General features: G+C 67.5%; 100 protein-coding genes and 1 riboswitch (2 of these 101 running past the window's edge). Of the genes, 56 read left to right on the forward strand and 44 right to left on the reverse strand.

Features of this window, described 5'->3' with window-relative positions; translation table 11 throughout:
* Positions 1-258 carry the start of an ATP-binding protein gene (locus EV138_RS26695; protein ID WP_133981486.1) on the reverse strand. The gene continues 2,361 nt to the left of window position 1, outside the view, so only the first 258 of its 2,619 coding nucleotides appear in the window; it begins with the start codon at positions 256-258; its stop codon lies beyond the left edge, outside the window.
* Between the two features lie 17 nt (positions 259-275).
* A complete protein-coding gene (locus EV138_RS26700) occupies positions 276-1,541 on the reverse strand; it encodes an ArgE/DapE family deacylase (protein ID WP_133981487.1) in 1,266 nt (421 codons plus the stop codon).
* Positions 1,542-1,843: 302 nt separating this feature from the next.
* Between EV138_RS26700 and EV138_RS26705 the strand changes: the two genes are divergently transcribed.
* The 4 genes from EV138_RS26705 (at position 1,844) to EV138_RS26720 (ending at position 6,458) form a co-directional block, all read left to right on the forward strand.
* Positions 1,844-2,302 (forward strand): hypothetical protein, encoded by a 459-nt coding sequence (locus tag EV138_RS26705; protein ID WP_133981488.1) that lies wholly within the window; start codon positions 1,844-1,846, stop codon positions 2,300-2,302.
* Between the two features lie 98 nt (positions 2,303-2,400).
* Positions 2,401-3,540, forward strand: a complete 1,140-nt coding sequence (locus EV138_RS26710; protein WP_202866833.1) for a COG1470 family protein — start codon at positions 2,401-2,403, stop codon at positions 3,538-3,540.
* 3 nt (positions 3,541-3,543) lie between these two features.
* Positions 3,544-4,635, forward strand: coding sequence for a fibronectin type III domain-containing protein (locus tag EV138_RS26715; protein WP_133981489.1), 1,092 nt, complete (start codon positions 3,544-3,546; stop codon positions 4,633-4,635).
* Positions 4,635-6,458 carry a hypothetical protein gene (locus tag EV138_RS26720; protein ID WP_133981490.1) on the forward strand — a complete coding sequence of 608 codons (1,824 nt, stop codon included), beginning with the start codon at positions 4,635-4,637 and terminating at the stop codon, positions 6,456-6,458. The genes EV138_RS26715 and EV138_RS26720 overlap by 1 nt, the downstream gene beginning before the upstream one ends.
* 49 nt (positions 6,459-6,507) lie before the next feature.
* Here the strand turns inward: EV138_RS26720 and aspS are convergent, their stop codons facing one another.
* Positions 6,508-7,797 (reverse strand): aspartate--tRNA(Asn) ligase, encoded by a 1,290-nt coding sequence (aspS, locus tag EV138_RS26725; RefSeq protein ID WP_133981491.1) that lies wholly within the window; start codon positions 7,795-7,797, stop codon positions 6,508-6,510.
* Between the two features lie 298 nt (positions 7,798-8,095).
* On the reverse strand, positions 8,096-10,327 hold the full coding sequence (locus tag EV138_RS26730; RefSeq protein ID WP_166678690.1) for a sigma-70 family RNA polymerase sigma factor: 2,232 nt from the start codon (positions 10,325-10,327) through the stop codon (positions 8,096-8,098).
* Between the two features lie 234 nt (positions 10,328-10,561).
* Between EV138_RS26730 and EV138_RS26735 the strand changes: the two genes are divergently transcribed.
* The 5 genes from EV138_RS26735 (at position 10,562) to rsrA (ending at position 14,169) form a co-directional block, all read left to right on the forward strand.
* Positions 10,562-11,377, forward strand: a complete 816-nt coding sequence (locus EV138_RS26735) for a hypothetical protein (protein WP_133981493.1) — start codon at positions 10,562-10,564, stop codon at positions 11,375-11,377.
* Positions 11,378-11,611: 234 nt separating this feature from the next.
* On the forward strand, positions 11,612-12,412 hold the full coding sequence (locus EV138_RS26740) for an SOS response-associated peptidase (protein ID WP_133981494.1): 801 nt from the start codon (positions 11,612-11,614) through the stop codon (positions 12,410-12,412).
* A gap of 118 nt (positions 12,413-12,530) precedes the next feature.
* On the forward strand, positions 12,531-13,163 hold the full coding sequence (locus tag EV138_RS26745) for an alpha/beta hydrolase family protein (protein ID WP_133981495.1): 633 nt from the start codon (positions 12,531-12,533) through the stop codon (positions 13,161-13,163).
* A 116-nt stretch (positions 13,164-13,279) separates the two neighbouring features.
* Entirely contained in the window at positions 13,280-13,900 is a 621-nt protein-coding gene (locus EV138_RS26750) for a sigma-70 family RNA polymerase sigma factor (protein ID WP_133981496.1), read from the forward strand.
* The gene (gene rsrA, locus EV138_RS26755; protein WP_112243716.1) at positions 13,897-14,169 is read left to right on the forward strand and encodes a mycothiol system anti-sigma-R factor; all 273 of its coding nucleotides are present in this window, start codon (positions 13,897-13,899) and stop codon (positions 14,167-14,169) included. The genes EV138_RS26750 and rsrA overlap by 4 nt, the downstream gene beginning before the upstream one ends.
* Positions 14,170-14,186: 17 nt before the next feature.
* On the opposite strand, the gene EV138_RS26760 is transcribed toward rsrA, so the two are convergent.
* Complete coding sequence (locus tag EV138_RS26760; protein ID WP_238158367.1) at positions 14,187-16,610, reverse strand: helix-turn-helix domain-containing protein; 2,424 nt, start codon at positions 16,608-16,610, stop codon at positions 14,187-14,189.
* A 344-nt stretch (positions 16,611-16,954) separates the two neighbouring features.
* Positions 16,955-17,029 carry a 50S ribosomal protein bL37 gene (locus EV138_RS38685; RefSeq protein WP_369759046.1) on the reverse strand — a complete coding sequence of 25 codons (75 nt, stop codon included), beginning with the start codon at positions 17,027-17,029 and terminating at the stop codon, positions 16,955-16,957.
* Between the two features lie 271 nt (positions 17,030-17,300).
* On the opposite strand from EV138_RS38685, the gene EV138_RS26765 reads away from it, so the two are divergent.
* Complete coding sequence (locus EV138_RS26765) at positions 17,301-18,650, forward strand: HD-GYP domain-containing protein (protein WP_133981498.1); 1,350 nt, start codon at positions 17,301-17,303, stop codon at positions 18,648-18,650.
* Positions 18,650-19,933 (forward strand): HD-GYP domain-containing protein, encoded by a 1,284-nt coding sequence (locus tag EV138_RS26770; protein ID WP_133981499.1) that lies wholly within the window; start codon positions 18,650-18,652, stop codon positions 19,931-19,933. Before EV138_RS26765 ends, EV138_RS26770 begins: the two co-directional genes overlap by 1 nt.
* On the opposite strand, the gene EV138_RS26775 is transcribed toward EV138_RS26770, so the two are convergent.
* From EV138_RS26775 to EV138_RS26785, 3 genes are all read right to left on the reverse strand, one after another.
* A complete protein-coding gene (locus EV138_RS26775) occupies positions 19,895-20,476 on the reverse strand; it encodes a DUF5317 domain-containing protein (RefSeq protein ID WP_238158368.1) in 582 nt (193 codons plus the stop codon). The genes EV138_RS26770 and EV138_RS26775 overlap by 39 nt on opposite strands.
* 83 nt (positions 20,477-20,559) lie before the next feature.
* Entirely contained in the window at positions 20,560-22,149 is a 1,590-nt protein-coding gene (gene mctP / locus EV138_RS26780) for a monocarboxylate uptake permease MctP (protein ID WP_202866962.1), read from the reverse strand.
* A 62-nt stretch (positions 22,150-22,211) separates the two neighbouring features.
* A complete protein-coding gene (locus EV138_RS26785) occupies positions 22,212-22,517 on the reverse strand; it encodes a DUF3311 domain-containing protein (RefSeq protein ID WP_133981502.1) in 306 nt (101 codons plus the stop codon).
* A gap of 80 nt (positions 22,518-22,597) precedes the next feature.
* On the opposite strand from EV138_RS26785, the gene EV138_RS26790 reads away from it, so the two are divergent.
* Positions 22,598-23,656, forward strand: coding sequence for an endonuclease/exonuclease/phosphatase family protein (locus EV138_RS26790; RefSeq protein WP_133981503.1), 1,059 nt, complete (start codon positions 22,598-22,600; stop codon positions 23,654-23,656).
* Positions 23,657-23,665: 9 nt separating this feature from the next.
* Here the strand turns inward: EV138_RS26790 and EV138_RS26795 are convergent, their stop codons facing one another.
* Complete coding sequence (locus tag EV138_RS26795) at positions 23,666-24,571, reverse strand: DUF2785 domain-containing protein (RefSeq protein ID WP_133981504.1); 906 nt, start codon at positions 24,569-24,571, stop codon at positions 23,666-23,668.
* A gap of 94 nt (positions 24,572-24,665) precedes the next feature.
* On the opposite strand from EV138_RS26795, the gene EV138_RS26800 reads away from it, so the two are divergent.
* Positions 24,666-26,141: a sensor histidine kinase gene (locus EV138_RS26800; RefSeq protein ID WP_133981505.1), complete on the forward strand. Its 1,476-nt coding sequence runs from the start codon at positions 24,666-24,668 to the stop codon at positions 26,139-26,141.
* 58 nt (positions 26,142-26,199) lie between these two features.
* Here EV138_RS26800 and EV138_RS26805 read toward each other — a convergent pair whose 3' ends face one another.
* Positions 26,200-26,451: a WhiB family transcriptional regulator gene (locus EV138_RS26805; protein WP_012922773.1), complete on the reverse strand. Its 252-nt coding sequence runs from the start codon at positions 26,449-26,451 to the stop codon at positions 26,200-26,202.
* 467 nt (positions 26,452-26,918) lie between these two features.
* Between EV138_RS26805 and EV138_RS26810 the strand changes: the two genes are divergently transcribed.
* Entirely contained in the window at positions 26,919-27,221 is a 303-nt protein-coding gene (locus EV138_RS26810; RefSeq protein WP_133981506.1) for a hypothetical protein, read from the forward strand.
* On the opposite strand, the gene EV138_RS26815 is transcribed toward EV138_RS26810, so the two are convergent.
* Genes EV138_RS26815 through EV138_RS26850 form a run of 8 tightly spaced genes read right to left on the reverse strand, consistent with a single transcriptional unit; the run spans position 27,222 to position 33,587 of the window.
* Complete coding sequence (locus tag EV138_RS26815; RefSeq protein WP_133981507.1) at positions 27,222-28,016, reverse strand: RNA polymerase sigma factor SigF; 795 nt, start codon at positions 28,014-28,016, stop codon at positions 27,222-27,224.
* Complete coding sequence (locus EV138_RS26820; protein WP_133981508.1) at positions 28,013-28,405, reverse strand: anti-sigma regulatory factor; 393 nt, start codon at positions 28,403-28,405, stop codon at positions 28,013-28,015. The genes EV138_RS26815 and EV138_RS26820 overlap by 4 nt, the downstream gene beginning before the upstream one ends.
* 40 nt (positions 28,406-28,445) lie before the next feature.
* Positions 28,446-29,228 carry an amino acid ABC transporter ATP-binding protein gene (locus EV138_RS26825; protein WP_133981509.1) on the reverse strand — a complete coding sequence of 261 codons (783 nt, stop codon included), beginning with the start codon at positions 29,226-29,228 and terminating at the stop codon, positions 28,446-28,448.
* Positions 29,228-30,196, reverse strand: a complete 969-nt coding sequence (locus tag EV138_RS26830) for an amino acid ABC transporter permease (protein WP_133981510.1) — start codon at positions 30,194-30,196, stop codon at positions 29,228-29,230. The genes EV138_RS26825 and EV138_RS26830 overlap by 1 nt, the downstream gene beginning before the upstream one ends.
* 1 nt (position 30,197) lies before the next feature.
* Positions 30,198-31,106 (reverse strand): ABC transporter substrate-binding protein, encoded by a 909-nt coding sequence (locus tag EV138_RS26835; RefSeq protein WP_133981511.1) that lies wholly within the window; start codon positions 31,104-31,106, stop codon positions 30,198-30,200.
* 56 nt (positions 31,107-31,162) lie between these two features.
* Complete coding sequence (locus tag EV138_RS26840) at positions 31,163-31,918, reverse strand: amino acid ABC transporter ATP-binding protein (protein ID WP_133981512.1); 756 nt, start codon at positions 31,916-31,918, stop codon at positions 31,163-31,165.
* Entirely contained in the window at positions 31,918-32,751 is an 834-nt protein-coding gene (locus EV138_RS26845; RefSeq protein ID WP_133981513.1) for an amino acid ABC transporter permease, read from the reverse strand. The genes EV138_RS26840 and EV138_RS26845 overlap by 1 nt, the downstream gene beginning before the upstream one ends.
* Positions 32,748-33,587, reverse strand: coding sequence for an ABC transporter substrate-binding protein (locus EV138_RS26850; RefSeq protein WP_133981514.1), 840 nt, complete (start codon positions 33,585-33,587; stop codon positions 32,748-32,750). The genes EV138_RS26845 and EV138_RS26850 overlap by 4 nt, the downstream gene beginning before the upstream one ends.
* A gap of 301 nt (positions 33,588-33,888) precedes the next feature.
* Here EV138_RS26850 and EV138_RS26855 point away from each other — a divergent pair, with 301 nt between their 5' ends.
* From EV138_RS26855 to EV138_RS26870, 4 genes are all read left to right on the forward strand, one after another.
* Positions 33,889-35,079, forward strand: a complete 1,191-nt coding sequence (locus EV138_RS26855; protein WP_133981515.1) for an NAD(P)-dependent malic enzyme — start codon at positions 33,889-33,891, stop codon at positions 35,077-35,079.
* Positions 35,080-35,154: 75 nt separating this feature from the next.
* Positions 35,155-36,123, forward strand: a complete 969-nt coding sequence (locus tag EV138_RS26860) for a zinc-binding dehydrogenase (protein ID WP_133981516.1) — start codon at positions 35,155-35,157, stop codon at positions 36,121-36,123.
* Positions 36,124-36,135: 12 nt separating this feature from the next.
* The gene (locus EV138_RS26865; protein WP_133981517.1) at positions 36,136-36,645 is read left to right on the forward strand and encodes a GNAT family N-acetyltransferase; all 510 of its coding nucleotides are present in this window, start codon (positions 36,136-36,138) and stop codon (positions 36,643-36,645) included.
* Positions 36,646-36,789: 144 nt separating this feature from the next.
* The gene (locus tag EV138_RS26870) at positions 36,790-37,089 is read left to right on the forward strand and encodes a WhiB family transcriptional regulator (protein ID WP_112243679.1); all 300 of its coding nucleotides are present in this window, start codon (positions 36,790-36,792) and stop codon (positions 37,087-37,089) included.
* On the opposite strand, the gene EV138_RS26875 is transcribed toward EV138_RS26870, so the two are convergent.
* A complete protein-coding gene (locus EV138_RS26875) occupies positions 37,086-38,318 on the reverse strand; it encodes a calcium:cation antiporter family protein (RefSeq protein WP_133981518.1) in 1,233 nt (410 codons plus the stop codon). The genes EV138_RS26870 and EV138_RS26875 overlap by 4 nt on opposite strands.
* A 114-nt stretch (positions 38,319-38,432) precedes the next feature.
* Here EV138_RS26875 and EV138_RS26880 point away from each other — a divergent pair, with 114 nt between their 5' ends.
* Complete coding sequence (locus EV138_RS26880; RefSeq protein WP_133981519.1) at positions 38,433-38,804, forward strand: ArsR/SmtB family transcription factor; 372 nt, start codon at positions 38,433-38,435, stop codon at positions 38,802-38,804.
* 522 nt (positions 38,805-39,326) lie between these two features.
* Here EV138_RS26880 and EV138_RS26885 read toward each other — a convergent pair.
* From EV138_RS26885 to EV138_RS26895, 4 genes are all read right to left on the reverse strand, one after another.
* Entirely contained in the window at positions 39,327-40,049 is a 723-nt protein-coding gene (locus EV138_RS26885) for an AAA family ATPase (RefSeq protein WP_133981520.1), read from the reverse strand.
* A gap of 173 nt (positions 40,050-40,222) precedes the next feature.
* Complete coding sequence (locus EV138_RS37400; protein WP_166678691.1) at positions 40,223-40,399, reverse strand: DUF6104 family protein; 177 nt, start codon at positions 40,397-40,399, stop codon at positions 40,223-40,225.
* A gap of 1 nt (position 40,400) precedes the next feature.
* Entirely contained in the window at positions 40,401-44,261 is a 3,861-nt protein-coding gene (locus EV138_RS26890) for a multifunctional oxoglutarate decarboxylase/oxoglutarate dehydrogenase thiamine pyrophosphate-binding subunit/dihydrolipoyllysine-residue succinyltransferase subunit (RefSeq protein ID WP_202866834.1), read from the reverse strand.
* 413 nt (positions 44,262-44,674) lie between these two features.
* Complete coding sequence (locus EV138_RS26895; protein WP_133981522.1) at positions 44,675-45,088, reverse strand: DUF3052 domain-containing protein; 414 nt, start codon at positions 45,086-45,088, stop codon at positions 44,675-44,677.
* 225 nt (positions 45,089-45,313) lie between these two features.
* On the opposite strand from EV138_RS26895, the gene EV138_RS26900 reads away from it, so the two are divergent.
* Complete coding sequence (locus EV138_RS26900; RefSeq protein ID WP_133981523.1) at positions 45,314-45,985, forward strand: FadR/GntR family transcriptional regulator; 672 nt, start codon at positions 45,314-45,316, stop codon at positions 45,983-45,985.
* A gap of 158 nt (positions 45,986-46,143) precedes the next feature.
* Entirely contained in the window at positions 46,144-47,727 is a 1,584-nt protein-coding gene (locus tag EV138_RS26905; protein WP_166678692.1) for an ABC-F family ATP-binding cassette domain-containing protein, read from the forward strand.
* 134 nt (positions 47,728-47,861) lie between these two features.
* Here EV138_RS26905 and EV138_RS26910 read toward each other — a convergent pair whose 3' ends face one another.
* From EV138_RS26910 to EV138_RS37720, 3 genes are read right to left on the reverse strand one after another with little or no spacing between them, the layout of a single operon-like run.
* Positions 47,862-48,827, reverse strand: a complete 966-nt coding sequence (locus EV138_RS26910) for an aldo/keto reductase (protein ID WP_133981524.1) — start codon at positions 48,825-48,827, stop codon at positions 47,862-47,864.
* Positions 48,824-49,576 carry an SDR family NAD(P)-dependent oxidoreductase gene (locus tag EV138_RS26915; protein ID WP_133981525.1) on the reverse strand — a complete coding sequence of 251 codons (753 nt, stop codon included), beginning with the start codon at positions 49,574-49,576 and terminating at the stop codon, positions 48,824-48,826. The genes EV138_RS26910 and EV138_RS26915 overlap by 4 nt, the downstream gene beginning before the upstream one ends.
* Positions 49,573-50,892: an L-fuconate dehydratase gene (locus EV138_RS37720; protein WP_133981526.1), complete on the reverse strand. Its 1,320-nt coding sequence runs from the start codon at positions 50,890-50,892 to the stop codon at positions 49,573-49,575. Before EV138_RS37720 ends, EV138_RS26915 begins: the two co-directional genes overlap by 4 nt.
* A gap of 91 nt (positions 50,893-50,983) precedes the next feature.
* Between EV138_RS37720 and folP the strand changes: the two genes are divergently transcribed.
* Genes folP through EV138_RS26935 form a run of 3 tightly spaced genes read left to right on the forward strand, consistent with a single transcriptional unit; the run spans position 50,984 to position 53,314 of the window.
* On the forward strand, positions 50,984-51,865 hold the full coding sequence (gene folP / locus EV138_RS26925) for a dihydropteroate synthase (protein WP_439649014.1): 882 nt from the start codon (positions 50,984-50,986) through the stop codon (positions 51,863-51,865).
* The gene (locus tag EV138_RS26930; protein ID WP_166678694.1) at positions 51,865-52,599 is read left to right on the forward strand and encodes a pyrimidine reductase family protein; all 735 of its coding nucleotides are present in this window, start codon (positions 51,865-51,867) and stop codon (positions 52,597-52,599) included. The genes folP and EV138_RS26930 overlap by 1 nt, the downstream gene beginning before the upstream one ends.
* A gap of 22 nt (positions 52,600-52,621) precedes the next feature.
* Entirely contained in the window at positions 52,622-53,314 is a 693-nt protein-coding gene (locus tag EV138_RS26935; RefSeq protein WP_133981528.1) for a class III extradiol ring-cleavage dioxygenase family protein, read from the forward strand.
* Here EV138_RS26935 and EV138_RS26940 read toward each other — a convergent pair.
* Together EV138_RS26940 and EV138_RS26945 are read right to left on the reverse strand one after the other, a co-directional pair.
* Positions 53,287-53,958, reverse strand: a complete 672-nt coding sequence (locus tag EV138_RS26940) for a hypothetical protein (protein ID WP_133981529.1) — start codon at positions 53,956-53,958, stop codon at positions 53,287-53,289. The genes EV138_RS26935 and EV138_RS26940 overlap by 28 nt on opposite strands.
* 10 nt (positions 53,959-53,968) lie before the next feature.
* Positions 53,969-54,940 (reverse strand): ABC transporter substrate-binding protein, encoded by a 972-nt coding sequence (locus tag EV138_RS26945; protein ID WP_238158369.1) that lies wholly within the window; start codon positions 54,938-54,940, stop codon positions 53,969-53,971.
* Between the two features lie 117 nt (positions 54,941-55,057).
* On the opposite strand from EV138_RS26945, the gene EV138_RS26950 reads away from it, so the two are divergent.
* From EV138_RS26950 to egtD, 10 genes are all read left to right on the forward strand, one after another.
* Complete coding sequence (locus tag EV138_RS26950) at positions 55,058-56,059, forward strand: FecCD family ABC transporter permease (protein WP_133981531.1); 1,002 nt, start codon at positions 55,058-55,060, stop codon at positions 56,057-56,059.
* A complete protein-coding gene (locus tag EV138_RS26955) occupies positions 56,056-57,108 on the forward strand; it encodes a FecCD family ABC transporter permease (RefSeq protein ID WP_133981532.1) in 1,053 nt (350 codons plus the stop codon). The genes EV138_RS26950 and EV138_RS26955 overlap by 4 nt, the downstream gene beginning before the upstream one ends.
* A 3-nt stretch (positions 57,109-57,111) precedes the next feature.
* On the forward strand, positions 57,112-57,888 hold the full coding sequence (locus EV138_RS26960; protein WP_133981533.1) for an ABC transporter ATP-binding protein: 777 nt from the start codon (positions 57,112-57,114) through the stop codon (positions 57,886-57,888).
* Positions 57,885-58,553: a (2Fe-2S)-binding protein gene (locus tag EV138_RS26965; protein ID WP_133981534.1), complete on the forward strand. Its 669-nt coding sequence runs from the start codon at positions 57,885-57,887 to the stop codon at positions 58,551-58,553. The genes EV138_RS26960 and EV138_RS26965 overlap by 4 nt, the downstream gene beginning before the upstream one ends.
* A 66-nt stretch (positions 58,554-58,619) precedes the next feature.
* Positions 58,620-62,111, forward strand: coding sequence for a glycoside hydrolase domain-containing protein (locus EV138_RS26970; protein ID WP_133981535.1), 3,492 nt, complete (start codon positions 58,620-58,622; stop codon positions 62,109-62,111).
* A 54-nt stretch (positions 62,112-62,165) separates the two neighbouring features.
* Positions 62,166-65,678 carry a glycoside hydrolase domain-containing protein gene (locus EV138_RS26975; protein WP_133981536.1) on the forward strand — a complete coding sequence of 1,171 codons (3,513 nt, stop codon included), beginning with the start codon at positions 62,166-62,168 and terminating at the stop codon, positions 65,676-65,678.
* Positions 65,679-65,840: 162 nt separating this feature from the next.
* Positions 65,841-67,067: a glutamate-cysteine ligase family protein gene (locus EV138_RS26980; RefSeq protein ID WP_133981537.1), complete on the forward strand. Its 1,227-nt coding sequence runs from the start codon at positions 65,841-65,843 to the stop codon at positions 67,065-67,067.
* Complete coding sequence (gene egtB, locus EV138_RS26985; RefSeq protein WP_133981538.1) at positions 67,064-68,398, forward strand: ergothioneine biosynthesis protein EgtB; 1,335 nt, start codon at positions 67,064-67,066, stop codon at positions 68,396-68,398. Before EV138_RS26980 ends, egtB begins: the two co-directional genes overlap by 4 nt.
* On the forward strand, positions 68,398-69,171 hold the full coding sequence (egtC, locus tag EV138_RS26990; RefSeq protein ID WP_133981539.1) for an ergothioneine biosynthesis protein EgtC: 774 nt from the start codon (positions 68,398-68,400) through the stop codon (positions 69,169-69,171). Before egtB ends, egtC begins: the two co-directional genes overlap by 1 nt.
* The gene (egtD, locus tag EV138_RS26995) at positions 69,168-70,145 is read left to right on the forward strand and encodes an L-histidine N(alpha)-methyltransferase (protein WP_133981540.1); all 978 of its coding nucleotides are present in this window, start codon (positions 69,168-69,170) and stop codon (positions 70,143-70,145) included. The genes egtC and egtD overlap by 4 nt, the downstream gene beginning before the upstream one ends.
* A gap of 182 nt (positions 70,146-70,327) precedes the next feature.
* On the opposite strand, the gene EV138_RS27000 is transcribed toward egtD, so the two are convergent.
* The 3 genes from EV138_RS27000 to EV138_RS27010 are packed head-to-tail and all read right to left on the reverse strand — an operon-like array spanning position 70,328 to position 73,482.
* Positions 70,328-71,629 carry an ABC transporter substrate-binding protein gene (locus tag EV138_RS27000; RefSeq protein ID WP_238158371.1) on the reverse strand — a complete coding sequence of 434 codons (1,302 nt, stop codon included), beginning with the start codon at positions 71,627-71,629 and terminating at the stop codon, positions 70,328-70,330.
* Between the two features lie 22 nt (positions 71,630-71,651).
* The gene (locus EV138_RS27005; protein WP_238158372.1) at positions 71,652-72,578 is read right to left on the reverse strand and encodes a carbohydrate ABC transporter permease; all 927 of its coding nucleotides are present in this window, start codon (positions 72,576-72,578) and stop codon (positions 71,652-71,654) included.
* Complete coding sequence (locus tag EV138_RS27010; RefSeq protein ID WP_202866835.1) at positions 72,559-73,482, reverse strand: carbohydrate ABC transporter permease; 924 nt, start codon at positions 73,480-73,482, stop codon at positions 72,559-72,561. The genes EV138_RS27005 and EV138_RS27010 overlap by 20 nt, the downstream gene beginning before the upstream one ends.
* Positions 73,483-73,560: 78 nt before the next feature.
* Here EV138_RS27010 and EV138_RS27015 point away from each other — a divergent pair, with 78 nt between their 5' ends.
* Entirely contained in the window at positions 73,561-74,589 is a 1,029-nt protein-coding gene (locus EV138_RS27015) for a LacI family DNA-binding transcriptional regulator (protein WP_238158373.1), read from the forward strand.
* A 47-nt stretch (positions 74,590-74,636) separates the two neighbouring features.
* Positions 74,637-75,410 carry an alpha/beta fold hydrolase gene (locus EV138_RS27020; protein ID WP_133981541.1) on the forward strand — a complete coding sequence of 258 codons (774 nt, stop codon included), beginning with the start codon at positions 74,637-74,639 and terminating at the stop codon, positions 75,408-75,410.
* A gap of 33 nt (positions 75,411-75,443) precedes the next feature.
* Here EV138_RS27020 and EV138_RS27025 read toward each other — a convergent pair whose 3' ends face one another.
* The gene (locus EV138_RS27025) at positions 75,444-76,139 is read right to left on the reverse strand and encodes a CHAP domain-containing protein (protein WP_133981542.1); all 696 of its coding nucleotides are present in this window, start codon (positions 76,137-76,139) and stop codon (positions 75,444-75,446) included.
* A 184-nt stretch (positions 76,140-76,323) separates the two neighbouring features.
* Here EV138_RS27025 and EV138_RS27030 point away from each other — a divergent pair, with 184 nt between their 5' ends.
* The gene (locus EV138_RS27030; RefSeq protein WP_238158374.1) at positions 76,324-76,992 is read left to right on the forward strand and encodes an NBR1-Ig-like domain-containing protein; all 669 of its coding nucleotides are present in this window, start codon (positions 76,324-76,326) and stop codon (positions 76,990-76,992) included.
* Here the strand turns inward: EV138_RS27030 and EV138_RS27035 are convergent.
* Positions 76,989-77,492 (reverse strand): GbsR/MarR family transcriptional regulator, encoded by a 504-nt coding sequence (locus EV138_RS27035; protein ID WP_133981544.1) that lies wholly within the window; start codon positions 77,490-77,492, stop codon positions 76,989-76,991. The genes EV138_RS27030 and EV138_RS27035 overlap by 4 nt on opposite strands.
* A 97-nt stretch (positions 77,493-77,589) precedes the next feature.
* On the opposite strand from EV138_RS27035, the gene EV138_RS27040 reads away from it, so the two are divergent.
* The 7 genes from EV138_RS27040 (at position 77,590) to EV138_RS27070 (ending at position 94,975) form a co-directional block, all read left to right on the forward strand.
* Complete coding sequence (locus tag EV138_RS27040; RefSeq protein ID WP_133981545.1) at positions 77,590-78,501, forward strand: ABC transporter ATP-binding protein; 912 nt, start codon at positions 77,590-77,592, stop codon at positions 78,499-78,501.
* Positions 78,498-80,099 (forward strand): ABC transporter permease, encoded by a 1,602-nt coding sequence (locus EV138_RS27045; RefSeq protein WP_133981546.1) that lies wholly within the window; start codon positions 78,498-78,500, stop codon positions 80,097-80,099. The genes EV138_RS27040 and EV138_RS27045 overlap by 4 nt, the downstream gene beginning before the upstream one ends.
* A gap of 214 nt (positions 80,100-80,313) precedes the next feature.
* A complete protein-coding gene (locus tag EV138_RS27050; RefSeq protein ID WP_133981547.1) occupies positions 80,314-83,916 on the forward strand; it encodes a hypothetical protein in 3,603 nt (1,200 codons plus the stop codon).
* Between the two features lie 338 nt (positions 83,917-84,254).
* On the forward strand, positions 84,255-86,972 hold the full coding sequence (locus EV138_RS27055) for a LamG-like jellyroll fold domain-containing protein (RefSeq protein ID WP_166678695.1): 2,718 nt from the start codon (positions 84,255-84,257) through the stop codon (positions 86,970-86,972).
* A gap of 32 nt (positions 86,973-87,004) precedes the next feature.
* On the forward strand, positions 87,005-93,724 hold the full coding sequence (locus EV138_RS27060) for a polymorphic toxin-type HINT domain-containing protein (RefSeq protein ID WP_166678696.1): 6,720 nt from the start codon (positions 87,005-87,007) through the stop codon (positions 93,722-93,724).
* 17 nt (positions 93,725-93,741) lie between these two features.
* The gene (locus EV138_RS27065) at positions 93,742-94,221 is read left to right on the forward strand and encodes a hypothetical protein (protein WP_133981550.1); all 480 of its coding nucleotides are present in this window, start codon (positions 93,742-93,744) and stop codon (positions 94,219-94,221) included.
* 514 nt (positions 94,222-94,735) lie between these two features.
* Positions 94,736-94,975: a hypothetical protein gene (locus EV138_RS27070; protein ID WP_133981551.1), complete on the forward strand. Its 240-nt coding sequence runs from the start codon at positions 94,736-94,738 to the stop codon at positions 94,973-94,975.
* A 25-nt stretch (positions 94,976-95,000) separates the two neighbouring features.
* Here EV138_RS27070 and EV138_RS27075 read toward each other — a convergent pair whose 3' ends face one another.
* The 5 genes from EV138_RS27075 to EV138_RS27095 are packed head-to-tail and all read right to left on the reverse strand — an operon-like array spanning position 95,001 to position 100,501.
* Positions 95,001-95,996 (reverse strand): LacI family DNA-binding transcriptional regulator, encoded by a 996-nt coding sequence (locus tag EV138_RS27075; protein ID WP_133981552.1) that lies wholly within the window; start codon positions 95,994-95,996, stop codon positions 95,001-95,003.
* Complete coding sequence (locus tag EV138_RS27080; RefSeq protein ID WP_133981553.1) at positions 95,993-97,408, reverse strand: GH1 family beta-glucosidase; 1,416 nt, start codon at positions 97,406-97,408, stop codon at positions 95,993-95,995. Before EV138_RS27080 ends, EV138_RS27075 begins: the two co-directional genes overlap by 4 nt.
* Positions 97,405-98,256: a carbohydrate ABC transporter permease gene (locus tag EV138_RS27085; RefSeq protein ID WP_238158375.1), complete on the reverse strand. Its 852-nt coding sequence runs from the start codon at positions 98,254-98,256 to the stop codon at positions 97,405-97,407. The genes EV138_RS27080 and EV138_RS27085 overlap by 4 nt, the downstream gene beginning before the upstream one ends.
* Complete coding sequence (locus EV138_RS27090) at positions 98,253-99,206, reverse strand: carbohydrate ABC transporter permease (RefSeq protein WP_133981554.1); 954 nt, start codon at positions 99,204-99,206, stop codon at positions 98,253-98,255. Before EV138_RS27090 ends, EV138_RS27085 begins: the two co-directional genes overlap by 4 nt.
* Positions 99,203-100,501, reverse strand: a complete 1,299-nt coding sequence (locus tag EV138_RS27095; RefSeq protein ID WP_133981555.1) for an ABC transporter substrate-binding protein — start codon at positions 100,499-100,501, stop codon at positions 99,203-99,205. Before EV138_RS27095 ends, EV138_RS27090 begins: the two co-directional genes overlap by 4 nt.
* A 140-nt stretch (positions 100,502-100,641) precedes the next feature.
* On the opposite strand from EV138_RS27095, the gene EV138_RS27100 reads away from it, so the two are divergent.
* Genes EV138_RS27100 through EV138_RS27125 form a run of 6 tightly spaced genes read left to right on the forward strand, consistent with a single transcriptional unit; the run spans position 100,642 to position 105,221 of the window.
* Positions 100,642-101,037 (forward strand): pyridoxamine 5'-phosphate oxidase family protein, encoded by a 396-nt coding sequence (locus tag EV138_RS27100; RefSeq protein ID WP_133981556.1) that lies wholly within the window; start codon positions 100,642-100,644, stop codon positions 101,035-101,037.
* Positions 101,030-102,217, forward strand: coding sequence for a precorrin-6y C5,15-methyltransferase (decarboxylating) subunit CbiE (gene cbiE / locus EV138_RS27105; RefSeq protein ID WP_133981557.1), 1,188 nt, complete (start codon positions 101,030-101,032; stop codon positions 102,215-102,217). Before EV138_RS27100 ends, cbiE begins: the two co-directional genes overlap by 8 nt.
* Positions 102,214-102,954 carry a precorrin-4 C(11)-methyltransferase gene (cobM, locus tag EV138_RS27110; RefSeq protein ID WP_133981558.1) on the forward strand — a complete coding sequence of 247 codons (741 nt, stop codon included), beginning with the start codon at positions 102,214-102,216 and terminating at the stop codon, positions 102,952-102,954. Before cbiE ends, cobM begins: the two co-directional genes overlap by 4 nt.
* Positions 102,951-103,757, forward strand: a complete 807-nt coding sequence (locus EV138_RS27115; RefSeq protein WP_133981559.1) for a precorrin-6A/cobalt-precorrin-6A reductase — start codon at positions 102,951-102,953, stop codon at positions 103,755-103,757. The genes cobM and EV138_RS27115 overlap by 4 nt, the downstream gene beginning before the upstream one ends.
* A gap of 13 nt (positions 103,758-103,770) precedes the next feature.
* The gene (gene rpe, locus EV138_RS27120; RefSeq protein ID WP_133981560.1) at positions 103,771-104,433 is read left to right on the forward strand and encodes a ribulose-phosphate 3-epimerase; all 663 of its coding nucleotides are present in this window, start codon (positions 103,771-103,773) and stop codon (positions 104,431-104,433) included.
* Positions 104,430-105,221 (forward strand): HAD-IIA family hydrolase, encoded by a 792-nt coding sequence (locus tag EV138_RS27125; RefSeq protein WP_112243601.1) that lies wholly within the window; start codon positions 104,430-104,432, stop codon positions 105,219-105,221. Before rpe ends, EV138_RS27125 begins: the two co-directional genes overlap by 4 nt.
* On the opposite strand, the gene EV138_RS27130 is transcribed toward EV138_RS27125, so the two are convergent.
* The 4 genes from EV138_RS27130 to EV138_RS27145 form a co-directional block, all read right to left on the reverse strand.
* Entirely contained in the window at positions 105,218-105,886 is a 669-nt protein-coding gene (locus EV138_RS27130) for a polysaccharide deacetylase family protein (RefSeq protein ID WP_238158376.1), read from the reverse strand. The two genes, EV138_RS27125 and EV138_RS27130, sit on opposite strands and share 4 nt — an antisense overlap.
* Before the next feature lie 100 nt (positions 105,887-105,986).
* Positions 105,987-106,742, reverse strand: coding sequence for an amino acid ABC transporter ATP-binding protein (locus EV138_RS27135; RefSeq protein WP_133981562.1), 756 nt, complete (start codon positions 106,740-106,742; stop codon positions 105,987-105,989).
* Entirely contained in the window at positions 106,726-107,475 is a 750-nt protein-coding gene (locus EV138_RS27140) for an amino acid ABC transporter permease (RefSeq protein WP_133981563.1), read from the reverse strand. Before EV138_RS27140 ends, EV138_RS27135 begins: the two co-directional genes overlap by 17 nt.
* Positions 107,475-108,326: an ABC transporter substrate-binding protein gene (locus EV138_RS27145; RefSeq protein ID WP_133981564.1), complete on the reverse strand. Its 852-nt coding sequence runs from the start codon at positions 108,324-108,326 to the stop codon at positions 107,475-107,477. Before EV138_RS27145 ends, EV138_RS27140 begins: the two co-directional genes overlap by 1 nt.
* A 485-nt stretch (positions 108,327-108,811) precedes the next feature.
* Positions 108,812-108,943, forward strand: a riboswitch (FMN riboswitch).
* Positions 108,944-109,067: 124 nt separating this feature from the next.
* Between EV138_RS27145 and ribD the strand changes: the two genes are divergently transcribed.
* The 5 genes from ribD to ribH are packed head-to-tail and all read left to right on the forward strand — an operon-like array spanning position 109,068 to position 113,070.
* Positions 109,068-110,096 carry a bifunctional diaminohydroxyphosphoribosylaminopyrimidine deaminase/5-amino-6-(5-phosphoribosylamino)uracil reductase RibD gene (gene ribD, locus EV138_RS27150; protein ID WP_133981565.1) on the forward strand — a complete coding sequence of 343 codons (1,029 nt, stop codon included), beginning with the start codon at positions 109,068-109,070 and terminating at the stop codon, positions 110,094-110,096.
* On the forward strand, positions 110,096-110,701 hold the full coding sequence (locus EV138_RS27155) for a riboflavin synthase (protein ID WP_133981566.1): 606 nt from the start codon (positions 110,096-110,098) through the stop codon (positions 110,699-110,701). The genes ribD and EV138_RS27155 overlap by 1 nt, the downstream gene beginning before the upstream one ends.
* Positions 110,701-111,366 carry a nicotinamide riboside transporter PnuC gene (pnuC, locus tag EV138_RS27160; protein WP_133981567.1) on the forward strand — a complete coding sequence of 222 codons (666 nt, stop codon included), beginning with the start codon at positions 110,701-110,703 and terminating at the stop codon, positions 111,364-111,366. The genes EV138_RS27155 and pnuC overlap by 1 nt, the downstream gene beginning before the upstream one ends.
* A gap of 1 nt (position 111,367) precedes the next feature.
* Positions 111,368-112,600 (forward strand): bifunctional 3,4-dihydroxy-2-butanone-4-phosphate synthase/GTP cyclohydrolase II, encoded by a 1,233-nt coding sequence (locus EV138_RS27165; protein WP_133981568.1) that lies wholly within the window; start codon positions 111,368-111,370, stop codon positions 112,598-112,600.
* Positions 112,600-113,070, forward strand: a complete 471-nt coding sequence (gene ribH / locus EV138_RS27170) for a 6,7-dimethyl-8-ribityllumazine synthase (protein ID WP_133981569.1) — start codon at positions 112,600-112,602, stop codon at positions 113,068-113,070. The genes EV138_RS27165 and ribH overlap by 1 nt, the downstream gene beginning before the upstream one ends.
* 153 nt (positions 113,071-113,223) lie before the next feature.
* Here the strand turns inward: ribH and EV138_RS37725 are convergent, their stop codons facing one another.
* Entirely contained in the window at positions 113,224-115,092 is a 1,869-nt protein-coding gene (locus tag EV138_RS37725) for a hypothetical protein (RefSeq protein ID WP_202866836.1), read from the reverse strand.
* Positions 115,093-115,153: 61 nt separating this feature from the next.
* Here EV138_RS37725 and EV138_RS27185 point away from each other — a divergent pair, with 61 nt between their 5' ends.
* On the forward strand, positions 115,154-115,343 hold the 5' end (the start) of the coding sequence (locus EV138_RS27185; protein WP_133981570.1) for a helix-turn-helix transcriptional regulator. It continues 788 nt past the right edge of the window; only the first 190 of its 978 coding nucleotides appear in the window; the start codon lies at positions 115,154-115,156; its stop codon lies off the right edge, out of view.

Here is a 115,343-nt window from a genome sequence, read left to right on the forward strand (position 1 = left end):
GATCAGCGGCTCAGGGCCGGCGCGGAGGGCCGGGGCGAGAGACGCGAGCGGGCTGATGTCGTCCGTCTGGTGAGCGGCCGCGGTAGCGACCAGTACGCCCTGTCGCTCGGCCTGCTCGACCGCGGCTCGGAGCAGGGCGGACTTGCCGATACCCGGTTCTCCCGTGACCACTGCGAGCGACGCTTTGCCGTCCTTCGCTGTCCGCAACGCATCCAGCAGACGGCCGAGCTCGGCCGAGCGCCCACGCAGCGGGTCCATGAGCACTTTCTACCAGGTCAGGTACAGCGTCGGAGGGCAAGAAGTGCGTAGGCGCGAGCGCAGTGGAGGACGTCGGCGAGCGCGACGTGCTCATCGACCGCGTGGGCGTAGCGGACGTCACCTGGGCCGTACTGGAGTGTGGGGATGCCTGCGCCCGTGTACTGGCGGAGGTCCGACCCGTACGGGCCGCCCATCACGTCGGGCGTCTCGTCGGCTCCGGAATCAGTTGCCGCTCGCAAGATGTCGTCGAGCAGCGGGTCGCCCTCCGGCAGCAGGCCGGACGCGAACACCCCACCTGGCCAGCTGACCTGGACCGGGTGATCGCGCAACCACGCGTCCTTGGCGCAGGCCTCGGCGATGGCTTCTTCGAACGCCAGCCGCGCCTCGGCGACCGGCTCACCCAGCCGTACGCCGTACCGGCCCTCCGCCACGAGCAGATCGGGCACGGTGCTGGCCCAGTCGCCGGCGTGGACAGTGCCGACCGACAACGGGTTCGCCAGGTCGAGGTGCTTCAGCAGGGGATGCGGATCGCGGTTGCGCTCGGCCTCCAGCGCCTGCAGCGCGCGGTGGATCGGCTCGAACTTCTCGATCGCGCTGACGCCTCGGGTCCTGGTCGAGCCGTGCGTCGCCAGGCCGGTGAGTTCCAGCCGGAAGGTCAGCGAGCCCGCGTTCGCCGGGATCACGCCGCCGGCGGTCGGCTCCGCGATCAGGCAGGCCTCGCCGGTGTGACCACGCTTCAACGTGGCGAACGCGCCGACGCCGCCGTCCTCCTCGCCCACCACCGTGTGCACGGCCAGCGGCTTCTTCAGGGAGACGCCGGTGGCAGCGATCGCGGCGACGGCTCCGAAGATGGCGGCGACGCCTGCCTTCATGTCACAGGTCCCGCGGCCCCACATGATGCCGTCGCTGATGCGCGCCGAGAACGGATCACCGTCCGGCCACAGGCTCGCGTCACCGGTCGGGACCACGTCCGTGTGACCGTTCAGGATCAGACCCGGTGTGGTCGCGCCGTCGCCGCCGAGTGTGCCCACGCAGCCCCACGCCTCGGATCGCTCGACCTCCATGCCGGGGAAGTCGGCGTCCGCGGTGATCGACGGCAGGTCGATCTCCCAGTGGTCGACCGTCAGCCCCAGGTCTCGCAGCCGGTCCGCACACCAGGTCTGGACGTCGACCTCGGCCGCGGTGCCGTCGACGCTGGGAATGCGGATCAAGGTTCGCAGCTCGTCGACGATCCGCTCGTCGTCGACGGCGGCCAGCACGGCCTGTTCGATCTCGGAGGTCATCTTTCGGTCTCCCGCTCCATCGGCCGACGGTCTGAGCACGGCGACCTGCCTTCGGTCGCGCTCCGCAGCCGGCTGCCGGTCCAGCCGTCAGGTCCGGGCTCGGCTGCACCCTACACGCGGTCTGCCGGTCCGCGGCACCCACCGAACGCCCGTCAACCGGCCTGCCCGATCGGCCGACGAAGTCCACCCGATCAGCCGACAGCACGGCTCTGTGATCACTGTCACTCTTCGTGATGACGGTCCGCCCTGGACCGGAGCGAACGCGAACTTCGGATCCCCTCACCGGGGAGAGGAGAACCATCATGCGGAACAAGAAGAAGATCATCCTGGCGGGCGTCGCCGTAGCCGTCATCGGCGCCGGCTCAGCCTTCGCCTACTGGACCAACATTGGTTCGGGTAACGGCACCGGTACCACCGGCACGAACGCCGCCATCTCGGTGAGTCAGACGAGCGTGGTCACCGAGCTCGCACCCGGTGCGCCGGCGCAGGCGTTGTCCGGCACCTTCACCAACACCAACAACACCCCGGTGTACGTCGAGAAGGTCTCTGTCTCGATCGATCCCGGCTTCAGCAAGCGGGCCGACTCGACCAAGCCCGCCTGCACCGCCGCCGACTTCACGCTGGTGCAGCCGACTGCCACCAACGCGGAGGTCATCACGGGGGCCACCTGGTCAGGCGGCTCCATCGCCATGATCAACAGCCCGGCCAACCAGGACAACTGCAAGGGCGTCACGGTTCCGCTGGTCTACAGCAGCAACTAGTTCTCCTCGCGTTCTCGGGGCCGGGTGGGGGGAGCTCGCCCGGCCCGTGAACGCCGCAGTGTTTCCAGGCCGAACCAGTTGAAAGGAGTGAGGTCCAGATGTCGCCCAGGCGAGTGTTTCCCGCCCTACGGTCCGCAAGCGCCGCCACGAAACTCTTCCTGGTCGGGCTGCTGTTGCTGCTGACCGCGGCCGGTGTCGCGTACGGCGCCCAGCCGGCCAAACCGGGCCTCACCCTCGGAATCTCACCCGCCAGCCAGTCCATCACCCGCGGCACGGCCGCCACCTACACCGTGGCAATGACGTCGACCGGCGGGTTCACCGGCAAAGTGACGCTGACCGCTACCGGGTTGCCCAGCGGAGCTTCGGCAGCCTTCAGCCCGTCTTCGGTCACGTTGACCTCCGGCAGCACCGGAACTGCGACCCTGACCGTCAGCACGACGTCGAGTACGCCGATCGCGTCCAGCACGATCACGATCAAGGGCACCAGCGGCAGCGTGAGCGGTACGGTCTCCGCCGGCCTGACTGTCAATGCGCCCCTGTCGAGCGCCTTGTCGATGAGCGCGACGCCGGCCTCGGTCACCATGGCGCCGGGTTCCACGGCTGTGTTCACGATCCAGCTGACTCGCACGAACTTCCCCGGCTCGGTGACGTTCGCAGTACTGGGCGGCCTGCCCTCCGGGGCGACGGCGGCCTTCACGCCGAACCCGACGACCGGGAACTCTTCATCACTGCAGATCACCACGCCCGCGACGGCGGCCGACGGCAGCTTCACCTTGTACCTGGTGGGCTCCGGTAAGGACCCGGGCGGCACCACGCGGTACGCCTATGCGAGCGTCGGTTTGGTCATCGCCAAGGCCGGCAACCCGTTCACCATCTCGGGGAACCTGTCTGGCGCACTGGCGCCCGGCCTGTCCCGCCCGCTGGATCTCACGCTCGCCAACCCGAACAAGAAGCCGCTGTCCGTCACCAACCTGACTGTGACGGTGAAGACGGTGACGCGGACGGCGTACGCGATCGCTCACAACCAGCCGTGTACGACGGCGGACTACGCGGTCACGCAGTACAGCGGCTCTTATCCGCTCACTGTCCCAGGCAACGGCAGTGCATCACTGTCCAGCCTAGGTGTCAGCACCTCTGCCCGACCGAAGGTGTCCATGCTCAACACCGCACTGAACCAGGACGGCTGCAAGGGCGCCACTCTGACGCTCGCCTACTCCGGCTCAGGACAGGGGAGCTGAACCATGATCCGCAGACGCTTGCTCCTCCTGCTCGCCACCACCGTCGCCCTGCTGACGGCGGCCGGCGTCGCCCTCGCCTTCTGGACCACGAGTGGCACCGGCGCAGGCAGCGCAATGACAGGCACCCTGGCACCACCGACAAACGTCACCGCCGTAGCAACACCGGGCAGTGGCACGGTCCCCGTCAGTTGGAGCGCATCCAGCCAGGCGACCGGCTACTACGTCCTCCGCATCCGCAACAGCGACAGCTCATCCACCGCGGCCTGCGGCACTTCTGCTGCACAACCGACGACTGCCATCTCTTGTGACGACCTCGCTGTGGCCGACGGCATCTACCACTACGTCGTCATCGCAGTACGAGGCAGCTGGACGGCCACCAGCGCATCGAGCAACGACGTAACCGTCAACAACACCAGGCCCGCAGTCACGGTCAACCAAGCAGCCGGCCAAACCGACCCGACCAAGACCGCCCCCATCAACTTCACCGCCGTCTTCACCACCCCAGTCACCGACTTCACCAGCGCCGACGTCACCCTGACTGCCGGCACCGCGACCGTCACCGGAAGCGGTACGACGTACAACATCGCAGTAAGCGGGCTGACCAGCAGCGGGAGTGTCACCGCGTCGATCGCCGCCAACACCGTGCACGACGCAGCAGGCGCAGGCAACACCGCGTCAACCAGCACAGACAACACAGTCACGTACGACGTAACACCACCCACCGCCCCCGCGCCGGGCGCCACTGCAACCACCGTCTTCGGCACCAACCCGCTCTACGTCAACAACGAACCAGTAATCCTCACCGATGCGGCAACGGATGCGCACTCGGCGGTCGCCTCAGTCACCTACTACTACTGCCCGGGCTCCACCGGCACCTGCACGACCGGAACGTCGATCGGAACCTCGACAACCGCGGCCGGCAACTTCGCATTCAACACCAACGCACCTCTCGTCGGTACAGACGGCCCGTACCGAGTAGTCGCAGTAGCCACCGACACCGCAGGCAACACCAGCGCACCGAGCGCGGCAACGCCCATCTCCGTAGACACCACCCCACCCACCGTCACCCGCCCGACTGTGAACGGACACTCCTGATGACCGCCTTCAACACCCGCCGCCGCCTGACCTGGCTGATCGCGGCTCTAGTGACAACGCTCATCGGAGTGACGGTCGGCATCATCAACAGCACCTCGTCCTTCGCCGCCAGCTCGGCCGGAAGCGGCGACGGCACGATGGGGGTCAGTCCGGCCTCGGTTGTCGCAGGATCGACCGGCAATCAGTTGGTTTTCACCTTCACGGCCCCGAACGGTAAAGACTTCGCTGCGGGTTCTTTGGTGACGTTGACTGTGCAAGCGGGGTGGACGCCGCCTACTACGACTCCCGGCGACGCTGGCTACACAACGGCTGCTGCCGGATCCGGCAGCAGCTGTGCGCCTGGCGCCCCTTCGATCGCTGGAGGAAGCGGGTCGTGGACGATCACTGTTTCGCACTCCTGCCAGGCGGGAGCCTCGTTCACCATCAATTACGGAACGGGGTCGAACGCGACTCATGTCACTGCTCCGACACTCGCGCAACCATCGATCTTCACTTCGGCGTCTCGCGCAGGAATAACCGGGACGGCCGTCAACCTGGCCGGCCAGCCACAGGTGTCTGTGGGTCCAGCTGCTGCAGCGGCGTTGGTATTCACCACTTCGCCGAGCACTTCGGCTGTCGGCGTGGCGTTTGCTACTCAGCCGAAGTTGACCGTCGTAGATGCCTTCGGCAACACCGTTACGAACGACAACTCTGTGGTGACCCTTTCCATCACGACAGGCACCCCGACCAACGGTGGCCCTGGAGCGCTGTCTGCCTGTACGCAGAGCGAGACCAACGGGGTAATCGCCTTCGCAGGCTGCAAGATCTCAACTTCAGGCACGGCCTACAAGCTGCATGCGGTCGACGGCTCCATGACCGCAGTAGACAGCGCTGCATTCAATATCACTGCTGGGACCGCCAGTAAGCTTGCTTACACCACATCGCCTCCGTCAACCGGTGCAGCCGGGTCGGCACTGTCCGACTTCCGGGTGTCCGTGCAGGATGCCGCCGGTAACACCGTCACCACAGGCAATGGCTCGGTCGACACGATCAGCTTGTCTATCGCCAGTGGACCGGTCGGTGGTGCCATCAACTCGACGTCTTCGACCTACACCAACGTTACTGCGATCGGTGGTGTCGCGACCTTCAGCGGAATCGTCTTCAACACCCCCGGAACCTACACACTGAAGGCTTCGGACACGACGGCCGGTCGTACGGGGCTCACCACAGTCACCAGTGGGTCGATCCAGATCAGTGCGGGAGCCGCGAGCAAGTTGGTCTTCATACAAGGGCCGTCGTCTGTGTTTGCCGGCGGAGTTATGACACCTGCGGTGACCGTGCAGTTGCAGGATTCGAGTGGGAATGCGGTTGGTACGTCGGGGGTGAGCGTGACGCTGGCGTTGTCTGCTGGAGGGATCGGTGCCGGGGCGACCGCGGCTACGGATGCCTCGGGGCGGGCGACGTTCAGCGGAGTCGTTATCGATACCGCGGCTGCTGGGCTCACGATGACGGCGTCGGCTAGTGGGATGGCGGCCGCGCCGGCGTTGGGGACGTTTGATGTGACTGTTGCTGTTAGCAACGGTGCGGCACTGACCGAGACAGCGAGTGATGCCGGGGCCGGGGTGAAGTCGGTGGCGTACTACTACTGCGCGGGGTATACCGGTGCTTGCACCAGCGCTAACTGGACATTGATCAACAGCTCGACCAGCGCTGCTGGGAACTACCTCGTGAATTGGAGTGGGCAGCCGGGTAACGGGGCGTACCGGGTTGTGGTGGTGGGGACGGACAACGTCAACTACGTGAGTCAGGCGAGTGCGTCTATCCCGGTGACCGTGAGCAACTGAGGCCCGGCCAGTTCCCTCGGGGTGCCGGGGGAACTGGCCGGGGTTTGGGTTACGGCGTCAAACGGTGGAGGTCTCGGGGGAACAGGGTTACTTGGCGGATGTTTTCGGCGGCGGTTAGGCGGGATACGAAGCGTTCCAGGCCGATGGCGAAGCCGCCGTGTGGGGGCATGCCGTGTTTGAAGGCCTGGAGGTAGGACTCGTACGCCGGTGCGTCGGGGGACTCGCCGCGTGCTGCCAGGGCGGCCGCGTAGTCGCTGTAGCGGTGGAGGCGTTGGCCGCCGGTGACCAGTTCGACGCCGCGGAACAGCAGGTCGAACGAGTTGGACCAGCGTGGGTCCGACGGCTGCGGATGGGTGTAGAACGGCCGCTTCACCATCGGGTACCCCTCGACCGCGACGAAGGCGCTGCCGTGTTCCTTCAACGCCCACTCGCCGATCGCCCGCTCGTCGGCCGGTGACAGGTCCGGTTCGTCCGGGTCCGCCCCGGCGAGCTTCAGCGCTTCGCTGAAGTGCAGTACCGGTACTTCGGCCGGGATCTCGGGCAGCTCGACCTCGAGTCGTTCGAGCGCAGCCGCCGCGCGGGTCCCCACCGATGCGAGCATCCCGGCGATGACGTTCCGCAGTACGGCCAGGACCTCTCGGTGGTCGGAGATGAAGCCGAACTCGGCGTCGAGCGAGACGTACTCGGCCAGGTGCCGGACCGTGTCGTGCGGCTCGGCGCGGAAGACCGGGCCGACCTCGTAGACGCGCTCGAACACGCCGACCATCGTCTGCTTGTAGAACTGCGGCGACTGGGCCAGGTACGCCGGGCCGCCGAAGTAGTCGAGCGCGAAGACGTTCGCGCCGGACTCGGTCGCCGTACCGACGATCTTCGGCGTCTGGATCTCGGTGAACTCCAGACTGTCCAGCGTGCTCCTGAAGCCGTGCAACGCCGCTGCCGCGATCTCCCACCCGGCCCGGATCGCCGGGTGCCGCAGGGCGACGGGCGCGTTGTCCAGTACGACGGGGAGTCCCGCGCCGACCGTCGGTCGCCAGAGCTCGATGGGCGGCGTGTACGCCGGTTCGCTCAGCGGCGTGATGGTGGGGTCGACGATCTCCGCCCCGCCAGGCGCTTGTGGGTTGGCGGCCACCGTTCCGGTCACCTGTACGACGGTCTCCTCGCCCAATTCGTCCAGCTGGGCCTGGGTTTCCGGCGCTTTGACGACGATCTGGCTCAGGCCGGACCGGTCGCGCAGGATCAGGAACCCGACTGTCGCCAGCCGTCGTCTTCGGTGCACCCAGCCGGCCACCGTGACGGTCTGGCCTACTGCTGAGGGGATCTCGTGGTTGAGAATGCGCATCGCTGTTTCACCTCCGTTGGTCAATTCGAACCCCGGAGGTGTGGGCGAAGGGGAATCTCGCGGTGCCACCACACCTTCACCGCCCAGCGTGGATGCCGGACGGCCTCTTGCACTTCATTCGCTCAGGAGTGTCTTCACGACCGGCCTGTACGTCGCCTTCCCAGCTACCGGCGACTCTCTCTTGCACAGGTGAACGGCGCTACTCGGTTCCGTCACCGCGAACCCCTCAAGAGTAGGACGGCCAGGCCGAGAAGAGCAAAAGGATTAGGCCGCGCGGGTCCAGCTAGCAGTGGACTACCTAGCGGTGGCTGGAGGAAGGCGGGATGGGGATGGTGTCCGTGTCGTGGCGGCCGACGGTGGACGCCGTGACTGTCAGTTGGTTGGCGGTGCCGGAGCCGGGCCACGCTGCCCATTCGCTGTTGAAGGGTCTGGTGTAGTGGTCGGTCCAGCAGGTCGCGCGGCGGATGTCGGTCGAGCGTGAGCAGGTCCAGCCGGGATCCACGTTGGACAGGAAGCTGAGCTTACGGCCCCAGGCGATCTCCAGGGTGACCCGGCCGGTCGCGCCCTGGATCACCAGGAACCGGTTGTAGACAAAGGGATTCGGGTCCTGCCGCGGATCCGGCGTGACGATCCGGAGCAGTGACTCGTCCAGCTGGGTCGGTGCCAGCGTCTCCGAATCGGTGTCCGAGACCAGGCCTGCCGTCGCGCTCACGCTGTACGTCCGGGCGGCTGCCGAGCTGTCCTGGGGCACCGGGAAGGCGGCGTACAGGGGAGCAGGGCGGGTCGGAGTGAGCGCGGTACAGGTCTTGGTGGTCTGGTTGCACTTCCAGCCGGCCGGGTTCGCCGCGATCGGCCAGGACAGCGACGCGCCGTACGTGATCTTCAGTGTCACCTGGGCGCGATCGGTGCCAGGGGCAACGGTGAGGACGCGGTAGTGCACATCGGCGTCGGCCTTGCCGGGGCTGAGCTTGAGCAGGTTCTCGTCCGTGCGCGGCGGCGCGACGAGCGTCTCGGAGTCGTCGTCGTAGAGCCGGCCGGCCTTGGCCGAGATGGTGAAGGTGCGGTCGACCGCCGATCCGCCGGTCGGGTCCGCGAAGGTGATCGGCAGCATCTCCGGCGAGGCCGGGTTCGCCGCCGTGCAGGCTCCGCTCTTGCCGTCGGCGGCCTTCGTGCAGGTCCAGCCGGCCGGCGTACCGGTGATCGGCCAGTGCAGTGCGGCGCCGTACTTGACCTTGATGGTCACCGGCTTGGCGTTCGTCGCAGGCACCTTGATGGTGATCAGCCAGGCGCTACCTGAAGCCACCGTCGTCTCGGCGCGCGCAGCGGGACCGTAGATACTCGCGACGCCACCGCCCGACTTCGGTGCGCTGATCGTCAGCAGCCCCTCGTCGAAGATCGGCGTCGTCGGCTCCGGCGGCGTCGGCTTGGGCGTGACCGGAGGTGGCGTCGTACTGGTCTGGGTCGGCTCCGGCTGGGTCGGCTGGACCGACGGCGGCTTGACCGTGGGCGGCTTCACCGTCGGCGGCTTCACGGTAGGGGGATTGACCGGTGGTTGCTGGGTCGCCTTGGACGCCGGCGGTTTGCTGATCGCGGCCGGTGGAGTCTCCTTGCCGGTGAGCGCGATCGCCGCGAGCACAGCGACCACTGCCACCACGACGACCGCGCCGCCGGCGACCGCCGTACGGGTGCTGTTCTCGGTGACCTTGCGCCAGCCGGTGACGACGAAGCCGACCAGGCCGACGTTGGCGCCCGTACCCACAGCGGCGAGGTAGCCGATGCCGGCGGTGCCCAGCAGGGCCGGAGCGAGCAGTGCGGGCAGCGCGCTGTTGACCTCGACGAGCTCGAGGTAGACGGCGGTGCACTTGGCGCAGTCGTCCAGGTGCTCGCGGACGTTGTGGTTCTCGCGCTTGGTCAGGCCGCCGCGCACGTAGGCACCGAGGCGTTCGGTGGTCCAGCGGCAACGATCTCCGGCGACGTCGGCGAGGTGCTGTTGCAGGTACGCCTGGCGCAGGCCTTCGCGGGCCCGGTAGGCGAGCGCGGACACGCCGTTGGCGGTCAGGCCGAGCAGGGGAGCGATGGCAGCGGGCTTCTCGCCCTCCACCTCGGTGTGCCAGAGCACGGCCTGCCACCGCTCGGGCAGGCTCGCGAACGCCTTCGCGGCCGCGCCACTCTCGAACCCGGTGACAGTCGGATCCTCGAAGCCTTCCGGGTCCCGCTCGTACGACGCGATGTCGTCGGTGCTCTGGACCTTCCGGCCGGCCCTGATCCGGTCCACGTGCACCCGGCGGACCGTGGTGAGCAGATACGCCCGGAACGACAGGTCGGGCCCACCACCGCCACGCAGCGCGTCGAGCACTTTGGCGAACGCGTCACTGGCCAGGTCGTCCGCGTCTCCCGCGGGGACCAGTTGGCGGGCCATCCGCACGGCGGCGTGGTGATGCCTGCCGAAGAGCTCGCCGTACGCCTCGAGATCGCCGGCCCGGACGCGGGAGATCAGCTCCGCATCGCTCGGTGCATCCGGCGCTTCCATCTCGGTTCCCCCTGGGTTCGTCACGACACCGTCACTGTCTGTCATTTAGTTGCCGGACACAAGGCTCCCACGAGAGGACGGATCCGTGCACCCTTCATGACGACGGCGGTCATCGCGAGGTTACGCGAAAAAACTTCTGAGAATCCGCGTCATGAACTCGTCCCAGCGCTGTCTCACTCCCAGAACGACGCCTCCGGCCGACCGGCCGGGAGACGAAGGGACTCGAGGAGGGCCATGTCGCTGTTCGCGGATTTCCGCAGGCGGTTCGAGTTGCGCCCACCGCGGTCCCTGCACCTGGCGGGGTCGCCCGCCCGGGTCCGGCCGGAGACGTCGTCACCTGATCAACCGTGCGGAAGGAGGGAGCCGCACGGCACAGCTGGTACCGACCGCAGCGCTTATCTCGCGATTGCCGAAGCGCTACGGGACGGTGCCGACGTCGTGCCTGCGAGTGACGAGGTCGGCCGCCGACTGGCGGAGGACGGGGTCTCGTTGCTCGAGGCACTTGATGGGCTGGGTGCGCTGTACCGCGCGATCAGCGGGGGCGAGCCCGCGTTCGAAGCGGTACGCGCACTCAGTTCCAGCTGGGCCGAGGCTTCACTCATCTATCTGCACTCGCTGTCCTGCGAGGACCCGCTGACCGGGCTGTCCAGCCTGGCGCACCTGCGGTCCCGCCTCGGCGAGATCTACCGGGAGGCCGATCTCCGTGGCACATCCGTACCGGCGACCCACGCACTGGTCGTGGTCGAGCCGCTCAACCCGCCGGGCATCACGACGCTCGACCGCGAACTCCGGCTCATCGACGTCGCGGAGTGCCTGCGGATCGTGTTCGCGGGCGGCGACGTACTGGGCCGCCTCGGCGCACGTCGCGCGGCGGCGCTCGTCGGCCGCGAGCCGAACCTGCCGGACCAGGTCGAGACGGCTCGAGCGTTGATCACCCAGTGGCGGATGGACACCGACGAACCCCAGTTGGCCCGGCTCTGGATCGAGGGCCTGCCCCCCTCCGTCCAATGGGGCGCCCGGCTGCTGGACGACCTGGCAAGACCGACCTAGGACCTGCGTCCGGACGCCAACAGGGGGGTGCCCGGACGCATCGAACCGACGGCGGATCGCCTATCACGGGGTAGGCGATCCGTCGTCGCCGTCCGCCTCTACCTGTACTGCGAAGCGCCATCTGCCGGCACCGCGTGGGCCTGTACTCCGAGTCCGCGGCCGGCCCGTCCGCGGCGCTCGGCCCCCGCCACGCAGTACCGGATTTTGTCGGTCGCGCTGGCTAGGCTGCTTGTCATGTGTGGGAGATATGCGTCCAGCCGGGACCCGGCCGATCTGGTGGTCGAGTTCGAGATCGACGCGGGCAACGTCCGGGAATCCGTGCAGGAGCTGCCGGAGAACTACAACGTGGCCCCGACCGACCCGGTGATCGCCGTGGTCGAGCGGAAGAACCGCGAGCAACCCGACGAGGTCGTCCGCAAGCTCACCACGGTGAAGTGGGGACTGGTGCCGTCCTGGGCGAAGGACACCTCGATCGGCAGCCGGCTGATCAACGCCCGGATGGAGACGGTCGCCGAGAAGCCCGCGTTCAAGAAGGCCTTCGCGACCCGGCGCTGCATCCTGCCCGCGGACGGGTACTACGAGTGGTACGAGACCGAGCAGAAGCACAACGGCAAGCCCGTCAAACAGCCGTATTTCATCCGCCCCGCCGACGGCAGCGTGCTGGCGATGGCCGGGCTGTACGAGATCTGGCGGGACAAGTCGGTCGCCGATCCGGACAAGGACGAGGCGTGGCTCTGGACCTGCACCGTGCTCACCACGACGGCGACCGACGACCTCGGCCGGATCCACGACCGGATGCCGTTGCTGGTCGAGCCCGAGCGCTACAACGCCTGGCTCGATCCGCGCAGTTCCGATCCCGACGAGCTACGCGAACTGCTCGTCCCGGCCGCTCCCGGCCGGCTGGAGGCGTACGCCGTATCGCGCGCGGTGAGCTCGGTGAAGAACAACGGACCCCAGTTGGTGGAGCCGCTCCCTCCCGACGGCATCGACCCGATCGACAAGCCGGAGGAGCCCGAGGAGACCACTCTGTTCTGACGCCGGAGGAGAGTCGCCGGACCACCCGGCCGACGCCGGACGAGGCGAGCGGAGGGACGGCTCGTGTGTTCGGCGCGCGGCGGGCCGCAGTACGGTCCGGAAATGACAGGATGGGGCCGTGACCGACGAACGGATTGTGGCGACGCCGCACGGTGAGGCCCGGATCGTGGCGCACCGGGCCCGGCGACCAGTGGCGACTCTCGCACTCGGTCATGGCGCCGGGGGTGGCATCGAGGCCGGTGACCTCGTCGCACTGGCCGCGCGGCTGCCGAAGCTCGACATGAACGTGTTCCTGATCGAACAGCCCTGGCGGCGGGCCGGGAAGAAGCTCGCGCCGGCGCCGAAGGTGCTCGACGAGGCCTGGGTCGCGACCATCGGCCAGCTCCGGATCAGGACCCCGCTGGTGCTCGGTGGACGAAGCGCCGGCGCCCGGGTGGCCTGCAGGACGGCGGCCGGCCTGGGAGCTTCCGGCGTACTGGCGTTGTCGTTCCCGCTGCATCCGCCCGGGAAGCCGGACAAGTCGCGGGTCGACGAGTTGCAGGGGTCGCGGCTGCCCACGTTGGTGGTGCAGGGCGAGAAGGACCCGTTCGGTACGCCGCAGGAGTTCCCGCCGATGACCGAGATGGCCGTGGTGCCGGACGGCGACCATTCGTTCAAGGTGCCGAAGCGCGCCGAGCTCACCCAGGCCGAGAGTTACGAGCTGCTGGTCGAAGCCGTGTTCGAATGGGTGACCCGGGAAGTCTCGGGCTGAAAGTCCTGCCAGAGGCGGGGAATGAGGCGCTGGGCGGCGGCGTTGTGACCAACATGATGGCAACGAGCCTGGCTCCCGCGCAGAAGACTGGGAAGACACCGGTATTCTCGATCACGATGCCGACTCCCACGACCACCGAGACACCCGAGCAGCGGACCGAGCGCTTCGAGCGCGAGGCGCTGCCCTTCCTCGACCAGATGTACGCCGCGGCGATGCGGATGACGCGTAACCCGTCCGACGCCGAGGACCTGGTCCAGGACACCTTCGCGAAGGCGTACAGCTCGTTCCACCAGTTCACGCCCGGGACCAACCTGAAGGCGTGGCTGTACCGGATCCTGACCAACACGTTCATCAACGGCTACCGCAAGCGGCAGCGTCAACCGACGCAGTCGCCGACCGAGGAGATCGAGGACTGGCAGCTCACCGCCGCCGAGTCGCACACTCCCGGTGGCCTGAAGTCCGCCGAGGCCGTCGCCCTGGAGCACCTGCCCGATTCCGACGTGAAGTCGGCGCTGCAGTCGATCCCGGAGGACTTCCGGCTGGCGGTCTACCTCGCCGATGTCGAGGGCTTTGCCTACAAGGAGATCGCCGACATCATGGGTACCCCGGTCGGCACGGTGATGTCACGGCTGCACCGTGGTCGCCGCCAGTTGCGCGAGTTGCTGGCCGACTACGCCCGGGAGCGGGGACTGATCCCCGGCGAGACCGGAACGAGTGCTTCGGAGGAGGAGTCGTGAGCTGCGGCGAGCACCACGACGTGGACTGCAGCGAGATCCTGCAGCGTGTGTACGTCTTCATCGACAACGAGCTGGAAGACGCCAGCAACGACGAGATCCGCCAGCACCTGGAAGAGTGCGCCCCCTGCCTCGACCAGTACGACCTGGAACGCTGCGTCAAGAAGCTGGTGCACCGCTCCTGCGGCGACGAACACGCCCCCGACTCCCTGCGCACCAAGATCCTCGCCCGCCTCACCGAGATCCGGGTAGAAATCACCACCACAGACTGAACCCCGGCCAGGCTTGGTCAGGGCATAGGAGTGTCGGCGAGGAGCTGGAGAGCGGCAGCCTCGCCGCTGGGGGAGATGGTGTGCAGGATCGCGGCTGCCCGTTGCCAGAGTGATCGGGCAGTCGTCAGGTCCTGCTGGGCGGCGTGGATCCGCCCTAGCTCGATCAGGATCAGACCTTCGCGCTGTTTGTCGGTATAGACGCGAGCCAGCCGGAGGCCTGCCTGCGCATGTGTTGTCGCGTCGGCGTAGCGGCCCGCGTTGAGGTGGACCATCGCCAGGGACTGGTGGCCCTCGGCCTGGGCGGCGTCGACTCCGATCTCGTCGAAGATGGCCAGGCTGGTGAGTATCGCCGCGGTAGCCAGGTCGTCCCGGCCCGTCGCGAGGTACGACTGGCCTGCGGTCAGGTGTCGCTTGGCCAGGGACCGGCGGTTGCCGGCCTGTTCGGCCATCGAGATGCTGAGATCGAAGAATTGCTTGGCCAGCTCGGCGTCGCCGCGCAGCGCGTGCAACTTGCCCAGCGCTAGGTTGCTGAGCCCTTCGAGGAGCGCGTCCCCGATCCGGCGGCTGTGGCGTAGCGACTCCTCGGCCCACACGAGCGCCTCGTCCAGCCGGCCCATCAAGGCATGCACATAGCTGAGCGACGACAGACAGCGCCCTTCCCCGGACAGGTCCGAGATCGCGCGGAACATCTCCAGGCTGTTCAACATGTGCGTACGGGCGAGTTCGAAATTGCCGTGTTCCACCGCGGGAATGGCCAGATCGTGCTCGAGCCAGGCGGCGAGGCGGGTAAATCCCAGCTCGCCGGCGATCTGCCGGCCGATGACATCGGCCGCGTGCATCTCGGACCAGCGGTTTCTGGATTCGTAGAAGCCGAACAAGGCGAGCGCGAGTTCTGGAATGAGGTTGCGCAGCGCCGCCGAGCGGTTGGCCTGGCGGAACAGTTCGACGAGATTGGGCAATTCCCGGTCGATCCAGTTCAAAGCCGCTCGGGCATCGGGGAAATCAGGGATCGAGGCAGTGAGCGAGCTGGCCAGGGCCAGCCTGTGAGCCTTCGGATGGGTGAGTTGCTGGCACTTCCACGCGATGCCGGTGTAGAGCTGGACGAGCCGGGTGAGGGCGTCCGTGCGAGTTCCCTCGGACAGAACCTGGTGAGCGCGTTCGCGGGCGAAGGCGAGGATCAGGTCGTGGAAGCGGTAACGACCAGGGCCGATCGATTCCAGCAGGTTGAGATCGACCAAGCGCTCGAGCATCTGCTCGGTGTGCTCGACGGGTTCGCCGAGTAGGTGGGCCGCGGTGAGGGTGATCAGGTCCGACGTGTTCGGCAGGCCCAGGAGGTCAAGGGCTTCCGCGGCCTGCTGGTCGAGTTTGTCATTGCTGTTGGCAAGGAACTCCACCGAGCCGGCGATGCTGGCCCGTACGCCGGATTCGCCGGTGCCGAGTTCGTCGAGGCGGCGGTGCTCGTCCTCGAGTTGCTCCACGACGTACTCGACCGGCCAGGACGGCCGGGCGGCCAGCCGCGCACCGATCAGCCGCACGGCCAGTGGCAGGTGGCCGGTCAGGTGGGCGATCGACTTGGCGGCCGGGCTCTGGGGTGAGACCTGCGAACCGACGGCGATCCGCGACAGCAGCTGGACCGAATCGGCCTCGTCCAGCGGCGCGAGATTGAGCTGCCGGAAGCCCGGCAAAGTGGTGAGTGCCCGCCGGCTGGTAACGATGACAGCCGAGCCGGGGGCACCGGGCAGCAAAGAGGTGACCTGGCCCGCGCCGTTGGCGTTGTCGAGCATGATCAGCATCCGCCGCTCGGCCAGTCGCGACCGGTACAGCGAGGCGGCTTCGTTCACGCCGTCAGGGATGGTCCGCTCGTCGACGCCGAGCGACCGAAGGAGCTGGCCGAGGGCATCCAGTGGTCCGATGGCGTCGCCTGGGCCGTAGCCGCGCAGGTCGAGGTAGAACTGGCCGTCGGGAAAGTTGTCGGCGGCAAGGTGAGCCGCGTGGACCGCCAGCGCCGTCTTCCCGACGCCGCCCATACCGGTGACCGCGACCATGCGCACAGTCCCGGGAGGACCGTCGGCCCGGGTCAGGGCCTGCAGCAGGATCTCCAGCTCGGCGGCGCGGCCGGTGAAATCGGACAGGGTCGGCGGGAGTTGCCTGGGCACCGACGCGGCGGGCTCGACCGGGGGCTCCTTCGGGACCGGCTGTCCACGTCGTGCGCCCCGCGCCGCGAGGGCGAGAGTCTCCACCGCGGCGTCGTCCAGGCCGAGCGCCGTACCCAGCGCACGGATCGTCTCGATCCTGGGCCGTCGGCGCGAACCACGCTCCAGCAGGCTGACCGCCTGCTCGCTGAGACCAGCCTTCTCGGCCAACGCAGCCTGGGTCAGGCCTGCGCCGGTCCGGTACCTGCGGAGGAGTGCCCCCAGATCCTCCTCGGTCAGCCGACTCACCTCCTGCCCCTCGTGGAATCGCAACGGGCGGAACGACGCCCGTGGCCCCAACTCTAGAAGCTCAAGGGCAGGCCCCGCTGCGGTTGTCCACAGGCTCGGCCGGCGGTTGGTGCGGGTGAATGACGCCGTTGCCGATGTCGGCACCATTGTGACGGCGGCACTTCGGTGACTTTGTCCGCTACTGCGGACAATTGGTGAACTACTGTTTGAAAATAGCGCTGAGTATCCGGTGCTGAACGCTCCGGATACAAACCTCTCGCATTAGTGGTCTCGTCGTGACATGTGACCAAATTGCAAAGGACCCCGGTCTTCACCGGGGTCCTTGCTGTGCGTAGCCGCCTGGGTCAGGCGTTCGGGCGCTTACCGTGGTTCGCGCCCTTCTTCTTGCGTGCACGGCGCTTGCGGCCGGTCTTGCCCATAAGAAAGCCTCCTTGTAACAACTGCAAAGAGTCACAGTCTCTCATACCACGACGGTGCGCTCAGCATCGTGCGGCGGGTCACGGTCTGGCTTACAGTGTTTCGGCGCAGTCCTGATGAGCAAAATTAAGTCTAGTCAGCGATGTGCTGTCTGCCCCCTGTTCCCCCGCATTGGTGGGGACAAGACCGCGACCGCTGATCGGAGGTGACCTATCATGGCCGACTACTGGGACTGGTGAGCCGACGCTCCGGGCTGAAGCAGGTGGTCGAGTGGTGAGGCACCATGCGCTGCGCGTATTTGTCTCCTCGGCGACTCTTCTGGCCCTCGTGATTCTCGGCCTCGCGTTCGGGCGGATCACGGATCTTCCGACCCTTCTTGCGTTATGCCTGCTCATGCTCATCGGTGGGCTGCTGCGTTTCTCCGTCGCGCCGAATTATCTGGCTTCTCTCGACTCGGTCGCCCTCATGGCGGTGTATGTCATCGCGGGCCCCTGGGCCGCGGTGATAGCCACCGCAGTCGCCTATCTGCCCCAGGTGCGTCGTCGTCTTCCGCTGATCAGACGGGTCTTCAACGGCGCCCAGCGGATCCTGGCCACCGCGGCAGGTGGCGTCGCCTACGCACTGGCCGGCGGACCCGTCGGGGACGGCGCGCTGAGCCACGAGGCGCGAGCGGTCTTCGGTGCCATGGCGGCAACGCTGGCTCAGCATGTGACCAATGCCGCACTGGTGAGCCTGGTGATCTGGATCGACGGCAAGTCGAGCCCGGTGGAGTTCCTCCGGCAGGTCGTCCTGCCGACGTTCTTCCCGATGGCCGGCTACAGCTTCCTGGGCCTCCTGCTGGCGGTCGTCTGGCTCGGCGGTCTCGGCGCGCTCGCCGGATTGCTGGTTCTCGTCCCGCTCCTGTTCGCAAGGTGGGCGCTGTCGCAGTACGAGGTCGAGAGGACGGCCCAGGCGGCGACCATGCGCGCCTTCATTCAGGTGATCGAGACCAAGGACCTCTATACCCGTGGCCACTCCGAGCGGGTCAGCGAGGGAGTCGGCATGCTGGGGCGGCAGTTACGGTTGAACGAGGACCGGCAGAGTGCCCTCGAGCACGCGGGACTGTTGCACGACGTCGGCAAGGTCGGCGTACCGACCAGCATCATCCGCAAGCCGGGCCGGCTGGACGACATGGAGATGGACGCCATCCGGCTGCACCCCGCTCGCGGGGTCGAACTGATCGGCAACATCCCGTTCCTCGAAGAGGTCAAGTCTGCCGTGCTGCATCATCACGAGAAGTACGACGGCAGCGGGTACCCGGCGGGTCTCAGTGGCGAGGGCATCCCGTACTTCGCCCGGATCATCGGCATCGTCGATGCGTTCGACTGCCTCACCTCCACCCGCTCCTACCGGCCGGCCCGCAGCGTCGAGGAGACGCTGGCGATCCTGAAGCAGGACAAATACACCCATTTCGACCCGCTGCTGGTGGATGCTTTCGTCGACGTCATCGAGCGGAACGGCTGGAAGCCGTCCGTCGCCGATCAGCCCGAGCCCGACGCCAGCGTCGAGGCCACCATCGATCATGACGATCTGAGCCTCGGCAGTAGCGGTGGCGCCTCCGGCTCCGCCGCAGGGCCGGTCTGATGGCCTGGGAGCACCCGGAGGGCGCAGAGGTGTCCAACCGGCTCGGCAGCGGCATTGTGATCGTGATAGCCGGTCTTGGGCTGGGGCTGGCTGCTCTGCTGATCACGGCCCGGCACGGGGTGACGGAATGGCCGTTCGTCGCCGCCTTCGGCCTGCTGATCGCGATCGGCGAGATGGTCCAGTTCAAGGTCGATCGAAGCCGCAACCGGGCTCCGATCGCCACCAGCGCCGCCTTGGGGTACGCGATGCTTCGTGGCCCTTCGCTGGATATCGCCCCCGACGTCGCCCAGGTGATCGCAGTGACGTCGGTCGCGACGATGATCGGCATGTGTCCACGGGCGATCGCCGGCCTTCGCTGGGACATCGTGGTCTCCAACCGCCGAGTTCTGTCTGTTGCCTGCGCCGCGGTCGTCTTCTCTGCCGTGGTGCCTCGCGACCTCGGCTGGAACGGATCATGGCGGCACGCGATTCCTCTGGTCGGCGCGATGCTGCTCGGCGTACTGACCGCCGGTCTGGTTGATGCGCTGGTGGGGGCGGGACAGGCGACCGAGTTGTTCAACAAGCCGTTTCCTGCGTCTCTGCGCGACGAACTACTGGTGATGGGCCAGATCGGTATGGCGATGGGCCTCAGTGGGGTTCTGCTGGCGGCAGGCACCTCGCTGCTGGGGTTGTGGGCGCCGCCGTTGGTGATCGTGCCGTTGTTGTTGACGCAGTTTGCGTTTCGGCGGTTTGCGTCGGCGCAGCGTACGTATCGGACCACTGTGCGGTCGATGGCTCGCAGTACGGAGATCGCGGGGTTCAGCAGTCCTGGGCAGAATGCGCGGACGGCCAGTTTGGCGGTGGCTATTGGGAATGATCTGGGGTTGACGCCGGCTCGGATGGAGGCGTTGGAGTACGCGGCGTTGTTGTCGGGGGTGGGGCAACTGGCGTTGGCGGATCCGAGTCCTGGTGGGGCGTCGTTGTTGCGGACCCGGGAGGAGCGGCAGCGGGCGGCCGAGATCGGGGCGTCGGTGATCGAGCGGTCCGGCGTACTGGATCGGGTCGCGGAGATCGTCCGGCACTCCAACGATCCGTACCGGCAGGGGAGGGCGAGCAACTCGGACATTCCGTTGGAGAGCGGGATCGTCAACGTGGCGCTGGCCTACGAGCAGTTGGTCGGCGAGGGAACCGGGCAGAGTTCGGACAAGGCGTTGGAGAGCATCGGCCTGGGGATCGGCGCCGAGTACGACCCGGTCGTGGTGGAGTCACTGCGCCGGGTGGTCGGGCGAGGCTTTCGCTTCTAGGTCCCGCCACGACGGCGCCACGTCAGCGGCTATGCGGCCGGTGCCACCCATGCCGGCGTACAGCAGTAGACCGGCACCTGCGGCGATCAGTACGTCGCCTGGACTCACTGCCTGGCCCAGGCCGGGCAGAGCGACTGGTACTACGTCCCCCAGCCAGGGGAGCGCCGTAGAAGCGTCGGCAAGCTCATGGCGGGCGTCGGCCACGAACCGGTCGAGTCCGGCGCGCAGAAGGGCTCTGGTGGACACCGGCATGGCCCCGTTCAAAGCGACCACCAGTGCGTTGGCGGAGAAGCCCAATGCCAGCAGGGCGACTCCAGGGCGCCGCAGGTTGAGTCGCAGGAACACGGCGATGCACGCGGCCGAGCCGATCAGCCCCACCGGGTAGGCGATACCACCGGCCAGAGCGCCGAGCATCTGCCCGATACAGGCGGCCGCCAGCCAGTGCAGCCCGGTCAGTGTGTTGTCTGCCAGGTGACTGAAGCGACCGCCCGTGAGCCGAGCCGCCCCCGCGGCGAGCACCATGACGAGCAGAACCAGTAACACTCTCGCGATTCTGCCCGCCATGGGCCGCTGATCCGGTTTAGCGCACTCCTGTGCGTGTCGTGTCGATCACGCTGCGTTCCGTACTACGCCTTGGCGGGCGCCGCTCCTTCGCCGTCAAGGATGTCCGGCAGATCCTTCACGCCCGGGTCGCCGGCGTCGGCGACGTAGTCCGTCGGGTGGGTCGAGTCGACGCCCGCGGCAACCTTCAGAGCCCGGAAGATCAGCGTCAGCACGATCACCACCAACAGGTTGATGACGAACGAGGTCAGCGCGATGTACACCTGCTTGTCGGTGAACGGGAAGTTCGACAGCGAGCCACCGAAGTGCTTCTTGGTGGCCGGGTTGACCACCCGGTACGCCGTGATCGTGCCGTACACCATCGCGACGGCCCAACCGGCCAGCAATGCCCACCGGTGGAACCAGCGGGTGAACAGACCGCCGACGATCGCCGGGAACGTCTGCAGGATCCAGATCCCACCCAGCAGTTGCAGGTTCAGCGCGATCGTCTTGTCCATCGCGAGCACGAAGATCAGCGCGCCGAACTTCACCACCAGCGACGCGAGCTTGGACACCTTGGCCTCCTGGGCCGGCGTGGCGTCGCGCTTGATGAAGTCGCGGTAGATGTTGCGGGTGAACAGGTTCGCCGCCGCGATCGACATGATCGCCGCCGGCACCAGCGCACCCACCGCGATCGCCGCGAAGGCGATGCCGGCGAACCACGACGGGAACTCCTGGTCGAACAGCCGCGGGATCGCCAGCTGCGGGTTGGCCAGCCCGTCCAGGCCCTTCACGTTCACCTTCGCGGTGATCGCCATGAACCCGAGCAGCGCGAGCAGACCGAGCAGGAGCGAATAGGCCGGCAGGATCGCGGCATTACGCCGTACCACGTTGCGGTTCTTCGTGGAGAGCACGGCGGTGACCGAGTGCGGGTACATGAACAACGCCATCGCCGAACCGAGCGCGAGGGTCCAGTACGCCGAGTAGCCGCTCGCGCCGGGAATGAAGGCGCCGGTCGGCTTGCCCGTCGTCGGGTTCGGCGTGGTCATCTTGGTCTTCGCGGCGTCGAAGATCGTGTCCCAGCCACCGAGCACATGCGGCAGGTAGATGATGGCGACCCCGATCACCAGGTAGATCAGGCCGTCCTTGACGAACGCGATCATCGCCGGGGCGCGCAGACCGGAGGAGTACGTGTACGCCGCCAGTACCGCGAACGCGATCAGCAGCGGCAGGTCCTTGGCCAGCGTGTTGCTGCCGCCGAGGCCCATCGTCTCGAAGACGGCCTGCATACCGACGAGCTGCAGCGCGATGTACGGCATCGTCGCCAGGATGCCGGTGACCGCCACCGCGAGCGAAAGCCCGCGGCTGCCGTACCGGCCGCCGACGAAGTCCGCCGGAGTCACGTAACCGTTGCGGTGCGCGACCGACCACAACCGGGACATGAACACGAAGATGATGGGGTAGACCACGATCGTGTAGGGCACGGCGAAGAAGCCGCTGACCGCCCCGGTCGCGTACATCGCGGCCGGCACAGCGACGAACGTGTACGCCGTGTAGAGGTCGCCGCCGAGGAGGAACCAGGTGATGAACGTGCCGAAGCCGCGACCACCCAACCCCCACTCGTCCAGGCTTTCCAGAGCGCCCGTACGCCGCCAGCGCGCGGCCATGAAGCCCATGACCGTCACCGCGGCGAAGATGATGATGACGATGGTCAGCTGGACCCAGTCGACATGAGTGTTCACTTCTCGGCCTCCTTGGCAGCAGCGGCGTCACGGCCGGCGTCGCGATCGCTTTCGGGGCCCGTGTCGAGGCCCAGAGCGGCACGTCGCCGGCGTTCCTCGCCGAGGACCAGGCGATAGGAAATGCTCACGGTGATCGCCGAGACGAACACCCACATCAGCTGGTACCAGTAGAAGAAGGGGAATCCCCACAGCCTGGGTTCGTCCTTGGCATAGGTGGAGACTAGAAGCGGTACGACGACCGACAGGGCCAGCAGGATGCCGGCGATCCAGTAAGCGGGTCTGACCGCGGCCAATTTGGACACAGCTACCTCCTCGGGACAAAAGGCGCAACGCAGGACGCTACCGTTCGCCGACACAGGACACTAGACCTTCAGGGTGGGCCATGGACTCAGATGCGGGATGGAAGTTGCGGCGGGTCGTCCTGTCGGTCCTGTTCCTGCTGGTCGTTGCCCTGCCGCTCTATCCCGAGCTGTACGGATTGGAGGCGGTCAGCCCCTTTGCGCAACTGGTCGCGTTCCGGCCGCAGGCGCTGGTTCTGGTGCTGCTCGTGGGCCTGTTGATGCTGATCCGGCGCGGCTGGCGGCTGGCCGCGGTACTGGTCTGCCTGTTGTCGCTGGCCGGGATGGGGTTGATCGCGCCGCGGGTGTTCTCCGATCCGACGCCGCCTCCGCCCGGGTCCCGGGCGCTCACGATCATGGTGGCGAACGTGCTCGGTGGAGGCGCGGACGCGAAGGAGGTGGCCCGGTTGATCAAGGAGCAGCGGCCGGACCTCGTCTCGTTGCCGGAGGCACAGGTCGACGTACGGCAGGAGATCCAGGATCACCTGGAGGGGCTGACCTACCACGGCTTCACCCAGCAGGCGAACGCGGCGGTCGAGAGTGCGACCAGTGTGCTGGTGTCGTCGACGCTCGGTGACGTCCAGTTCGATTCGGAGAAGCTCGACACCGGCAAGGTGAACTCGACCCAGCTCAAGCCGGGCGCGGGCGAACCGGGTGCGGAGACGATCGGGCCGGTGCAGCAGACCAGCACCCAGTTCGGCCACATCATCGTGACCGGCGGAACGCTGGGGAAGCTGCGGTTGATCGTGTACCACGGCTATCCGCCGCTACCGTCCGAAGTGACCACCTGGAAGCGGGATCTCGAGGTGGTGAAGGGCTGGTGCCGCCAGGACCGGCCGACGATCCTGGCCGGCGACTTCAACGCGACCAACGACCACTACGACTTCCGGCAGGCGCTCGGCGATCGCTGCCGAAGCGTGGCGCCCTCGGTGGGGGCGGGCCTTTCCGGCACCTGGCCGTCGGACCGGATCACGCTGGCCCAGACCCAGATCGACCACGTGGTGATCACCACCGGGATCAAGCCGGGCAAGTTCACGACGTACAAGATCGCCGGCACCGACCATCGCGCGGTGATCGCGCACGTCGCCGTACCGAAGAGCTGACCGCCTGTACTACGACTGGTTCGCGGCCGGCCGGTAGATGTACGGCTGGGACGAACGGACGGCCTCGGTGAGCATCAGCAACATGTCGGCCCGGGCCTCGATCGCCCGCCCGAACAGCTCGTCGTCACCCGGGATCGGGAAGCCCTTCACCCCGATCGCCAGCTGACTGAGCAGCACGTGCAGGACGCCGCGGGCGTTGAACACGTTCGGCGTCGGCCACTCCGGCAGTGTCTCGTGCATCAACGGCTGCTGGGCCGCGGTCGCCGCGATCGGCTTGAGCCAGCGCTCCAGCTCGTCGGTGGTCAGCATGTTCCGGTGCAGGATCGTCATCACCGCATGGGCGACCCGGTCGTGCTCCTCGTGGACCCAGCGATACGGGGTGTCCTTCACGATCCTGTCGGCCAGTACGTCGAGGAGCGCACGCAGTACGCCGGCGTCGCAGTGCCGGGACCTGGCCAGCGCACCGATCGCGTCGGCACCGTGCGCCACGGCATGGGCCCAGCCACAGTCGGCGACGTACCCGCGCAGGTCGCGCTCGCGCAGCAGCCAGGTGGCCAGCCGGTCGCCCCAGCGCATCACCACCTCGTCGTGCACGAGGAACTCGGCGTTGTCGCGGTGGATCACCTCCGCCAGCGTCAGCGCGGTGAACGAGCGCCGGAACACCGTGTCGGTGCCGTCCTCGCCGAGACCGTAGGCGAGACCGGCGCAGAGACCGTCACCGAAGCCGGGCAGCAGGTCGTCGTAGATGCCGCGCTCGAGCCAGGTGGCCAGCGTCGGGTAGGCCAGCGCGTCCCGGATCTGCGGGTTGGTACTGGCCAGTCCCCGGACCAGTTCCTCGGTGAGGTCGGTCAGCGCCCGGTCGCGCGGTACCGCGTAGTCCGCGGCCATCACGTCCTGCCAGTACGTCGACTCCACCGAAGCATCCTTTCACTTGGATCCGAACAATCAACACCCATCCGGGCGATCTGTCGAGCCAGGCCCTCCGACGCGAGGCACTAGGCTCGGGTCCGTGCCGTCTTTGACCGATGTGGCGCGGAACCACACCACGCTGGACTCCGCCGACCTGGACCGGCTGCAGCTGCTGGTCTCCGACTGGCAGATGCTGGCCGACCTGTCGTTCGCCGATCTGGTGCTCTGGTTGCCGGACACCGAGGGACTCGGGTTCTGGGCCGGTGCGCAGATGCGGCCGACCACCGGGCCCACGGCGTACCTGGACGACATCGTCGGCAGTTTCATCCCGCGCGACCGGCGGCCGCTGCTGGACCAGGCCTACGACGGCGGCCGGATCTGCCGCGAGGGCGATCCGGAGTGGCGCGACGACGTCCCGGTCCGGGTCGAGACCATCCCGGTCCGCCGCGGCGACCGGGTGATCGCCGTGATCGCGCGCAACACGAACCTGCTCGGCGTCCGGACCCCGTCGCGGCTGGAGATCGCCTACCTGCAGAGCGCCACCGACCTGGCCCGGATGATCACCGACGGCATCTTCCCGTACGGCGGGGAGCGGCTGCTCTCGACCACCCCACGGGTCGGGGACGGGTGTATTCGGGTCGATCGGCACGGCATGGTGACGTTCGCCAGCCCCAATGCGTTGTCCGCCTACCGCCGGATGGGGCTCGTCACCGACCTGGTCGGCAGCCGGCTCAAGGACATCACCGCCGAACTGATCAACAGCGGCCGCAAGGTCGACGACGTGCTGGCCTCGGTGGTCACCGGCCGGGCCGCCCAGGAGATCGAGATCGAGAACCCGGAGGCGACGCTGTTCCTGCGCGCGATCCCGTTGCGCGCCGAGGGCGAGCACGTGGGCGCCCTGATCCTGCTCCGGGACGTGACGGAGCTGCGCAGCCGGGAGCGGGAACTGGTCACCAAGGAGGCGACCATCCGGGAGATTCATCATCGCGTCAAGAACAACTTGCAGACGGTCGCCGCGTTACTCCGGATGCAGGCAAGGCGCATCACCGTGCCAGAGGCGCAGGCCGCCTTGTCCGAAGCGGTCCGCAGAGTGGGATCGATCGCGATCGTGCACGAGACACTGTCCGAATCCTTCGACGAGCACGTGGACTTCGACGACGTGGCCGACCGGGTGGCGGCGATGGTCGCCGACGTGTCGACCGTGGCGACGCAGGTGGTGACCCGGCGTACCGGCAGTTTCGGCGTTCTGGACTCCGAGGTGGCCACGCCGCTGGCGATGGTACTGACCGAGTTGATGCAGAACTCGGTGGAGCACGCGTTCGGCGGCCGGGAAGACGATGCGGCCGGCGAGATCGTGCTGGAGGCGCAACGATCGGTCGGGCGGCTGCGGGTCGTCGTGACCGATGACGGGCACGGACTACCAGCCGGCTTCGATTCCGAGACGTCGGGGAATCTGGGGCTGTCGATCGTGCGCACCCTGGTGATCGGCGAGCTCGACGGCGTCCTGGAGTTCGGTCCCCGCCACGACGGCGGGCATGGAACGACGGTCGTGCTCGACATCCCGGTCAAGGACTGAAAGGCCTGGAAAATCGAAAGGCCCCGCGGATCCCGCGGGGCCGTCTTCGTCGGTCGCGTCAGGCGGTGCGGATGCGAGCGCGGGCGTTGCGGCGCTTCAGAGCGCGTCGCTCGTCCTCACTCAGGCCACCCCAGACACCGTGGTCCTGGCCGGCCTCCAGTGCCCAGGCAAGGCACTGCTCTCGTACGTCGCAGCGACGGCACACCTGCTTGGCCTCCTCGATCTGCATGATCGCGGGCCCGGTGTTGCCGATGGGGAAGAACAGTTCCGGGTCCTCATCGAGGCAAACGGCCCGGTGGCGCCAATCCATGGCGGATCCCATCTCTCTCAGTAGTTTGTCTACGCTGATGGCCTGGTCTGTGCCCGATCAGCGTGCCTGTAATCGCACGGGGGTTGGTGCGAGCGTTGTGAACGTTTTCACGAACGACTCCATGTTCCCAATCCCGCGTGGACGAAACAAGGGTTCTGGACTTGTCGATCCGATCACAACACTTCCTTAACACTCCGAACCGGTGCACAGCGGTTTACCGCGTCCGGATAACGGACGAGGAAGTCTTGTTGCGATCACCCGTTCACTGCAAGTAACCGATCCAGAAGCCCTGGGGTTACGCAGAACCTCGAATCCCGGTGGGGCCGAAGTTCTCCGACCCGGATCGGTAGGCTCGGAACGTGCCGACAGATGCAACGTCACCATCCGCCCCACGTCCGCTCAAGCTAGCCGCGGCCGTGGTCGCAGCGGAAGGCCTTGTGGTCGCCGTTCTCGGAATTGTCGAAGTCTTGAAGATCGACAGTGACCGGCTCGTACTGGGTGTGACCACGGCCGCGTTCCTGATCCTGTACGGCGGGGGCCTGCTGCTGGTGGCACGTGGTCTCTACCGGACCTCCGCGTGGAGCAGGGGGCCGGCCGTCTTCGCGCAGCTGATCCAGCTGTTCATGGCCTACAGCTTCTGGGGCGGCGGCACCAAGGCGGTCTCGGTGGTGCTCGCCGTCGCGGCCGTCGGCGTACTGGCCGGCGTCTTCCAGAAGGTCTCGATGGAGGCCCTCACCGACGACCCCACCAAGGACCACCCCGTCCTTTAGCTATTCCTTCAGCAGGCCTGCTCTGAGCTCGGTGAGGGTGCGGGCGAGCAGACGGGAGACGTGCATCTGGGAGATGCCGATCTCCTCGGCGATCTGGGACTGCGTCATCCCGCGGAAGAACCGCAGCGTCAGAATCCGCTTCTCCCGGGTCTCCAGCTGGGCCAGCAGCGGTTTCAGCGACTCGCGGTACTCGACGCTCTCCAGCGCCTCGTCCTCGCCGCCGAGGCCGTCCAGGACGGTCGTGGCGTCGGCCTCGTTCTGGTCCGGGGCGTCCAGCGAGAGGGTGTTGTAGGCGTTCGCCGACTCCAGCCCCTCGATGACGAGGTCAGGTGCGAGCCCGAGCCGGTCGGACAGCTCGGCGACCGTCGGGGCGCGGCCCAGCTCCTGGGTCAGCTCGGCCGTCGCCGCGGTCAGCGACAACCGCAGCTCCTGGAGCCGGCGCGGGACCCGGATCGCCCAGCCCTTGTCCCGGAAGTACCGCTTGATCTCGCCGAGGATGGTCGGCGTCGCGTACGTCGAGAACTCGACCCCGCGATCGGAGTCGAACCGGTCCACCGCCTTGATCAGGCCGATCGTGGCCACCTGGACGAGGTCGTCGTACGGCTCGCCGCGGTTGCGGAACCGGCGGGCCAGGTGCTCGACCAGCGGCATGTGCAGCGCGACCAGGCCGTCGCGGGCCAGGATGTGCGCCGGATCGCCGGCCTTCGCCGACGCCATCGCGGCGAACAGTTCGGCGGTGCGGGTACGTAGCTCGGTTGGCTCCCGGGCGACGCCGGGAGTGCGTTCCTCGGTCACGCCTTCTCCGCCGCCGTCGCCGAGGAGGTCACCGTGATCGTCAGCCGCCCGTCGACGGTCTCGGCCGCGACGGACTCCACCAGCGCCGTCAGCACGGTCCAGCCGAAGGAGCCGGTGTCCGGCTTCCAGTCGTTCGGCACCAGGGCGGACGTGCTGACCCGCATCAGCGGCGGGTCGATCTGGAACACGCAGTCCAGGACGCCGTCGGTGGCCTGCGGGAGCAGCAGGGCGCAGGCCTCGTCGACGGCGATCCGCAGATCGTCGATCTCGTCCACGGTGAAGTTGTTCCGGGCCGCCAGGTTGCCGACCACGGACCGCGGTACGGCGATGTAGGCGCCGTCGGCGGGAATGCTGAGGCGGACCTCGGCGGGTCGTCCGGTGCTGCTCACAGTGCTGTGCCTCCCCTGGCGGACGACGATCGTCCACGACTCACAAGTTGTGCTGTTCCGACCGTAACCTGGTCAGGAAGGTCTTCGTGCGCTGGTGCTGCGGGTCGCCGATCACCTGGCTCGGCGGACCGGCCTCGACCACCACGCCGCCGTCCATGAAGACGACCGTGTCGGCGACCTCCCGGGCGAACGACATCTCGTGGGTGACCACGATCATCGTCATCCCTTCGCCGGCCAGTTCCTTGATCACGGCCAGCACCTCGCCGACCAGTTCGGGGTCGAGCGCGGACGTCGGCTCGTCGAACAGCATCAGCTTCGGCTGCATCGCCAGTGCCCGGGCGATCGCCACCCGCTGCTGCTGACCGCCGGACAACTGCGCCGGGTACGCCGTACCGCGGTCGCCGAGGCCGACCCGGTCGAGCAGCTCCTGGGCGCGGTGCCGGGCTGCCGCCCGCGACTCGCCCTTGACCTGGACCGGCGCCTCGGCCACGTTCTCCAGCGCGGTCATGTGCGGGAACAGGTTGAACCGCTGGAAGACCATCCCGATCTCGCGCCGCTGGGCCGCGATCTCCTTGTCCTTCAGCTTGTACAGCTTGCCGTTGCGCTCGGCGTACCCGATCAGGTCGCCGTCGACCCAGATCCGGCCGCCGTCGATGCCCTCGAGCTGGTTCACACACCGCAGGAAGGTGGTCTTGCCGGACCCGGACGGACCGAGCAGGCAGACCACCTGGCCGGTGTCCACCTCCAGGTCGATGCCCTTCAGCACCTCCTGGTGATGAAAGGACTTGGTGACGTTGACTGCACGTACCAACGGATCGCTCATCAGATCGTCTCCACCCCGGCCGGTTTCGGCGCGCGCCCCGGGCCGCCGCCGAAGCCGCGGCCGAACCGCCGCTCCAGGAAGTACTGGCCCACCATCAGCACACTCGTCGCGGCCAGGTAGTACAAGGTCGCGGCCACCATGATCGGGAAGGTCTTGTAGTACTGGCTGCCGATCGACTGCAGTTGGTAGAAGAGCTCGGTGATCACCGGCAGGCCGATCAGCAGCGAGGTGTCCTTCAGCATCGCGATGGTCTCGTTGCCGGTCGGCGGCACGATCACCCGCATCGCCTGCGGCAGCACCACTCGCCGCATCACCTTGCCGCGGCTCATCCCGAGCGCCTGCGCGGCCTCGGCCTGGCCGGGATCGACGCTGAGGATGCCGGCCCGGGCGATCTCGGCCATGTAGGCGGCCTCGCTCAGGCCGAGACCGATCACGCCGCCGACCAGGCCGGAGAACACCGTGTTCGCGTTGACCGTGGCGAACCGCAGGTCACCGGACAGCCCGAGCCAGTCCATGATCTTCCAGTCGAACGGTACGCCGAACGACAGGCCCTTCTGGAACAGGATTCCCAGCGCGCCCATCGTGGTCAGCAGCACGAGCCGCGGCACGCTGCGGAAGAACCAGGTGAACAGCCACGCCACCCCGGACAGCACCGGGTTGGGCGACAGCCGCATCACCGCGAACAGCACGCCGCCGCTGACGCCGACGATCATCGCCAGCGCGGTCACCAGCAGGGTGCCTTTCAGGAAGCCGTTGATGACCGGCTTCTGGTTCATCGCCTCGAAGACGAAGTGCCACTCGAAGGCCTTGTTCGTCACCAGCAGGTGGACGAACATCGCGGCCAGGACGGCGACGACGGCGATCCCCAGCCAGCGGCCCGGGTGCCGGACCGGCACGGCCTTGATCAGGCCGGGCCGGTCCGTGGTCACCGGCGCCTGGGCCGGGGTCGGCTCAGTGCTGCCGGCCATGTCAGGGGTTGACCGCGAAGGTGCTGACCGCGCCGGACTCGTTGCCCCACTTGGCCAGCGCGGCCTTGTAGCTGCCGTCCGCGGCGATCGCGGTCAGCGCCTTGGCGATCGCCTGCGCGAACTCGGTCTCCGCCTTCGGTACGACGTACCCGTACGGCGCCGCGTCGTAGATGTCGCCGAGCGCGACGACCTTGCCCTGCGACTGCTTGGCGGCGTACAGGACGACCGGGGAGTCGGCCAGCATCGCGTCGGCCTTGCCGGTCGCGACGTCGGCGGTCGCCTGGTCCTGCTTCTCCCGGACCAGCAGGTTGATCTTCGGCTTGCCGGCCGCGGTGCACTTCTGCTGCTTGACCGGGATGTCGTCCTCGAGCTGCGTGGTGCCCTTCTGGACGGCGATGTTCTTACCGCAGGCGTTGTTCGGGTCGACGCCCTTCGGGTTACCGGCGGCGGTGGCCCACTGCGTCCCGGCGTTGAAGTAGCTGACCATGTTGACCTGCTGCTTGCGCTTGGCGTTGATGGTGAACGACGAGATACCCATGTCGTACTTGCCACCCTGGACGCCGGTGATGATCGAGTCGAACGCGGACGGCTGCCAGTCCACCTTCACGCCGAACTTGGCCGCCACGGCGTCGAACACGTCGACGTCCATCCCGGCGACGGTCTTGCCGCCTTGGAGGAACTCGTTCGGCGGGTAGGTCGCATCGACGCCGACCACGATCTTCCCGGCCGCCTTGATCTTGGCCGGCAGGGCGGCGGCGAGCGCCGGGTCCACCGAGGCCGAGGCGGTCGGCGTACTGGCCGGAGCCGAGTTCGACGGCGAGCTGCCGCCGGACAGGGTGTCCGAACCGCAGCCTGCGGCCGAGAGAACCAAGACGCCGCAGATCGCCAGCGTCGTACGTAGGGGAAACATCTCTGGTCCTCCAACTCAGGGGTTTGTTGGCCCGCATCTAAACACAGCCGAACTGCTCAGGTCGGCTCGACATGAGTGGGATCGAGCACACGCTTCAAGAAGACCCGGGTGCGCTCGTGGGACGGGTTGCCGATCACCTCGGCCGGTGGGCCCTGCTCGACGATCACGCCGTCGTCCATGAAGACGACCCGGTCGGCCACCTCGCGGGCGAACGCCATCTCGTGGGTGACCACGAGCATCGTCATCCCGTCCAGGGCGAGCTTGCGCATCACCGTCAGCACGTCGCCGACCAGTTCGGGGTCGAGTGCCGAGGTCGGTTCGTCGAACAGCATCACGGCCGGGTCCATCGACAGCGCCCGGGCGATCGCGACCCGTTGCTGCTGGCCGCCCGACAACTGCGCCGGGTAGGCGGTCACCTTGTCGTTCAGCCCGACCCGGTCGAGGTTCGCCCGGGCGACCTGCTCGGCCTCGGCCGCGCTGCGCCTGAGCACCGTCGTCTGCGCGATCGTGCAGTTGGCCAGCACGTTCAGGTGCGGGAACAGGTTGAACTGCTGGAAGACCATCCCGATGTGCTTGCGGGCGTCGTCCAGGTGGCAGTCGCGGTCGGTGATGTCCTCACCACGGACGAACACCTGGCCCTCTTCGGGCTGTTCGAGCAGGTTCACGCAGCGCAGCAGCGTCGACTTGCCCGAACCCGACGGCCCGATCACGCAGACGACCTCGCCCTGGCTGACGGTGAAGTCGATCCCGCGCAGGACGTGGTTGGTGCCGAACGACTTGTTCAGGTTCTTGATCTCGATGAGCTCGGTCATCAGCGTGCCCTCGCAGCCTTGGCCTCCAGCCGGCGGACCAGCAGGCCCAGCGGCAGCGTGATGATCAGATAGCAGAAGCCCGCGGTCACCAGCGGGGTCAGGTTGGACTCGGTGTTGGCCAGGTCCCGGCCGAACCCGGTGAGCTCGAAATCGCCCGCCGACGTACCGATGATGAACACCAGGGACGAGTCCTTGACCAGCAGGATCAGGTCGTTGGCCAGCGGCGGCAGCACGATCCGGAACGCCTGCGGCAGCACGATCTTGCGGGTCGCGAGACCGAGCGGCATGCCGAGCGACCGGGCCGCCTCGAGCTGGCCCTTGGGGACCGCCTGGATGCCGGCCCGGATCACCTCGGCCATGTACGCCGCGGACACGATCCCGAGCGCGGACCAGACCGTGCCGTACGGATCGAACGGGATCACCAGGTTCGCGAACGCCAACGGCAGCAGGCTGAACGCGACGAACACCACGATCGCGGGCAGGCCGCGGAAGAACTCGATGTAGACCGTGGCGATCCACCGGTACGGGCCGACCGAGCTGAGCCGCATCAGGGCGAGCAGGGTGCCGCCGAGCAACCCGATGACGAAGGCACCGATCGTGTACTCGATCGTCTTCAGGAAGGCGGTCGGCAGCCCGCTCTCGAACGCCGACTTGATCAGCGACGGCTTGAAGAAGACGGTGGCGATCTGGCCCCAGTCCGCGGTGAACGCGGCGACCAGGACGATGACGACGAGGATCGCGTACTGGATCGCCCGCGACCGCTGAGACCGTTGCCGCGGGCTCAGCCCCGTGCGTGGTTCGGCGTCGCGCGGCTCGACGTTCGCGCTACTCACTTCTTCGGCTCAATCCCGAACCACTTCTTGTAGATCGTGTTGTAGGTCCCGTCCGACTTGGCCTTGGTCAGCAGTTCGTTGAACTTGCTGATCAGCTTCTCGCCGCTCGGGTCGCCCTTCTTCGCCGCGAAGCCGTACTTCTCACCGGTGTCGAACTCGGTCGCCACCTCGGTGTCGGGGTTGGCGGTGACGAAGTTGTACAGCGCACCGTTGTCGTTGATCGCGGCATCGACCCGGCCGGACTTCACACTGTTGGTCTGCAGCGCGAGGTCGTTGAACACGACGACCTCGAAGCCGTCCTTCTTGGCCGCCGCGGTCGCGTAGTCCTTCCCGGTGGTGTCGGCCTGCACGCCGACCTTCTTGCCCTTGAGGTCCGCGAGCGACTTGTACGGCGCGCCCTTCTTCACCAGCAGCACCTGGGAGGCGTCCATGTACGGCTCGCTGATCGCGATGGCGGCCTGGCGGCTCGGGGTGATCGTCATCGCGCCCATCCCCATGTCGCACTTCTTCGCCTGGTACGCCGCGCCGGAGGTGACCTGCGCCCACTCGATGCTGATCACTTCCTGCTCCACGCCGAGATCCTTGGCGAGCAGGTCGAGCAGGTCGACGTCGAAGCCGACGACCTTCGCGCCTTCCTTGTACTCGAAGGGCTTGTACGACAGGTGCGTGCAGGTGGTCAGCTTGCCGGGGTGGACCAGCGTGATTCCGTCGAGCTTGGCCGCGTCCCCGCCGGAGCCGTTGTCCTTCCCGCAGGCCGACACGGTGAGCGCCAGGACGGCGACCGCTACGGCGGCGAGCTTGGCTCGGCTCGGGCGGGCAGTTGTATGGGTGATCATGCAGGGCTCCTCGACTTCTCGTTCCGGAACGCCGTCCCGATCGGTGCCGGGCCGGTTGCCCGCATCCTGACACAGCAGGCAGCAGACTGGCGGCGACTAATGCCCGAAGAGACTCGATCGTCACCGTCGAGGCGTGTCGGCGGTGGCTGTGGGGGGCCTCACAGACCAGACCAGTGAGCCATGTGGTTCAATTTGAGGGAACGGGTGACCCCCGAGTGGCAATGGCGGTGCTCGACGCACCCGAGTCTCACCGCCCAGGCCGTTTTCGCTTTCTGTAGACAATCTGTTCCGAAGGGTCACCATGGTTGCCGAACCATTTCCGTCCGATTCCGCCGATACCTACGCCGGGGACCCGGTCTTCGACCTGCACCGCGGCGGCAAGATCGAGGTGACGTCCTCGGTCAAGGTCGCCGACGCCGACGATCTCTCGAAGGCCTACACGCCCGGCGTCGCCCGGGTCTGTACCGCGATCGCCGAGGACCCGTCGCTGGTCCGCCGGTACACCTGGAAGTCGAACGTGGTCGCGGTGGTCACCGACGGCACCGCAGTACTGGGCCTCGGTGACATCGGGCCGGACGCGTCGCTGCCGGTGATGGAGGGCAAAGCCCTGCTGTTCAAGGAGTTCGGTGGCGTCGACTCCGTGCCGATCGCGCTGGACTGCACCGACGTGGACGAGTTCGTCGAGACCGTCGTACGGATGGCGCCGTCGTTCGGTGGCATCAACCTGGAGGACATCTCGGCACCGCGCTGCTTCGAGATCGAGCGCCGGCTGAAGGAACGGCTGGACATCCCGGTCTTCCACGACGACCAGCACGGTACGGCGGTCGTCGTACTGGCCGCTCTTCGCAATGCGCTGCGGTTGACCGGCAAGTCGATCTCCGACATCCGCGTGGTGATCTCCGGCGCGGGTGCTGCCGGTGTCGCCTGTGCGCGGATCCTGTTGCAGGCCGGCGTCAGCGATCTGGCCGTGGTCGACAGCAAGGGCGTGCTGTCGCAGGATCGCGCGGACCTCAACCCGGTCAAGCTTTCGCTCGCCAAGGACACGGGTGTGCCGTCGGGTCGCCTGGTGGACGCCCTGGACGGCGCCGATGTCTTCCTCGGCGTCTCCGGCGGCACGGTTCCGGAGGAGGCGATCGCCCGGATGGCGCCCGGAGCGATGATCTTCGCCCTGGCGAACCCGAACCCGGAGGTCCACCCGGACATCGCCCACCGGTACGCCGCGGTGGTCGCGACCGGACGCTCCGACTTCCCCAACCAGATCAACAACGTGCTCGCGTTCCCCGGCATCTTCCGCGGCGCCTTCGACGTCAACGCCTCCCGCATCACCGAAGGCATGAAACTCGCCGCCGCCGACGCCCTCGCGAACCTGATCTCCCCCGAGGACCTCGCAGCCGACTACATCATCCCTTCCCCCTTCGACCCCCGAGTCGCCCCCGCGGTAGCCAAAGCAGTAGCCGCAGCCGCCGACACCGACAACGTCTCCCGCCCCTGAGTCAGCCCCACCCCGCACCTCCGGGCGGTGATGTCTGTTACTGACCGGTTGTGCTTCGGGATCTAGGGTGAGTTCATGCTTGCTGCTTATGCCGCCAGGTTCGATGCCGACGATCCGGTCTCCGCGCTGGAGGTGGGGGAGCGGCCCGCGCCGGAGGCTCCCGACGGGTGGGTGACGGTCGATGTGAAGGCGTCGGCGTTGAACCATCACGACCTGTGGTCGTTGAAGGGCGTCGGCCTCACCGAGAAGAACCTGCCGATGATTCTCGGCTGCGACGCCGCCGGGACCGACCCGGACGGCAACGAGGTCGTCGTGCACGCCGTCATCTCGGACCCCTCGTGGCAGGGTGACGAGACGCTCGACCCGAAGCGGTCGCTGCTGAGCGAGCGGTACCAGGGGACGCTGGCCGAGCAAGTCGTCGTACCGGCGCGCAACGTCGTACCGAAGCCGGCCGGGTTGAGTTTCGAGCAGGCGGCTTGTCTGCCGACGGCGTGGCTCACGGCGTACCGGATGCTCTTCACCCAGTCGAACCTGAAGCCGGGCGACACCGTCCTCGTGCAAGGGGCCGGCGGTGGCGTCGCGAGCTCGCTGATCACGTTGGCGCGCGCGGCCGGCATTCGGGTCTGGGCGACCAGCCGGGACGAGGGCAAGCGGGCGAAGGCGCTGGAGATCGGGGCGCACGACGTGTTCGAGTCCGGCGCGCGGTTGCCGGAGCGGGTCGACGCGGTGATGGAGACCGTCGGGCAGGCCACCTGGTCGCATTCGCTGAAGTCGCTGAAGCAGGGCGGCACGGTGGTCATCTCGGGTGCGACCAGCGGGCAGGCGCCGAAGTCGGCCGAGCTGAACCGGATCTTCTTCCTGCAGTTGCGGGTGCAGGGTTCGACGATGGGCACCCGGACCGAACTGAGCGAGCTCGTCCAGTTCATGGCGAACGCGGGGATCGAGCCGCACATCGACAGCACCTTCGCGCTGGCCGACGCCCGCAAGGGCTTCGCGAAGATGAACGAGGGCGACGTCTTCGGCAAGATCGTCTTCACGGTCTGATCGAGTCGTCCGATGGAGCCGGTGATCCGCCAGGCGACGGCGGCCGATGCCGAGGCCGCCGCGTGGTGCCATCTGCTGTGCTGGCGTGAGGCGTACGCCGGTCTGGTGGAACCCGCGCTGCTGCTGGAGCGCACGAGCGACCTCGTACGGCGTACGGAACGCTGGACCCGCCACCTCGACGGCGGCCTGGTCCGCTGGATCGCGCTGAACCCCGACCCGGACGCGGCACTGGAGGATCGGGTGATCGGGTTCTCCTCGCCCGGTCCGGCCCGGGACGAGGATGCGCCGACGCCACTGGAACTGCACGCGATCTACGCCCGGCAGAAGTGGTGGGGCAGCGGGCTCGGAGCCCGGCTGCTGGAAGTTGCCATTGGCAAGGAGGCGGCCAGCCTGTGGGTGTTCGAGGGCAATCAGCGAGCGGTGCGGTTCTACGCCCGGCACGGATTCGTCGCGGACGGCGCGCGCTCGGACGACCCGTTCTTCGGGCTCACCGAGATCCGGATGGTCCGCCCGGCGCAGTGATTTGTGACGCCCGCGGCGTACGACGTTTCATGGCTGAAACATTGCCGTCGCCGTGAGGCAACGAGGCTGGCGCACGCTTGGTGTCACCGCGGGAAACCCCCGCGGGTTCGATCCGCCCGATCGATGATGCGAGCAGGAGTGCCCATGAGGCCGACCTTGACGGTGATCGCCGACCCCGCCGACCGCTGGATGATGAAGGCTGCGTGCGTCGGCCAGGCGCCGGCGTACGACGAGAGCGCCAGCCAGTGGGAGCAGCGCAAGGCCCAGGCCGTCTGCCTCACCTCGTGCCCGGTACTGGACGAGTGCCGCGAGTGGGCGCGGCGGACCAAGTTCACCGGCACCGCCGCGGGCGAGAAGTTCCTGTACGGGCGTCGCCGCGGCCGCCCCGGTCCCGCCGAGCGCCGCCGTACGCCGGTCGTCGCAGAGGAGCAGCAGGCGAGCTAGACGCCGACCAGCTCGTCGGTGCGTTCCTCCGCGGGCTTGCTGGTACGCCGGAAGGGGGCAGTGATGGTCGGGACCAGTTGGTGCCGGTTCCTGACCATCACGACGACCGTCAGCGCCAGGTAGACGCCGCTGATGACGTAGCGACCGGTCTGACCCGGTACTGCGAACTGCACGGCGAACAGGCCCAGTAGCGTCCAGGCAGCCCACCGGGGGAAGCGCAGCGTCAGCAGGATCGCTATGCCGAGCAGGGTTTGCGTAGCGGTCAGGAGGAACTCCTCCACCTGCCGGCCGTCCAGTGCGAGTGCAGCACCTCCACCGCCGATGCCGTACGCGATCGGGAGGCTGCCGATGAGCAGCGTCCACTGGTTCACCTTGGCTGAGATCAGCAGACCGAGTGCGGCGCCGCCCTTGCCACGCCAGGCGAACAGCAGCGCGACGATGAACTCGGGAGCTTCCGAAGCCAGCGGAGCCAGCCACTGCACCAGTAGGAACTGATCGATCCCGAGAGCCTGACCGCCCTCGACCAGCGAGTTGGCGAAGGGCTCTGCCGACACCAGGATCACCGCGGCCGCCAGCAGGAACATCGCGATCACAGTGACCCGGCGCTGCGTGGTCGGCAGGCTTCCGATGCGCTTCGCCGGGCCCACGAGCTCCGGCTCCTCGTCGTGGCCGGACGAGGCGGCGCGGTAGAGGTAGTACGCGAAGAAGGCGAGCAGTGCGATACCCAGGACCAGGTGGATCTGGCCGGTGACCGGGATGATGAACGCGACCACGCCGGCCACGGCGAGGAAACCGAGCTCGCGGCGGTAGCCGGAGTCGAGCACGAGTGCCTGCACAGAACGCCCGCTTCGGCGACTGGCGACGTACAGACTGACCAGCACGACGCTGGACCAGCCGAGGCCGAGCAGGAGCCGGTTGGACCCGGTCATGTTGGCCGCGGCGTACTGCACGAACTCCGGCTTGCTGCCGGCGGTATGGGCGAAGTACAGGTCGACCGCGTACTCAGGGAGCACGGCGATCACGGCCAGCAGGGCGATGGCCAGGCCGCCGGAGATGTCGACCTCGGCAGCCTCCGCCGCCCAGGCCAGCACGAACGACGCCGCGACGACACCGAGGCCGAACACCACGATCGCCAGCGGGGCCCACGGATGCACGCCGGTGACCCGGAGTGCGACCGCGGGAACCGCTGCGATCAGGAGGAAGAGCACGGGGCGGATGGCGCGGAACATACTTCTAGCCTGCCACCGTTTTAACACTTTCGCAATTGCGAAAGTATGAGACCGTCCTCACCACCGGCCTGCCGTACTGCGAACGGCCTCCGCGGGGGCGACAATGACTCCGCCATGACCACCACCCCGCCCGAGCCGGCTCCGTCCGAACCCACCAGGGCCCAGCTCGAATCCGCCGCCGGGACCTTCGCAATGCTGTCCGCCCCAGTGCGGCTGCACCTGGTGTCGCTGGCAGCCCAAGGCGAGTACGACGTGGGCACGCTCGCCGAACGAGCCGGAGTGAGCATCGCCACCGCCAGCCAGCACCTCGGCAAACTCCGCCTGGCCGGCATCATCACCGCCCGGCGCGACGGCCGCCGCCACATCTACACCGTCGACGACCCCCACGTGCTGAACCTCGTCGACCAGATCTTCGAACACATCGCCCCCGACGGCACCCTCGCCCCCGACCCGCCGCTTAGACGCCGTCCGCCTCATACGGACTGAGGTCGTCTGACCCACGCCGCCGCCTGCGGGCGCTCCTGCGTCGCGTCCTTCGGCGTCTGGCTCCCGCCCACCCGGGTCGCGGGCTCCTGCGTCGCCTGCTCGGTGCGTGCGTGGTGCGGCTTGCGTGCGGGGTGCAGGTTGCTGGTGGTGGAAGTCCTGGGGTTCCAGCTGTTGGAGCCGCGCACCTGATCGGTCCGTCGTGCTGGCCGGCGTCTTGGCAGCAGAGTTGGTCGGTGCTACCAAGCAGGGTCAGGGAGGTGGCGCCGGTCTGTCCGAGTGGCTCGATCATTGCTGGCTCATGGAATTGTGAAGATCAAACTGAACGCGGATTTGTCGGCCTGTCCGATCCGTCGGACATGTGTACGGCCTTCGATCTCTCGGCGCCTCGGTAGTCAGCAACCCCAGCCCGGCGCCAATCTGAGCGCGCGACGGAGGAGCGCGCGACCCGGGGGTGGGTGGGAGCCAGACGCCGGAGGACGCGACGCAGGAGCGCCCGTAGGCGGCGGCGTGGGTTCGCCTCACCTACAGGATGTGGCGGAGGTAGCGTTCGGGGGCTTCGAGGTAGGCCTGCCAGTTCTGGACGATCTCCAGGTCGCGCCAGGATTTTTCGCGGATCCCCCAGTCGCCGATTTCCAGGATGGTGGCTCCTGGCAACGAGCAGACGATGGGGGAGTGGGTGGCGCAGATGACTTGGGCGCCGCCGGTGGCGAGTTCGTTCAGTACGCCGACCAGGGCGAGGCTGGAGGAGAAGGACAGCGCCGACTCCGGTTCGTCCAGGCAGTAGAGGCCGGGGCTGTCGAAGCGGCTGCGGAGTACTTCGAGGAAGCCTTCGCCGTGGCTCAGTTCGTGGAAGCGCGGATCCTCGCGGTACGGGCTCGGGTTCTGCTCGAGGTACGTGTAGTAGCCGTGCATGGTTTCGGCGCGGAGGAAGAATCCCCAGTGTGGGGCACCGGCGCCGCGGGTCAGGACGAGGTCGCGCGGCAACGGCGACTCAGAAGCCCGGGTGGTCAGGCGGGCGCCGGTGGAGCCGCCCTCGGGTGACATGCCGAAGGCGATCGCGATGGCTTCGACGAGAGTGCATTTGCCGGCGCCGTTCTCGCCGATGAGGAACGTGACGCCCGGCGGTAGGTTAAGGCCCGTGGTCAGGATCTGACGGACCGCGGGGATGCTGTGGGGCCAAGACCCGGAGACGATCGTGCCCTCCGCCGCGGCAACCCGGCGTACGGGGTGAGCGGCGAAGGGCATCCAGTCAGGCTAGGTCAGAAGAGGCTCAGCCTGCGCACCACGTGGCGCCCGCGCGAAACCCAACCAGGCACCAGTTGAGCGCGCGACGCGGGGTGGGCGGGAGCCAGGCGCCGGAGGACGCGACGCAGGTGCGCCCGTAGGCGGCGGGGTGGGATCGACCGCCGCCGTACGAGCTAGTCGTCCTCGTCGTCCAGGCGGGCGAGCCAAGTGGCGAAGCGTTCTATGGGGGTTTCGAATTCGGGGTTCAGGTCGACGAACTCGCGCAGGCGTTCGGCGAGCCAGGCCAGCGTGACGTCTTCCTCGCCACGCCGGCCTTCGAGTTCCTCGATTCCTCGGTCGGTGAAGTACACGTCAGGCGAACGCCTGCTTCATCAGGGTCGCCGCCTCGGTGACGTGGACGCTGTGCGAGCCGACCGAGGTGGCGGACATGGCCGGCCGGGAGACCCGGTAGAACGGCTTGCCGCCGAGGTGCTCGGTCAGGTTCAGCGCCATGAACGGCCACGGGCCCTGGTTGGCGGGCTCGTCCTGGACCCAGCGGATCTCCTGCAGGTTCGGGTACTTCGCCAGCTCGGCCTTGATCTCCTCGGCCGGCAGTGGGTAGAGCTGCTCGACCCGGACGAGCGCGGTGACGATCTTGTCCGCCTCCGCCTTCTTCCGCTCGGCCTGGAGGTCGTAGAAGATCCGGCCGGACGTGAGGATCACGCGCTCGACAGCGGCCGCGTTCTGCTCGGCCTCCTGGTCGCCCAGGACCGGCTTGAAGGTGCCGCTGGTGAGCTCCTCCGGCTGCGACACCGCTGCCTTCAGCCGGAGCAGCTGCTTCGGCGTGAAGACGATCAGCGGGTTGTGCTCCTCCTGCAGCGTGTGCCGCCGCAGCAGGTGGAAGTACGACGCCGGCGTGGACGGCTGCGCCACGGTCATCGCGTTCTCCGCGCACAGCGCCATGAACCGCTCGATCCGCGCGGACGAGTGGTCCGGCCCCTGGCCTTCGTACCCGTGCGGCAGCAGCAGTACGACGCCCGACTTCTGGCCCCACTTCGCTTCACCGGCCGAGATGTACTCGTCGATGATCGACTGGGCGCCGTTGACGAAGTCACCGAACTGCGCCTCCCACAACACGAGCGCGTCCGGCCGCGCCACGGAGTACCCGTACTCGAAGCCGAGTGCGGCGTACTCGCTCAGCAGCGAGTCGTAGACGTAGAAGTTCGCCTGGTTCTCGTCGAGGTTCTGCAGCGGGACGTAGTCCTGCCCGTTGACCCGGTCGATGATCGCGGCGAACCGCTGCACGAAGGTGCCCCGGCGGCTGTCCTGGCCCGCGAGCCGGACCGGACGCCCGGCCAGCAGCAGCGAGCCGAAGGCGGTGATCTCCGCGCTGGCCCAGTCCACCGGCCCCTGGGTGATCGCGGCGGCCCGGCGTTGCAGCTGCGGCATCACCTTCGGGTGAGCGGTGAAGCCCTCCGGCAGGGTCGTGTACGCGTCGGCGATCTTCTTCAGTACTTCGGGCGTGGTGGCCGTCGCGTCCGGGCCCTCCGGCTTGTCCGGGTAGACCGGGACCGTCACGTACGGCGCCGGCGTGTCCGGCTGGCTCTTCGCCTCGCGCACCTCGGTGAACACCCGCTCCAGCCGCTGCTGGAAGTCGCGCATCGCCTGCTCGGCCTCTTCGACCGTGATGTCGCCACGGCCGATCAGGGCCTCGGTGTAGAGCTTGCGGACGGACCGCTTCTGCTCGATCAGGTCGTACATCAGCGGCTGCGTGAACGACGGGTCGTCGCCCTCGTTGTGACCGCGGCGGCGGTAGCAGACCAGGTCGATCACGACGTCCTTGTTGAACGCCTGGCGGTACTCGAAGGCGAGGTCCGCGACCCGGATGCAGGCCTCGGGGTCGTCGCCGTTCACGTGGAAGATCGGCGCCTGCACCATCCGGGCGACGTCGGTGCAGTACATCGACGAGCGCGACGAGGCCGGGGAGGTGGTGAAGCCGACCTGGTTGTTGACGATCACGTGGATCGTGCCGCCGGTGCGGTAGCCGCGCAGCTGGGACAGGTTCAGCGTCTCGGCGACCACACCCTGGCCGGCGAAGGCAGCGTCACCGTGCACGAGCAGCGGCAGCACCGGGAACGCGGCACCCTGGTCGAGGATGTCCTGCTTGGCCCGGACGATGCCCTCGAGCACCGGGTCGACGGTCTCCAGGTGGGACGGGTTCGCCGCCACCGACACCTTGATCTTGTCGCCGAACTCGGAGACGAACTCGCCCTCGGCGCCCAGGTGGTACTTCACGTCACCGGAACCCTGGACCGTGCGCGGGTCGATGTTGCCGTCGAACTCGCGGAAGATCTGGCTGTACGACTTGCCGACGATGTTCGCCAGCACGTTCAGGCGGCCGCGGTGGGCCATGCCGATCGTGACCTCGTCCAGTCCGGCGCCGGCGGCCTCTTCGCAGAGCTCGTCGAGCAGCGGGATGGTGGTCTCGCCGCCCTCGAGCGAGAACCGCTTCTGGCCGACGTACTTGGTCTGCAGGAAGGTCTCGAACGCCTCGGCCTCGTTCAGCTTGGCCAGGATCCGCAACTGCTCCTCGCGCGGCGGCTTGGTGTGCGGCCGCTCGATCCGCTCCTGCAGCCACTTGCGCTGCTCGGGGTCCTGGATGTGCATGTACTCGATGCCGACGGTCCGGCAGTACGAGTCGCGCAGGATGCCGAGGATGTCGCGCAGCTTCATGAACCGGCGGTCGCTCTGCGCCCCGAAGGAGCCGGTGGCGAACTCGCGGTCGAGGTCCCACAGGGTCAGGCCGTGGGTGGCGACGTCCAGGTCGGGGTGACTGCGCTGCTTGTACTCCAGCGGGTCGGTGTCGGCCATGATGTGGCCGCGCACCCGGTAGGCGTGGATCAGCTCGAGGATGCGGGCCTGCTTGCTGATGTCCTCCTCGTGGCTGTGCGGGAGGTCGGCGGCCCAGCGGATCGGCTCGTACGGGATCCGCAGGCTCTGGAAGATCTCGTCGTAGAAACCCTCCTCGCCGAGCAGCAGCTTGTGCAGCCGGCGCAGGAACTCACCGGACTGGGCGCCCTGGATGATGCGGTGGTCGTACGTCGAGGTCAGCGTCATCACCTTGCTGACCGCGAGCTTGGCCATCGTCTCCTCGGCCGCGCCCTGGTACGCCGACGGGTAGTCCATCGCGCCGACGCCGATGATGCAGCCCTGGCCGGCCATCAGCCGCGGTACCGAGTGCTGGGTGCCGATCGTGCCGGGGTTGGTCAGGCTGATCGTGGTGCCCTGGAAGTCGGGCAGCGCGAGCTTGTTGTCCCGGGCCCGCCGGACGATGTCCTCGTAGGCCATCCAGAACTCGGCGAACGTCATCGACTCGGCGGCCTTGATCGACGGCACCAGCAGCTGCCGGGTGCCGTCGGGCTTCTGCATGTCGATCGCGAGGCCGAGATTGATGTGCTGCGGCTGGACCAGGGTCGGCTTGCCGTCGGTCTCGTCGTACGACGCGTTCATCTCCGGCAGCGTCTTGAGCGCCTTCACCAGAGCCCAGCCGACCAGGTGGGTGAACGAGATCTTGCCACCGCGGGCGCGCCGCAGGTGGTTGTTGATGACGATCCGGTTGTCGATCAGCAGCTTGACCGGGACCTCCCGCACGCTGGTCGCGGTGGGGACATGGAGGCTGGCCTCCATGTTCTGCGCCGTCCGCGCGGGCGCGCCGCGCAGGATCTTCCGCTCCGAGTCCGCGCTGGTCTCGGGGGCGGGCTTGGGCTGGGCGCTGGGCGGCTGGTTCACCGTGCCTCCGGTCGGAGCGCCGCTCGCGGCAGGCGCGGCTTTGGCTGTCGATGCTGCTGGCTGTGCTGCGGACGCCGGTGCCGGGCTCGGTGCCGCCGGTGTGGCGGCGGCCGGGGCCGGGGCGGCGGGGGCGGGAGCGGCAGCGGCTGCCTGGGCGGCCGGCTGGCTGGAGGACGGCGCGGCAGCGGCGGTTCCCCGGCTGGGCGCCTCCGGCGTCTTGTTGTCTGACACGGCGTCGGGACGGGGAGCGTCGGCCGGGCCGGTCTTCACCGGCTTCGCGTCACCCGTGCTGTCCCCCTTGAAGCTGTCGCTCTCGAAGTACGCCGACCAGGCCTGGTCCACCGACTTCGGATCCTGGAGGTACTTCTCGTACATCTCGTCGACCAGCCATTCGTTCGCTCCGAAGGCTGCAAGGGGGTTCGTTTCTGATGGCTCGGTGGCCACTTGGCAGTTCGCCTCTTCCGATCGGGTCAGATACCGCTGTTATGACTACGGGTGTTATGGGGTTGGTTCCCGAGCCAAGGCTAATAGCTGCCGCAACTGTTGCGCAGCCCGGGATCACCGGACCAGTCGATCAAGTGGTTGGCGCGCCAGGACTTGATCGATCGACCGCTGGAACACCTTCTGTCGTGGTGTTTCAGGCCGGCCCCGATCGGATCGGCCGCGGGTGCCCGGATCGGGTCCGGTGTGGACTGCCGGAGCCGTTGCAGCACTGGAGTTCCGGCGCTGTCGGCAACTACTCGGAAGGCTCCGGCTGAGCGTACTTGGCCACTGTATGCACACGAACTCTCGCGGACTGTCAGCTACCGAAGGGCTCCGAGGTGTGGTCAACGTCACTCACTGGATCAGTCCAGTTCTCACCGATTGGCCAGGCGCCGGACCAGCTTCAGCCCTGACCAGGTGGCATCGATCGCACACACCTTCACGTCCACCACGCCCAGCGGCAGCGCCAGCTCGCGGACCCCGTTCTCGTCCAGATCCGTCGGTACGCCGGACGCCCGCTTCGGCCAGGCGACCCAGATCATCCCGGCGGTCGTCGTCCTCGGCAACAGCACCGGCAACCGCTTGGCCAGCCGGGCCCGATCCGGGCAGAACGCCAGGATCAGGTCGTACTGCGCCGGCGCGCGCCCGAGCCGCTCGAGCGGGACGACCTCGCTGGGCAGCCCTTCGATCACGAACCCGGCCGGCGCGTTGTCCAGCGCAACGGCGTACCCGGGTTTGATCCCGAGCTTCGCGGCGAGCGGCTTCCCGGAGTACCCAACGGTCGTCATGCCCCAAGTGTCGCCCCGGCCGCCCGCCTGCCCCTGCTTCCGCCGATCGACGCGGCGCCACACCACCCTCGCTCTTCCTTCCTTTGCTCCACCGATCCACGCGGCGGCATGCCGCCGCCCTCGCTCTTCCTTCCTTTGCTTCACCGATGCGCGCGGCGGCATGCCGCCTCCCTCGCTTTCCTTTCTTTTGCGTTTTCCTGAGGCGTGCGGCGGCATACTGTGCGGATGGCGTTGACGGACGAGGCGATCGTCAAGATCAAAGAGATGATCACCTCGGGGGAGTTGGGGCCGGGCGACCGGCTGCCGAAAGAGGCGGACCTGGCGGCCCGGCTCGGGCTGTCCCGCAACTCGCTGCGGGAAGCGGTGAAGGCGCTGACGCTGGTCAACGTGCTCGACGTACGGCACGGCGACGGCACCTTCGTCACCAGTCTCGACTCCGCCCACCTGCTCGACGCGCTCAGCTTCATGGTCGACCTGCACCGCGACGACTCGGTCCTGCAGTTCTTCGAGGTACGCCGCCTGCTGGAACCCGGCGTCGCCGCGCTCGCGGCCACCCGGATCAGCAAGGAGCAACTCGAGGACCTCCGGAACCTGACCGACGGCCTCACGCCGTCGTCCGGGGTCGACGAACTCGTCACCAACGACCTGAAGTTCCACCGGTTGATCGCCGAGGCGACCGGCAACGCGGTCGTCTGCTCGCTCCTGGACGGCATCTCCGGCGCCACCCAGCGGGCCCGGATCTGGCGCGGCGTCACCCAGGCCGGCGCCGTCGAGCGCACCCTGGCCGAGCACACCGCCATCCTCGACGCGATCGAACTCGGCGACGCCGACGCCGCCCGCGCCTGGATGACCGCCCACATCGCCGGCATCGAAACCTGGCTCCGCAAGGCACCCTGAATATCAGGTTGAACGCCCGCAGGTGGTGCCTCTAACCTTGAACTCGTCACATTGCCCACGACAGGGGTGCGGGTTGTCGAACTGAGATCTCTCTTCAGCAGCGGTTGATCGCCACCGATCGGTGCGCGGTCTCGTTCGAGATCTCGGAGTACAACCTGATGTCTTCCTATTCCCTGACGTGTACTGACCTCTTCTTCGCTTGGCCGGACGGCGACGTGCTGTTCGACGGCCTGAGCTTCGTCGCCGGACCCGTCCGGTCGGGGCTGGTCGGCCGCAACGGCGCCGGCAAGTCCACCCTGCTCCGGCTGATCGCCGGGCGGCTGAATCCGCAGCGCGGTTCGATCCGGGTCAGCGGCGAACTCGGCTACCTGCCGCAAGATTTGACCCTGGACGTCCGGCTGACCGTCGACCAGGCCCTCGGCATCGCCGGGATCCGGCAGGCGATCACCGCGATCGAGGCGGGCGACGCGTCCGAGCAGAACTTCGCGATCGTCGGCGACGGCTGGGACGTGGAGGAGCGCGCGCTCGCGTTGCTCGGCAAGCTCGGGCTCGGCTCGATCGGCCTCGACCGCAACGTCGGCGAACTGTCCGGCGGCGAGACCATCCTGCTCGGGCTGGCCGGCGAGTTGCTCAAGCGACCCGACGTACTGCTCCTCGACGAGCCGACGAACAACCTGGACCTGCGCGCCCGCAGGCACCTGTACGACGCGGTCGACACCTTCCGCGGTGCGTTGCTCGTGGTGAGCCACGACCGGGAGTTGCTGGACCGGGTGGACCAGATCGGTGACCTGCGCAGGGGTGATCTGACCTGGTACGGCGGCAACCTCACGGCGTACGAGGAAGCCGTCGCGGTCGAGCAGGAGGCGGCCGAACGGATGGTCCGGAGCGCGGAGGCCGACCTGCGCAAGCAGAAGCGCGAGTTGATCGAGGCGCGGATGAAGATGGACCGGCGTCGTGCGGCCGGACAGCGGGCGTTCGAAGCCGGTGGCATCCCGAAGATCGTCGCCGGTGGGTTGAAGCGATCCGCTCAGGTGTCGGCGGGCAAGCATCTCGGCATGCACACCGACCGGCTCGACGCCGCGCAGGACGCACTGAACGAAGCGGAGGAGAAGGTCCACGACGACGACAAGATCCGCGTCGACCTGCCGAAGACGTCTGTCCCGGCCGGGCGGATCGTGCTGGAGCTGGACGACTACGTACTACGGACGGGGCTCCAGGCCTCGCTGGAGATCCGTGGGCCGGAGCGGATCGCGCTGGTCGGGCCGAACGGCGCCGGCAAGAGCACGCTGCTGCACGCGATCGTTGCCGACGGCAAGCCTTTGGTTCCTTATCGTCTGTTGCCGCAACGCCTCGATCTCCTGCAGGACGAGCTCTCCGTGGTGGAGAACCTGGCTCTGCTGGCCCCGACCGTGGAGAACCAGGAACGTCGCTCTCGGCTGGCCCGCTTCCTCTTCCGTGGCAGGGCCGCCGACCAGCCGGTCAGCACCCTGTCCGGCGGCGAACGCTTCCGCGCAACGCTCGCCGCACTGCTGCTCGCAGAGCCGCCACCGCAGCTCCTGATGCTCGACGAACCCACCAACAACCTCGACCTGGCCAGCGTCGCCCAGCTCACCGACGCCCTGGCCTCATACCAAGGCGCCCTCGTGGTCGCCAGCCACGACGTTCCCTTCCTCCGCAGTATCGGCATCACCCGCTGGATCGAACTCGACCGCAACACCCTGACCGACATCGACCCCCTCTGACCCGTACGGCGCTCGTGCGGGATCACTCCCCGTTGGTGGGTGCCCCATTGCCAGAGCAGTGGGGCAAGCCACGAACGGGGAGTCAGGCACACCGATCAGGCGAGCCTTCGACGGTGATCAGGCCGACGAGGGGGTCAGCCGGGGGTGGGGGCGTCTGATCGGAGGAGGTTGGCCGATTTGAGGTCGGTCCAGAGGGCGTCGGGGATCTCGATGCGGGACAGGGCCGCGTTCGTGTGGACCTCTTCGGCGGTGCGGCAGCCGACCGCGATACCGGCGACCGCGGGGTGGAAGAGGGGGAATTTCAGGGCGGCCGCAGGCAGCGTGACGCCGTGCGACTCGCACACGTCGGCAAGCTGATTCGCCTTGGAGACCAAGGAATCCGGCGCCGGAGCGTAGTTGAAGGTGGCGTCGGGCGCCGGTCGCGGCTGGGAGAGCAGGCCGGAGTTGAAGATGCCCACGGCAACGACCTGCACGTCGTTCTGCTCGCAGGCAGGCAACACGTCGTCGAGCCCGTCCGGGTCCAGCAGCGTGTAGCGGCCGGCCAGCATGATGACGTCGATGTCCACCTCGCGCACGAACCGGGTGAGCATCGCGGTCTGGTTCATCCCCGAACCGATCGCGCCGATCACGCCCTGGTCGCGCAGCTCGATCAGCGTCGGGAACGCCGTCGCGACAGCCTCTGAGTAGTGATCGTCCGGGTCGTGGACATAGACCACGTCGAGGCGATCGGTGCCGATTCGGCGCAGCGAGTCCTCGATGCTCTGCAGCACACCGTCGCGGCTGAAGTCCCAGCGCCGACGACGCTTCGAGACGACGGCGAAACCTTCGTCGTCGGGAGCCTCGGTCGAGGCGGAGTAGATGATCCGCCCGACCTTGGAGGACAGCACGTACTCCGAGCGCGGCTTCCCCGCCAAGCCCAGACCGAGCCGCTCCTCGGCCAGCCCGAGACCGTAGTGCGGCGCGGTGTCGAAGTACCGCCAGCCCTCGTCCCAGGCCGCCTGAACGGTCGCGACGGCCTCGTCGTCGGCGACCGGTGTGAACAGACCGGCCAGCGGCGCGCCACCCAGCCCGATCCGCGCATCAGCAGGGAAGAGTTTCATGACCGTGCCGCCGGAAGCCGCAGATTCTGCATTCCGCCATCAACGGCGAGCGCAGTACCGGTGGTGGACCCGGACAGCGGCGACGCGAGATAAGCGATCGCCAGTGCGACCTCCTCGGCCGTGACCAGCCGGCCCATCGGCTGCCGGGCTTCCAAAGCGGCGCGTTCGGCCGCGGGGTCGGAGGCCACGTCGAGCAACCGACCGACCCAGGGAGTGTCCGCGGTGCCCGGATTCACGCAGTTGACCCGGATCCCCTCGCGAACGTGGTCGGCAGCCATGGCCATCGTCAGCGCAAGTACGGCGCCCTTGCTGGCGGAGTACAGCGCCCTGTTCGGCAGGCCGGCGACGGCGGCGATCGAGCACGTGTTGACGATCGCGGCGGCCTCCGAGCGGCGGAGGTACGGCAGCGTGGCACGGGTGACGCGCGCGATCCCGACCACGTTCACGTCGAGGACCCGATGCCATTCCTCGTCCTCGTTACCGGCCACCGTGCCCTGCGCGCCGATGCCCGCGTTGTTCACCAGGATGTCGATCCCGCCCAGCTTCAGGGCGGCCGCCGAGACCGCGTCGCGGACCGAGGCGTCGTCGCTGACGTCGGCGGCGATCCCGGCCAGCGGCGGTGACACGTCCGGCTTGAGATCGAACACGACCACCTCGGCGCCCCGGGCGGCCAGCAGCGTCGCCGTGGCCAGTCCGATTCCCGAGGCTCCTCCGGTGACCACTGCCTTCAGGCCGGCGAAATCCGTCACTTGGCGCTCTCCTTCTCGAGGTCGGTCCAGATCTTGCCATTCGGGTAGCGGAAGTCACAGAGCGTTTCCGCATCCAGTTCGGCGCTGAACCCCGGCCGCGTGGGTGCGACGTAGTGACCGTCCTTGATCACCACGGGGTCCAGGAAGTGCTCGTGCAGGTGGTCGACGTACTCGATCACGCGACTCTCGGTGCTGCCGCTGACCGCGACCAGGTCGAACATCGACAGGTGCTGGACCAGTTCGCACAGCCCGACCCCGCCGGCGTGCGGACACACCGGTACGCCGAACTTCGCCGCCAGCAGCAGGATCGCGATGTTCTCGTTCACCCCGGCGACCCGGGCCGAGTCGATCTGCACGAACGACAGCGATTCGGCCTGCAGCAGTTGCTTGAAGACGACCCGGTTCTGCACGTGCTCGCCGGTGGCGACCCGGACCGGCGCGATGGCCCGGGCGATCGCGGCGTGGCCGAGGATGTCGTCCGGACTGGTCGGCTCCTCGACCCACCACACGTCGTACGGGGTCAGCGCCTTGATCCAATCAATCGCGTCCGCGACGTCCCAGCGCTGGTTGGCGTCGATCGCGATCCGGATGTCCGGACCGACCGCCTCGCGGGCCAGCCGCAGCCGGCGGATGTCGTCGTCGAGGTCCGCGCCGACCTTGAGCTTGATCTGGGTGAACCCGTCGGCGACCGCCTCGTGGCAGAGCCGGACCAGCTTGGCGTCGTCGTACCCGAGCCAGCCCGGCGAGGTCGTGTACGCCGGATAACCCCGCTCCCGCAGCGCCTTCTCGCGCTCGGCCCGCCCCGGCACCGCGGCGTACAGGATCTCCAGCGCTTCTTCGCGGGTGAGGGCGTCGGTCAGGTAGCGGAAGTCGACCAGGTCGACGATCTGCTCGGGGCTGAGGTCGGACAGCAGCTTCCACAGCGGCACGCCGGCGCGCTTGGCGGCGAGATCCCAGACGGCGTTGACGACGGCGCCGATCGCCATGTGCATGACGCCCTTCTCGGGCCCGAGCCAGCGCAGTTGCGAGTCGTGCACGAGCGACTTCCAGAAGCCGCCGAGGTCGCCCAGGACGGCGTCGACGTCGAGCCCGACGATGTGGTCGCGGAGGGCCTCGATGGCCGCGGTCTGCACGTCGTTGCCGCGGCCGATGGTGAACGCGAAGCCGTGTCCCTCGAGACCGTCGCCGGTGTCCGTGCGCAGGATCAGGTACGCCGCGGAGTAGTCCGGGTCGGCGTTCATCGCGTCCGAGCCGTCGAGATCCAGCGAGGTGGGGAAGCGGACGTCGTACGTCTCGAACTCCGTGAAGCGTGGCATGGACACCCGTTCTGCCGTGATCCGACCTGACGGCAGGATCCTATAGGATATGTGCCAGCTTGCCCACCGGGGGACGACTAGAGTCGTCTTCGTGCCGGATGAAGAGGACCACGTACTACGGCTGGGCAGCCGGTCGTTCGGGCCGGGCGAGTTCGCCCTGATGGCGATCGTGAACCGGACGCCGGACTCGTTCTTCGACCGCGGCGCCACCTACGCCACCGAGGCGGCGTACGAGGCGATCGACCAGGCGGTCACCGAAGGCGCCGACCTGGTCGACATCGGCGGCGTCAAGGCCGGCTACGGCGAGCCCGTCTCCGAGGACGAGGAGCTCCGCCGGACGGTCGACTTCGTCGCGGGGATCCGGGAACGGCATCCCGGCCTGGTGATCAGCGTCGACACCTATCGCAGCGGTGTCGCCCGGCGGGTCGGCGCGGCCGGCGCGAACCTGATCAACGACACCTGGGCCGGCTCCGATCCCGCGATGCCGGCCGCCGCGGCCGAGGTCGGCGCCGGCCTGGTCTGCAGTCACGTCGGCGGGCTGACGCCGAGGACCGACCCGCACCGGATGGCGTACGACGATGTGGTCGCGGACGTGATCGCGACGACCACCCGGCTGGCCGAGCGGGCCGTCGCCGAAGGCGTCCGGCGCGACGGCATCCTGATCGACCCGACCCACGACTTCGGCAAGAACACCTGGCAGTCGCTCGAGCTGACCCGCCGGCTGGACGAGCTGACCGCGACCGGCTGGCCGGTACTGGTCGCCGTGTCCAACAAGGACTTCATCGGCGAGACACTCGACCTCCCGCCCGGCCGGCGCGGCAACGGCACGATCGCGGCACTGAGCGTGTCCGCCTGGCTGGGGGCCCGCGTCTTCCGTGTCCACGACGTGCCCGCCGCGCGGCAGGCACTCGACCTGATCGCCGTACTCCGGGGCTCGGCCGAGCCCGCCGGAACCCGAAGGAGCCTGGCCTGATGCATCGCCTGACCACTGCCGGGATCAGCGACGCCGAGATCATCCAGGCCTACCAGGTCGAGGACCGGTCGGTGCCGCATCTGCGCTGCAACTTCGTCACCAGCCTGGACGGCGCGGTCGAGATCGACGGCCAGTCCAAGTCGCTGACCAACCCCGAGGACAGCGAGTTGTTCGGCAAGCTGCGGATGCTCAGCGATGTCGTCCTGGCCGGCGCCGGCACGGTCCGGATCGAGGGGTACAACGGACTGCGGCTCGGCAGCGACCGGCGGGCCTGGCGGAAAGCCAACGGACTGGCGGAGAATCCGACGCTGGCGATCGTGTCGTCCCGGCTGGACCTCGACCCGATCAACAAGGTCTTCGCGGACGCGCCGGTCCGCCCGCTGGTGATCACTCACGCGGCCGCGCCGCCGGAGCGGGTGGAGGCCCTGGGCGAGGTAGCCGAGGTGCTGGTGTGTGGCGAGGCGGAGGTCGATCTACAGGCCGTGGTGTCGACGCTGGCCGAGCGGGGACTGCCGCAGATCCTCTGCGAGGGCGGTCCGCATCTGCTCGGCGCGCTGACCGAAGCGGACCTCGTGGACGAGATGGACCTTTCGCTGTCGCCGCTGCTGGTCGGCCCTGGTGCGGGGCGGATCACCGCGGGAGCGGTCGACACAGTGGCCCGGCGGTTCGTACTGCGGTCGGTGCTCGGTGCCGACGACGGCTCCCTGTTCCTGCGCTACCTGCGAGCGTCCTGACCGGCTCGACTACGGTTGACTCGTGCCTATCGTCAGTGCCGCTGTCTGTCCCCACCCGCCGCTGCTGGTTCCCGCAGTCGCCGGTGGCGCAGCAGCAGAGCTCGACGTACTGCGTGCCGCTTGCCTCGCCGCGATCGATCAGCTTGCCGACGCCGACTCCCTGCTGATCGTCGGCTCCGGCCCGACCACCGGTACGCAGTACGAGTCGTCGGCAGGTGGCAGCTTCGGCCCGTACGGCGCTCCGCAGGTGACCGTCGGCTCCGGCGACCCGGTGCTGCCGCTCTCGCTGACGACGGGCAGTTGGCTCCGCTCGCAAAGCAAGGCGGTCGGCCTGCCGACCCTCATGGTCACCGTCGCCACGGACGAGTCGGTCGAGGGGTGCCTGGCGCTGGGCCAAGAGCTTGCTGCAGGCAACGAGCGGAAAGCCTTGCTGGTGATGGGCGACGGATCGGCCCGCCGCAGCGAGCACTCACCGGTGCACCTCCACCCGCGCGCGGAGATCTTCGACAGTACGGTCGCGGCCGCGCTGGACCTCGCCGACACGGCCACCCTCGCCGCGCTCGACCCCGACCTCGCCGGCGAGCTCAAGGCCGCCGGCCGAGCGCCCTGGCAAGTTCTTGCGGGTGCAGCCCGTCCGGCCACCTTCACCGGCAACCTGCTGTACCACGCAGCGCCGTACGGCGTGGGCTACTTCGTCGCAGCCTGGTCTGCCTGATCCTCCACATGGACTTCGGGCCACCGGGACGCTGTCGCGGCCAGATCGGCATGCCCGGCCTCGACGAGCTGGTTGGCCAGCTCGACCCGCGCCGCTCGTACTGCGTCGGCCGCCTCCTCCGCGCTCGGATAAGGGCCCGACCAGTTGCACACGGCATCCCCGGCGAACCAGCCCGCGGCGGACCGGCGTACCTGGGAAGCCGCGAGCCGGTCCGCGGGCAAGGCGTCACCGCGCTCGGCAGCCAGCTGGACGACCGCGTCGACGGTGACGACCTCGGCGCTCAGATCGGTCAGCGGCCGGAGGTAGACGGCATCGGTGTAGACGAACTCGTACCCGGCCGGGGCGCGCTCGGCCAGCCAAGCGAGAGCCTCGAGTACTGCGGTCCGCAGCTGCTCGGAGTTCTCCGGGTCGGCGAGGGTGTGCACGCCGCACAGCCTGGTGTGGGTCGGGCGCAGTTCGTTCTGCCAGAGGCGGACCTGCAACTCCTCGCGGCCGGACAGCCGGCGGCCGAGGATCCGGGCCAGGCCGACCACGTCGAAGTTCAGCTCGTCCGGGGTGCGTCTGCGGCCCGGCTCGAACGGCTCGCCGGGCGGTGTCCCGTGCGTGGTCCACGGCCCGACGTGCCAGCGCTCCAACGTGGTCATGGGCCCCAACTTAGCTCCGCTCGGGCGCCGGTACGTCGAAGGTGGTGCTGAGGTCGGTCAGGATCGACCAGGCGCCCTGCAGGCCGACCGCGGTCATCCAGGTGATGTCCGGCACCTCGTGCACCTTCGGCGCCAGCGGCTTCCACAGCGGGTTCGCCTTGAACTGGTCGGCCGTCTTCTTGCTCAGCCCCTTCTCGTCGGCGTAGGTCGCGACGAAGATCGCGTCGGCGTCCGCGTCCTTGATCCGCTCGGCGCTGATCTCGGCCGCGAAGCCGTTCACGTCCTGCGACTTCGGCCGCTTCAGGCCGGCGTCCGTCAGCACGATCCCGGAGAAGCTGGCGTTCTGGTAGAGCCGGGTCGGCCCGTCGACGAACCGGACCACCGAGATCGTCGGGTTCTTCGCCTTCGCGTTGATCGCCGCACCGACAGCCTTGGCCGCGGTCTCGTACGACGTGAGCTCCTCGTTCGCCAGGTCCTCGGCGCCGAGTGCCTTCGCCTCCAGCCGGATGTTGTCCTTCCAGGTCGGCCCGGTGGTCTCGGTCATCACCGTCGGCGCGATCTTGCTCAGCTGCGGGTACAGCTTCTCGTGCCGCACCTTCGCGGTGATGATCAGATCCGGCTTGAGCGCGGCGATCTTCTCCAGGTTCGGCTCGGCCAGCGTGCCGACCGACTGCGCCTCCGCTCCGTACTTCGTGCGGTCGTCGCCGAGGTAGTCGGGCAGCTTCCCGTTGATGGTCCGGTAGTCGGTGAACCCGACCACCTGCGTGTGCAGGATCATCGTCGCGTCGACGAAGCTCGCGTCCAGCGCCACCACCCGCTTGGGCTTGGCCGGAATCTCGGTCTTGCCCATCGCGTGCTCGATCGTCCGCGGGAAGCCGGCGTTCGCGGACGCCTGCGCGGGATCCTCCTTCTTCTCCGACCCGCCACAGCCGGTCAGGGCCAACGCAACGGCAACAATCAACGTTCCAAGGCGGACGCGCACAGGTTCTCCCAGCATCGACAGCAGATCGCGAGCACCCTACTCCATGAAAGTTAGGCTGCCCTAACCTGACCCCTCGGTGGTCGGCCGGGAGGTAAGGGTCGCCTAAGGTTGGGCGGTATGTGGGCTGTGCGGCGGGTGTCGAGGCCGGTGGCGTTGATCCTGGTGGCGACCGTCGTGGTGCTGACTTTTGCGGCGAGTCTGGCGTTGGGTTCGCGCTGGCTGGGGCTGGGTGCGGTCGGGCACGCGTTGCTGTCGCCGGACGGGACCGACGCGGACGTGATCGTGCGGAGCCTGCGGTTGCCGCGCACCGTGGTCGCGCTGGTGATCGGGGTGTGCCTGGGCATCGCCGGCGCGTTGATGCAGGGGCACACCCGGAACGCGCTGGCCGAGCCGGGGATCTTCGGCGTGAGCGCGGGAGCCGCGTTGGCGGTGGTGCTCGGACTGCAGGTCGGACTGGTGGAGACCGTCGGTTCGACAGTCTGGTGTGCACTCATCGGTGCACTGGTGGCGACCTTCGCGGTACAGCGGCTTGCGTCGCGGGGGAGTGGCGCGACGCCGGTGGGGCTGGCGCTGACCGGAGCTGCGGTGGCCGCGATGCTGGGGGCGCTGACTTCGGCGATCGTGCTGCTCGATGCGAACACGCTGGACGGCTATCGCTTCTGGGCGGTGGGTTCGGTGGCCGGTCGCGGGTTCGACGTGGTCGGTCAGGTGCTGCCATTCGCTCTGATCGGACTCCTCCTGGCGGCGGTCAACGCGCGCGATCTCGACCTGCTGGCACTGGGCGACGATGTGGCCGCCGGTCTGGGCCTGTCGGTACGCCGGGCCCGCCTCGTCGGGCTGCTCGCGATCGGGCTCCTCACCGCAGCGGGGGTCGCGGCCTGTGGACCGATCGGATTCCTCGGACTTCTTTCCGGCCACGTCGCCCGCCGGATCTTCGGAGCCCGCAACGCCTGGCTGATCCCGGCCGCCGGGCTGACCGGAGCAGCCGCCCTGATCCTGGCGGACCTGGTCGGCCGCCTGGTCGGAGGAGCCGGTGAGGTCCAGGCAGGCGTCGTACTGGGGATCGTCGGTGCGCCGCTGTTCGTGGTCGTCGTACGGCGTCGGGCGGTCGCGTTGTGACCGCAACTGCCGAAGCGGCCGTCAAGCCGCGAACCGTAGTACTGGCTGCTGCTTTCGCCCTCGCAGCAGTTGTTCTTGCGCTGGTCTCCTTGAGTCTCGGTACTACGAAGCTGCCACTCGATGAGGTACTGCGAGCCCTGGTCGGCGGAGGCGACAGCGGGACCCGGCTGATCGTGGTGGAGCTCCGGATGCCCAGGGTCGCGACCGGGCTGCTGGTGGGCATCGCGTTCGCCGTATCGGGGGCACTCCTGCAGACCTTGTCGCGCAACCCGCTGGCCAGCCCGGACATCATCGGGGTGAACTCGGGTGCCTCGGCGGCCGCGGTCGGCGTGATCGTGCTCGCGGGGACCGGTGGCGGCAACATCTCCGGCGCCGCCGAGCAGATCGGCCTGCCGCTGGCCGCAGTACTGGGTGGCTTGCTGGCGACGTTGATCGTCGGCCTGCTGTCCATCCAGCGCGGCGTGGTCGACGCGAGCAAGGTGGTGCTGATCGGTGTCGGAGTCGCGGCCGCCGCGAATTCGCTGGTCGCCTGGTTGCTGGTGATCGGCGATGTCACCGACGCGGGCCGGGCCGCCGCGTGGCTGGCCGGCTCGCTCAACGCGCGGACCTGGTCCGACGCCGTCCCGGTCGGGCTCGCCGTCGCACTGTTGTTGCCAGTGGCAATGATGTTCGGTCGCGAGCTGGAGGCGCTGGTGCTCGGTGACGATGTCGCGTCCTCGCTCGGCGTCCGGGTGTCCCGGGTCCGGCTCGCGTTGCTGGTCGTTGCGACCGTGCTCGCCGCGATGGCGACCGCTGGCGCCGGGCCGATCGCGTTCGTCGCGCTGGTCGCTCCACAGGTCGCGCAGCGGTTGGCGCGGACGGATCGCCCGCCGTTGCTGACGACGGCGATGCTCGGCGCGCTGTTCGTCACGCTGGCGGATCTGGTTGCACGCAACGGCCTGCAGGTGTTGCAGGTCGGCCCGTACGAGTTGCCGGTCGGGGTCGTCACGGCCGCGGCCGGAGCGCCGTACCTGCTCCACCTCATCGGCCGTCAGCAGAAGGGGCGCTGAACCGTGGACGTCGAGAATCTCACCCTTGCCTACGGCCCGGACGAGCCGGTGGTCTCCGAGCTCAGCCTGGCCGTGCCGGCCGGGCAGTTGACGGCGATCGTCGGCCCGAACGGTTCCGGCAAGTCGACCTTGCTCCGTGGGATGAGCCGGCTGCTCGCGCCGCGTTCCGGCCGGGTGCTCCTGGACGGCAAGGACATCCAACAGTTGCCCGCCCGTGAGCTGGCTCGTCAGCTGGGCCTGCTGCCACAGGGCCCGGTGACGCCGGAAGGGATCACCGTGGCCGAGCTGGTGTCGCGTGGACGGCATCCTCATCGCGGCCTGTTCGCCCGGCTGACCTCCGACGACCAGCAGGCGATCGACGACGCCCTGGCCGCGGTCGAACTGGTCGAGCTGCGAGACCGGCCCGCTGAGCAGTTGTCCGGCGGCCAGCGCCAGCGGGTCTGGATCGCGATGGTGCTTGCCCAGGGAACGCAGTACCTGCTGCTCGACGAGCCCACCACGTACCTCGATCTGGCGCACGCCGTCGACGTGATGAATGTCGTCCACGCGGCCGCGCACAACACCGGCCGGACCGTGGTGACGGTCCTGCACGACCTGACGCTGGCGGCGCAGTACGCCGACCATTTGGTGGTGATGGGCGCCGGTCGGATCGCGGCCGAAGGGCCGCCCGCCGACGTACTGACCGAGGAGCTCCTTGCCGAGGTGTTCGGGCTGCGCGCGAAAGTGGTGGAGGTCGGCGGAGCCCCTGTGGTGGTGCCGGACCGTACGCTGGTGCCATGACGTACTCCGCGAACCGCCTCGCGGACCTCGTGGACGGGGAAGTCTCCTGGCTGTCAGTCCGCACCGCGGACACCTTGCCGGGCCCCGACTGGATCTCTTGCGCCGGGCTGCTCGCGGAGCAGCAGGCCGGCGGCGACCCGACGTACGGATGGCGGCAGGCGTTGCACGAGGACTACGGTCGCGAGTACGCGATCGAGCCGCCGGAGCAGGTCGCCGCGATGTTCGTGCTGATGTGGTACGTCTCGGTGCCGTCGATCGTCGCGGGCGTTTCCGCCGCTCTGACAGGGGTTTCACCGGACGTCTCGCCGGCCTCACTGGCCTTCAGACGGCACCCGATGGCGCACTATCCGGCCGAGGTCGCGCTGCTGTCCGACCAGGTCGTCACCGCGGTCGAGGCGGCCGCTCAGGTCAGCACGCACACCCGAGCGTTCACCGACTCCTACCGCCCGGGCGTGAAGATGAGTTCGCTCCAGCGGCTCGGCGCGGTGCAGGACGAGCTCCGGGCCGCGATCCGGATGCCCGCGGAGGCCGACTTCGCCGAGGCCGCCTCGGCCGCCTTCCAGGTCCGGCTCGACCAGCAGGTCCGTACTTCGTGCTGTTTCGTCTACGCGCTGCCCAACGTCAACCCGTGCGCCGGCTGCCCGAGGGTTTCGACCCTGGTTTGATGGATTGTTTCGGGCTAGCCCGGAATCCACGCTGTGGTGACACATCGTCGCTCAGCGGAGGTCGACATGCGATGGATCCGGGTGGCCGCGGCCGCCGCATTCCTGGTCCCGACGGTGGCCTTCGCGGAGTCGGGTGCCGCACAGGCTGGCGAACAGGCCACGGCGGTGCCGTCGGTGTGGACCGAGTCGGCGTACAACTCGGTCTTCAAGGACAGCGGGCGATCGCCGGAGGCAGCGGACGGCATCGAGCTGGACACGGCGAAGAACGAGTACGAGGGCGCGCAGATCGTCGTCCGCGGACCACAGGCCTTCACTGTCAACAGCATCGACTTCACCGCGCTGACCGGCCCGGCCGACTCCATCGCCGCGGGTGAGCTCAGCTACAACCCGGTCGGCTACCAGTACCTGAACAAGCCGTCCGACAACATCTACCCGCTGATCCGCACCGCGCCGGGCGACTTCCCCGACCGATTGCTGAACCAGACCGGCATCGCCGTGCCCGCGAACCAGACCCAGTCGCTGTGGGTCCGGGTGCACGTGCCCGCGACCGCGGCCGGCGGTATCTATCGCGGTCGCGCGACGGTCCGGACGACGGCCGGCGACCTGAGCGTGCCGATCTCGGTCAACGCGCGGAACGTGGTGATCCCGCCGGCCAACCAGAGCCAGTTCACCAACGTGATGTGGACCAATTTCCTCGGTCTCACCTCGTACGACCCCGGCAAGGGCGACACGGTCAAGTTGTTCTACGACTACGACCGGTACTCCGCGGACTGGTGGCAGCTGATCGACAACTGGGCCGACACGATGAAGAAGTACCGGCAGAACAACCTGCAGCTGCCGATGATCAACCTGCTCACCGACGGCGGCTCCAAGGTCGATGCCGCAGGCAACTACACGTTCAACTTCAGCCGCTTCGACGAAGTGGTGCAGCGGTTCCTGGACAAGGGCGTGGTGAACCGGCTGGAGGGCTTCACCCAGGCCGGTTCCTGGAACCCCGACCTCAACCCGCAGTACCCGAAGTACAAGCTCGAGGTGATCCCGAAGCAGACCGGCCGGCAGATCCCGGACTACGTCTACTGGGGAACACCGGAGGCGGACAACTGGTACAAGCAGTTCTACCCGGCGCTGCGTCAGCACCTGACCGAGAAGGGCTGGCAGGACAAGTTCTGGACCCATGTCAGCGACGAACCGAACATCGCCAGCGGTGGGCAGCAGTGGTACGAGATCGCGGCGCGGATCCGGCAGTACTGGCCGGACGTGAAGCTCGCCGACGCGACCGTGTTCCCGATGTCGGGGGACCTCGTCAAGGCCGCCGACATCGTCATCCCGAACATCACCATCTACTCCGACGGGCCGGCGCCCTTCGACGCGGAACACGCCAAAGGCAAGGAGTTGTGGCTCTACAACTGTGCCGGGCTCGGCGGTGAGTACCTGAACAGGCTGATCGACCAGCCGCAGTGGCAGCAACGGCAGACGATGTGGTTCGCCTACAGCCGTGGGGCCACCGGCTATCTGCACTGGGCCTACAACAACTGGCAGTACGACATGGATCTGCAGAACATCAAGGGCGACGGCTACATCGTGCGTCCCGACAAGGCACACCACACGATCGAGGCCTCGACCCGGTACGAGTCACTGCGGGACGGTCTGGAGGACTGGGAGGTTCTCAACCAGCTGGGCAAGACGAATCCGGGGCTGGCCAAGGATCTCGCCAAGACCGTTGGCCTGAACGGTACGAAGTACTCCCGCGACGTCTCCTACCTGCAGCGGATCAGGGCCATCACCCTCGACGCGGCCGCCGGCAAGCCGGTCGTCGCCAAGGACCTGGTGAAGGCGCGGACGAGCAGCCCGAAGCGGGAGCAGGTCGACCTCGGGCGGCAGGGCCAGGTCGACGGTGTCCACCTGCGCTGGGGTGCGAGCTTCGCGACCAGGTACCGGGTGATGATCTCCTACAACGGCACCGACTGGTCCCAGGCGGCCGACATCACCAGCGACGGCGGCGACGACTTCGTGGGGCTGAACGCGAAGACGCGGTACATCCGGGTCGAGGTGACCAGCGATACGCCGTACGAGCTGCCGACGTTCGAGGTGCCGGGCAACTATCTGCTCCAGCAGAATCTGGCCGGCGGGAAGTCCTACACGGCCACGGCGCCCTCCGCGCGGTTCCCCGACAAGGGGCGCGAGGCAACGGACGGCGTACTGGCCGACGACTGGGGTGACGGGCTCGCGTTCGGCTACGAACTGAGCAACGGCCAGCACGCGGAGCCGTCGGTCGCGATCGACCTCGGCGGATTGCAGACGATCGGCAGCGTCCGGGTGCACGCCTACGAGGAGTACCCGGACTACCGACCGGACCAGATCACCGTCGCCACCAGTTGGGACGGGGTGAACTACGCGAACGTCGGCCAGGTGGGCGCGATCAGCGGTGCCCGGCTCTGGTACGACCTCAGCTTCGCGCCGACGCTGGGCCGCTACGTCCGGGTCACCTTCGCAAAGACCGGTACGGCGAAGGGCACCGGCGAGTTCGTCGACGACATCGAGGTGTACGGCGCCGGCCAGGCGGTCGACGAGGTACCGGGGTCGGCGGGGTATCAGTGGACCGATGTCGGCCGCGCCGGGCACGAGGTGATTCTTACCCCGACTGCCACCGGCAGCGTGGGTCGCTGGGACTGGAGTGCCGCCGCGGGTGTCAAGCGCGACGACTGGGGCGGTGGGCCGGTCGCGGGCAAGACGACCGGGTTCAGCTGGCTCAACCAGCAGCACGCGCTGGCTCGCAGTACGGCCGGAAAGCTCCTGCACTGGTGGTGGATCGAGGGCGAGTCGGCCGCGCACACCGCCGACTGGGGTGGGGACGCAGCGGGTGACCCGGCGGCAGTCGTCTGGTCCGGGCAACAGCACGCCTTCGCGCGCTCGTCGGCCGGCGACCTGCAGCACTGGTGGTGGGACCCCGCAGACGGCGAGGTCCGCCTGGACAAGTGGAGTGGCGCGCCCGGTCCGATCGTCGGTACGCCGTCGACCTTTGTCTGGGGCAACCAGTTGCACGTGGTGGCCCGTGGAGTGAACAACCACCTCTACCACTGGTGGTGGTCGCTCGGTGAGTTCGAGCCCCACTTCGCCGACTGGGGTGGCGAGGCGTACTCCGATCCGGCCACGTTCGTCTGGAACGGCCAGCAGCACGTCTACACCCAGGCCGCGGACGGCCAGCTCTACCACTGGTTCTGGGACCCGGCCGACGGGCTTCACCAGGTGAAGTGGACCGGGGCCCCGGGCAAGTTCGTCGGAGCGCCCGCAGCGTTCAAGACGGCCGGCCAGCAGCACGTCGTCGCCCGCGGACCCGGCAACACCCTCTACCACTGGTGGTGGGACCAGGGCACCGCGAAGGTCTCCTTCGAGGACCAGGGCGGTGAAGCGTTCTCGGATCCGATCGGGTTCGCCTTCAACGACCAGCTCCAGTTCTTCGCGCAGAGCTCGAAGGGGACGCTCTCGCACTGGTGGTGGACGCCGGCCGAGGGCTGGCAGCGCAACGACTGGGGCGGCAGCGTCCACTACCCCTCCTGAGAACACACCCGGCACGGCAACAGTCACGGACAACGAACGGTCGGAGGACTCACGATGCGATGGTTGCGAGCGGTACTGGCGGGCGGGCTGGCGGTGACCGCGGCCGCTCTGGTTCCGCCGGGTGCTGAGGCTCAGGTCACGGCCGCAGCGCCGCCCTCGGTGTGGACGGAGACGGCGTACAACTCGGTGTTCAAGGACAGCGGGCGATCGCCGGAAGCGGCGGACGGCATCCAGTTGGACACGGCGAAGAACGACTACGAAGGTGCGCAGATCGTGCTCCGCGGGCCGGCGGCGTTCACGGTGAACAGCGTGGACTTCACAGCGTTGACCGGCGGCTCCGACGCGATCCCGGCGAGCGAGATCACCTACAACCCGGTCGGGTACGAGTACCTGAACCACAACTCGGTGTTCGGCTGGAACCCGCCGCAGCCGGTCTATCCGACCGTCCGCACCGGTGCCGGCGACTATCCCGACCGGTTGCTGAACCAGACCGGCATCGCCGTACCGGCCAACCAGACGCAGGCCCTCTGGGTCCGGGTGCACGTGCCGGCCACCGCGGCGGGCGGCGTCTACTCCGGCCGCGCGACGGTCCGGACGACCAACGGCGATCTCAGCGTGCCGATCACGGTCAACGCGCGGAACGTGGTGATCCCGCCGGCCAACCAGAGCGAATTCACCAACGTGATGTGGACCAATTTCCTCGGCCTTACCTCGTGGGACCCGGGCAAGGGCGACACGGTCAAGCTGTTCTACGACTACGACCGGTACTCGGCCGACTGGTGGCAGTTGATCGACAACTGGGCCGACACGATGAAGAAGTACCGGCAGAACAGTCTGCAGCTGCCGTTGATCAACCTGCTCACCGACGGCGGCAGCAAGGTCGATGCCGCCGGCAACTACACGTTCGACTTCAGCCGTTTCGACCAGGTCGTGCAGCGGTTCATGGACAAGGGCGTGGTGAACCGGCTGGAGGGCTTCACCGGCGCCGGGTCGCAGAGCCCGGAGCGCAACCCGTCGCGCAAGTGGCTGATCGAGGTCACCCCGAAGAACACCGGGTCGCAGATCCCCGACTACCTGTTCTGGGACTCCCCGGAGGCAACCAGCTGGTATTCGCAGTTCTACCCGGCACTCAAGGCACACCTCGACGCCAAGGGCTGGACGTCGATGTACTGGATGCACGTCGGTGACGAGGCGAACGGAGCCGAGGGTGAGGCCGGCTGGCTGGGCATCGCCGCGAAGCTGCGGCAGTACTTCCCGGGTGTGAAGATCGGCGATACCTCGGTGAACGGCTCCGGCCCGCTGATCGCGCGCAACTCCGACATCGTCATCCCGAACCTGTTCACCTACACCGCCGACCCGGGCACGTACGACGCCGAGCGGGCCAAGGGCAAGCCGCTGTGGTTCTACAACTGCAACATCCCGGTCGGGAACCACCTGAACAGGTTCATCGACCAGCCGGAGTGGAGCCAGCGGCAGACGATGTGGCTCGCCTACGGCCGTGGCGCCACCGGCTACCTGCACTGGGCCTACGGCAACTGGCAGTACGCGATGAACGACCAGGACGTGAAGGGTGACGGCTACATCGTTCGCCCCGACAAGGCGCACCACACGATCGAGGCCTCGACCCGGTACGAGTCGCTGCGGGACGGCATGGAGGACTGGGAGGTCCTGAACCAGCTGGGCAAGACCAACCCCGGCCTGGCCAAGGACTTCGCCACCAGCCTGGTCCAGCGCGACGACAAGTACTCGCCGGACGTCTCGTACATGCAACGCGTCCGCGCCCTGATGCTGGACGCCGCGGCCGGCAAGCCGATCGTCGCCAAGGACCTGGCGAAGGTGCGGACCGAGGGCCCGAAGTGGGTGCAGACCGATCTCGGCCGGCAGGCTCAGGTCGACGGTGTCCACCTGCACTGGGGTACGACGTACGCGAGCAACTACCGGGTGCTGATCTCCTACAACGGCACCAACTGGGGAGAAGCTGCCAATGTCACGAGCAACGGCGGTGACGACTTCATCGGCATCAACGGCAAGGCTCGGTACATCCGGATCGAGGTGACCAGCACAACGCCGTACGACCTCCAGAAGCTGGAAGTGGCCGGCAACCTGTTGCTGCAGCAGAACATCGCCGGTGGGAAGGCGTACGTCGCGAGTGTGCCGTCCGCCAGGTTCCCCGACAGCGGCCGGGAGGCGACGGACGGCGTACTGGCCGACGACTGGGGCGACGGCCGCAGCTTCGGCTACGAGTTGGCCAAGGGGGAGTACAAGGCACCGACCGTGGCGATCGACCTCGGCTACCCTCAGGTGGTCGGCACTGCCAGGATCCACGCGTACGAGGAGTATCCGGACTACCGGCCCGACCTGCTCACCGTCGCCACCAGCACGGACGGCGTCAACTACACCGACCGAGGACTGCTCAGCTGGGTCAACGGCGCCTCCAAGGTCTGGTACGACGTCGGCTTCGCTCCGGTGACCGCCCGTTATGTCCGGGTCACGTTCGCCAAGACGGGGACGGACAAGGGCACCGGCGAGTTCGTCGACGACATCGAGGTCTACGGCGCGGGCCCGAACGGTCCGGACGTCGTACCGGGCTCCACGGCGTACCAGTGGAACGACGCGGGCGGTGCCGGCCACGAGGTGATCTTCGCGCCGGGCTCCACCGGGTCGATGCGGCGCTGGGACTGGTCGGCGGCCGCGGGACTAAAGACGGCCGACTGGGGCGGCGGTCCGATCGCAGGGAAGACGACCGGCTACGCCTGGAACAACCAGCAGCACGCGGTCGCCCGCGGGCAGAGCGGCAACCTGCTGCACTGGTGGTGGATCGAAGGCGAGACGACGCCGCACTACGGCGACTGGGGTGGAGACGCGGCAGGCGACCCGACAGCAGTGGTGTGGTCAGGGCAGCAGCACATCTTCGCCAGGGCGTCGACGGGTGATCTGCAGCACTGGTGGTGGGACCCGGCCGACGGCCAGCTGCGGCTGGACAAGTGGGGCGGCGCGCCCGGTCCGATCGTCGGCACGCCGTCGACCTTTGTCTGGGGCAACCAGTTGCACGTGGTGGCCCGTGGAGCGAACAACCACCTCTACCACTGGTGGTGGTCGCTCGGTGAGTTCGAGCCGCACTTCGCCGACTGGGGTGGCGAGGCGTACTCCGATCCGGCCACGTTCGTCTGGAACGGCCAGCAGCACGTCTACACCCAGGCGGCGGACGGGCAGCTGTTCCACTGGTTCTGGGACGCCGGTGACGGTCTGCACCAGGTCAAGTGGACCGGGGCACCGGGCAAGTTCGTCGGAGCGCCGTCGGCGTTCAAGACGGGCACCCAGCAGCACGTCGTCGCTCGCGGGCCGAACAACACGCTCTACCACTGGTTCTGGGACCAGGGCACTTCGAAGGTGAGCTGGGAGGACCTCGGTGGCGAGGTGTACGCCGACCCGGTGGCGTTCGCCTTCGCCGACCAGCACCAGTATTTCGCTCAGAGCGCAACCGGCACCCTCTACCACTGGTGGTGGACGCCGCAGGACGGCTGGCACAAGAACGACTGGGGCGGGAGCGTGAAGTACCCGTCCTGAGCCCGAGCTGAGACTGCCGCGGAATATTGTCGGTGCCGCCCGGCACTATGTCGATCATGAATCTGACACAGTGTCGGGCGGCCGCCGCGCCGCCGTCCACGTCATCGACGGGTAACCCGCTGTCGGTTGTCCGCGTCCAGGGCCGCGGTTAGGTTCGATGACGTGACGGAGCCTGGTGGTACCCCGGCGACGACCCCGATCGGCTCCCGCGTGGCGGCCGAGGGTTACGTCGAAATGGTGTGCTTCAAGCACGGTCCTCCCCAGCTGCAGGGCGTTGAGCTGGAGTGGACGGTGCATCACGCGGACGATCCGTACCGACCACTCGACGCAACACAACTGAGCAAGGCCCTGGGCGCGCACGCGCCCGCCACCCTGGTCCCCGGCAGTCCGCAGCTGCCGCTCGGCCGGGGTGCTCTGGTCACGGTGGAGCCGGGTGGCCAGGTGGAGATCTCCGGCTCTCCGTCAGCTTCAGTGGCGAGGCTGATCGACGACACCGCCGCCGACGCGGCCGAACTGACCTGCTTGCTGGCGACCGCCGGCCTGGTTCCGGGTGAGCACGGCCTGGACCCCTTCCGGCCGCCGCGGCGCATCCTGACCGTCCCGCGCTACGCGGCGATGGAGCGCGCGTTCGCCCGGCTGGGCCCGCACGGCCCGAGGATGATGTGCAGCACCGCCGGACTGCAGATCTGCCTCGACGCGGGTGAGGCCGAGCAGACCGCGAGCCGCTGGCGGGCCCTGCACGATCTCGGCCCGACCCTGGTGGCGATGTTCGCCAACTCCCGGCGCCGGACCGGTGACGACACCGGCTGGGCCTCCGCCCGGACGGAGGCGACCTTCGGCACCTGTGCCCCGTTCACCGAGCCGCCGCCGCTGGACGGCGACCCGGCCGCGGCCTGGGCGCGGATGGCGATGGAAGCCCCGGTGCTCTGCCTGCGCCGTGGCGACAACTGGGACGCGCCGGCCGGCCTGACCTTCGGTGCCTGGGCGGACGGGGCCCTGCCCGGCGACAGCCCGACGTACGCGGATCTCGATTACCACTTGTCCACCCTGTTCCCGCCGGTCCGGCCGCGCGGGTATCTCGAGGTGCGCTACCTGGACGCCCAGCCGGGCGACGGATGGATCACCCCGACCGTGCTGCTGACGGCGTTGATGTCCGACGCCGGCGTGATCGACCGGGCGATGGCCGCCGCCGAGCCGGCGGCCGGGCGCTGGTTCCCCGCCGCCCGGGAAGGACTCGACGACAAGTCGGTCCTGCAGGCCGCGCGGGACGTGGTCGACCTCGGCCTCGAAGTACTGGACCGGACCGGCCTCGGGTCCGAACTGCTCGGTGAAGTCGCAACCCGGCTGAACCGCATCGTCGACGACACCCAGAGAAGGCGAGCCTCATGACCCACCAACTGTCCGACCTGACCGAGGAGGGCCTGCGCGCCTTCGTCGCCGAGCAGCTCGACCGCTCGCGGTCGCGGACCGTGCAGCTGACCGACGCGGTCGACACCGACGACCTGGTCCGGCAGCACTCGAAACTGATGTCGCCACTGGTCTGGGACTACGCCCACATCGGCAACCAGGAAGAGCTCTGGCTGGTCCGCGACGTCGGCGGCCGCGAGCCGGTCCGGCAGGACATCGACGAGCTGTACGACGCGTTCATGCACGCCCGGGCCGACCGGCCGTCGCTGCCGCTGCTCGGGCCGAGCGAGACCCGGGCCTATGTGGTGGAGGTGCGGGACAAGGTGCTGGACGTGCTCGACCACGTGAAGTTCGGCGGCGACCGGGAGCTGGTCGAGAACGCGTTCGCCTTCGGCATGATCGTGCAACACGAGCAGCAACACGACGAGACGATGCTGGCGACCCACCAGCTGCGGTCCGGCGTGCCAGTGCTGGACGCGCCGGCGCCACCGGCGGGCCGGCGGTTGGCCCGGTCCGAGGTGCTGGTGCCGGGCGGTGTCTTCGAGATGGGGACGTCGGTCGAGCCGTGGGCGCTGGACAACGAGCGACCGGCGCACCCGGTGCACGTCGCGCCGTACGTGATCGACACCGCGCCGGTGAGCAACGGCGACTACCTCCGCTTCGTGACGGGCGGTGGGTACGGCGATCCCCAGTGGTGGTCCGAGGCCGGTTGGGCGCACGTGCAGAAGGCGTCGCTGGTCGCGCCGCGGTTCTGGGAGCAGGTCGACGGCAACTGGATGCGGACCAGGTTCGGTCACCGCGAGCTGCTGCCGCTGGACGAGCCGGTGATGCACGTCTGTTTCTACGAGGCCGAGGCGTATGCGGCCTGGGCGGGCAAGCGGCTGCCGACCGAGGAGGAATGGGAGTTCGCCGCCCGCTTCGACCCCGCGACCGGCCGGACCAGGCGGTTCCCGTGGGGTGACGAGAGTCCCGGGCCGCAGCACGCGAACCTCGGCCAGCGGCATCTGCGGCCGGCGCCGATCGGTGCGTACCCGGCCGGTGCCTCGCCGCTCGGGGTCGAGCAGTTGATCGGTGACGTGTGGGAGTGGACCAGCAGCGACTTCAAGCCGTACCCGGGCTTCCGCGCGTTCCCGTACGACGAGTATTCGCTGGTCTTCTTCGGCAGCGACTACAAGATGCTCCGCGGCGGTTCGTTCGGCACCGACGAGGTGGTTGCCCGAGGCACCTTCCGGAACTGGGACTACCCGATCCGCCGGCAGATCTTCGCCGGGTTCCGCTGTGCCCGCGACCCGCTGCCGTCGGAGCTCGGCTAGTGTGCCGGCACCTGGCGTATCTCGGCCCTCCGGTGACGCTGGCATCGCTGGTCCTGGAGCCACCGCATTCGCTGTACCGGCAGAGCTGGGAGCCGGCCGACATGCGTGGTGGTGGCTCGGTCAACGCGGACGGCTTCGGCCTCGGCTGGTACGTGGACGGTGCTCCTGTCCGGTATCGGCGGGGCGTTCCGATCTGGGCCGATGAGTCGTTGCCCGGGCTGGCCGGCTCGATCCGATCCGGTGCGGTGCTGGCCGCAGTACGGAACGGGACGGTCGGGTCGCCACTGAACGAGGCGGCCGCGGCGCCGTTCGTCCGGGACCAGTGGTTGTTCAGCCACAACGGGCTGATCACCGGTTGGCCCGGCTCGGTCTCCAAACTCGCCGAGGCGCTGCCGGTCTCCGAGCTGCTCACCCTCGACGCCCCGATGGACTCGGCACTCCTGTGGTCCCTGATCCAGGACCGCCTTTACGCCGGTGCGCCTGCTGCCGAGGCAGTCGCGTCGGTGGTGCGAGAGGTGGCCGAAGCCGCACCGGGCTCCCGGCTGAACGTGCTGCTGACCGACGGCGACCAGATCGTCGCGACCACGTGGACCCACTCGCTGTGGGTCCGGCGTACGGCGGAATCCGTTGCCGTCAGCTCCGAGCCGTGGCAAGACGGCGACGGCTGGGAAGAGATCCCCGACCAATCGTTGCTAGTGGCAACCAAGAACTCACTGGCGATCACCCCCTTGGCTCCCCGACCGGTGGAGCTTCCGATGGAAGGACGAGAGTGACCCTCATCGACCCCGAGATCGATGTTCATCTGACCCCCGACTACGCCTCCCGCGCGCTGCGGGAGGACGCCCGGGCCGGGCTGACCGCCGAGCCCAAGTGGCTGGCGCCGAAGTGGTTCTACGATGCGCGTGGCAGCGAGTTGTTCGAGGAGATCACCCGGCTGCCGGAGTACTACCCGACCCGGGCCGAGCGGGAGATCCTCGACGCCCGCGCGGGCGAGATCGCCGAGCTGACCGGCGCGAAGACCCTGGTCGAGCTCGGCTCCGGCTCGTCGGAGAAGACGCGGCTGCTGCTCAGCGGGCTGCGTGATCACGGCACGCTGACGACGTTCGTCCCACTGGACGTGTCCGAGTCGGCGCTGCGCGAGGCGGCGGCCGCGATCACCGCCGACTATCCGGGACTCGTGGTGCACGGCGCGGTCGGCGACTTCACCGAGCACCTCGACAAGCTGCCCGGTGACGCGCCACGCGTGGTGGCGTTCCTCGGCGGCACGATCGGGAACCTGCTGCCGGCCGAGCGCGCCGACTTCTACGCGTCGGTGCGCGAGGTGCTGGAGCCGGGGGAGTGGTTGCTGCTCGGCACGGATCTCGTGAAGGATCCGGCGACCCTCGTGGCGGCGTACGACGACAGCGCGGGAGTGACCGCGGAGTTCAACAAGAACGTGCTGCGGGTGCTCAACCGGCAACTCGGGGCCGACTTCGACGTGGACGCGTTCAGCCATGTCGCGGTCTGGGACGCCGAGAACGAGTGGATCGAGATGCACCTGCGGGCCGATCGCGCGATGCAGGTGCTGATCCCCGAGATCGGGTTGGAGATCGAGTTCGCCGAGGGCGAGGAGCTGAGCACGGAGGTGTCGGCGAAGTTCCACCGCTACGGCGTCGAGGCCGAGCTCGGCAAGGCGGGCTTCACGCCGGGCGCCTGGTGGACGGACTCGGAGGAGCGCTTCGCCTTGTCGCTCTGGCAAGCGGTCTAGAACAGGACTGCGGCCGACGACCTGCGTGGTCGTCGGCCGCAGCCTTTGTCAGCCGGCGGTCCCCCCGCCTTCCCTAGCCTCAGCCTTGGATCAACCTGCAGTCCATCCCCCCGCCTTCCCTGGCCTCAGCCTTGGATCAACCTGCAGTCCATCCCCCCGCCTTTCCTGGCCTCAGCCTTGGATCAACCTGCAGATTTGATCAGGTCGTTGATCTTGCCGACGTAGGTCTGCAGATCGCTGATCGGCTTCTTGCCGCTCAGGATCGGCTGGTACCACGCGGTGGTCAGGTCGGCCACCTGCGAGGCCCACGTGGTGGTGAACCGGACGCCGACCGTCTTCTCGGCGGACAGGTCCGCCTTGACCGTGTCGACCACCGTGGACTGGCCGGCCTTGGTGAGCGCGTCGAAGTAGCTCGCCTGCGCCGGGGTGTAGGCCGGGGGAGCGACCGGCGAGGCCGGCAGCACCGCGTCCCACACCTTGGTGTTCAGGTACTGCAGCACCTTGTACGTCGCGTCCTCGTTCGCCGTGTACTTCGGCGTGCAGATGCCGACCGAGTCGTACAGGGTGGTCGGCGTGTTCACCTGCGGGAACGGGGCGAACCCGTACTTGATCTTCGGCTTGTCGGTCTGGAACCCGGCCGCGAGCCACTGGCCGCCGACCATCATCGGCACCTTGCCCGCCGAGAACAGCGCCTGCACGTTCGACGCGTCGTACCCGGGCGGGGCGACCGCGCCGGACTTGATCGCGGCGGCGAGCTTGGTGACGCCCTCGACGTACTTGTCGTCCGCCTCGGCCTTGGTCGGGTGGTTCACGTTGTCGGTGAACGGCGCGCCACCCGCGGACACGGAGTACATGCTCATCGAGAACGGCGCGTCCGCCGAGGTCAGGTTGTCCGCGACCAGCCCGTACTTCGCGCCGCCCTTGTTCGCCAGTTTGCTCGCGGCGGAGTACATCTCGTCCCAGGTCCAGCCCGCCTTCGGCTCCGCGATCCCGGCGGCCTTGAAGGCGTCGACGGAGTACCAGATGCCGTAGGTGTTCATCAGGGACGGCAGGCCGCCCATCTGGCCGTCGCCGGTCTTCCAGTTCTCCATCGCCGAGCCGACGAAGTTGCCCGCCTTGAAGTCACCGTCGCCGTCGGTGATCCGCTTGGCCCAGTCCACCGTCAGGCCCTGGGCGGTGTACTGCTGCTCGGTGTCGTTGCCGCACCAGAACAGGTCGGGCAGCTTCTTCGCCTGGGTCAGCGACGCGAGCTTGTCGCCGTACCCGCCGCTCGGGGTGTCCACCCGCTTGACGGTGATCTTGTCGTCCTTGAACCCGGCCAGCGCCTTGTCGATCGCGGCGTTGGTCTGGGCCGACTCCCACGTCATCACTGTCACGGTGACCGGGCCGTCGGACTTGCTGCCGGAGTCGGAACCGCCGCAAGCGGCCGTTGCCGTCAGCAACCCGGCACAGACCAGGCTGGTACCGATGATGTGCTTCTTCACTGCTGTGCTCCTCAGGGGTGAGTCACTTCTGGGTCGTGCTGCCGAGCGAGCCGAGGCCCTGGATGAAATAGCGCTGCGCGGCGAAGAAGAGGATCAGCGGCGGCAGCATGTAGAGCAGGTTCGTGGCCATGTAGTAGCTCCAGTCCGGCGTCTGCCCCGCGAACGGGGAGATGAACGACGCCATGCCGACCGACAACGGCCATTTGTCGGAGGAGTACAGGTAGACCAGCGGATTGAGGAAGTCGTTCCACGAGGCCTGGAAGGCGAGGATCGCCATCGTGATCCAGGCCGGCTTGGTCAGCGGCAGCATCACTTGGGTGAAGATCCGGAAGTGGCCGGCGCCGTCGATCTTGGCGGCCTCGTCGATCGAATACGGGATGGCCAGGAAGTACTGCCTCGCCAGGAAGATGAACAGCGGATTGCCGCCGAAGAAGGCCGGCACGATCAACGGCAGCCAGGTGTCGTACCAGCCGATGCTCTTGTACAGCTGGAACAACGGGATCAGTCCGACGACGCCGGGCAGCAGCATGCTGCCGACGAACAGGTAGAACCACATCTTCCGGCCGGGGAACCGCAACCGGGCCAGCGCGTAACCGGCCATCATCGCGGTCATCACGCCACCGAGCACGCTGAGCGCCGTGATGATCGTTGAGTTGAGCAACAACCGCGGGAAGTGGATCGCCTGCGGGCCCTTGATGAAGTTGCCCCAGTGGAACTCGTGCGGGAGCAGCTTCGGCGGCACCTCGAACACGGCGGTCCGGCTCTTCAGGCCGATGGCGATCATCCAGAGCAGCGGCACCACCATCACGGCACAGATGAAGAGCGCGGTCGCGTACCACGACGCCGTACCGAGCGGGCGGCGCTTCTTCGGCCGGCGGACCGGCTCGTCGAGTACTCCGGCCAGGGCGAGCGGAGTCTCGGTGGCAGGGTCAGTCGGGAGTGTTGTCACTGTACGTCCAGAGCGAGGAGAACTTCGCGGTCAGGGCGATCACGGCGATGATCAGGAGGAACAGCACCCACACCTGGGCCGAGGCGTAACCGAGCTGCGGAATCCTGCCCAGGTTGGAGAACCCGTTGTTGTAGATCGAGAGCATCAGCACGTTGGTGCTGAAGCCCGGGCCACCGCCGGTGAGGATCTTCGGCTGGTTGAAGGTCTGCAGCGCGGCCGTGGTCTGCAGGATCACCTGCAGCAACATGATCGGGCTGATCATCGGCAGGGTGATCCGGAAGAACACCGAGTACGGTCCGGCACCGTCGACCTTGGCCGCCTCGTAGAGCTCGGTCGGGACGGCCTGCAGGGCGGCGAGGAAGATGATCATCGTGCCGCCGACGCCCCACAGCATCACGATCACGATCGAGGGCATCGACATCGACGGGCTCTGCAGCCAGGAACTCGTCGGCAGGTGCAGCTTCGCGAGGATCGTGTTCGCCAGGCCCACCTGGGGATTGAGGATGAACTTCCACAGCGTGATGGTGGCGATCGCGGGCAGGACGACGGGTAGATAGGCCAGCGTCCGCACGATCCGGACACCGGCGAAGCGCTGGTTGCAGAACATCGCCAGCGCCAGGCCGAGGCCGAGCGACAGCGGGACGTACAGCACGACCAGATAACCCGTTGCCTTCAGCGACGGCCAGAACGCCGGGTCGACGGTGAACAGCCGGCGGAAGTTGTCCAGGCCGACGAAGACCGGATCGGTGAGCCCGTTGTACTTCGTCAGCGCCAGGTAGAACGACCGCACCAGCGGATAGGCCACGAAGACGGAGAACCCGATGATCGGCGGCAGGATGAACAGGTACGCCGCCCGTGTATCGGAGCCGGCACTGCGGCTCATCCCGACTCGGGAACGATTCATCCTGCCTCCTGGACGGTAACGTTTCCAAACGCTTACTGTTGTGTGACGATGCCGTGTCGCGAGAGGGAAGTCAACCCTGTGTCCGAAACGTTTCCAACGCAAGCGGGAGCCGGCCGCCCGACGATGATCGACGTCGCCAAGGCGGCCGGGGTCGGGCTCGGCACGGTGTCCCGGGTGGTCAACGGCGGGGCCGGGGTGCGCGAGCAGACCGCCTCGCGGGTGCGGGCCGCGATCGACCAGCTCGGCTTCCAGCGCAACGAGGTGGCCCGTGCGCTGCGGCCCGGGAAGAAGTCGTCCAGCCTCGCCCTGGTGCTCGGTGACCTGACCAACCCGTTCTACGCGACGATCGCGAAGGCGGCGCTCGAAGTGGCCGGCCAGGACGGGTTCGCGGTGGTGCTCGGCTCGGTCGACGAGGACCCCGAAGGTGAGCGCCGGGCGATCCAGGAACTGATCGGCCGGCAGGTCGCCGGGCTGATGATCGTGCCCGACCAGGGCGATCATTCCTACCTTGCCGGTGCCGGGGTGCCGGTCGTCTTCGTGGACCGGCCGGCGCACGGGATCGACGCCGACATCGTCACGGTCGACAACGAGGGCGGCGGCCGATTGGCCACGGAACACCTGCTGGCGCAGGGACATCGGCGCATCGCGATCCTGCTCGCGCCGTCGTACCACACGACCGGGCGACGGTTGCGCGGCTACCGGCGGGCCCATCGCGGCGCGGGCATCGCGGTCGACGAGAGCCTGGTGGTCCAGCTGCCGGAAGGTACGGCGGAGGCCGCCGAGAAGGCGACCCGCGAGCTGATGCACAAGCCCGATCCGCCGACCGGCCTGTTCGCGTCCACCAACTTCGTTGCCGAGGGCGTCCTTCGGGCGCTGCGCGAGGTCGACCGGCAGCCGGCGGTGGTCGGCTTCGACGACTTCCGGATGGCCGACATGCTGCCGACCCCCGTCACGGTCGTTGCCTCCGACACCGCGGAGCTCGGCCGGATCGCCGCCCGGCTGCTGCTCGACCGGGCTTCCGGCGCGGACACCCGCGCACCCCAGCGCATCGTCCTGCCCTGCGCTCTGATCCAGCGCGGCTCGGGCGAGGTCCCCGTTCTGCCCTAGGGATAACAACGCCCGACCGGGTGTGCGGCGTGGGTACTTTCGGTGCTGTGATCAGCGACGTGGACGGACTGCCGGTGTACTACGAGTCGTTCGGCGAGGGGAGGCCGATCGTCTTCCTGCCGGGCTGGGGCAACGCGAACGGCGAAGGCCGCGACGTCCACGAGCCGGTCTTCGCCGATCGGCCCGGTTGGCGGCGGATCCACCTCGACCCACCGGGGACCGGCAAGACCCCGTCACGAGAGTGGATCACGGATCAGGACGGGATGCTCGACGTGATCGCCCGGGCGATCGACGGTGTGATCGGCTCTTCCGCTTTCGCGGTCGCCGGTACGTCGGCCGGCGGCCTGCATGCCCGTGGGTTGGTCCGCCGGGACCCTGAGCGCATCTTGGGATTGATGCTCCGGGTGCCGGGCGTGGTCGTCGATCGCTCGCAGCGCCAGTTGCCGCACGACCTGCCGGCCCAGTCGCCGGAGTACGAGGCGGCGCTGCTGGAGAAGCAGAAGGCCTACTACGATCCCGCCGAACAACAGGCCGATCTGGAGTTCCTCGGTGCGATCCAGGGCGATGTCACTCGCTACTCGTTGTCCGGGGACCTGTCCGTGCGGCTGGAGGCGCCGACGCTGATCGTCACCGGGCGACAGGACGTGATGACGGGCTATGCGGATGCCTGGTCGCTGCTGGACGACTACCCGCGCGCGACGTACGCAGTACTGGATGAAGCGGATCATGATCTGCCGGTACGGAACCACGCGCTCTACCGGGCGCTGGTGGCCGACTGGCTCGATCGGATCGAGGGACAGCTGGAGGACCCGGCCGCTTGAGGGGCGGATGCGACCGGGTCCTGGTTCGGTGGGTCAGAAGTTGGGCCAGGCCCAGCCGAGGTAGCTGTTGAAGTAGGGCAGTGCGCGGGTGCCGATCGCGCCGCTGACACTGGTCGCCCAGAAGGTGCCGTCGCCCTTGGCGAGACCGACGTGGCCGTACGGCGCCGCGAGGTCCCAGAACACCAGGGCGCCCTTCGGCGGGTGCAGGTCGCCGGGGTGGGCGGCGCCGCGGGAGACCGCGTCGTTCCAGTCGATCTTGGCCGACCCCCAGACGAGGTCCTTGCCGTAGGAGTTCTCGGCGGCCTTCTCGCAGTAGCCCTGGTACGCCGTCGAGCCGCTGCGGGCGGCGTACCAGGCGATGGCTTTGTCAGCGCGTGGATTGCTGGTGCACAGCGGCGCCACCAGGCCGGTGCTGCCGGTGTTGACGTAGGAGTCGGTGATGAAGCCCTTGCCGGGGACGTGGTCCCAGATGAGGCTGCGACCGTACTTGCCGGTGACGGGCTCGCCGTAGATCTGGCAGTCGATCTCGACCGCGCCGTTCGGCTGGTTGCCGACGATGCCGAACGTGGTCGCGTTGCCGGACCGGATGGCGACTCCGGTCCCGCTGTCGGTGACAACGGTGCCGGTGGCTGCGTTGGCCGGCAGGGTGACGGCGCCGACGGCGGCGACGCCACCTACCAGCGCGGTCGTGGTGATTCGGGCGATCGTGGTGAGGAGGGCGGTCCGCATGTTCAGATCCCTTCACTGGCGTCGGACCCGGGGCAGGTCCTTGGCGATCTGGCAGTGGAAACAGAGAATCAAAGCGTCACCGTGTTGTCGCAGTGGGCAACGAAAACTTATGACGGACAACCGAGTAGTCTCTGTGAACGAGTGACCACCGGGAGAAATCGTGAGGCCAGCGCAGGCTCGCTCCGTGATCGGCAGTCGCATGCGGGAACTCCGCGAGGCGGCCGGCGTGCCGCTCACCCGCGCCGCCATCCTGTCCGGCTGGGACAAGGGCCACCTGTCCCGCGTCGAGCGCGGGCACACCAAACCGAGTCGCGAACTGATCGAGTGGTACGACGAATCGTTCGGTGCCGGCCAGTCGCTGGTGAACCAGTCGGTCGAGTTGGACGAGGCGGTCCGGGTCGGCAAGGACATGTCGCTGCGGGACATGCGCCGGCGCGGGTCCGTGCTGCACCCGATCCTGCTCGGCGGGTCCGTGCCGGCCGACCATCATCCCGAGGACCGCGCCGAACTGGTGGGGGAGACCGTGCCGGACGGCACCCGGGTCTGCCGCGATCAGGAGTTCGAGAAGAGCTGGGAGATCCGCAACAGCGGCGAGCGGGTCTGGAAGGATCGCTGGCTGACGCGGCAAGGCGCCGCCGGGACGCCCGGCTGGATGCGGTCGCCCGCGCGCACCAGGCTGCCGGACGCAGTACCGGGTGAGGTCGTGACGGTGCGCATGCGGCTGCAGGCCCCTTCGCAGGTGGGCGCGTCGACGGCGTACTTCAAGGTCACTGACGAAGAGGGCAGGCTCTACTACCCGGGCCTGGAGTCACCGCCCGTCTACTGCACGATCTTCACCGTCTACGAGCTCTAGTCGGCGAACTCGGCGTCGAGTTCGGCGTCGATCTCGGCCTTGCGCTTGACCCAGCGCTCGCTCAGCCCGTCGACCTCGGCCTGGATGAACTCGAGGAAGCCCATCGTCGCCCGGAGCCGGCGAGCGGTGTCGGTCCCGGTGCCGGCCGCCTCGAGCATCAGTTTGACGCTGTCCTCCCAGCGGGTCAGGAAGCGGTCCTGGCGCATCATCGACTCGTACCAGAAATCGTCCTGGACCACGTAGACGTCGCGCCGGCTGCCGGGGTCGCGTTCCCGGCTGGCCAGCCGCATCTGGAGCAGATAGCGGACCGCCCCGGAGATCGCGGCCGGGCTCGCCTGGAGTTGGTCGGACAGGTCCGCGGCAGTCATCCGGCCCTGCTCGCTGCCCAGGATGGCGGCGAAAACGCGGGCGGCCATCCGCGGCCAGCCCGTCTCGGCCAGCAGGTTGCCGAACTGCTCGGCGTACCGCTGGACCGCCTCGTCGTCTCGGTGTGCGCTCACCACCCCATCATCTCCTCCCGGTGACCGAAAAACCTGACTTGTGAGAGACGCGTTAGAAAGATTCACAAACTTCTGAATGAAGTGTACCTTCTGAAACATGACATCAGCCATCGTCGTCTCCGGACTGCACAAGTCCTTCGGGAGTACCCACGCCCTCGACGGCCTCGACCTCGACGTCGCGACCGGCGAGGTGCACGGCTTCCTCGGCCCGAACGGCGCCGGGAAGTCCACCACCATCAGAGTCCTCCTCGGGCTGCTCAAGGCTGACGCGGGGGAGGTGTCGTTGCTCGGTGGTGATCCGTGGCGGGATGCGGCGCAGTTGCACAGGCGGCTCGCCTACGTTCCCGGCGACGTCAACCTGTGGCCGAACCTGTCCGGTGGCGAGGTGATCGACCTCCTCGGCCGGCTGCGCGGCGGGCTGGACCCGAAGAAGCGCGACGACCTGCTGCAGCGGTTCGACCTGGACCCGACGAAGAAGGGCCGCGCGTACTCCAAGGGCAACCGGCAGAAGGTCGCCCTGGTTGCGGCGCTCGCCTCGGACGTCGAGTTGCTGATCCTCGACGAGCCCACCTCCGGCCTCGACCCGCTGATGGAAGAGGTGTTCCGGCAATGCATCGAGGAGGAGCGCCACCGTGACCGGACCGTGCTGCTCTCGTCGCACATCCTGTCCGAGGTCGAGGCGCTCTGCGACCGGGTCAGCATCATCCGCCGCGGCAAGGTGGTCGAATCCGGCACACTCGCCGGGTTGCGTCACCTCACCCGGACCTCGATCGAGGCGGAGCTCTCGTCCGCGCCGGTGGGACTCGAGCGGCTGCCCGGCGTACACGCGCTCGATGTCGAGGGCAACCGGGTGCGCTGTGAGGTCGACACCGCTCAGCTGGACAGCCTGATGAAGGAACTCGCCGGGGCGGGGATCAAGAGCCTGGTGGCCCAGCCGCCGACCTTGGAAGAGCTGTTCCTGCGGCACTACGAAGACGACGGGGTTGCGTTGGAGGCGGCGTCGCGATGAACGACTTCGCTGGTACTGCGACGTTGGTGCGCCTCGCTCTGCGGCGCGACCGGGTCTTGCTGCCGATTTGGATCCTGGTGTTCGTCTCGATGGCGGCCGGCTCGGCGCAGGCGTCGATCGACCTCTACCCGGACGTCGCCTCGCGGGTGTCCGCGGCCAACACGACCAACTCGTCACCGGCCCTGGTTTCCTTGTACGGAAGGATTTTCGACCCCACCTCGCTCGGTGAGGTGTCGTTGTTCAAGCTGACCTCGTTCGGCGCGCTGCTGGTTGCGCTGCTCGCCGCGATGCTGGTCGTGCGGCACACCCGCACCGAGGAGGAGGCCGGGCGACTGGAGTTGCTGAGCGCCGGCGTACTGGGCCGGTACGCCGCGGTGACGGCTGCCCTGATCGTCTCGGGCGGCATGGTGATCGTGCTCGGCCTGCTGACTTCGCTGAGCCTGATCGGTGTCGGGCTCGGTGTTTCGGGGTCGCTGGCTTTCGGGTTGGTCTGGATCACGGCCGGGCTCGTCTTCGCCGGAGTGGGTGCGGTGACGGCCCAACTCACCGAGGGTGCCCGTGCCGCGAACGGGTTGACGGCCGTAGTACTGGGTGTCAGTTACGTACTCCGCGCGCTCGGCGACTCGGCTGCTTCGGACGGTCCGCGGTGGATCTCCTGGCTGTCGCCGATCGGGTGGTCGCAGCAGATCCGGGCTTATGCGGGCGACCGCTTCTGGGTCGCTTTGTTGCCCTTGGCATTGATGGTGATTCTGGTGGCAGCGGCGTACCGGCTGCTCAGCCGGCGCGACATCGGTGCGGGTCTGGTCCGGCCGCGTCCGGGGCCCGCTACGGCCTCGCGGTGGTTGCGCTCACCGCTGGCGCTGGCCTGGCGGCTGCACCGAGGTTCCTTGTATGCCTGGGGATTCGGGTTCCTGCTGCTCGGGTTCATCGTCGGCAACATCGCCAGCAACGTGGAAGGCTTCGTCAACAGCGACAGTGCCCGCAAGATGGTCGAGAAGCTCGGCGGCGTCGAGGGAATCACCGACGCCTTCCTGTCGACCGAGATGGGCATGCTCGGGCTGATCGCCACCGCCTTCGGCATCCAGGCCGCGCTGCGCCTCCGCAGCGAGGAGACCTCTTTGCGCGCAGAACCCTTGCTGGCAACAGGAATCACCCGCACCCGCTGGCTGGCCAGCCACGTTCTGATGGCGCTGTTCGGCACTTCCGTCCTGGTCCTCGTCGGCGGCCTGGGTTCCGGCATCTCCAGCGGCGCCTCCCTGGGCAACATGAACCGCCAACTCGGCCGCATGCTCGCCGCCGCCCTGGTCCAGCTCCCAGCCATCTGGCTGGTGACAGCCTTGGTAGTCATCCTCTTCGGCCTGGCCCCCAAACTCGTCACCGCCGCCTGGGCCCTCTTCGCCGCCTTCCTCCTCCTGGGCCAGTTCGGCCCGATCTTCAACCTCCCCCAATCGGTCATGGACATCTCGCCCTACGCCCACACCCCCCGCCTCCCCGGCGGCACCTTCACCCTCACCCCCGTCCTCGCCCTCCTGGCCATCGCCGCAGCCCTCCTGACCGCCGGCTTCGCCACCTTCCGCCACCGAGACCTCACCACCTGACCCAGCCGCGGGGTGGGCCCGGTCCGAGGGGTCCGGCCCACCCCGTACTCCGCCCGAAACCACCTCCTGCGCGGACCCCAACTGCAACAAGCGGCAATTCCGGCCCCGCGGCCCCCACTCCCTGTTACGCTCCCCGCGCTCGGGGTGAGCATTCTGGGGAGGATCTTTGTCAGCCAAGCCCAGCGCGCGTTCCGTCGCGCCCAAACGGTCTCGCGTGTTCGTTCTGATGGCGATCGTCGTCGCCTTACTTGGCGCTCTACTGCAGCCGGCCACGGCCACGGCCACGGCCACAGCCGCGGATCCGCAGCCCACGCCAACGCAGCCCGGCAAGGCCGGTCCCGCCGCGCCTCCCGCGGGCAAGAAGGCAAAACCCGAGCACGCGCGCCCACCGGGCCTGGAACTGACAAGACCGTCGAAGTCCACCGCTGAGACCATCGCCGCGTGCTCCGGCGCACTGGGCGGCGGCGTCATTCTCACCTGTGACTCGGCCACTTCAGACGACGTTCACACGTACTCCCTCACCACGGCGAAGCCACAGGAATCGGTGCTCTTCCGGCTGACCGGCATGCCGGACCTGCACGTCGAGGCCTACGTGCCGAACGGTGACGAGTCGACCTGCTTCATCCAGCAGGGAACGACCAAATGCGACTTCGCCGTACCCGGCACGCACACCGTGACTCTCCACGTGTACAGCGGGAGCGGTTCGTACAAGTTCTCGGCAGTCGGTCTGGACGACGCGCCTTGCAAGACCTTGGCCGCACATGACCTCGCGGTCGGGTCCGCCGGAACGCCGGGCCAGCTCGTCGACGGTCAATTCGGTGACTGCTTCCAGTTCAGCGGTGCGGCCGACGAAGTGTTCCGCTTCGGCGCCGCCGTCAGTACCGCGGTGGTTTACGACGCGTCCGGCGCCGTTGCCTGTTCGCCCGAATGGTCAGGCCGACTGGCCTGCAAGCTGACCGGTACCGGCCCGTACCGGGCTTTCGTGACCCAGCTTGCCGGAGTCAACACCGGATACACCTTCCATTTGGTGAAGCTGAACTCACCGGTCGGCTGCGCACCGTTGCCGCTCGCACCCTTCGGCGATCCTGGCGACGCGGTAGCGACCGGTGACCTGGCCCTGGGGCAGATGGCTTGCCGGACGGTGACGGCGACGGCCGGAAGGCACTGGATCCAGAATGAGAACAGCGTTCCGGACCAACCGGCTGCCGACAGCGAGGTCTACGGCCGGCAGGGCGAAGAGGCTTGTACAGAAGGCACCTCTCGGCAGACGTGCACCTTGGCTGCTGACGGTACCTACACCATCCTGCTCGAGAACCGCGAGACGGCTGCCGGCTTCACGTTCCGGCTGTCCGTGCTGGAGTTGGCCAAGAGCACTGGCTGTGCTCCAGTAGTCGGGACGAGATGGGATCTTCCGCAACTGCACAAGACCGCCGCCTCCACTCTCAGCCTGGACTGCCAGCCGATCGACGCAGTGGCCGGCGAGCGGATCCTCGCTCGTCAGGTGGTGGAGTCCGACGGCCACTTCACCACCATCGTGGACGGATCAGGCGAAGACGCCTGCGACCCCGAGGGCAACTACGACGGCTGCCTGTTGAAAGGCACCGGTCCCTTCCGGGTGTTGTCGGGCGCAGCCGTCGGCGATCCCGAGTACGTGCTGGACATCGGGCGGCTCTCCGACCCGATCGGGTGCACGTCGGCTCAAGTGAGCTCTTTCAACCAGACGCCGCCGACAGCCCCGGCCGGGAGTCGCTGCCGGACGTTGACGGTCAGCACGCAAGCGCAGTACGTCATCGATGACGGCACCGGCCACAGCCGCGGTGCCTACGGCGAAGACGGCGTCGCTCGGTGCAGTGATCTGCCCAACTGCGAGTTGCCTGCGGGCAAGTACACGATCGTCGCCTCCGCTACGACACCGGTGTCCATCTTCCCGATCACCTCGACAGCAGGGTGCGCCGCCCAGCCGGCTGACACATTTGCCGCGCGGAGCGGCGTGCTGGCCGGCCGTGCGCAGTACGACTGTCTGACGCTGTCCAGCGCCGTCGGCTCCGAGGTGCTGCCGGTGGAACCTGCCGGCCGGATGAAGACCGAAGGCCGGATCGTCGACGCGGACGGCAGCTACGTGTGCGGTTGGCAGTCGTGGCTCGACCCCTCCACCTGCAAGCTGACCGGCCAGGCACCATATCGAGCTCTGATCCACCGCAGCCCGTACCAGGAGAACAACAACTACTCCTTCGCTGTGCCGCGGATCGACTCACCAGGCCCTTGTGCCGCATTTCCTCAGCACGATTTCAGTACGACGACCGGAACTGCTCTGACGCTCAATGCAGCGAGGTTCATCACCTGCCTCACGATCGCCGCGGGCAGCCACAGTGCGATGGAGGCGTTCCAGTACGCCCGGACGGCGACGACCGGCATGGCCCGCATCTTCGTCAAGACGCCGGGGGAGGGGCTGTGTGACGGACCTGCCGGTACGGCGGAGTTCACCTGGTGCCCGATGACCGCAGGGAAGGCGTACACCGCTCTCGTCGTGGGCAGCGACCAGTCGGCGGCGTACCAGGTGGCGCGGCGCGACATCACCTCGACTGCCAAGGGGTGTTCGGGAATCCTCTCGAGCAACATTGGCGCCACGGCCGGCACCGGCACCATTGCCGATGGGGCGGCTCTGCGGTGTTTCCGCGTGACGAGTGCGGCAGTCGACCAGTACGTCGTGAACACTCGTGGCGCGGCCAGCGTCGGGGCGACGGTCTTCCGTCCGTCGGGTCAGATCGTCTGCAAGACGTTCGGAGAGCTGCGGTGCTCGGTCAACGGCTCCACCGGCTATCAGGTGATCGTCTGGAGCGACCCGAACTTCGGTACGCCGGGCGCGTTCAAGCTGGAAGCGGCGCGCCTCTCGACCGCGGCCGGTCCCGCTCCGGAATGTGTACGGGCGCCGTCCGCTGCCTACGGATTCGGCCCGTTGACCGGCGAGGTGAACGCCACGAAGACGATGAACTGCGTGACGTTCCCGCTCGGGAAGACCGACCAGGTCAGCGGCACCGCGGTCAATACGGTCAGCGGCGGCCCCGTCCCGCATCTTTACGGCCGTTCGGCCAACGGGGCCGACAACTGCATGTGGGGCGCCGAGCCGCTCGGCACTTTCGACTGCTGGGGAAACTTCGAGGCCGGAACCGTCTCCGAGATGATGTTGTTCGGGTTGCCCGAGACGCAGACCAGCTTGAAGTACACGGTGTCCGCCACGTGTCAGCAGCCGTTGTGTGGGGGAGCCGTCTTCGGGGTCACCAGTGCGGCGCCGAAGACCGGGGTTGTCGGGACGACGGTGAATGTGACGCTGAAGGGGAGCGCGTTGCATTCCAAGGATGTGGTGCGGTTGACGGCGGCGGGGAAGCCGGCGATCACCGGGGTGATGCGTTCGGTGACCGCGGATCGGACGACGTCGGTGTATGCCTTCAACCTCACGGGTGCGGCGCTCGGCGTACGGAATGTAGTGGTGGATTCGTTCGCCGGTGCGTCCGCGACATTGCCGAACGCGTTCACCGTGCTGGGAGCGGCATCCCGGGCCACCAAGGCTCCGGTGCTGAGTCAGACACCGCAGGTGAATCACACCGTGGTGGTGTCGACAGGCACGTGGTCGCCGACATGCTCCTCGTACGGCTACCAGTGGTACTCCGGCGGCGTGGCCCTCACCGGAGCAACCAAGACCAGCTTGTTGCTGACAGCATCAACCGCCAACAAGACCCTGTACGCCGCCGTCACCTGCACCCGCCCCAGCTACGCCACAGGCCGAGCCCTCAGCAACACCGTCACCGTCCGCCCCTGACCGCAGAGGACTGGGCCCGTCCGGATCGTCTCGGCGCGGGCCCCGTCGACTGCGCCCGAGCTCGGTGGCGTATGCGACGGTCCAGGTGACGCAGAAACCGACGAGCAGTGTGACCCAGATCATCCGGACCCATGCAGTTTGGCACCCGAACTGTATGGGTTGTCGCTGTTGGTCACAATCAGCGATCTCTAGGATCCATAGCGCATCAACGGGCTCGGGGGCGAGTCTTAGGAGCAGTGGGGCCGATGTATCGGTGGGGTCTGTCCAATTTCAGCGGATCGATGACGCGACGTGCGATTTCAGCAACGTGTGCGTTGACAGCGGGGGTCTTGGGGTGGTTGGCCGTTGCGCCGGGAAGCCATGCTCCGGCGGCCGCTGTTGCGAACGTTGCCGACAGCCGGTCTGCAGTTCAGCAAGCGGCCGATTCGGGCGCCCCGGTCGAGGTGCTGCAGAAGCGCACCGAAGACTCGAAGACGTTGGCGAATCCGGACGGCACCTTCACCCTCGAGCAGTCGGCGGTGCCAGTCCGCAAGAAGAAAGACGGTCAGTGGGTTGATCTCGACCCCACCTTGGCTCGCGGCCAGGATGGCTTGATCCGGCCGAAGGCCACCGCGGTCGACATGGTGTTTTCGAGCGGCGGTACCGGTCCGCTCGTAGTTCTCGACTCGGACGACAGAAAGCTGAAGCTGACCTGGCCGACCGCACTGCCGACCCCGACCGTTCAAAGCGACAGCCTGACCTATCCGTCCGTATACCCAGGTGTTGATCTGCGGATCAGCGTCACGAAGGAATCCTTCTCCGAGGTTCTCATCGTGCACACCCGGCAAGCCGCGCAATTGCCTGAGCTGCAGCAGGTCCAGCTGGCGCTGGATGCGCCTGGTCTGCAGATGCGCCGGACAGCGGGGGGAACCGTAGAAGCAGTCGACAACTTCGGCGAGGCAGTGTTCTCGGCGCCAAAGCCTGCGATGTGGGACTCCAGTGGAGACGGCGACCTACAACCGCCGTCGGCCGATCGTACCGAGGAGCCGCTGGAAGGTGACAGCGTTGCGACCATGCCCGTGGCTGTGACTCAGAACAGCTTGACGGTCACGCCCGTACGGTCCCTCATCGATGATCCAGCAACGGTCTACCCCTTGCATGTAGATCCGCCTTTCACCGGAGTTCGGGTGGCGCGGTCAATGATCAATGAGCACTATCCGACCACGTCCAGTTGGGGCTGGGGTGGTGACGAGGGTGTCGGTTACCAATCGTACGAACCGTGGAGCCGCAAGCGCCTCCTCTTCGGGTTCAGCGTCGGTCAGATCGCCGGTGCCGATGTTCAGTCCGCCGTCTTCAGCGCCTACGAAACCTGGTCCGCCTCCTGTACTCCGAAGGTGGTCGAGGTCTGGAAGGTCGCGAAGTTCACCGACGCGACGACCTGGAGCAACGGCTCCGGCTCCGGGATCTGGAAGCAGAAGCTGAGCTACGCCACTGCGGCGCATGGGCGTGATGGCTGCGATCCCGGAGGCTACTGGGTACCGTTTGCGGTTCCGACGGCTGTTGATGAGGTAGTCAGCGCGCACGGTTCGACCGTCTACCTAGGAATGCGCGCGTCCAGCGAAACCGACGAACTGGCCTGGAAGCGATTCCGCTACGACGTCAAGCTATCGGTCACCTACAACTACCCGCCGACCATCGTCGATCCACATACCAAGGATCCTTACACGGCGTGTGTGACGACCAGCGCAAGCGATCCCGTGATCGGCGACAACACGCCGATTCCGGTCGTCTCGATCGTCGATCCGGACACAACTGATGATGGCCAGCATGTGTGGGCCGACTTCGAGATGCGTCGGGCAGTCGACCAATCTCCGTTCTTCACTTACACCACTGCAGCCAAGAAGGGCGGCTCGGGTATCTACTTCGAACCGCCGCCCGAGGCAGTCGCCCATCAACCTTTGTGGTCGAACACGACCTATGTCTGGCGGGCTCGTGCACACGACGGTGTCACGACCTCGCCCTGGTCGACAGGTTGTCTCTTTTACGTAGATACCACCAAGCCTCTGGCGCCGATCATCACAGTAGAGCCGGTTGCCTCGAGCTATCCGATGAACCAGCCCGTCACCATCCGACTGTCACCCAACGGGGAAACTGATCTGACGAGATATGGCTACGCCATCAACGACGACGCACCAGGACCAAACTCGCTGTCCTTGTCGGCGGCCTCGTTCACGACGACCCCTTCGGCGTTCGGCACCTGGTCTGTCAGTGCTTGGAGTTACGACCAGGCAGGAAATCAGAGCGCCCAGAGGACGACGGTCCTCCGAGTTCAAGGTACTGATCCGGTCGGCAGGTGGCCTATGGACGAGGGATCGGGCGTGTTCACCGCAGATGAGGGCAGTGGCAAGCACGGAATGAATCTCAGTCCCCAAGCCACCTGGGAAGAGGGCAATCACGGTGCCTCAGAAGGAGACCACTCCGTCTATCTTCACGGCCTGCAGACCAGTGGCGATACGACCGCGACGGCAGCATCCAACATCATCGATACCAGCCAGAACTTCACTGTCGCGGCGCGGGTCAAATTGGACATCAAGAGCAACCGTCAGGTCATCGTCAGCGAAGATCAGCCCGGGAGGAGCAGTTTCGCTCTCGGTACGAGTGAAATGACCTGGACCGGCAGGGATGGTTCGGAACCGGAGGATCAGTCCGACCGCTGGGTCAAGTGGAACTTCACGGTCTCGACCAGCAACGGACCTGTGACCGCCGAGACTGATTTCGTCAACTACCGGGCCGGCGACTGGGCCCATGTGGTGGGGGTTTTCGACAGATCAACGCGCGATCTGAAGATCTATGTCAATGGCATCCAGCAGCAGAAGAAAGAGGGCGGAACCGCGCTGTCCACGAAGATCCCGGTCAGGACTTCGGTTGTGGACGGAACCGGCCCGTTCCGGACTGGGTTCGGCATCGACAACAGTGCCGTCAACTACTGGTTCCGCGGCCTCGTCGAGGACGTCAACATCTACGACGGGCTGATCGGCGATGACGCAATCCAAGCCCTTGCGCTAGGCAACAACTAATGACTGACAACGCCAAATCACGGAGCGCACATATGCGACGTTTCAGGTCTATTCTGGTCACCCTCATCGGCATCAGTCTCGTGGCCGGTGTGGCCTCCTACGTGCCAGAAGCTGAAGCGAAGGCCTACAGCAGGCCGGCCCCGGCGACGCAACAGGACGAGTCTGTCGTCGGCCATGACCTGCAGGTGCCTCCGACCGACCGGCCGGATCCAACGGCGGTTGCAGCCCAGAAGGAAACGCCGCGGCCGATCTGGCCGGGAGCGTCCGATGCGACGGTCACGCTCCCGACGCCAGCCAAGGCTCTCGCTGCAACGCCAACTCCGGTATCTCTACAGCGGGTCGGGGACTCACCGGTGTCCGTGTCTCCGGCTCCGGCGGACGGGAAGGCCAAGTCATCCGATGCTCCCTCCTCGGTTCGCGTGGAGGTGTTCGACCAGCAGCGGACGCAGGAGCTGGGTGTCAAGGGTCTCGCGCTCCGGCTGGCCCGTACCGACGGAGTGGCGTCGCCGGGTCGGCTCCGTGTGAAGGTCGACTACTCCTCATTCAGGTACGCGTACGGAGCGGACTGGGGAAGTCGCCTCCGACTCGTCCAACTTCAGTGCTCGAGCGAGAAGACCTGCGAGCGGTCAACCGTCGTGCCGAACGGCGCGAACGATGGTAAGGCCGGAACCTACACGGCCGATGTCGCCGTCGCTGAAGGTGTTTCGGCCTTCGCGTTGTCGGCAGCTCCGTCAGGCCCATACGGCTCCTACGCCGCGTCCACCCTGGCTGCCGCCTCTACCTGGAATGTCGGCAAGCAGACTGGCGACTTCACATGGAGCTATCCGTTCCGCATGCCACCCGGCACCGCCGGCCCTCGTCCTGAGTTGTCGATCGGGTACTCGTCAGGTTCGGTGGACGGCCAGACCGCCTCGACCAACAACCAACCGTCGTGGCTGGGCCAGGGGCAGTCTCTCGAGGCCGGCTTCGTTGAGCGCAAGTACGTGTCCTGCGCGGATGACATGGGCGCGGGCGCAAACAACACGACCAAGACTGGCGACCAGTGCTGGAAGTCGAACAACGCGACGTTGTCGCTGGGCAGCCATTCGAGCGAGCTCCTCTGGGATGCCACCCAGGAGACGTGGAAGCTCCGCAAGGACGACGGTTCCCGGATCGAGCACCTGACCGGAGCCGTCAACGGTGACGGCGGTGAGGACATTGCCGCCGGCAAGGGCGATGGTAAGGGTGAGTACTGGAGGCTGACGACCGCCGACGGCACGCAGTACTACTTCGGCCTCAATCCTCCCGCCTATGCGACGACACCAACCAATTCGGTCGACACAGTCCCTGTCTTCGGCAACAACTCCGGCGAGCCTTGCTATAAGGGCGGCACTGCTTTCGCCACGTCGTACTGCCAGCAGGCTTGGCGCTGGAACGTCGATCGTGTCGTCGATCGGTCCGGCAACGTGATGACCTATCGGTACGTTAAAGAGACGAACAACTACGGCCGGAACAACAACACAGCTGTTTCGACCTACGATCGCGCGTCATATCTCAGTTCCATCGAGTATGGCGAGAAGCTTGGCGCCGACACCGGTGTACCGCCGGCTCGGGTCATCTTCGGCGTGACCGAGCGTTGTCTGCCCAGTGGCACACTCACTTGCGCACCTGCCCAACTGACAGCCGCAACTGCAACAAGCTGGCCGGACGTTCCGTTCGATCAGATCTGTACCTCCGCCAGCACCTGCCCGAATCAGACGTCACCTGCCTTCTTCACGAGGAAGAGGCTGTACACGCTCTACACCCAAGTGCTGACACCGGACGGCACAGCGCGCACAGTCGACAGTTGGGCCTTCACCCAGACCTTCCCGGACCCGGGCGACAGCACGGCGCCGGCGCTCTGGCTGAACAGCATCCAGCACACGGGGATGGTGGGCGGCCAATCCACAGATCCGTTGGTCAGTTTTACCAAGATCGCCAAGCCGAATCGGGTTGCGGGGTTCCTCGCGGGTGGCTTCCCGATGAACAAGTACCGGGTCTCCAGCGTGAAGACAGAGTCCGGTGCACAGATCTCGGTCAACTATTCAGGAGCTGAGTGCACCTACACGGCGGTGAAAGATGCCGATCCGGCGACGAACACCCGGCGCTGCTTCCCGGCGTACTGGACGATCGAGGGAGGCAGTAGTCCAACGCTGCATTGGTTCCACAAATATGTCGCAACGCAGCTGGTCGAAGACGACCTGGTCACCGACGCACCAGACAAGGTCACGACGTACACCTATTCAGGCGATGCGGCCTGGCACTACGACGACAACGACCTGACACAGCCCAAGTACAGAACATGGGGTGACTGGCGCGGCTACGGAACGGTGTATGAACAGGTCGGGCCTGTCGGTCTACAGACCTCGACAAGCACCCTGTACTTCCGTGGCATGCACGGAGATCGCGCGTCCGCGTCCGGTGGCACCAAAACTGTGAATGTGGTCGACTCTGCGAAAACCTCGTACGCCGACTTCGAGCGGCTGAACGGCTACGTGCGGGAGGAGATCACCTACAACGGAGCGGGCGGTGTCGAGGTGACCGGCACAATAAACACGCCTTGGCTCAAGCAGACTGCAACCGGTGATGGCCACGCAGCCACTCTTCTCAACACGTCGTTCACCCGGATTCGCACACGGCTGGCGGATGGCAGCTACCGAGTGGCCGGTGTCGACACCGACTTCGACACCTTCGGAATGCCTACAGCGATCAGTGACATCGGCGATGTGTTGAAGGGCGACGACGATCGCTGCACACGGTTGACGTACGTCCGCAATCTCGACGCGGGCGTCGGCATCACGGACACCGTGAGTCGTGAAGAGAAGGTCGCAGTCAGCTGCGACCTCACCCCCAACCGGCCGGCGCAGGTGATCTCTGACGAACGCACCTATTACGACAAGCACACCGACCTGGCAGCGAAGCCGACGGCGGGCCTCGTAACGAAGGTCGAGACGATGACCGGTTGGAACGGCGCTGCGGTGTACGAGCAGCGCACGCGGATGGCATACGACACGCTCGGTCGCACGGTGGAAACTTACGATGGCCTCGATCGGCTGACGAGCAGCGTGGAGTTCGTTCCGGCGACCGGCGGACCAGTTACTCAGACGAAGACGACAGATGCCGCGGGCAACGTCAGTGTGTCGACACTCGAGCCCGCTTGGGGATCGCCGACGGTCGAGGTCGACCCCAACGGCAAGCGGACGGATCTGGCCTACGACGCTTCGGGTCGCCTGACAGGCGTCTGGCTGGCGGATCGACCGAAGTCGGCAGGAGGCATCGCGTCGGTCAGCTTCTCCTACCTGTTGTCCAACACGGCCGGGCAGCCGAACGTGGTGACTACGCAGGAACTGAAGCCGAACGGCGCGTACAAAACCACCCAGACGCTTCTGGACGGCCTCCTCCGGCAGCGGCAGGTGCAGACGCCGGGAGCCAACGGCACCGGACGCCTCATCACCGACACCAAGTACGGAAGCCGGGGTGTCGTAGCCAATGAAGGTGGTCCGTACTACGAGGCCACCACTGCGCCAACCAACAAGGTGTATGACGTCCTCGAGCAGAACCTGCCCGCCCAGACCGTCTACACCGTCGACGGTGTCAACCGAGTCACGACTGCAGTGTTCAAGACTGAGGGCGCCGAGCGCTGGCGCACTTTGACGTCGTACGGAGGCAACTACGTGGCGGTGGATCCGCCCGCAGGTGCGACGCCGACGATGACCTTCAGCGACATTCGGGGCAACACGACTGAGCTGCGTCAGTATCAAGGCGCCGACGCGACCGGCGCATACGACAGCACGACCTACACCTACACTTCCGACGACCAGTTGGCCACGGTGAAGAACGCGGGCAACAGCGTTTGGACCTACACCTATGACCTCCGTGGCCGACAGATCTCGGCGAGCGATCCGGACAAGGGCACGACTACGTCGACGTACGACGACGCCGACCGTTTGGCGTCGAGCAAGGACGCCCGCGGGCAATCACTGTTCTACGACTACGACGTTCTCGACCGTAAGACTGCCGTACACAGCGGCTCTACCACCGGCCCTGTGCTCACTTCATGGAAGTACGACTCACTCGGCAAGGGTTTGCTGACCTCGTCGACACGAGTGGTCGACGGCAACAGTTACGAGTCCGCGATCACCGGGTATGACGACCTGAACCGGCCGACCGCGACCCAGATCACGATCCCTGCGTCTGAGGGCAAGCTCGCCGGCGTCTACACCTCGTCGACTGAGTTCAACCCTGACGGGAGCGTTTCGAAGGTCAAGTTGCCTTCGGTGCCCGGGCTTCCGCAGGAGACCGTTCAGACGATCTACGACCCGGCCGGCAACCTGCAGGCGGTCGGCGGCTGGACTTCGTACGTGGTCGGCGCACAGTACTCCTCGTACGGTGAGCCGACTCGCTACACCATGGGCGACGTCATTGGACACAAGTCGACCTTCCAGGGGTTCACGTACGAGCCTGGAACCCGGCGCCTGACGAGCATGAAGGTCGACAGGGAGAGCCAGACAACGACCGATGACGCCTTCAACTACACCTACGATGCCGCCGGGAATATCACTGCGCTGGCGCACTCGCAGATGCAGGGCGCGAGTACGGATCGGCAGTGCTTTGCCTACGATTACCTGCGCCGGATGACGGAGGCACGTACGACGTCGAACGCGTCCTGTGCGACTGCGCCGACGACCGGGACGATGGGTTCGACCTATCCCTACTGGCGCGGTTACGAGTACTGGAAGTCGGGCAACCGCTCGAAGGTCACCGACTATGCAGCCGCCGGCAACACCACCACGACGTACGCATACCCCGTCGGAACTGCGCCGCACCCGCACGCGGTAACAGGCGTGAGTTCAAGTGGCCCAGCGGGAACTTCGGCTGACACATACGGCTACGACGCGGCGGGCAATATGTCGACGCGGACTGTATCCGGCGATACGGACACCTTCGCTTGGGATGCAGAGGGTCGGCTGCAATCGGTGACCGGAGCGGCCGGCAAGACCGACTTCGTGTATGACGCCGAGGGGGAGCGGCTGATCAAGCACGACCCGACGGGGGCAACCTTGTATCTCGGTCAAACCGAGATCCGACTGGACAAGGCTGCAGACTCGGTTTCCTCGACGCGCTACTACCAGTTCAATGGCGCGACGGTTGCGATGCGGACGAGTTCAACGCAGGTGACGTCCCTGATCGCGGACCCGCAGGGCACCGCGACCGTCAGCGTGGACGTCCAGACTGATCAGCTGGTCCGTCGTTGGATAGATCCATTCGGTGTTCCTCGTGGCGAGGACGCAAACTGGAAGTCGGACGCGCGCGGGTTCGTCGACGGCAAGTTGGATGATTCCACTGGTCTGACGCATCTGGGTGCCCGGGAGTACGACCCGAAGCTGGGCAAGTTCATCTCGGTGGATCCGTTGGTGGACATCACGGATCCGCAGACGCTGAACGCCTACGCCTACTCGAACAGTAACCCGGCCACTTTCAGCGATCCCGACGGCACCATGTTCCTTGGCAGCAAGGGCGACGAGGGCACCGAGTCCCGCGGTACGACGTCGGTCGTCGAGCAGAAGCAAACCCAGAAGAAGAAGACCGGCAGCTACTGGCTCCCCTACAAGGGTTACAGCGGCAAAGAGATCACCAACGAGGCCGAGGCTGACATCGAGTCGAAGATCACGGCTCATTCGGAGACGGTGCGGGTCGCGAAGGAGCGGATCAAGCGAGTCATCAAGGACCTGGTGAAGATCGTCGCTGACGAGTTGGGCATCACCGACGCCTTGAACTGCTTTACGAACGGCGACATCGGCTCCTGCGTCGCAACCGGCGTCACCATCTTGGCCTCCTTCGCCGGCGGCATAGCCGGCAAGATCCTCGCCAAATACGGCTCTCCTTGGAAGTGGAAGAAGGGCATAGAACTAGTCGGCAACCTCAAGAACCTAGCCGGCAAAGCCATCACCGCCATCAAGGACCTCCTGAAGGCCGGCAAATGCAACTCCTTCGTCCCAGGCACCAAAGTCCTACTCGCCGACGGCACCAGCAAACCGATAGAACAGGTGAAAGTAGGCGACAAGGTCAAGGCGACCGACCCAGCAACAGGCAAAACCAAGGCCGAACCAGTGGTCGCAACGATCATCGGCCAGGGCGCCAAACACCTGGTCAACGTCGCCGTCACCAGCGGCAAACCCGGCGGCGCTACCACAACGGCCAACCTCGTCGCGACCGACGGACACCCCTTCTATCTTGCGTCCGAACACCGTTGGGTAGTCGCCACTGAACTGACAACCGGTGACAACCTCCAACCATCGACGCCGGGGGTCGAAAGTCATGTCACCGCCATCACCCGCTACGACGCCACCGCTCGAGTCCACAACCTCACCATCGGCGCCATCCACACCTATTATGTGCTCGCAGGCGCCACACCCGTCCTCGTACACAATTGCGGCGGCCCCGTGCATCTGTCGGATGAAGTAATCGACACGCATGTTCTGCCGAATCATGGCGCAGGCACACCGGGCGAAGGGACAAAGTTCCACGAGGACCTCGATCCGGACGACTTCGGATCGCTTGCGAACGAGGCAGTAAGCGGATCGCCGGTGCCAAGTCGGGTCGACTCGGTGACTGGCAACCATGCTCACGACCATGACTTCGGCCCCGGTCGGACGATAAGTGAAGACGGAAGCACTAGGATGCGTGTCTGGGTTGATCCAGACCGTAATGTACGTACGATGCACCCGCTATAGCCTCGAAAGTGAAAGCCATGTCGCTAGAGATCAAGCATTGGCGCGAGGCGCCGCCGAATCGAGTGGGTTGGGAGCACCGTCGAGCGCCTGCCCAAGCCAGCAGTGCCGACTTGCTGTGGTATTTCTTTCCCGGAGACGTTGAGGTGGCTTATGGTGGCGCCGCCTTAGCTTCCAGGGGTGCGTCGGTGCCGGCACTGCATTTTGTCGCCGGAATAATCGGAGCCAGAGACACCCTGGCTGCCGGTGACGACGCTCGGTACACGTACAGTTTTACAGAAGCCGATCAATGGATTGACTTCTGGGCTGATAAGAAAGTCCATATTGAATGCAATTTTTCAGACAGCGTATTGACCATCCCGCTTGAAGAATTTTCGCGTGAAGTGTGCGACTTTGCTAGACGTGAAATCGACGATCTAGTGCTTGAGTATCCCGCATTGCTGATGCATCCGCTGGTGCGTGATCTTCTGCGCAAATGCGACGATGGCAAGGTGATATAGCGTTTGCCTCGATGGCGGGAGGCCGGAATTCGGCAGTAGTCGAGTCGATGGTCTATCGAGGCGTTGGGATACTCTCGGTTCCCCGCGGGCCGGGGTTGGCGTTATGCGTAACGACCTATCCCGGCTGCCGGGCGACGACCCGCGGGAGAATACCAGCAAGGGCTTCCATGGCGCCGAGCGCCGGTTGACCCGACACCCGGCTCTGTGGCCCGCCCCACCACGACGAAATGGGCGACTGGCTGACGGATGACAAGATGGGAAACCAACGGTCGAGGGCCTCGGTCCGGGCGCAGCAGCCTCGCTGCTGTTTACGTCAGGCTGGCGGGCACCCCGAGCGCCCATCATCATCGCTAGGAGCTGGTCACGTAGGGCCGGATCGAACGGCACATCTCCTGGAGAAGTCGTTGATGATTGAGACGATCGCTAATGACGTCATGGGTTGGTCGCGCCTGCGGACGGTCGGCATGCCGGTGCTGCGGAGGTTTGTGGTCAGGAACGAGCAGTCGGGGCAGGGGTGAGCTTGACCGCCGAGTCGGTGGACGGTGATTCGCGGCTGGAGACGACCTTCTTGGGGGTCGCCGGTCTGCAGGTGTCTTTGCCTGAAAATCCCGAGCCGGCGCGGTTGGACGTGCTTGACGTCAGCGATGTCGCCGCGGACGGGTTCGAGAACATCGGTTGTCGCGTGGCGGAGGGTGCGGGGTTCTTTGCGTTCTCGTGCAGTGGGTTCTTCGCTGTCGTGGTCCGCGGCGAGTGACGGGCCGGAGCTCGCTGACCGAAAGTCAGGCGCTGCCTCGGTGTTCTAGGTGGGTGTCGACGATGACTTGGGTTTCGGTGGGGGCCTCGCCGGTTAGTTGGGCCAGGAGGAGGCGGGTCATTTCTCGGCCCATTTCTTCGGTGGGCTGGAAGACCGAGGTGAGGGGTGGGTCGGTGTGGCGGCCGGCGGGGGAGCCGTCGAAGCCGATGACGGCGACGTCGGTGGGGATCTGGCGGCCGGCGGACTTGAGGACTCGCATGGCGCCGAAGGCCATCGGGTCGGAGGCGGCGAAGACGGCGTCGAGGTCCGGGGAGCGGTCAAGGAGGGCGGTCATGGCGCGGGCGCCGCTTTCCTCGCTGAAGTCGCCGTATTCGACCAAGGCGTCGCCGGCAACCTCGCGGAAGCCCTGGAGGCGGGCGACGCCGGCGGACATGTCCTGGGGGCCGGCGATGGTGGCGAGACGGCTGCGGCCCTGGTCCAGGAGGTACTGCGCCGCCTGCCGCGCGCCGATGGCGTTGTCGGCGTCGACGAAGGGAATGTCCTCGGCGCCTGCCAGTGGGCGGCCGCAGAGCACCAAGGGGAGTCCGCTGGCTCGTACCTTGGCCGGCAGTGGGTCGTCGGCGTGCTGGGAAAGCATCATCACGCCGTCGACGTGCTCCCTGGTGAGGAAGCGGCCGGCGCGGTCGCGTTCGGCCGAGCTCTGGACCATCGACAACCACAGTTGCAGGTGTGTCTGCGCCATCGCCGAACTGATGCCGCGGACGATGCCGGCGAAGTACGGCTCGGTGAAGAGGCGCTCGCCCGGTTCGGAGATCACCAGCGCGACACAGTCGGTACGCCGGGTGACCAGGTTGCGGGCGGCCCGGTTCGGCACGTAGCCCAGTTCGTCGATCGCCTTGAGTACGGCGGCGCGGGCGGCCGGACTGACCTGGGACGATCCGTTCACCACCCGCGAAGCGGTACCCCGCCCCACCCCCGCCCTCGCCGCGACGGTTTCGATGGTGGGACGGGATTCGGTCATGTCGCTAGCCTGCCTCGGATCAGATCGCCGTACCAATACGCGCTGCTCTTCGGGGTGCGTGTCTGTGTCTCGTAGTCGACATAGACCAGGCCGAAGCGCCGCGAGTATCCCCAGGACCACTCGAAATTGTCGAACAGCGACCAGCAGAAGTAGCCGCGCAGCGGCACCCCGGCGTCGATCGCCGCCTGACAGGCCCGCAGGTGACCGTCCAGGTAGCTGATCCGGTCGGGATCGCGGACCAGCCCGTCCGGATCCGGTACGTCGGCGAAGGCGGCGCCGTTCTCGGTGACGTACAGCGGCACCGGCGGGTACTCCACGGAAACGCGCTCCAGGACGCTGGTCAGCCCTTCGGCGTGGATCTCCCAGCCCATCGCGGTGACCGGCAAATCACCCTTGGAGAAGCCCACGTGCTCGCTGCCGGGCCAAGGCGAGGCGCCGCTACCGGCCGCACCGCCGTGCCCGTCGTCGCCGTTGCCTGCCTCACCAGTGACCACGTGCCGGCTGTAGTAGTTCACGCCCAGCATGTCGAGCGGGGTCGAGATGACCGACAGGTCTCCGTCGTGGACGTGCGAGAAGTCGGTCACCGCGGCGAGATCGGCCACCACGTCGGCCGGGTAGGACCCGAGCAGGACCGGGTCGAGGAAGAAGCGGTTCTGCAGCCCGTCGATCCGGCGGGCGGCGTCGACGTCGATCTCCCGCTCGCTCACCGGCACGACGTCGTACAGGTTGATCGTCACGCCGACCTGGTGACCGCCGGATCGAAGCAGACCCGCGGCCAGGCCGTGTCCGAGCATCAGGTGATGCCCCGCCCGAACCGCCGCCGCCGGATCCTGGCGACCTGGTGCGTGCACACCCGAGCCGTACCCGAGGAAGGCTGAACACCACGGCTCGTTCAACGTGGTCCACTGCCGGACCCGATCACCCAGTACTGCGCTGATCGCGCCGGCGTAATCGGCGAACCGCTCCGCCGTGTCCCGCTCCGGCCAGCCGCCGGCGTCCTCCAGCGGCTGCGGCAGGTCCCAGTGGTACAGGGTCGGCCACGGCTCGATCCCGGCGGCCAGCAGTTCGTCGATCAGCCGCGAGTAGAAGTCGACACCGGCCTGGTTGAGCGCGCCGCGACCGTTCGGCTGGACCCGCGGCCAGGCGATCGAGAACCGGTACGCCTGCAGGCCGAGGTCGGACATCAAGGCGACGTCCTCGCGGTACCGCTGGTAGTGCTCGATCGCCACGTCGCCGGTCTCGCCGCCGAGGACCCGGCCGGGCGTGTGCGAGAAGGTGTCCCAGATCGAGGGGCCGCGGCCGTCGGCGGTCGCCGCGCCCTCCACCTGGTAGGCGGCCGTGGCGGCGCCGAAAAGGAACCCGGGGGGCAGCTGCAGGCCGGTACCGGGCTCGGTCTGGCTCTCCGTTGTCACGACTTGATCGAACCTTCCATGATGCCGCCGATGATCTGGCGTCCGAACAGAATGAATACTGCGAACAATGGCAGCGTAGCCAAGGCCGTCGCAGCGAAGACCTGGGCGTAGTCGGTGTAGTACGCCGTCGCCAGCAGGCTGAGCGACAGCTGGACCGTCGGGGTGTTCGCGTCGAGGACGGCGTACGGCCAGATGAACTCGTTCCAGGTCTGCATGAAGGTGAGCAGACCGAGGACGGCCGCGGCGGGCCGCAGTACCGGCAGGACGACGTTCCAGTAGATCCGGAAGGTCGAGCAGCCGTCCACCCGGGCGGCCTCGACGAGTTCGTCGGAGATCGCCTCGGAGGCGTACTGGCGCATCATGAAGACACCGAAACCGCTGACCAGGAACGGCACGATCACCGCCTGCAGATGGCCGTTCCAGCCGATCTTCACCATCAGCATGTAGAGCGGGATCAGGCCGAGCTGGACCGGGACCATCATCGTGCCGATGATCACCAGCAGCATGCCGTTGCGGCCGCGGAACCGCAGCTTGGCGAACGCGAACCCGGCCAGCGTGGAGAAGAACACCACCGACAGGGTCACCACGCTGGACACGACCAGCGAGTTCACCAGCCCGTACGCGAACGCGGCGTGCTCGTTGGCGAACACCCGGCCGACGTTGTCGGCGAGTGCGGCGCCGGGCAGCAACGGCGGCGGTACGTCGTTGATCACGTCGTTGGACCGGGTGGCCACGACGAACATCCAGTAGATCGGGAACAGCGAGGTGACACAGCCGACGATCAGCGCGATGTACGTCGCCGGGCTGGTGCGCCACAACCGCACGGAGGCGGCCTTCATCGTGCTCATCGGGCGGCCCTCCGGACGATCAGCAGGTTGATCAGCGAGAAGATCACGATCAGGCCGAACAGCGCCCAGGCGATCGCGGCACCGTAGCCGTACTGGAAGCGCTGGAACGCCGTCTCGTACATGTACATCGTGACCGTCTGGAACTGCCCGAGCGTGCCACCGAGCATCCGGCCGTTGCCGAAGATCACCGGCTCGGTGAACAACTGCAGGCCGCCGATCGTGGAGATGATCACGGTGAACACCAGCGTCGGGCGCAGTTGCGGCACGGTGATCCGCCAGAACTGCTGCCAGGGCGCCGCGCCGTCCAGCGAGGCGGCCTCGAACAGTTCCTTCGGGATCGCCTGCATCGCGCCGAGCAGGATCAGCGTGTTGTACCCGGTCCAGCGCCAGTCGACCATCGTGGCGATCGCGATCCAGCTGGACCAGGTGTTGGCCTGCCAGTCGACCGCGTCCAGGCCGAGCCTGGTGATCACGTAGTTGACCAGGCCGACGTCGCGGGCGAACAGCTGGCCGAAGACGATGCCGACGGCGGCCACCGAGGTGACGTTGGGGATCAGCACGCCCATCCGGAAGAAGGTGCGGGCGCGGATCTTGCGGTTCAGCAGGTTCGCCATCCCCAGCGCCATCAGCAACTGCGGGACGGTGGCGATGACGAAGATGCCGACCGTGTTCTTCAGCGCGTTCCAGAAGTCCGGGTCGGCGAACAGCGCGGTGTAGTTGTCGAAACCGACGAACGTGTGGTCACCGATCAGGTGCCAGTCGTGCAGCGACACCCAGCCGGTGTAGATCAGCGGGAACGCCCCGAAGATCGCGAACAGGACGAAGAACGGCGCGATGAAGAAGTACGGCGCGAACCTCATGTCCGCGCGAGTCAGCCGGGAGCGCCAAGGATCCCGGGCGTCGGCGGCACGCGCTGCCGCCGACGCCCGGACGACGCTGGAAGAGGTCACTTCGCCTCTTTGACAGCGCTCTTCAGAGCCTGCTGCCATGCCTTGTCGGGGGTGAGCTTGCCCTGCTCGACGGCCTGCAGCGCGGGCTCGAAGGCACGCTCCTTGACCGCCTGGTGCTTCGGGCCGAGCACGATCGGCTTCAGCGACTTGGCGCCGGTACCGAAGATCTTGCCGACCGGGGCGTTGGAGAAGTAGTCGTTGGTCAGCGCCAGGAACGCCGGGTCGTCCAGTGCCTTCGGCGACGACGGCAGCGGTCCGGCCTCCTTGAACGCGGCCACCTGGCCCTCGGGCGAGGTCAGGAACTTGGCCAGCTCGTAGGCCTCCTTCGGGTGCTTGCTCTGGGTCGGTACCGCGAGCCACGAACCGCCCCAGTTGCCGCCGCCACCAGGCACCGAGGCAACGTCCCACTTGCCGGCGTTGGCCGGGCCGGAGTTGGTCTTGATGATGCCGAGCATCCAGGACGGGCACATGGTGACCGCGAAGCTGCCGTTCTTGAAGCCGGCCTCCCAGTCCTTCGACCAGGTCGGGACCTTGGCGCTGACGCCTTCGGAGACCATCTTCATCGAGGTCTCCCACGACTGCCGCACGACCGGGTTCGAGTCGGCGATCAGCTTGTTGTCGCGGTCGTAGAAGTTGGTGTCACCGGCCTGCGACAGCATCGCCGAGAAGCTGGTGGTGACCGAGTCGACGAAGCCCTTGGCGCCGGTCTTGGCGGCGGTGAACCTCTTGCCGGTGGCGATGAACTCGTCCCAGCCCGGCCACAGCTTCGACACCGCGTCGCGGTCGGTGGGCAGGCCCGCCTTGGCGAACAGGTCCTTGCGGTAGCAGACGGCCAGACCGCCGACGTCGGTACCGAGCCCGATCAGCGGCCCGTCGGCGCCGACCCGGCCGAGGTCCCACTTCCACGGCAGGAAGTTGGGCTGCAGGTCGGCCGCGCCCTGGTCGAGCAGGTTGACGAAGTTCTGCGGCTGGGTCTTGAACTCGTTGAGGATCCCCTCCTCGAGCGCCACCACGTCCCCGGCGCCGGTGCCGGCGGCCAGGTACTGGGTCAGCTTCGGCTTGTAGTCGTCGAGCTTCTGCACGCTGCGCAGTTCGACCTTCACGTTCGGGTGTTCCTGCTGGTACTGCGCGACCAGCGCCTTGTAACCGAAGTCGCCGAAGGTGTCGACCACCAACTTGACCTGACCGTCCGCCGCCGGCTTGGCGTCGTCGGCGTTCTTGCTGCATGCCCCGACCATGCCCAGGGCTGTCACGGCAGCCACCGTGACCGCCAGGAACCGCTTCGTCTGGCTCATCGCCTGACCCCTCCTAGTGATTTTCGGCACTCCATTTGGGAGCGCTCCCAAGAGCATCAGGGCAGTCGGAAAGGCTGTCAAGAGTTCAGTGGGAGCGTTCCCAAATCGAGTCCAAACTCGTGGTTGTCTACGATCGGTCCGTGCAACAGCCCCTGAGCGAGCGGTCCGGTGAGTTCGTCGACTTCTGGACCGAACGGCGGCTGGCAGTGCTCAGTACGGTCCGCGCGGACGGCACCGTGCACGCCGTGATGGTGGGCGTAACGCTCGACCCGAAAACCGGCATCGCGCGCGTGATCTGTTCGGGCAGTTCGCACAAGGCTCGCCAGATCAAGGCGATGGGAGAGGCCTCGGTCGCCGTCACCCAGGTCGAAGGCGGGATGTGGTCGACGCTGGAGGGCCGGGCGGTGGTGAGCGAAGATCCCGAGCGGGTCGCCGACGCCGTCCGCCGGTACGCCGAGCGCTACCGCCAGCCGCGCGAGAATCCGCAGCGCGTGGTCATCGAGATCACCGTCACCAAGGTGCTCGGCCGTGTCTGACCTGACCGTCGTCGGAATCGGAGCCGATGGCTGGGACGGGCTCGCGCCGATCGCTCGCGCGGAGATCGCCGAGGCCGAGGTGCTGATGGGCAGTGCCCGTCAGCTCGCGCTCGTCCCGGACGGCAAGGCGGAGCAGGTCGCCTGGCCGTCCCCGTTGTCCGAGTCCCTGCCGGGGTTGCTCCAGGCTCACCGCGGTCGGCGCATCTGTGTGCTGGCAAGCGGCGACCCCACCTTCCACGGCATCGGTACGACGCTCACAAGGCTGCTCGGTGCGGACGCGGTGAAGGTGATCCCGCATCCTTCGAGCGTCTCGCTGGCCTGTGCGCGACTCGGCTGGCCGCAGGACCAGGTCCAGGTGATCAGCCTGGTCGGGCATCCGCTCGAACTGGTGCACTCGCACATCCAGCCCGGCCGGCGACTCGTAGTACTGAGTTGGGGTGCGCATACTCCGGCCGAGGTCGCGGAGGCGCTGACCGATCGCGGGTACGGCGGGAGCCGGTTCACCGTGCTGGAGCAGTTGGGGTCGTCCGACGAGCGGGTCCGGACGACGAAGGCCGCGGAGTGGGCCGGTGAGGTGGACGCGCTCAACGTGATCGGGATCGAATGCGAGAACGGGCCGGTGTTGTCGACGGCTCCCGGGCTGCCTGACTCGGCGTACGAGAGTGACGGGCAGTTGACGAAGCGGGAGGTCCGCGCGGTGACGTTGTCGCGGCTCGCGCCCGTGCCCGGGCAGTTGCTGTGGGACGTGGGCGGCGGGGCGGGAAGTATTGCGATCGAGTGGTCGCGGCATCACCCGAGTTGCCGCGCGGTCGCGATCGAGCGGGATCCGGAGCGCGCCGAGCGGTTGGAGCGGAACGCGGCGACGCTGGGCGTCGTAGTACGGACTGTTGTCGGCAAGGCGCCAGAAGCGCTGGCCGAACTGGAGTCGCCGGATGCGGTGTTCGTCGGTGGCGGAGCGACCGCGCCGGGGATGATCGAGACCTGCTGGGAGGCGCTGAAGCCGGGCGGGCGGCTGGTCGTCAACGGGGTGACGCTGGAGACCGAGGCGCTCATCGCCCGCTGGTACGCCGAACTGGGCGGCGACCTCGTCCGCCTCGATGTCCAGCGGGCCTCGCCGGTCGGCGGGATGACCGGCTGGCGCCCCGCGATGCCCGTCACGATCTGGAGTCTCACCAAATGACCGTCCACTTCATCGGTGCCGGGCCGGGAGCGGCCGACCTCATCACCGTTCGCGGGCGCGACCTGATCGCGTCCTCACCCGTCTGCCTGTACGCCGGTGCGCTCGTCCCCGTCGAACTCCTCGACCACTGCCCGCCGGCGGCTCGCAAGATCGACACCGCCAACCTCGACCTCGACGAGATCCTGGCCGAACTCACCAAGGCCCACGAGGCAGACCTCGACGTCGCCCGCCTGCACTCCGGCGACCCGTCCGTCTTCAGCGCCATGGCCGAGCAGATGCGCCGCCTGGATGCCCTGGGGATCCCGTACGACGTGACGCCCGGTGTACCGGCGTACGCCGCGGCCGCCGCCTCGCTGCGGCGCGAACTCACCGTGCCCGAGGTCGGCCAGACGGTCATCCTCACCCGGATCGCCGCGCGGGCGACCGCGATGCCACCCGGCGAAGATCTCGCGACGCTCGGGGCGAGCCGCGGGACGATCGTCCTCCACCTCGCGGTCCAGCACATCGAGCGCCTCGTCGACGAACTCACCCCCAATTACGGCTCCGACTGCCCGGCCGCGGTCGTCGCTCGCGCCTCCCGTGACGACGAGGTGATCCTCCGCGGCACGCTGGAAACCATTGCCGCCCAGGTTCGCGAGGCCGGCATCCGTCGGACGGCGGTCGTCATCGTCGGCCAGGTCCTTGCCGCCGACAACTTTCCCGACTCCCACCTCTACTCGACCACCCGGCAACGGTGAAGATCCTGCTGCTCGGGGGGACCGGGGAGGCGCGCCGGCTGGCAGAGCTGCTTGCGAGGGAGCCGGGCCTTTCGGTCGTGTCGTCGCTCGCCGGCCGAACCACCGAGGCCCGGCTGCCGGAAGGAGCCGTACGCCAGGGTGGCTTCGGCGGCGTCGCTGGTCTCGTCGACTGGGTGAAGGCCCACGAGATCGATGTCGTGGTGGACGCGACGCATCCGTTCGCGGCGACGATGACCGAGCACGCGGCCGAGGCGGCACGGCTGGCGGGTGTGGAGTTGCTCGTACTACGGCGCGCGGGTTGGCGCGAGCAGGCCGGTGACCGGTGGGCCTGGGTCGACACGCCGGAGGAAGCCGCCCGGATCTTGCCAGGGCTGGGAAAGCGCGCATTCGTGACAATCGGCCGTCAGGGCCTCCACGCCTTCGCCGCAGCCGCGGTGCCTCCGGAGGAGACTTCCGAGCGGGACGCGGCCGCTCCCGATCGCGCTGCCGAGGCCGGCGCGAGTGCGGGAGTGTGGATGCTGGCGCGCTGTGTGGACCCGCCGGAGCCGGTGCCGTCGTGGTGCGAGGTGGTGCTCGATCGCGGGCCTTACGCCGTACAAGATGAGCTGGAACTGCTGCGGGACCGGCGGATCGACGTACTGGTGACCAAGGACAGCGGTGGGCCGATGACCTCGGCCAAACTGGAGGCGGCCCGGGCGCTGGGGATCCCCGTGGTGGTGATCAGGCGGCCGCCGCTGCCCGCCGGGGTGACCGCGGTCGAGACGGTCGACCAGGTCGTCGGCCGGCTGACGGACCGTCGGTAGACTCCGGATCCTTATGGGAATCCAGATCGCGCCGAGCATCCTGACCGCCGACTTCGCGCACCTCGCCGACGAGGCCAAGGCCGTCTCCGACGCCGAGTGGCTGCACGTCGACGTGATGGACAACCACTTCGTCCCGAACCTCACCCTCGGGATGCCGGTCGTCGAGGCGCTCGCGAAGGCGGCCGAGCAGCCGCTCGACTGCCACCTGATGATCGAGGACCCGGACCGCTGGGCGCCGGGGTACGTCGAGGCGGGCGCGTCCAGCGTCACCTTCCACGTCGAGGCCTGCCGGGCGCCGATCCGGACCGCCCGGGAGATCCGGGCCAAGGGTGCCCGCGCGGCGATGGCGCTGCGGCCGGCCACCCCGATCGAGCCGTACGAGGACATGCTCGCCGAGTTGGACATGGTGCTGCTGATGACGGTCGAGCCGGGCTTCGGCGGCCAGAAGTTCCTCGACGTCGTGCTGCCGAAGATCCGCCGGACCCGTGACCTGGTCACCAAGCACGGCCTCGACATCTGGATCGAGATCGACGGCGGCGTCTCGGCCGAAACCATCGAACGCTGCGCCGAAGCCGGCGCCGACGTCTTCGTCGCCGGTTCCGCGGTCTACTCCGCCGACAACCCCAACGAGATGGTCAACCACCTCCGCACCCTAGCCGAGGCGGCGACCGCATGACCGAGCACAAGCCGGTGGAGAGCTGGCTGACCGACATGGATGGGGTGCTCGTCCACGAGGAGCGCGCCATTCCGGGGGCGAGTGAGTTCATCTCGACCCTGCAGGAGTCCGGGAAGAAGTTCCTGGTGCTGACCAACAACTCGATCTTCACGCCACGGGACCTGCGCGCCAGGCTGCTGGCCGGCGGCATCGACGTGCCCGAGCAGGCGATCTGGACGTCCGCCCTCGCGACCGCGCAGTTCCTCGACGATCAACGGCCCGGCGGTACGGCGTACGTGATCGGCGAAGCCGGCCTGACGACCGCACTGCACGAGGTGGGTTACGTGCTGACCGAGCGGGCGCCGGACTACGTGGTGCTGGGGGAGACGCGGACGTATTCGTTCGAGGCGATCACGCGCGCGATCCGGCTGATCGCGGACGGCGCCAGATTCCTCGCGACCAACCCCGATCCCACCGGCCCGTCCGCCGAGGGTCCGCTGCCCGCGACCGGCTCGGTCGCGGCATTGATCACCCGGGCCACCGGCGTAGCGCCGTACTTCGTGGGCAAGCCGAACCCGCTGATGATGCGCAGCGCCCTGAACCGGATCGAGGCGCACTCCGAGACCTCGGTGATGATCGGCGACCGGATGGACACCGACATCATCAGCGGTCTCGAAGCCGGCCTCCGCAGCGTGCTCGTGCTGACCGGCTCGACCGCCGACCACGAGGTCGAGCGGTTCCCCTATCGACCGACCCGCATCGTCAACTCGATCGCCGACGTCGTTCCGCTGATCTCCGCTCTGTCCTAACCGCACCACGTGGTGTAGAACGCGTATCCGCGAGCCTTCAGTGTCCGCAGGATGGTCGGCAACGCCGCGACCGTCTGGCTGCGATTACCGCCACCGTCGTGCAGCAGGATCACCGAGCCGTTGCGGACGTTCGCGAGCACCCGGCGCACGATCACCGACGTGCCGGGTCGCGACCAGTCGCGTGGATCGACGGTCCACAACCGGACCGTCTTGCCGAGGCTCGCGGCGCGCCGGTACGTCAGGCTGTTGACCGCGCCGTACGGCGGCCTGAGACAACGTGGCGTGTATCCGGTCTGTGCCCGGATCACCCGATCGGTGTTCAGTACTTCGGACTTGAAGGTGGTCCAGGAAACCCTCCGCAGATCGCGATGGTCCCAGGTGTGGTTCTGCACGCTGTTCCCGGCCAGGTAGACCCGCCGGGTCAGTGACGGGTACCGCGCCACGTTCTGGCCGAGCTCGAAGAACGTTGCCTTGACGCCGTACGCGTGCAGGATCGCCAGCACTTTCGCCGTGTACGGCGACGGCCCGTCGTCAAAGGTCAGGATCACGTACTTCGACGCGGCCGCCGCTTGGCCCGACCCAGCGGATGCGGTGACCGCGTCCGTGGGCTGAGTGCAACCCACCACCAGCAGGGGGCCGAGCAGCGCGAGGACGACCACCGCCACCCGCAATGGGTGACGGCCGCTCAACCGAGGACTTCGCATCATCAGCACCCCAGGTGTCGACAAGCATCACCTCCACCATCCGCGCGATCCCGCCGAAAAGCTAGAGCACCTGGGACAGGAACTGCTGGAGCCGGGGGGACCGGGCGGCGGTGAACAGCTTCTCCGGCGGGCCGGACTCGACGACGACGCCGCGGTCCATGAAGGCGACCTGGTCGGCGACCTGGCGGGCGAACCCCATCTCGTGAGTGACGACGACCATCGTCATGCCCGCCGACGCGAGGTCCGCCATCAGTGCCAGGACGCCCTTGACCAGTTCGGGGTCGAGCGCCGACGTCGCCTCGTCGAACAGCATCACCTCGGGTTCCATCGCCAGCGCCCGCGCGATCGCCACCCGTTGCTGCTGACCGCCGGACAGATTCCCCGGCCGTGCCGACGCCTTCTCGCGGAGCCCGACCAGGTCCAGTTGCCGGAGCGCGGCCACGCCCGCCTCGTCGCTGCCGAGCTTCTTGATCTTGCGCAGCGGCAGCGTGATGTTCTCCAGCACGGTCTTGTGCGGGAACAGGTTGAAGTGCTGGAACACCATCCCGATCCGCCGCCGCAGCTCGTCCGGGTTGCTCTTCAGCACCGACGAACCGCCCAGCACGATGTCGCCGGCGTCGGGTTCGAGCAGCCGGTTGGTGGCCCGGAGCAACGTCGACTTCCCCGACCCGGACGGCCCGATCACGCAGGCCGTCTGCCCGGCCGGCACTGCCAGATCCACGCCGCGCAGGACCTTGTTGGTGCCAAAGGCAAGTTCGATGCCGGCAAGCTCCAGGCTGGCTGCCTTCACGGCGACAGGTTCACCGGTGGTCGGCATGGACGAGCTCCTCGACCTCGGGTTCGGCAGGGCGGCCTTCGCGCAGCCGCTTGTCGAAGTAGTTGACCAGGTGCGTCAGCGGCACCGTGATGACCAGGTAGAACAGGCCGGCCAGCAGCAACGGCGAAAGGTTGCCGTTGGTCGCCGCGGCGTCCTGGCCGATCCGGAACAACTCGCGCTGGCTGGCGAGCAACCCGAGGAAGTAGACCAGGCTCGACTCCTTGACCAGCGCGATGAACTGGTTCACCAGCGCGGGCAGCACCCGTCGTACGCCCTGCGGAATGACGACGAGCGACATCCCGGAGGTGTAGCTGAACCCGAGCGCCCGGGCGGCCTCGAGTTGGCCCTTCTCCACGCTCTGGATCCCGGAGCGGAAGATCTCGCCGATGTAAGCGGCGGCGATCAGCGAAAGGGCGAGAATCCCCAGCGGGTAGGGGTTCGGGCCCCACCAGTGCCGGGTGATCGGGGACAGGCCCTGACCGATCAGCAGGATGGTCAGGATCGCGGGCAGGCCCCGGAAGATGTCGGTGTAGATCTTGGCGGGCCAGCGCAACCAGCGTCGCCGGGACAGCCCCAGCACCGCCACGATCATGCCGAGCACAGTGCCCAGCACGACCGAGGCGGCGGCGAGGACGAGGGTGTTGACGAGTCCCACCTTCAGCATCTCCGGCAGGACCGCCTTCATCGACTCCCAGTCGAGGAAGGTGTCGTTCAGCGTGGACCAGATGTCCATCAGCCGGCAGACGGCGGGGTGAACTTCACGGTGCCGCTACCGGGCTTGAAGGACGCCGGGACGGCGCGACCCGGGTAGTACTGCTGGACGAGCTTGGTCCAGGTGCCGTCGGCGATCACCTCGTCGAGCGCCTTGTTGACGGCCTCGCGCAGCTTGTCGTTGCTCTTGGCAACGGCGTACGCCGTCGGCGCGGAGCTGAGTTCCTTCGCGGCCAGGATGACCACGCCGCCGCCCTGCTCCTTGGCCATCTTCTCGCCGATCTCGGCGGGGGAGATCCAGGCGTCCGCCGTACCGGCCTTGAGCTGGCCGACCGCGGCGTTGTAGTTGGGCACGCGGACCGGGTTCAGGTTCTTGCTGGTGGCGTAGTCGTCCTGGACGGTGCCCTGGACGACGACGACGCGCTTACCGGCGAGCTGGTCGAACGAGGTGATGCCGGACGTCTTGGTGGTGTTCAGGCCGAGGTAGCCGAAGTCGTACCCATTGCTGAAGGCAACCGTCTTCTTGCGCGCCTCGGTGATCGTGATCGACGAGCTGCCGAGGTCGAACTGGCCGCCGTTCACCTGCGACAGCAGGGCGGAGAAGTCGGTGCCGACGAACTCCGGCTTGAGGTTCAGCTTCGCCGCGACCGCGGTGATCAGGTCGTTGTCGAAGCCGGTGAACTTGCCGTCCTTGACGTACACGTTCGGCGGCGCGTCGGTGAGCGTGCCGATCCGGAGCGTGCCGGCCTGCAGCAGGCCCAGATCGGGGCCGCCCGAGGACTTGTCGTCGCTACCGCAGGCAGCCAGCGCGACGACCAGGGTGACGGCCGTACCGAGCGCAGCAAGCCGGCGAAGAGCGCTGAAGGCGCGCACAGATGTCTCCTTAGAACTGGTGAACCGGAAGGCGTGGGGGTGACCCACCGCCCGACGCTAACGCCGCGACCAGGCAACCAATTCCCCACCGACACCGCCTGAGACGCCACCCGAATGTCTACTCGGCTTGTGATATATCAGCCCCGGGAGCCGAACGCAGGAGGCGCATCTTGGCGCGAGCGTCGCGCCGGGTGGTGGCGGGTCGTCGGAGCTGCTCAGCCGGTCGATGTCCTCGGAGCCGCGCTTCTCGAGGGCCCACGCCTCGAGCTCTTCCCCGGCGCGCGGGGTGGCCTGGGTTTGAACGTGCGCCGGTACGACTGCCTCAGCCGGGCACCCGGTGAGCCGCGACGGAGGAGCGGCGACTTGGGGTGGGTGGGAGCGGCGAGGAACGAGCTGCGTGGGGACTGCTCGGCGTACCAGGATGTGACCTGGGTCCTGGACTGGTTGCGGGGCAGTGGCACACTTGGGGTACGAGTGAACCCACTCGCGTGCTCCGGGGTCGGTGTAATTCCGAGCCGGCGGTGATAGTCCGCGACCCGGCCGAGGCTGTTTCTCGGCCGGTTGACCTGGTGGAATTCCGGGACCGACGGTGAAAGTCCGGATGGGAGGCGCACGCGATCGGCGGGAGCGCTCCGGCGTCCGGACGACGCGGCCCCGAAGGCTGCGCGCGACCGGGGGTCCGGATCGTGCACGCCGGTTGTCATGGCCCCGGGCGCGTCCGTGACAACGAGGGACCCGTCAGTGAAGAACGTCTCGCCGATCGACAGCGCGTGGTTGCGTCGCGCCGTCGAGCTCGCCGCGCGCGGCATCGGCAGCACGCACCCGAACCCGGTCGTCGGCTGTGTGATCACGAACCGGGACGGCCATCCGGTCGGCGAGGGCTTCCACGCCTACCCCGGCGGTCCGCATGCCGAGGTCGTCGCCCTGCGGATGGCGGGCTCGCAGGCACGCGGCGGTACGGCGTACGTGACGCTGGAGCCGTGTAATCACACCGGCCGGACCGGGCCGTGCGCCGACGCGTTGATCGAGGCCGGCATCAGCCGGGTCGTGTACGCCGTACCGGACCCGAACAAGCAGGCATCCGGTGGCGGGGAGAAGCTGCGGAGCAAGAACATCGTCGTCGAAGAGGGCGTCCTCCGCGACGAGGCCGAAGCGGTGAACCAGGTCTGGCTGCACAGCGTCCGCACCGGTCGGCCGTTTGTCACCTGGAAATTCGCGACGACGCTCGACGGGCGGAGTGCGGCGCCGGACCGGTCGAGCAAGTGGATCACCGGACCACTCGCCCGCGCCGACGTGCACCGCAAGCGGGCCGAGTGCGATGCCATCGCTGTCGGCACGCAGACCGTCCTCGACGACGATCCCGAGCTGACGGTCCGCGACGAGCACGACGTACCGGCCTCGCGGCAGCCGTTGCGGGTCGTGGTCGGCGACCGCCCGATCCCGCCGACCGCGCGGGTCCGCAATGACCGCGCCGAGACTCTGTTGCTGCCCACCCACGACCCTGCCGAGGTACTACGGCAGCTCGACGATCACCAGATTCGCCACCTCTGGCTCGAAGGCGGACCGACGCTCGCGGCCGCGTTCCTCCGCGCCGGCCTGGTCGACCAGATCGTCGCGTACGTCGCGCCCGCGATGCTCGGATCGGGCTTCTCGGCCGTCGGGGATCTCGGTGCGGAATCTATCGACCAGCTCCGGCGCTTCAACCTGGCGGACGTCACGCGTCTCGGCGACGACGTCCGGCTCACCCTGACTCCCCTGGGAGGGAACTGATGTTCACCGGCATCATCGAAGAACTCGGCACGGTCGAGGCCCTCGACCTGCTCGACGGCGACGCCGCCCGGCTCACGATCCGGGCTCCGCTGGTGACGCAGGACGCCGGGCACGGCGACTCGATCTCGGTGAACGGCTGTTGCCTCACAGTGGTCGAGCACGGTGACGGAACCTTCACCGCCGACGTGATGCGCGAGACCCTCAAGCGCACCAGCCTCGGCGCCGTCGAGAAGGGTTCGTCCGTCAACCTCGAACGCGCGGTGCAGGCGCACGCGCGACTCGGCGGCCACATCGTCCAGGGGCACGTCGACGGCACCGGCACGATCGCGAGCCGGCAGCCGGCCGAGCACTGGGAGGTGGTCCGGATCGCCGCCCCACCGGAGATTCTCCGGTACGTCGCGGAGAAGGGCTCCATCGCTGTCGACGGAGTGTCGTTGACCGTCACCGATGTGGACGACGCCACCGGAACCTTCGGGATCAGCCTGATCCCGACCACGCTGGAACTGACCGTGCTCGGCCGCAACCAGGTCGGGGACACGGTGAATCTCGAAGTCGACGTCATCGCCAAGTACGTCGAGCGGCTACTCGTTGCTGGAGGCAAATAATGGACTGGCTGCTGCACTCCCAGGTGACGATCGGCGGCTCGCCGGTCCTGGTCCGGGAGATCGTCGGGAACGTCTTCGGACTGGCGAGCGCCCTGTTCGGCATGCGCCGGCTGGTGGCTGCCTGGCCGGTCGGCATCGTCGGCAACGTGCTGCTGTTCACCGTTTTCGTCGGCGGGCTCTTCGACACCCCGCAGGACAAGGATCTCTGGGGCCAGGCCGGCCGCCAGGTGTTCTTCGCGCTGGTCAGCCTCTACGGCTGGTACCGCTGGTACCAGACCCGCCACAGCGGCGCGGGCACCGGCGTACAGCCGCGGTGGGCCTCGGGCCGCGAGCGGCTCGAGTTGCTCGGCGTGGCCGTCGTGCTCTACGCCATCGCGTACCCCGTGCTGAAGGCGCTCGGCTCGTGGGGACCGCAGTGGGATGCGTGGATCCTGACCGGGTCGATCCTGGCGACGTACGGGATGGCGCGCGGGTTCGTCGAGTTCTGGCTGGTCTGGATCGCCGTCGACGTGGTCGGTGTACCGCTGCTCGTGCAGGCCAAGTTCTACCCGTCCGCGACGATGTACGTCGTGTACGGACTGTTCTGTGTCCTCGGGTTCGCCTCCTGGTGGCGGATCCAGAATCGCGCGGCGGTCGCCACGCCTGAACCGGTAGTGGTGGGCTGACATGGGTGAAGTGCTGAAACTCGACACGATCGAGCACGCCGTCGACGAGATCCGGGCGGGCCGGCCGGTGATCGTGGTCGACGACGAGGACCGGGAGAACGAGGGCGACCTGGTCTTCGCCGCGTCCAAGGCGACGCCGGAACTGCTCGCGTTCCTGATCCGCTACAGCTCGGGCGTGGTCTGCGTCCCGATGGAGGCGGCCGAGCTGGACCGGCTCGGGATCCCGCTGATGACGCCGCACAACCGGGAGCGCCTGCGGACGGCGTACACGATCTCCGTCGACGCTCGCGACAAGGTGACGACCGGGATCTCGGCGGCCGACCGGGCCCGGACGATCCGGGTGCTGGCCGATTCGGCGTCGGAGTCCTATGACCTGGTGCAGCCTGGGCACATCTTCCCGCTGCGGGCGCGCGAGGGCGGCGTACTGGTTCGTCCTGGGCACACCGAGGCGTCGCTCGACCTCGCCCGGATCGCCGGGTTGCGGCCGGCCGCGGTGATCGCGGAGTTGGTGAACGACGACGGGACGATGAAGCGCGGGGCCGATCTGCGGACGTTCGCGGACGAGCACGGGCTGGTGCTGGTGTCGATCGAGGACCTGATCCGCTACCGGCGCCGGACCGAGAGCCAGATCCAGCGAGTCGCCACGACGGTGCTGCCCACGCAGTACGGCGACTTCGTTGCCCACGGCTACCGGAACACGGTCGACGGGTCGGAGCAGCTGGCGCTGGTCCGGGGCGAGCTCGGCGATGGGCCGACATTGGTGCGGTTGCACTCTGAATGCCTTACCGGTGACGTCTTCGGTTCGCTGCGGTGTGACTGTGGTCCTCAGTTGGACGAGGCGATGCGGCAGGTCGCGGCCGAGGGCGGCGTCGTGGTCTATCTGCGTGGGCACGAGGGGCGCGGGATCGGGCTGCTGCACAAGCTGCAGGCCTATGAACTGCAGGACGCGGGCCGGGACACGGTCGACGCGAACCTCGATCTCGGACTGCCAGCGGATGCTCGTGACTACGGCACCGGCGCGCAGATCCTGGCCGACCTGGGGATCACCTCGGTGCGGCTGCTGACGAACAACCCCGACAAGCTGGCCGGCGTCCAGGGCTACGGCATCGACGTGGTCGAGCGCCGCGGCATCTCGATCGATCCGACCGAACACAATCTGCGGTACCTGCGGACCAAGCGCGACCGGATGGGCCACCACCTGCCCACCGGCACGGACGAGAACGGAGCCAACTGATGTCGGGAAGCGGAGCACCCAGGATTCAGATCCCGCGCGCGGAAGGTGTCCGGGTCGCCGTGATCGCCGCGCAGTGGCACCCGACGGTGACGGACGCGCTCGTCGCCGGCGCTGAACGCGCGCTGGCCGACTCGGGCGTCACCGACTACAAGGTGATCCGGGTGCCCGGGTCCTTCGAGCTTCCCGTCGCGGCCCTGCACGCCGCCCGCAGCGGGTACGACGCCGTGGTTGCCCTCGGCGTCGTCATCCGCGGCGACACCCCGCACTTCGAGTACGTCTGCCAGGCGGCGACCGACGGTCTCATGCGAGTCTCCGTCAACACCGGCGTACCGGTCGGCTTCGGCCTCCTCACCTGCGACAACGACCCCCAGGCCCTCGACCGAGCCGGCCTCCCGGACTCCCGAGAAGACAAGGGCTACGAATCCACCCAAGCAGCCCTCGCCACCCTGATCGCAGCCCGCGCCTTGTAAAACAGAACTGAAAGAAACACCAAAGACAAGAAGGAAAGAGAAATAGCAGGAGGCCTGAGGTTGCTCTCAGCGCCTCACTGACCGGGCTTACGGGGTTCTTCGGCTGGAATCCCGGTGGATCGCCAACACTGATCAGTGGTGGCGATCCGCGGTCTACTTGGTTCTGGTGTGGGTCATTTGCCAGTTGGGGATCCAGGTTTGGCCGTTGTCTGTTGAGAAGGACTGTTCCCAGGCGGCCTTGTTCTGGCCTGGGGTCCAGGTGAAGCGGACGAGGATTTCCTGGCCTTCCCAGAGTTCGGGGGCTTCGAAGATGCCGGTGCCGTCGGTGAAGGAGCCGACGACAGGGCTTTCGAGTTTGCCGCGCTGGCTGTTGATCCAGTGGATGGACCACGTCTTCGACACCGGGTTGTAGAGGCGGAGGGTGGCGCCGCGGAAACCCTCGGTCGGGAACCAGCCCTCGTCGAAGCTGATCGCGCCGTCGAAGTAGCTGTGGACCTCCATCCGGGAGTCCAGCTCGTACCACTCGGCCGGTTCGCCCAGCGCCGGCTTGCGGCGGCGGTTGTGCATGTCCCAGCTCCCGACGAGGAAGTCGAAATCGCCGGTCAGCTTCGGCGTGTCCACCCGAGGCGGCTCGGTCGAGCGGCGGGTGAATTCCATTGTCCAGTTGACTTCCCAGCTCTTGCCGCCGTCGTCGGAGAACGACTGCTCCCAATGCGCCGTCGTCTCGGTGACGTCCGACCACGCATAGCTGACCAGGATCGGCTTCCCGTCGAACTCCTCCTCGCCGGTCAGCCAGCAACTGTCGCCTGACCACCGACCTCGCACGGGCGGATTGAGTTCCATCGTCGTACTGCTGATCCAGTAGATCGTCCAGTCCTTCTGCACCGGATCGAACAGCCGCACCGACATCCCGTACGACGACCTGCTCGGGAACTGCATCTCGTCGATACTGATCGCCCCGTCGAAATGCGTCCGCGCGCTGCACGTCCCCTCGAACTCTTCCCACTCGTCGCTCCCGGTCAGCGGCTTGGTCAACCGGCGGTGCACCACATCGAAGTACCCGTTGAGGAAGTCGAAGTCGCTCGTCACCTTCCGCGGTGAGAACGTCATCGTCCAGTTGCTCTCCCACGTCTCGCTCCCGTCGGCCGAGAAGAACTGCTCCCAGACCGGTACGTCGCCCTTCGTCCAGCGGAACCGGACGTCCACCGGCCGGCCTTCGTGCTGATCCGGTCCTTCGAGAATGCCGACGTCGTCCAGCCCGAAACCGCCGTACACCGGCGGCTCGAGGATGCCCCGTGAACTGTTCACCCAGTAGATCGCCCACGCACCCGCTTCGACGTCGTACAGCCGCACGGTCAGGCCGTCGAAGTCCTTGGTGGGAAAGAAGGTCTCGTCGATGCAGACGGCACCGTTGAAGAGGGTGTAGCAGCTGGACGTTCCCGGAAAGGTGCTCCACTCGGAACTCCCGGTCAGCGGCTTGTCCAGCTTCCGGTGAAGCACGTTCCACTCGCCGACGAAGAAGTCGAAGTCGCCGGTGACCTTCGGGAGATCCAGCGCAGGCGGCTCACTCGACCGCCGGGTGAGGTCCATCGTCCAGTTCGTCTGCCACTCCCCGTCCACCGAGTAGGCCTGCTCCCAGTGAGCAGTCTCGGCGGTGATGTCCGACCAGGTGAGTCGCACCGGGATCTCCTGCCCGTCGACCTCGTCGACGCCGTACAAAGTGCACGTGCCGTCGGACCACGTGCCACGCACCGGCGGCTGGAGTTTCCCGGTCGTGCTGTTCACCCAGTAGATCGTCCAGTCCTTCTCGACCGGATTGAACAGCCGCAGAGACAGCCCGTACGACGCCTTGCTCGGGAACCGCGCTTCGTCGATGCTGACGGCCCCGTTGTGATGGGTGCGGCCGGTGCAGGTGCCGGCGTACTCCTCCCAGTCGCCCGAGGCCGTCAAGACGCGGTTGACGACGTCGAAGTGCCCGGTGAGGAAATCGAAGTCGCTGGTCAGTTTGGTCGCTGTGGTCATGACCAGACCTTCTCGCGGAAACCTGACAGTGAATGGCAGCCTTTAGAACTAGTCTCGAACCATGCGTTCAAGCCGGTTGCTGTCGATCCTGCTGTTGCTCCAGACCCGCAGGCGACTGACCGCGCGGGAGTTGGCCGACGAGTTGGAGGTCTCGCTGCGGACCATCTACCGCGATGTCGAAGCACTGGCCGCCGCGGGCGTTCCGGTGTACGCCGACCAGGGGCGGGCCGGGGGATACCGGCTGGTCGACG

The sequence above is a fragment of the Kribbella voronezhensis genome (assembly GCF_004365175.1).
Classification (GTDB): Bacteria; Actinomycetota; Actinomycetes; order Propionibacteriales; family Kribbellaceae; genus Kribbella; species Kribbella voronezhensis.

Coding starts and splice junctions, on each gene's coding strand:
- EV138_RS26900 (WP_133981523.1), top strand. CDS start 45,314: ATGGCGTTGACGGACGAGGCGATCGTCAAGATCAAAGAGATGATCACC.
- EV138_RS26825 (WP_133981509.1), bottom strand. CDS start 29,228: ATGAGCGATCCGTTGGTACGTGCAGTCAACGTCACCAAGTCCTTTCAT.
- EV138_RS27155 (WP_133981566.1), top strand. CDS start 110,096: ATGTTCACCGGCATCATCGAAGAACTCGGCACGGTCGAGGCCCTCGAC.
- EV138_RS27140 (WP_133981563.1), bottom strand. CDS start 107,475: ATGGACATCTGGTCCACGCTGAACGACACCTTCCTCGACTGGGAGTCG.
- EV138_RS27010 (WP_202866835.1), bottom strand. CDS start 73,482: ATGAATCGTTCCCGAGTCGGGATGAGCCGCAGTGCCGGCTCCGATACA.
- ribH (WP_133981569.1), top strand. CDS start 112,600: ATGTCGGGAAGCGGAGCACCCAGGATTCAGATCCCGCGCGCGGAAGGT.
- EV138_RS26715 (WP_133981489.1), top strand. CDS start 3,544: ATGATCCGCAGACGCTTGCTCCTCCTGCTCGCCACCACCGTCGCCCTG.
- EV138_RS26700 (WP_133981487.1), bottom strand. CDS start 1,541: ATGACCTCCGAGATCGAACAGGCCGTGCTGGCCGCCGTCGACGACGAG.
- EV138_RS26965 (WP_133981534.1), top strand. CDS start 57,885: ATGACGTACTCCGCGAACCGCCTCGCGGACCTCGTGGACGGGGAAGTC.
- EV138_RS37720 (WP_133981526.1), bottom strand. CDS start 50,892: ATGCCACGCTTCACGGAGTTCGAGACGTACGACGTCCGCTTCCCCACC.
- EV138_RS26885 (WP_133981520.1), bottom strand. CDS start 40,049: ATGCCCTTCGCCGCTCACCCCGTACGCCGGGTTGCCGCGGCGGAGGGC.
- EV138_RS26840 (WP_133981512.1), bottom strand. CDS start 31,918: ATGACCGAGCTCATCGAGATCAAGAACCTGAACAAGTCGTTCGGCACC.
- cobM (WP_133981558.1), top strand. CDS start 102,214: ATGACCGTCCACTTCATCGGTGCCGGGCCGGGAGCGGCCGACCTCATC.
- EV138_RS27065 (WP_133981550.1), top strand. CDS start 93,742: ATGTCGCTAGAGATCAAGCATTGGCGCGAGGCGCCGCCGAATCGAGTG.
- EV138_RS27025 (WP_133981542.1), bottom strand. CDS start 76,139: ATGCGGACCGCCCTCCTCACCACGATCGCCCGAATCACCACGACCGCG.
- aspS (WP_133981491.1), bottom strand. CDS start 7,797: ATGCGCATTCTCAACCACGAGATCCCCTCAGCAGTAGGCCAGACCGTC.
- EV138_RS27085 (WP_238158375.1), bottom strand. CDS start 98,256: ATGAGCACGATGAAGGCCGCCTCCGTGCGGTTGTGGCGCACCAGCCCG.
- rpe (WP_133981560.1), top strand. CDS start 103,771: ATGGGAATCCAGATCGCGCCGAGCATCCTGACCGCCGACTTCGCGCAC.
- EV138_RS26730 (WP_166678690.1), bottom strand. CDS start 10,327: ATGGAAGCGCCGGATGCACCGAGCGATGCGGAGCTGATCTCCCGCGTC.
- EV138_RS26720 (WP_133981490.1), top strand. CDS start 4,635: ATGACCGCCTTCAACACCCGCCGCCGCCTGACCTGGCTGATCGCGGCT.
- EV138_RS27040 (WP_133981545.1), top strand. CDS start 77,590: ATGACATCAGCCATCGTCGTCTCCGGACTGCACAAGTCCTTCGGGAGT.
- EV138_RS26790 (WP_133981503.1), top strand. CDS start 22,598: ATGGACTCAGATGCGGGATGGAAGTTGCGGCGGGTCGTCCTGTCGGTC.
- EV138_RS26875 (WP_133981518.1), bottom strand. CDS start 38,318: ATGTTCCGCGCCATCCGCCCCGTGCTCTTCCTCCTGATCGCAGCGGTT.
- egtB (WP_133981538.1), top strand. CDS start 67,064: ATGACCCACCAACTGTCCGACCTGACCGAGGAGGGCCTGCGCGCCTTC.
- EV138_RS27045 (WP_133981546.1), top strand. CDS start 78,498: ATGAACGACTTCGCTGGTACTGCGACGTTGGTGCGCCTCGCTCTGCGG.
- EV138_RS27095 (WP_133981555.1), bottom strand. CDS start 100,501: ATGAGCCAGACGAAGCGGTTCCTGGCGGTCACGGTGGCTGCCGTGACA.
- EV138_RS26805 (WP_012922773.1), bottom strand. CDS start 26,451: ATGGATTGGCGCCACCGGGCCGTTTGCCTCGATGAGGACCCGGAACTG.
- EV138_RS26970 (WP_133981535.1), top strand. CDS start 58,620: ATGCGATGGATCCGGGTGGCCGCGGCCGCCGCATTCCTGGTCCCGACG.
- EV138_RS26940 (WP_133981529.1), bottom strand. CDS start 53,958: ATGACCACGTTGGAGCGCTGGCACGTCGGGCCGTGGACCACGCACGGG.
- EV138_RS27075 (WP_133981552.1), bottom strand. CDS start 95,996: ATGACCGAATCCCGTCCCACCATCGAAACCGTCGCGGCGAGGGCGGGG.
- EV138_RS26830 (WP_133981510.1), bottom strand. CDS start 30,196: ATGGCCGGCAGCACTGAGCCGACCCCGGCCCAGGCGCCGGTGACCACG.
- mctP (WP_202866962.1), bottom strand. CDS start 22,149: ATGGGCTTCATGGCCGCGCGCTGGCGGCGTACGGGCGCTCTGGAAAGC.
- EV138_RS26950 (WP_133981531.1), top strand. CDS start 55,058: ATGTGGGCTGTGCGGCGGGTGTCGAGGCCGGTGGCGTTGATCCTGGTG.
- EV138_RS26865 (WP_133981517.1), top strand. CDS start 36,136: ATGGAGCCGGTGATCCGCCAGGCGACGGCGGCCGATGCCGAGGCCGCC.
- pnuC (WP_133981567.1), top strand. CDS start 110,701: ATGGACTGGCTGCTGCACTCCCAGGTGACGATCGGCGGCTCGCCGGTC.
- EV138_RS26850 (WP_133981514.1), bottom strand. CDS start 33,587: ATGATCACCCATACAACTGCCCGCCCGAGCCGAGCCAAGCTCGCCGCC.
- EV138_RS26975 (WP_133981536.1), top strand. CDS start 62,166: ATGCGATGGTTGCGAGCGGTACTGGCGGGCGGGCTGGCGGTGACCGCG.
- EV138_RS26910 (WP_133981524.1), bottom strand. CDS start 48,827: ATGAAACTCTTCCCTGCTGATGCGCGGATCGGGCTGGGTGGCGCGCCG.
- EV138_RS26710 (WP_202866833.1), top strand. CDS start 2,401: ATGTCGCCCAGGCGAGTGTTTCCCGCCCTACGGTCCGCAAGCGCCGCC.
- EV138_RS26740 (WP_133981494.1), top strand. CDS start 11,612: ATGTGTGGGAGATATGCGTCCAGCCGGGACCCGGCCGATCTGGTGGTC.
- EV138_RS26930 (WP_166678694.1), top strand. CDS start 51,865: ATGCATCGCCTGACCACTGCCGGGATCAGCGACGCCGAGATCATCCAG.
- EV138_RS26855 (WP_133981515.1), top strand. CDS start 33,889: ATGGTTGCCGAACCATTTCCGTCCGATTCCGCCGATACCTACGCCGGG.
- EV138_RS27060 (WP_166678696.1), top strand. CDS start 87,005: ATGCGACGTTTCAGGTCTATTCTGGTCACCCTCATCGGCATCAGTCTC.
- EV138_RS26750 (WP_133981496.1), top strand. CDS start 13,280: ATGCCGACTCCCACGACCACCGAGACACCCGAGCAGCGGACCGAGCGC.
- EV138_RS26905 (WP_166678692.1), top strand. CDS start 46,144: ATGTCTTCCTATTCCCTGACGTGTACTGACCTCTTCTTCGCTTGGCCG.
- EV138_RS26705 (WP_133981488.1), top strand. CDS start 1,844: ATGCGGAACAAGAAGAAGATCATCCTGGCGGGCGTCGCCGTAGCCGTC.
- EV138_RS26870 (WP_112243679.1), top strand. CDS start 36,790: ATGAGGCCGACCTTGACGGTGATCGCCGACCCCGCCGACCGCTGGATG.
- EV138_RS26735 (WP_133981493.1), top strand. CDS start 10,562: ATGTCGCTGTTCGCGGATTTCCGCAGGCGGTTCGAGTTGCGCCCACCG.
- EV138_RS27165 (WP_133981568.1), top strand. CDS start 111,368: ATGGGTGAAGTGCTGAAACTCGACACGATCGAGCACGCCGTCGACGAG.
- EV138_RS26895 (WP_133981522.1), bottom strand. CDS start 45,088: ATGACGACCGTTGGGTACTCCGGGAAGCCGCTCGCCGCGAAGCTCGGG.
- EV138_RS37725 (WP_202866836.1), bottom strand. CDS start 115,092: ATGACCACAGCGACCAAACTGACCAGCGACTTCGATTTCCTCACCGGG.
- EV138_RS26770 (WP_133981499.1), top strand. CDS start 18,650: ATGGCCTGGGAGCACCCGGAGGGCGCAGAGGTGTCCAACCGGCTCGGC.
- EV138_RS26880 (WP_133981519.1), top strand. CDS start 38,433: ATGACCACCACCCCGCCCGAGCCGGCTCCGTCCGAACCCACCAGGGCC.
- EV138_RS27125 (WP_112243601.1), top strand. CDS start 104,430: ATGACCGAGCACAAGCCGGTGGAGAGCTGGCTGACCGACATGGATGGG.
- EV138_RS26860 (WP_133981516.1), top strand. CDS start 35,155: ATGCTTGCTGCTTATGCCGCCAGGTTCGATGCCGACGATCCGGTCTCC.
- EV138_RS27135 (WP_133981562.1), bottom strand. CDS start 106,742: ATGCCGACCACCGGTGAACCTGTCGCCGTGAAGGCAGCCAGCCTGGAG.
- EV138_RS26835 (WP_133981511.1), bottom strand. CDS start 31,106: ATGTTTCCCCTACGTACGACGCTGGCGATCTGCGGCGTCTTGGTTCTC.